111 protein-coding genes and 4 riboswitches (2 of these 115 only partly in view) are annotated in these 115343 nt (G+C 55.7%); of the genes, 61 read left to right on the forward strand and 50 right to left on the reverse strand.

All coding sequences use genetic code 11. The annotated features are described in order from the left end of the window. The 8 genes from GN111_RS07460 to GN111_RS07490 all read right to left on the reverse strand — a co-directional run. Nucleotides 1-415, reverse strand: the 5' portion of a protein-coding gene (locus GN111_RS07460; RefSeq protein ID WP_170302182.1) for a universal stress protein. It extends 53 nt beyond the left edge of the window; the window shows 415 of its 468 coding nt (coding positions 1-415); it begins with the start codon at nt 413-415; its stop codon lies beyond the left edge, outside the window. A 177-nt stretch (nt 416-592) separates the two neighbouring features. Beyond that, nucleotides 593-934: a PilZ domain-containing protein gene (locus GN111_RS07465; protein ID WP_155303155.1), complete on the reverse strand. Its 342-nt coding sequence runs from the start codon at nt 932-934 to the stop codon at nt 593-595. 59 nt (nt 935-993) lie between these two features. After that, nucleotides 994-1455 carry an Hsp20/alpha crystallin family protein gene (locus tag GN111_RS07470; RefSeq protein WP_155303156.1) on the reverse strand — a complete coding sequence of 154 codons (462 nt, stop codon included), beginning with the start codon at nt 1453-1455 and terminating at the stop codon, nt 994-996. An 18-nt stretch (nt 1456-1473) separates the two neighbouring features. Further along, on the reverse strand, nt 1474-1863 hold the full coding sequence (locus tag GN111_RS07475) for a hypothetical protein (RefSeq protein ID WP_155303157.1): 390 nt from the start codon (nt 1861-1863) through the stop codon (nt 1474-1476). A 144-nt stretch (nt 1864-2007) separates the two neighbouring features. Next, a complete protein-coding gene (locus GN111_RS07480; RefSeq protein WP_155303158.1) occupies nt 2008-2316 on the reverse strand; it encodes an isoamylase early set domain-containing protein in 309 nt (102 codons plus the stop codon). A gap of 93 nt (nt 2317-2409) precedes the next feature. Further along, nucleotides 2410-2568, reverse strand: coding sequence for a response regulator (locus tag GN111_RS07485; protein WP_155303159.1), 159 nt, complete (start codon nt 2566-2568; stop codon nt 2410-2412). Further along, nucleotides 2565-2687 carry a hypothetical protein gene (locus GN111_RS34160; RefSeq protein WP_269433821.1) on the reverse strand — a complete coding sequence of 41 codons (123 nt, stop codon included), beginning with the start codon at nt 2685-2687 and terminating at the stop codon, nt 2565-2567. Before GN111_RS34160 ends, GN111_RS07485 begins: the two co-directional genes overlap by 4 nt. A 224-nt stretch (nt 2688-2911) precedes the next feature. Further along, nucleotides 2912-3427 carry a response regulator gene (locus GN111_RS07490; RefSeq protein WP_170302183.1) on the reverse strand — a complete coding sequence of 172 codons (516 nt, stop codon included), beginning with the start codon at nt 3425-3427 and terminating at the stop codon, nt 2912-2914. Between the two features lie 704 nt (nt 3428-4131). Between GN111_RS07490 and lon the strand changes: the two genes are divergently transcribed. Genes lon through GN111_RS07510 form a run of 4 tightly spaced genes read left to right on the forward strand, consistent with a single transcriptional unit; the run spans nt 4132 to nt 9486 of the window. Then, nucleotides 4132-6645 (forward strand): endopeptidase La, encoded by a 2514-nt coding sequence (gene lon, locus GN111_RS07495; protein ID WP_231715695.1) that lies wholly within the window; start codon nt 4132-4134, stop codon nt 6643-6645. Then, a complete protein-coding gene (locus GN111_RS07500) occupies nt 6642-8366 on the forward strand; it encodes a bifunctional aminoglycoside phosphotransferase/ATP-binding protein (protein WP_155303161.1) in 1725 nt (574 codons plus the stop codon). The genes lon and GN111_RS07500 overlap by 4 nt, the downstream gene beginning before the upstream one ends. Further along, nucleotides 8309-9322 (forward strand): universal stress protein, encoded by a 1014-nt coding sequence (locus tag GN111_RS07505; protein ID WP_155303162.1) that lies wholly within the window; start codon nt 8309-8311, stop codon nt 9320-9322. Before GN111_RS07500 ends, GN111_RS07505 begins: the two co-directional genes overlap by 58 nt. Beyond that, on the forward strand, nt 9319-9486 hold the full coding sequence (locus tag GN111_RS07510) for a desulfoferrodoxin FeS4 iron-binding domain-containing protein (protein WP_155303163.1): 168 nt from the start codon (nt 9319-9321) through the stop codon (nt 9484-9486). Before GN111_RS07505 ends, GN111_RS07510 begins: the two co-directional genes overlap by 4 nt. Nucleotides 9487-9510: 24 nt before the next feature. On the opposite strand, the gene GN111_RS07515 is transcribed toward GN111_RS07510, so the two are convergent. The 3 genes from GN111_RS07515 to GN111_RS07525 form a co-directional block, all read right to left on the reverse strand. Further along, nucleotides 9511-9993 (reverse strand): adenosine-specific kinase, encoded by a 483-nt coding sequence (locus tag GN111_RS07515; protein ID WP_155303164.1) that lies wholly within the window; start codon nt 9991-9993, stop codon nt 9511-9513. 95 nt (nt 9994-10088) lie between these two features. Further along, complete coding sequence (locus GN111_RS07520; protein WP_155303165.1) at nt 10089-11888, reverse strand: chloride channel protein; 1800 nt, start codon at nt 11886-11888, stop codon at nt 10089-10091. A 42-nt stretch (nt 11889-11930) separates the two neighbouring features. After that, the gene (locus GN111_RS07525; protein ID WP_155303166.1) at nt 11931-13247 is read right to left on the reverse strand and encodes an aminotransferase class I/II-fold pyridoxal phosphate-dependent enzyme; all 1317 of its coding nucleotides are present in this window, start codon (nt 13245-13247) and stop codon (nt 11931-11933) included. 196 nt (nt 13248-13443) lie between these two features. On the opposite strand from GN111_RS07525, the gene GN111_RS34165 reads away from it, so the two are divergent. After that, a complete protein-coding gene (locus tag GN111_RS34165) occupies nt 13444-13569 on the forward strand; it encodes a hypothetical protein (protein WP_269433822.1) in 126 nt (41 codons plus the stop codon). Between the two features lie 15 nt (nt 13570-13584). On the opposite strand, the gene GN111_RS07530 is transcribed toward GN111_RS34165, so the two are convergent. From GN111_RS07530 to GN111_RS34170, 4 genes are all read right to left on the reverse strand, one after another. Next, nucleotides 13585-13863, reverse strand: coding sequence for a PxxKW family cysteine-rich protein (locus GN111_RS07530; protein ID WP_155303167.1), 279 nt, complete (start codon nt 13861-13863; stop codon nt 13585-13587). Nucleotides 13864-14028: 165 nt separating this feature from the next. Then, entirely contained in the window at nt 14029-14847 is an 819-nt protein-coding gene (locus GN111_RS07535; protein ID WP_155303168.1) for a mechanosensitive ion channel family protein, read from the reverse strand. Between the two features lie 96 nt (nt 14848-14943). Continuing rightward, entirely contained in the window at nt 14944-15618 is a 675-nt protein-coding gene (locus GN111_RS07540) for a DUF2959 family protein (protein WP_155303169.1), read from the reverse strand. Nucleotides 15619-15694: 76 nt separating this feature from the next. After that, nucleotides 15695-17044 carry an OmpA family protein gene (locus GN111_RS34170; protein WP_155303170.1) on the reverse strand — a complete coding sequence of 450 codons (1350 nt, stop codon included), beginning with the start codon at nt 17042-17044 and terminating at the stop codon, nt 15695-15697. Between the two features lie 449 nt (nt 17045-17493). Between GN111_RS34170 and GN111_RS07550 the strand changes: the two genes are divergently transcribed. Next, nucleotides 17494-18480: a KpsF/GutQ family sugar-phosphate isomerase gene (locus GN111_RS07550; protein ID WP_155303171.1), complete on the forward strand. Its 987-nt coding sequence runs from the start codon at nt 17494-17496 to the stop codon at nt 18478-18480. A gap of 35 nt (nt 18481-18515) precedes the next feature. Then, nucleotides 18516-19847: an ATP-dependent 6-phosphofructokinase gene (locus GN111_RS07555; RefSeq protein WP_155303172.1), complete on the forward strand. Its 1332-nt coding sequence runs from the start codon at nt 18516-18518 to the stop codon at nt 19845-19847. A gap of 16 nt (nt 19848-19863) precedes the next feature. Here GN111_RS07555 and GN111_RS07560 read toward each other — a convergent pair whose 3' ends face one another. Both GN111_RS07560 and GN111_RS07565 read right to left on the reverse strand, forming a co-directional pair. Next, nucleotides 19864-21195 (reverse strand): 3-deoxy-D-manno-octulosonic acid transferase, encoded by a 1332-nt coding sequence (locus GN111_RS07560; RefSeq protein WP_155303173.1) that lies wholly within the window; start codon nt 21193-21195, stop codon nt 19864-19866. Continuing rightward, complete coding sequence (locus tag GN111_RS07565) at nt 21192-23186, reverse strand: ABC transporter substrate-binding protein (protein ID WP_170302185.1); 1995 nt, start codon at nt 23184-23186, stop codon at nt 21192-21194. Before GN111_RS07565 ends, GN111_RS07560 begins: the two co-directional genes overlap by 4 nt. A 364-nt stretch (nt 23187-23550) precedes the next feature. Between GN111_RS07565 and GN111_RS07570 the strand changes: the two genes are divergently transcribed. The 4 genes from GN111_RS07570 to GN111_RS07585 all read left to right on the forward strand — a co-directional run bounded on the left by GN111_RS07570 (nt 23551) and on the right by GN111_RS07585 (nt 26607). Continuing rightward, nucleotides 23551-24069: a hypothetical protein gene (locus GN111_RS07570; protein ID WP_155303175.1), complete on the forward strand. Its 519-nt coding sequence runs from the start codon at nt 23551-23553 to the stop codon at nt 24067-24069. A gap of 159 nt (nt 24070-24228) precedes the next feature. Continuing rightward, nucleotides 24229-25512 (forward strand): class II fructose-bisphosphate aldolase, encoded by a 1284-nt coding sequence (locus tag GN111_RS07575; RefSeq protein ID WP_155303176.1) that lies wholly within the window; start codon nt 24229-24231, stop codon nt 25510-25512. A gap of 297 nt (nt 25513-25809) precedes the next feature. Further along, nucleotides 25810-26223, forward strand: coding sequence for a DVU0524 family FlgM-associated protein (locus GN111_RS07580; protein WP_155303177.1), 414 nt, complete (start codon nt 25810-25812; stop codon nt 26221-26223). Nucleotides 26224-26322: 99 nt separating this feature from the next. Beyond that, a complete protein-coding gene (locus tag GN111_RS07585; RefSeq protein ID WP_155303178.1) occupies nt 26323-26607 on the forward strand; it encodes a hypothetical protein in 285 nt (94 codons plus the stop codon). Between the two features lie 91 nt (nt 26608-26698). On the opposite strand, the gene mazG is transcribed toward GN111_RS07585, so the two are convergent. Both mazG and GN111_RS07595 read right to left on the reverse strand, forming a co-directional pair. Next, nucleotides 26699-27514: a nucleoside triphosphate pyrophosphohydrolase gene (gene mazG / locus GN111_RS07590; RefSeq protein ID WP_155303179.1), complete on the reverse strand. Its 816-nt coding sequence runs from the start codon at nt 27512-27514 to the stop codon at nt 26699-26701. Then, entirely contained in the window at nt 27499-28023 is a 525-nt protein-coding gene (locus tag GN111_RS07595; RefSeq protein WP_155303180.1) for a CvpA family protein, read from the reverse strand. The genes mazG and GN111_RS07595 overlap by 16 nt, the downstream gene beginning before the upstream one ends. A 354-nt stretch (nt 28024-28377) precedes the next feature. Here GN111_RS07595 and GN111_RS07600 point away from each other — a divergent pair, with 354 nt between their 5' ends. The 7 genes from GN111_RS07600 (at nt 28378) to GN111_RS07630 (ending at nt 36359) form a co-directional block, all read left to right on the forward strand. Then, entirely contained in the window at nt 28378-29361 is a 984-nt protein-coding gene (locus GN111_RS07600) for a PhoH family protein (RefSeq protein WP_155303181.1), read from the forward strand. Nucleotides 29362-29443: 82 nt separating this feature from the next. Further along, nucleotides 29444-31882 (forward strand): HD family phosphohydrolase, encoded by a 2439-nt coding sequence (locus tag GN111_RS07605; RefSeq protein WP_155303182.1) that lies wholly within the window; start codon nt 29444-29446, stop codon nt 31880-31882. Continuing rightward, nucleotides 31782-32225 (forward strand): rRNA maturation RNase YbeY, encoded by a 444-nt coding sequence (gene ybeY, locus GN111_RS07610; protein WP_155303183.1) that lies wholly within the window; start codon nt 31782-31784, stop codon nt 32223-32225. Before GN111_RS07605 ends, ybeY begins: the two co-directional genes overlap by 101 nt. Nucleotides 32226-32227: 2 nt before the next feature. Next, nucleotides 32228-32947, forward strand: coding sequence for a pyridoxine 5'-phosphate synthase (locus tag GN111_RS07615; RefSeq protein ID WP_155303184.1), 720 nt, complete (start codon nt 32228-32230; stop codon nt 32945-32947). 43 nt (nt 32948-32990) lie between these two features. Next, nucleotides 32991-34607: an NAD(P)H-hydrate dehydratase gene (locus GN111_RS07620; RefSeq protein WP_155303185.1), complete on the forward strand. Its 1617-nt coding sequence runs from the start codon at nt 32991-32993 to the stop codon at nt 34605-34607. Then, the gene (gene tsaE / locus GN111_RS07625; RefSeq protein WP_155303186.1) at nt 34604-35104 is read left to right on the forward strand and encodes a tRNA (adenosine(37)-N6)-threonylcarbamoyltransferase complex ATPase subunit type 1 TsaE; all 501 of its coding nucleotides are present in this window, start codon (nt 34604-34606) and stop codon (nt 35102-35104) included. Before GN111_RS07620 ends, tsaE begins: the two co-directional genes overlap by 4 nt. 34 nt (nt 35105-35138) lie before the next feature. Continuing rightward, nucleotides 35139-36359: an aspartate kinase gene (locus tag GN111_RS07630; protein ID WP_155303187.1), complete on the forward strand. Its 1221-nt coding sequence runs from the start codon at nt 35139-35141 to the stop codon at nt 36357-36359. A gap of 264 nt (nt 36360-36623) precedes the next feature. On the opposite strand, the gene pyrF is transcribed toward GN111_RS07630, so the two are convergent. Beyond that, nucleotides 36624-37349 carry an orotidine-5'-phosphate decarboxylase gene (gene pyrF / locus GN111_RS07635; RefSeq protein ID WP_155303188.1) on the reverse strand — a complete coding sequence of 242 codons (726 nt, stop codon included), beginning with the start codon at nt 37347-37349 and terminating at the stop codon, nt 36624-36626. Between the two features lie 260 nt (nt 37350-37609). On the opposite strand from pyrF, the gene GN111_RS07640 reads away from it, so the two are divergent. Next, a complete protein-coding gene (locus GN111_RS07640; RefSeq protein ID WP_155303189.1) occupies nt 37610-38347 on the forward strand; it encodes an RNA methyltransferase in 738 nt (245 codons plus the stop codon). Between the two features lie 96 nt (nt 38348-38443). Here GN111_RS07640 and GN111_RS07645 read toward each other — a convergent pair whose 3' ends face one another. Continuing rightward, nucleotides 38444-38635 carry a hypothetical protein gene (locus GN111_RS07645; protein ID WP_155303190.1) on the reverse strand — a complete coding sequence of 64 codons (192 nt, stop codon included), beginning with the start codon at nt 38633-38635 and terminating at the stop codon, nt 38444-38446. Between the two features lie 319 nt (nt 38636-38954). Between GN111_RS07645 and GN111_RS07650 the strand changes: the two genes are divergently transcribed. Beyond that, nucleotides 38955-39254 (forward strand): YkvA family protein, encoded by a 300-nt coding sequence (locus GN111_RS07650; RefSeq protein ID WP_155303191.1) that lies wholly within the window; start codon nt 38955-38957, stop codon nt 39252-39254. Between the two features lie 3 nt (nt 39255-39257). Here GN111_RS07650 and GN111_RS07655 read toward each other — a convergent pair whose 3' ends face one another. Beyond that, nucleotides 39258-39917 (reverse strand): PHP domain-containing protein, encoded by a 660-nt coding sequence (locus tag GN111_RS07655; RefSeq protein WP_155303192.1) that lies wholly within the window; start codon nt 39915-39917, stop codon nt 39258-39260. Nucleotides 39918-40135: 218 nt separating this feature from the next. Between GN111_RS07655 and GN111_RS07660 the strand changes: the two genes are divergently transcribed. Together GN111_RS07660 and GN111_RS07665 are read left to right on the forward strand one after the other, a co-directional pair. Further along, entirely contained in the window at nt 40136-41473 is a 1338-nt protein-coding gene (locus tag GN111_RS07660; RefSeq protein ID WP_155303193.1) for a BPG-independent phosphoglycerate mutase family protein, read from the forward strand. Then, nucleotides 41470-42036, forward strand: coding sequence for a nucleotidyl transferase family protein (locus GN111_RS07665; protein ID WP_155303194.1), 567 nt, complete (start codon nt 41470-41472; stop codon nt 42034-42036). The genes GN111_RS07660 and GN111_RS07665 overlap by 4 nt, the downstream gene beginning before the upstream one ends. A 7-nt stretch (nt 42037-42043) precedes the next feature. On the opposite strand, the gene GN111_RS07670 is transcribed toward GN111_RS07665, so the two are convergent. Together GN111_RS07670 and GN111_RS07675 are read right to left on the reverse strand one after the other, a co-directional pair. Continuing rightward, nucleotides 42044-43027 carry a thioredoxin family protein gene (locus tag GN111_RS07670; protein ID WP_155303195.1) on the reverse strand — a complete coding sequence of 328 codons (984 nt, stop codon included), beginning with the start codon at nt 43025-43027 and terminating at the stop codon, nt 42044-42046. Nucleotide 43028: 1 nt separating this feature from the next. Further along, the gene (locus tag GN111_RS07675) at nt 43029-43484 is read right to left on the reverse strand and encodes an NUDIX hydrolase (protein ID WP_155303196.1); all 456 of its coding nucleotides are present in this window, start codon (nt 43482-43484) and stop codon (nt 43029-43031) included. Between the two features lie 392 nt (nt 43485-43876). On the opposite strand from GN111_RS07675, the gene GN111_RS07680 reads away from it, so the two are divergent. From GN111_RS07680 to GN111_RS07715, 8 genes are all read left to right on the forward strand, one after another. After that, the gene (locus GN111_RS07680; RefSeq protein ID WP_155303197.1) at nt 43877-45019 is read left to right on the forward strand and encodes an acyl-CoA dehydrogenase family protein; all 1143 of its coding nucleotides are present in this window, start codon (nt 43877-43879) and stop codon (nt 45017-45019) included. A 17-nt stretch (nt 45020-45036) separates the two neighbouring features. Further along, on the forward strand, nt 45037-45807 hold the full coding sequence (locus GN111_RS07685; protein WP_155303198.1) for an electron transfer flavoprotein subunit beta/FixA family protein: 771 nt from the start codon (nt 45037-45039) through the stop codon (nt 45805-45807). Nucleotides 45808-45861: 54 nt separating this feature from the next. After that, nucleotides 45862-47529, forward strand: a complete 1668-nt coding sequence (locus tag GN111_RS07690; protein WP_231715697.1) for an FAD-binding protein — start codon at nt 45862-45864, stop codon at nt 47527-47529. Between the two features lie 51 nt (nt 47530-47580). Beyond that, nucleotides 47581-48051: a nucleotide triphosphate diphosphatase NUDT15 gene (locus tag GN111_RS07695; RefSeq protein ID WP_155303200.1), complete on the forward strand. Its 471-nt coding sequence runs from the start codon at nt 47581-47583 to the stop codon at nt 48049-48051. Next, nucleotides 48048-48899 carry a histidinol-phosphatase gene (locus GN111_RS07700; protein WP_155303201.1) on the forward strand — a complete coding sequence of 284 codons (852 nt, stop codon included), beginning with the start codon at nt 48048-48050 and terminating at the stop codon, nt 48897-48899. The genes GN111_RS07695 and GN111_RS07700 overlap by 4 nt, the downstream gene beginning before the upstream one ends. 786 nt (nt 48900-49685) lie before the next feature. After that, entirely contained in the window at nt 49686-50237 is a 552-nt protein-coding gene (mepK, locus tag GN111_RS07705; protein WP_155303202.1) for a peptidoglycan L,D-endopeptidase MepK, read from the forward strand. 349 nt (nt 50238-50586) lie between these two features. After that, entirely contained in the window at nt 50587-50937 is a 351-nt protein-coding gene (locus GN111_RS07710) for a hypothetical protein (RefSeq protein WP_155303203.1), read from the forward strand. A gap of 172 nt (nt 50938-51109) precedes the next feature. Beyond that, entirely contained in the window at nt 51110-51313 is a 204-nt protein-coding gene (locus tag GN111_RS07715) for a cold-shock protein (protein WP_155303204.1), read from the forward strand. 116 nt (nt 51314-51429) lie between these two features. Here the strand turns inward: GN111_RS07715 and gdhA are convergent, their stop codons facing one another. Further along, on the reverse strand, nt 51430-52779 hold the full coding sequence (gdhA, locus tag GN111_RS07720; protein ID WP_155303205.1) for an NADP-specific glutamate dehydrogenase: 1350 nt from the start codon (nt 52777-52779) through the stop codon (nt 51430-51432). A gap of 96 nt (nt 52780-52875) precedes the next feature. Beyond that, a complete protein-coding gene (locus tag GN111_RS07725; protein WP_231715698.1) occupies nt 52876-55839 on the reverse strand; it encodes a PEP/pyruvate-binding domain-containing protein in 2964 nt (987 codons plus the stop codon). Nucleotides 55840-56039: 200 nt separating this feature from the next. Between GN111_RS07725 and GN111_RS07730 the strand changes: the two genes are divergently transcribed. Next, nucleotides 56040-58523 (forward strand): HD domain-containing phosphohydrolase, encoded by a 2484-nt coding sequence (locus GN111_RS07730; RefSeq protein ID WP_155303207.1) that lies wholly within the window; start codon nt 56040-56042, stop codon nt 58521-58523. Nucleotides 58524-58531: 8 nt separating this feature from the next. Here the strand turns inward: GN111_RS07730 and GN111_RS07735 are convergent, their stop codons facing one another. Together GN111_RS07735 and GN111_RS07740 are read right to left on the reverse strand one after the other, a co-directional pair. After that, nucleotides 58532-58969, reverse strand: coding sequence for a ferritin family protein (locus GN111_RS07735; protein WP_155303208.1), 438 nt, complete (start codon nt 58967-58969; stop codon nt 58532-58534). A gap of 105 nt (nt 58970-59074) precedes the next feature. Beyond that, complete coding sequence (locus GN111_RS07740) at nt 59075-60529, reverse strand: CoA-acylating methylmalonate-semialdehyde dehydrogenase (RefSeq protein ID WP_155303209.1); 1455 nt, start codon at nt 60527-60529, stop codon at nt 59075-59077. A gap of 263 nt (nt 60530-60792) precedes the next feature. Then, a riboswitch (cobalamin riboswitch) is annotated at nt 60793-60975 on the forward strand. Nucleotides 60976-61067: 92 nt separating this feature from the next. Here GN111_RS07740 and GN111_RS07745 point away from each other — a divergent pair. From GN111_RS07745 to GN111_RS07775, 7 genes are all read left to right on the forward strand, one after another. Further along, on the forward strand, nt 61068-62105 hold the full coding sequence (locus GN111_RS07745; protein ID WP_231715699.1) for an ABC transporter substrate-binding protein: 1038 nt from the start codon (nt 61068-61070) through the stop codon (nt 62103-62105). Further along, nucleotides 62102-63109 carry a FecCD family ABC transporter permease gene (locus tag GN111_RS07750; protein ID WP_155303210.1) on the forward strand — a complete coding sequence of 336 codons (1008 nt, stop codon included), beginning with the start codon at nt 62102-62104 and terminating at the stop codon, nt 63107-63109. Before GN111_RS07745 ends, GN111_RS07750 begins: the two co-directional genes overlap by 4 nt. Further along, nucleotides 63106-63903, forward strand: coding sequence for an ABC transporter ATP-binding protein (locus tag GN111_RS07755; protein ID WP_155303211.1), 798 nt, complete (start codon nt 63106-63108; stop codon nt 63901-63903). The genes GN111_RS07750 and GN111_RS07755 overlap by 4 nt, the downstream gene beginning before the upstream one ends. 136 nt (nt 63904-64039) lie before the next feature. Further along, nucleotides 64040-64678, forward strand: coding sequence for a MotA/TolQ/ExbB proton channel family protein (locus tag GN111_RS07760; RefSeq protein ID WP_155303212.1), 639 nt, complete (start codon nt 64040-64042; stop codon nt 64676-64678). Continuing rightward, nucleotides 64668-65072, forward strand: coding sequence for an ExbD/TolR family protein (locus GN111_RS07765; RefSeq protein ID WP_155303213.1), 405 nt, complete (start codon nt 64668-64670; stop codon nt 65070-65072). The genes GN111_RS07760 and GN111_RS07765 overlap by 11 nt, the downstream gene beginning before the upstream one ends. Beyond that, complete coding sequence (locus GN111_RS07770; RefSeq protein ID WP_155303214.1) at nt 65073-65804, forward strand: energy transducer TonB; 732 nt, start codon at nt 65073-65075, stop codon at nt 65802-65804. It abuts the gene before it with no gap. A 60-nt stretch (nt 65805-65864) separates the two neighbouring features. Continuing rightward, a riboswitch (cobalamin riboswitch) is annotated at nt 65865-66048 on the forward strand. 342 nt (nt 66049-66390) lie between these two features. After that, nucleotides 66391-66852: a cob(I)yrinic acid a,c-diamide adenosyltransferase gene (locus tag GN111_RS07775; protein WP_155303215.1), complete on the forward strand. Its 462-nt coding sequence runs from the start codon at nt 66391-66393 to the stop codon at nt 66850-66852. 24 nt (nt 66853-66876) lie between these two features. Here GN111_RS07775 and GN111_RS07780 read toward each other — a convergent pair whose 3' ends face one another. From GN111_RS07780 to GN111_RS07800, 5 genes are all read right to left on the reverse strand, one after another. Continuing rightward, on the reverse strand, nt 66877-67662 hold the full coding sequence (locus GN111_RS07780) for a sirohydrochlorin cobaltochelatase (RefSeq protein WP_155303216.1): 786 nt from the start codon (nt 67660-67662) through the stop codon (nt 66877-66879). A gap of 192 nt (nt 67663-67854) precedes the next feature. Further along, nucleotides 67855-69765, reverse strand: a complete 1911-nt coding sequence (locus GN111_RS07785) for a TonB-dependent receptor (RefSeq protein WP_155303217.1) — start codon at nt 69763-69765, stop codon at nt 67855-67857. 53 nt (nt 69766-69818) lie between these two features. Then, nucleotides 69819-71831, reverse strand: a complete 2013-nt coding sequence (locus GN111_RS07790; RefSeq protein WP_155303218.1) for a helical backbone metal receptor — start codon at nt 71829-71831, stop codon at nt 69819-69821. A gap of 205 nt (nt 71832-72036) precedes the next feature. Beyond that, a riboswitch (cobalamin riboswitch) is annotated at nt 72037-72220 on the reverse strand. Nucleotides 72221-72342: 122 nt separating this feature from the next. Beyond that, on the reverse strand, nt 72343-74319 hold the full coding sequence (locus tag GN111_RS07795; protein ID WP_155303219.1) for a TonB-dependent receptor plug domain-containing protein: 1977 nt from the start codon (nt 74317-74319) through the stop codon (nt 72343-72345). Further along, nucleotides 74316-74489 (reverse strand): hypothetical protein, encoded by a 174-nt coding sequence (locus tag GN111_RS07800; RefSeq protein WP_155303220.1) that lies wholly within the window; start codon nt 74487-74489, stop codon nt 74316-74318. The genes GN111_RS07795 and GN111_RS07800 overlap by 4 nt, the downstream gene beginning before the upstream one ends. Continuing rightward, nucleotides 74454-74638: riboswitch (cobalamin riboswitch) on the reverse strand. (Overlaps the previous gene by 36 nt.) A gap of 229 nt (nt 74639-74867) precedes the next feature. On the opposite strand from GN111_RS07800, the gene GN111_RS07805 reads away from it, so the two are divergent. The 3 genes from GN111_RS07805 to GN111_RS07815 all read left to right on the forward strand — a co-directional run bounded on the left by GN111_RS07805 (nt 74868) and on the right by GN111_RS07815 (nt 77646). Beyond that, the gene (locus GN111_RS07805; protein WP_231715700.1) at nt 74868-75740 is read left to right on the forward strand and encodes a helix-turn-helix transcriptional regulator; all 873 of its coding nucleotides are present in this window, start codon (nt 74868-74870) and stop codon (nt 75738-75740) included. Between the two features lie 163 nt (nt 75741-75903). Next, a complete protein-coding gene (locus tag GN111_RS07810; protein ID WP_155303221.1) occupies nt 75904-76101 on the forward strand; it encodes a hypothetical protein in 198 nt (65 codons plus the stop codon). A 270-nt stretch (nt 76102-76371) separates the two neighbouring features. Continuing rightward, nucleotides 76372-77646 (forward strand): MFS transporter, encoded by a 1275-nt coding sequence (locus GN111_RS07815; RefSeq protein WP_155303222.1) that lies wholly within the window; start codon nt 76372-76374, stop codon nt 77644-77646. A 32-nt stretch (nt 77647-77678) separates the two neighbouring features. Here the strand turns inward: GN111_RS07815 and GN111_RS07820 are convergent, their stop codons facing one another. The 6 genes from GN111_RS07820 to GN111_RS07845 form a co-directional block, all read right to left on the reverse strand. Next, nucleotides 77679-78905 (reverse strand): hypothetical protein, encoded by a 1227-nt coding sequence (locus GN111_RS07820; RefSeq protein WP_155303223.1) that lies wholly within the window; start codon nt 78903-78905, stop codon nt 77679-77681. A 5-nt stretch (nt 78906-78910) separates the two neighbouring features. Then, a complete protein-coding gene (locus GN111_RS07825) occupies nt 78911-79516 on the reverse strand; it encodes a PqiC family protein (protein WP_155303224.1) in 606 nt (201 codons plus the stop codon). After that, entirely contained in the window at nt 79513-81195 is a 1683-nt protein-coding gene (locus GN111_RS07830) for a PqiB family protein (RefSeq protein WP_170302186.1), read from the reverse strand. The genes GN111_RS07825 and GN111_RS07830 overlap by 4 nt, the downstream gene beginning before the upstream one ends. Further along, a complete protein-coding gene (locus GN111_RS07835; RefSeq protein ID WP_155303226.1) occupies nt 81176-81838 on the reverse strand; it encodes a paraquat-inducible protein A in 663 nt (220 codons plus the stop codon). Before GN111_RS07835 ends, GN111_RS07830 begins: the two co-directional genes overlap by 20 nt. Continuing rightward, a complete protein-coding gene (locus GN111_RS07840; protein WP_155303227.1) occupies nt 81835-82434 on the reverse strand; it encodes a paraquat-inducible protein A in 600 nt (199 codons plus the stop codon). The genes GN111_RS07835 and GN111_RS07840 overlap by 4 nt, the downstream gene beginning before the upstream one ends. 77 nt (nt 82435-82511) lie before the next feature. After that, nucleotides 82512-82670, reverse strand: coding sequence for a hypothetical protein (locus GN111_RS07845; protein WP_155303228.1), 159 nt, complete (start codon nt 82668-82670; stop codon nt 82512-82514). A 486-nt stretch (nt 82671-83156) separates the two neighbouring features. Between GN111_RS07845 and GN111_RS07850 the strand changes: the two genes are divergently transcribed. The 6 genes from GN111_RS07850 to GN111_RS07875 all read left to right on the forward strand — a co-directional run bounded on the left by GN111_RS07850 (nt 83157) and on the right by GN111_RS07875 (nt 88722). Beyond that, the gene (locus GN111_RS07850; RefSeq protein WP_155303229.1) at nt 83157-84542 is read left to right on the forward strand and encodes a sigma-54 interaction domain-containing protein; all 1386 of its coding nucleotides are present in this window, start codon (nt 83157-83159) and stop codon (nt 84540-84542) included. Nucleotides 84543-84792: 250 nt separating this feature from the next. Beyond that, on the forward strand, nt 84793-85545 hold the full coding sequence (locus GN111_RS07855) for a response regulator (RefSeq protein ID WP_155303230.1): 753 nt from the start codon (nt 84793-84795) through the stop codon (nt 85543-85545). Between the two features lie 12 nt (nt 85546-85557). Beyond that, entirely contained in the window at nt 85558-86403 is an 846-nt protein-coding gene (locus GN111_RS07860) for an Mrp/NBP35 family ATP-binding protein (RefSeq protein WP_176603282.1), read from the forward strand. Between the two features lie 25 nt (nt 86404-86428). Further along, complete coding sequence (locus GN111_RS07865) at nt 86429-87064, forward strand: NifB/NifX family molybdenum-iron cluster-binding protein (protein WP_155303231.1); 636 nt, start codon at nt 86429-86431, stop codon at nt 87062-87064. A gap of 106 nt (nt 87065-87170) precedes the next feature. Further along, nucleotides 87171-87611 (forward strand): iron-sulfur cluster assembly scaffold protein, encoded by a 441-nt coding sequence (locus tag GN111_RS07870; RefSeq protein WP_155303232.1) that lies wholly within the window; start codon nt 87171-87173, stop codon nt 87609-87611. A gap of 181 nt (nt 87612-87792) precedes the next feature. After that, complete coding sequence (locus GN111_RS07875) at nt 87793-88722, forward strand: radical SAM protein (RefSeq protein WP_155303233.1); 930 nt, start codon at nt 87793-87795, stop codon at nt 88720-88722. Nucleotides 88723-88739: 17 nt separating this feature from the next. Here the strand turns inward: GN111_RS07875 and GN111_RS07880 are convergent, their stop codons facing one another. The 4 genes from GN111_RS07880 to GN111_RS07895 form a co-directional block, all read right to left on the reverse strand. Then, entirely contained in the window at nt 88740-90794 is a 2055-nt protein-coding gene (locus GN111_RS07880) for a methyl-accepting chemotaxis protein (RefSeq protein ID WP_155303234.1), read from the reverse strand. Between the two features lie 334 nt (nt 90795-91128). Next, on the reverse strand, nt 91129-91932 hold the full coding sequence (locus tag GN111_RS07885) for an enoyl-CoA hydratase-related protein (protein ID WP_155303235.1): 804 nt from the start codon (nt 91930-91932) through the stop codon (nt 91129-91131). 77 nt (nt 91933-92009) lie between these two features. After that, on the reverse strand, nt 92010-92828 hold the full coding sequence (locus GN111_RS07890; RefSeq protein ID WP_170302187.1) for an SDR family oxidoreductase: 819 nt from the start codon (nt 92826-92828) through the stop codon (nt 92010-92012). Nucleotides 92829-92928: 100 nt separating this feature from the next. Beyond that, nucleotides 92929-94809 carry an acyl-CoA synthetase gene (locus GN111_RS07895; protein WP_155303237.1) on the reverse strand — a complete coding sequence of 627 codons (1881 nt, stop codon included), beginning with the start codon at nt 94807-94809 and terminating at the stop codon, nt 92929-92931. 319 nt (nt 94810-95128) lie between these two features. Between GN111_RS07895 and GN111_RS07900 the strand changes: the two genes are divergently transcribed. The 10 genes from GN111_RS07900 (at nt 95129) to GN111_RS07945 (ending at nt 105011) form a co-directional block, all read left to right on the forward strand. Next, nucleotides 95129-96931 (forward strand): AMP-dependent synthetase/ligase, encoded by a 1803-nt coding sequence (locus GN111_RS07900; protein ID WP_155303238.1) that lies wholly within the window; start codon nt 95129-95131, stop codon nt 96929-96931. An 82-nt stretch (nt 96932-97013) separates the two neighbouring features. Continuing rightward, nucleotides 97014-97475 (forward strand): Zn-ribbon domain-containing OB-fold protein, encoded by a 462-nt coding sequence (locus tag GN111_RS07905; protein ID WP_155303239.1) that lies wholly within the window; start codon nt 97014-97016, stop codon nt 97473-97475. Nucleotides 97476-97486: 11 nt separating this feature from the next. After that, a complete protein-coding gene (locus GN111_RS07910; protein WP_155303240.1) occupies nt 97487-98635 on the forward strand; it encodes a thiolase family protein in 1149 nt (382 codons plus the stop codon). A gap of 83 nt (nt 98636-98718) precedes the next feature. Then, entirely contained in the window at nt 98719-99882 is a 1164-nt protein-coding gene (locus GN111_RS07915) for a thiolase C-terminal domain-containing protein (protein WP_155303241.1), read from the forward strand. Between the two features lie 140 nt (nt 99883-100022). Then, nucleotides 100023-100487 carry a Zn-ribbon domain-containing OB-fold protein gene (locus GN111_RS07920; RefSeq protein WP_155303242.1) on the forward strand — a complete coding sequence of 155 codons (465 nt, stop codon included), beginning with the start codon at nt 100023-100025 and terminating at the stop codon, nt 100485-100487. Nucleotides 100488-100493: 6 nt separating this feature from the next. After that, nucleotides 100494-101321, forward strand: a complete 828-nt coding sequence (locus GN111_RS07925) for a hypothetical protein (protein WP_155303243.1) — start codon at nt 100494-100496, stop codon at nt 101319-101321. 166 nt (nt 101322-101487) lie between these two features. After that, a complete protein-coding gene (locus tag GN111_RS07930; protein ID WP_170302188.1) occupies nt 101488-102489 on the forward strand; it encodes a 4Fe-4S dicluster domain-containing protein in 1002 nt (333 codons plus the stop codon). Between the two features lie 63 nt (nt 102490-102552). Then, on the forward strand, nt 102553-103419 hold the full coding sequence (locus GN111_RS07935) for a DUF362 domain-containing protein (protein ID WP_155303245.1): 867 nt from the start codon (nt 102553-102555) through the stop codon (nt 103417-103419). Between the two features lie 9 nt (nt 103420-103428). After that, the gene (locus tag GN111_RS07940) at nt 103429-104124 is read left to right on the forward strand and encodes a DUF6989 domain-containing protein (RefSeq protein WP_155303246.1); all 696 of its coding nucleotides are present in this window, start codon (nt 103429-103431) and stop codon (nt 104122-104124) included. Between the two features lie 11 nt (nt 104125-104135). After that, the gene (locus GN111_RS07945) at nt 104136-105011 is read left to right on the forward strand and encodes a nitroreductase family protein (protein ID WP_155303247.1); all 876 of its coding nucleotides are present in this window, start codon (nt 104136-104138) and stop codon (nt 105009-105011) included. Nucleotides 105012-105158: 147 nt separating this feature from the next. On the opposite strand, the gene GN111_RS07950 is transcribed toward GN111_RS07945, so the two are convergent. The 3 genes from GN111_RS07950 to GN111_RS07960 form a co-directional block, all read right to left on the reverse strand. Beyond that, the gene (locus GN111_RS07950) at nt 105159-105593 is read right to left on the reverse strand and encodes an iron-sulfur cluster assembly scaffold protein (RefSeq protein WP_155303248.1); all 435 of its coding nucleotides are present in this window, start codon (nt 105591-105593) and stop codon (nt 105159-105161) included. A gap of 140 nt (nt 105594-105733) precedes the next feature. After that, on the reverse strand, nt 105734-107095 hold the full coding sequence (locus tag GN111_RS07955) for a PilZ domain-containing protein (protein ID WP_155303249.1): 1362 nt from the start codon (nt 107093-107095) through the stop codon (nt 105734-105736). A 277-nt stretch (nt 107096-107372) separates the two neighbouring features. Further along, on the reverse strand, nt 107373-107732 hold the full coding sequence (locus GN111_RS07960; protein WP_155303250.1) for a hypothetical protein: 360 nt from the start codon (nt 107730-107732) through the stop codon (nt 107373-107375). Between the two features lie 174 nt (nt 107733-107906). Between GN111_RS07960 and GN111_RS07965 the strand changes: the two genes are divergently transcribed. The 3 genes from GN111_RS07965 to GN111_RS07975 are packed head-to-tail and all read left to right on the forward strand — an operon-like array spanning nt 107907 to nt 111398. Then, a complete protein-coding gene (locus GN111_RS07965) occupies nt 107907-108695 on the forward strand; it encodes a TrmB family transcriptional regulator (protein WP_155303251.1) in 789 nt (262 codons plus the stop codon). Nucleotides 108696-108728: 33 nt separating this feature from the next. Beyond that, nucleotides 108729-110081 (forward strand): saccharopine dehydrogenase C-terminal domain-containing protein, encoded by a 1353-nt coding sequence (locus tag GN111_RS07970; protein ID WP_155303252.1) that lies wholly within the window; start codon nt 108729-108731, stop codon nt 110079-110081. 3 nt (nt 110082-110084) lie between these two features. After that, entirely contained in the window at nt 110085-111398 is a 1314-nt protein-coding gene (locus GN111_RS07975; RefSeq protein ID WP_155303253.1) for a bifunctional lysine ketoglutarate reductase /saccharopine dehydrogenase family protein, read from the forward strand. A 4-nt stretch (nt 111399-111402) separates the two neighbouring features. Here GN111_RS07975 and GN111_RS07980 read toward each other — a convergent pair whose 3' ends face one another. After that, complete coding sequence (locus GN111_RS07980; RefSeq protein WP_155303254.1) at nt 111403-111588, reverse strand: hypothetical protein; 186 nt, start codon at nt 111586-111588, stop codon at nt 111403-111405. A 33-nt stretch (nt 111589-111621) separates the two neighbouring features. Between GN111_RS07980 and GN111_RS07985 the strand changes: the two genes are divergently transcribed. Then, nucleotides 111622-112758 carry a saccharopine dehydrogenase family protein gene (locus GN111_RS07985; RefSeq protein WP_155303255.1) on the forward strand — a complete coding sequence of 379 codons (1137 nt, stop codon included), beginning with the start codon at nt 111622-111624 and terminating at the stop codon, nt 112756-112758. Between the two features lie 232 nt (nt 112759-112990). On the opposite strand, the gene GN111_RS34390 is transcribed toward GN111_RS07985, so the two are convergent. From GN111_RS34390 to ltrA, 3 genes are all read right to left on the reverse strand, one after another. Further along, nucleotides 112991-113173 (reverse strand): VOC family protein, encoded by a 183-nt coding sequence (locus tag GN111_RS34390; RefSeq protein WP_170302189.1) that lies wholly within the window; start codon nt 113171-113173, stop codon nt 112991-112993. A 466-nt stretch (nt 113174-113639) separates the two neighbouring features. Further along, nucleotides 113640-114326, reverse strand: a complete 687-nt coding sequence (locus tag GN111_RS07995) for a hypothetical protein (RefSeq protein WP_155303256.1) — start codon at nt 114324-114326, stop codon at nt 113640-113642. A gap of 153 nt (nt 114327-114479) precedes the next feature. Next, nucleotides 114480-115343: the 3' portion of a group II intron reverse transcriptase/maturase gene (gene ltrA, locus GN111_RS08000; protein ID WP_176603279.1), read on the reverse strand. The gene runs 507 nt beyond the window's last position; 864 of the gene's 1371 nt are visible here — the last part of the coding sequence; its start codon lies off the right edge, out of view — the gene reads right to left on this strand; it ends in the stop codon at nt 114480-114482.

Below are 115343 nucleotides of genomic sequence, written 5' to 3' on the forward strand. Positions count from 1 at the left end.
GGTCGATGCGGTTGAGCACCCCCACGGCCACACTACCGTAAAAGGTCCGCTTCGATCCGCTTTGACCGTGGCTGGCCATGGCCACCAGGTCGACCTTTTCCCGCTCGGCTGTATCGAGGATGCCTGCCACCACGCTGCCGCGGGCGATGGAAATCCGGGCCTCGATCCCCACGGGACGCCAGCGGTCAACAATTTTCTGGAGGTAGGACCGCTTTTCTTTGATGCGGGCACGGCGTTTTTCCAGAAAATCGTTTACGTCGATCACTTCGTCGCGCCCAAGCATCAGGTTGGCGGTTTCGTCAACGTATAGCAGGATCACAACAGACTTCAGGCTCAAAGCCAGGGGCTCCACATGGGGCAAAATGGCCTGTGCACGCTCCGAGCCATCCAGGGGAACGAGAATGGTTTTATACATGGCTGCGGTTCTCCTTTGTCGCTGACATCGGTCCGTTTTATGGCTTTTCTGCATCGAACGGGGCTCGTGTTCCGAGAGCTGGCGCTTCCATACATTTCTCCCTTTGCCGCTGTCCACGGTAATGGACAATGGTCGTCTGGATTTTTGGCAAAACCTGTTTGCTGCCGGAAGGCTTTTTTAATCAAGGTATCTTACACCCATGCCGTATCGGGTCGTCTCTTTATCGCCCATGGCCTGCTGCCATTTGACTTCCGCCAGGCAGAAAGACCGCGGCCATTGGTCGCTGTCCACCGACGCGGGGACCGACGGATACTGCTCCATCCTCAGTATGAGAATGGTTCCCGATTTAAATGGATGGGAAGTTTCGATATATGACCCGTTGCGGGAAAAATTTCGCATTACGCCTTCCACTTTGCGAAAAATGCCACCGCTGGTATAGGGCTTACAAATAATATGGGCCCGCGTATGATTTCGCAAAGTGGTCCGCCGGGTCTTTTCCTTTTTCGATGTGGTTTTCATTTCCCCTCCATCTTGTAGGGCATCGGGCTTGACGATTCGATCCTACGGTCAACCACCGGTCAACCGGATTTAATGTCGATTTTTTTGGTTTCGGACGACTGAATCTTCTTGAATACCAGCTTCAGAACCCCCTTTTTGTAAGTGGCGTCAATGTTCTTTGGATCGACGTCGGCAGACAACTGCAGCATGCGGCTGAAAGTGCCGTAGCTTCTCTCCACCCGGTGAACGTTTTCGCCCTTGTCTTCCTTTTCCTGTTTTTTCTCGCCGCTGATCGTCAGGGTCCGGCGATCCAGCTTCACATCGATATCGCCGACCTCGCATCCCGGAATCTCGGCCTGGACCGTAATATCGTCCTTGCCTTCGACCACGTCCACCCGCGGGGCCCAGTCCCCTTCTCCGAAAAATCGACGTGAAATGGGCAAATCCATGTCGAAAAAACGGTTGAAGAGGCTGTCCATTTCATCTCTGAAACGAACCAGTTCCCGGCCGGACCGCCTTCTATGGGGCATCAGATCGAACATGACATCACCTCCTGGTTGCTAATCGGTTGACATCGGATCGGACATCCGCTGTATGGTTGGTTCATCAGCGATTTTTTCATCTTTCGGCAGCACAATGGCGGCAACGGGGAGATCGTGATGGTTCCCTCCACTTTCCATCGGAGCTTGCCCCCCTCTGGGGGACAGAAATACCGCCACCGTACCGCTTCGGTTTTCGCAAAGATCGCATCCGGGCGTCGCAAAGAAGAAGCCGATAACCCGGCCGTCCTTATCGACCCACACTCGACCGATGACGAGGGGGGAAGAACTGGCAGCGGTTTCCGTTGAACCAGTCGGCACCGCGGAAGGCATCGGATTGGTGCACGCCAGCGCCCCGATCAAAATGGCCCCCCAAAGGGATATGCAGATACCGGTTGGTTTGGGCTTCATAAGTCTGCCCTCCCCTGTACCCTGCCATGCCTGGCATTTGACCCCCGCACAAAGATTGTCGACGGGGTCGCTGCCATCGTCAACGACCGGCCGCCATGGCCTGCCGGTATATCAAAGGCCGAAGAGTATTCAAATCAATCCCGGTCAGAGTTGGATCACCGAGTTCTGACTGTCTCCATAAGGTGTTGGCAAATGACCGTCGGCATCGGGATCATTCTCCCAGTGAGACGATCCCAGTAAATAGCGGAATTGGTAGGAACGTCCGGTTTCCAGGTCCACGGTCGTGCTGAAGCCGCCGTTTTTCATTCGTTTCATTGGATTGGCCGAGAGGGACCAGTCATTGAACTCCCCCACCACATGAGCGCTTTTGGCTGTGTCTCCCATGGTCCCGGAAATTTTAAAAGTGACTTTGCACACGGGCCTGGTTTTCAAGAACTGTTTACGAATTCCCATCTTCTTCCTCCATTGCGTCCGTGGTTCCATCCAAACGAGTCCTCACGCTTCCTCGCCATCCGGCATGGGTACAGCTTTTCTTCCCTTTTTGATTCACGCCTCCTGAAACACACCGCTAAATCGGCCGTTGATCTCGACGTTCGCCGGACAGACTTCCAACCCTGACATGTGTGGCAACAAAACATCTAGGCCGAATGCATTGATCGTTCTCAGACCATCCGTATCGATGGTCACTTTTATGGATTGTTTCACGCCCTTGTCCAACGCCTAAAACAGTCCCGGGCCGACGAAGCATCGAAATCGCCGAACACTTCCAGCAGCATGCGTTGGAGGCTTCTCTCTCTGGTCAAAATTTGAAAATTATTCGCCATCAATTCTCCTGACAAGGGCTGAGCAATGAAATTGCCATACTTGTACAATAAACATAGCAAAATTCCCGCCAAGGACAACGCTGATCGAAAGCAATGTCTTTCCATACGGTTATGATCAACCGAAGGATCGCCGCCCCAAGGCATGGTGTTGAACTTTTTTACATCCTGGAAAGCATCCCTACGAGATGTGCTTCGTCTGAGCAGTACCAAATACCGGTGGGATCTTAGGGTAACCAACTTATGAGGTGGTTGCCGCAGGCGACCTCAATACTTTTTTTAAGAGACTGCAGGGTAAACGGTTTGAACAGAAGTCCGTCGATCACATTGGTCCCGCTCACCAGATCTCTGATCGTCGCCGGGCAATGGCCGGTCATCATGACAACCCGCGTACCGGAATACTTGCTTTTAATCTCATCGGCCAGCTCCAGACCGTCCATGAAAGGCATGTCGTAATCGGTGATCACAAGTTTAAAATACGCTTTGCGAAGGCTGGAAAGTGCGTCCACCGGTCCCTGGCAGTTCACGGTCCGATACCCCAGATGCGTGGTCATCTTAGCAACCAATTCCAGAATGTTTGGATCGTCGTCCACGACCAGAATCCGGCTGGCATCGGAACCTACCCCCATGCCATCCTTATCTTCTAAGGCGTAGTCGGGCAAGACGGGATGCTCTATCCCTGAAGATACTTGCTGGAGGTCAACCAACCGCGATCCCCAATGCCGACTCATTGTGTAGGTCATCTTCCCTCCAGATCCATAACAACTCTGGTGAAACGCTGGTCTCCTCCCGCTTGAAATACTCAACGGCCTGCATAGGAAACGATCTTTCATTGCAAAAGAGGCGCAGGCACACACGATCTATTTAGCAAAAAGTGTCAACGTACGGGCGGGGTTACAACCATTCAATGGTCAGTCAGCGCACGTACGGTAAACGGTTTGTCAATTTTGTTTTTACCGCAAGAACCGATAGGATAACAATTCGCACAAGTGCCCAATTTGGGTGTGTCCCTTGGGTACTTTTGCTTATTGCAGATTCGTTATATCGAAAACAATCCCTTTCATTTCGGCTCAAACGTATTATAATTGTAACATAGTTAATATTTATTGCTTCCCCCATTCAACTGTCAGTGCTTCTTCCACGCTGTAAAATAATCCGGCATCGAGGCTATATACGGATGTCCGTTCGAACTGCTGGATTGCCAACCGCGGAAAGAGACTGCCCGCTCCGACCGTTCCGTCTTTATATATATATCTTAACTACTGATTTTATATACGATAACAATAGAAATACGAGCGAAATCCAAGGCATTTACGAATGAATCCGGATTGATGTTGGGTATCGATTCAAAAGCCGGGTAATGCCTTCAAACATGGTGTTCGGATTGCAAGGTTCTTTCAAATAGGAAGAGATGTTTATGGCAAACCAAAAGAGGATGAAACTTTGGATGGTAAATGCAACCTCTTTCTTGATTCGCCTTATCCACGGCAACCAGACTGAAACCATGGAAGAAACCCCTTTAAAGAAAAATGAACGTAACGCCATTTTGAAACAGATTCCACGCGAAGTTGGCATCCTGCCTCTGCGTGACGTGGTGGCCTATCCTTATATGGTGCTTCCCCTGGCCGTGGCTATCCCTGCGCTGATAAAATTGATCGAAGACGCCGTGGATGGCAGCCAGATGATCGGGTTGATCACCACTAAAGAACCGGGTGTCGATATGCCCTCACCCTGGCAGGTTCACGAGGTAGGGACGGTTGCCCACATCCACCGTGCGGTGAAAACTCCCGGCAACCATCTGCATGTGATCGTGCAGGGCATCGAGCGATTCCGTGTAAATGTCTGGCGAAGAACCGACCCCTACCTGCAGGCCAGGATCGAATTGAGCCCTGAGCGCATCGAGGAGGGGATCGAATTGGACGCCCTCAAGCGACGCCTGCAGTTTCTTGCACGGGAAGTGGTGACCCTTATGCCCAATGTTCCCGAGGACGCCGGCTCATTTTTGGAAAATATCGAGGACCCCCGCTACCTGGCCTACCTCGTGGCCGCCAACTCGCGCATCAAAGCGCCCACCAGCCAGAAAATTCTGGAAATCGATGACCTCAACGACAAATTACGGGCTCTGATTTCCCTGCTCTCCAGGGAAAAAGAGGTTCTCTCCCTTGACCACAAGATCCAGGCCGAAGCCCACGAGGAGATCGGCAGGGCCCAGCGTGATTATTACCTGCGCCAGCAGTTGAAAGCCATTCAGAAAGAACTGGGCGAAGAAAGCGAGGTGGAAGACGAAATCGCAGAGTATGAGGAAAAGCTTAAAAAAGCGACCCTGCCCGCCGAAGCTCTGGAGGAGGCCCGGCGGGAGTTGCGCCGCCTCAAAGGCATGCACCCCAGTTCGGCGGAACATTCGGTCATCAAGACCTACCTGAACTGGCTGGTGGAGCTTCCCTGGAACACCTTGAGCGACGATTGCATGGACATCCCTCACGTCCGGGTCATCCTGAACGAAGACCACTACGACCTGGAAGATGTCAAGGACCGCCTGATCGAATATCTGGCCGTCAAGAAGCTGGTCCGTGAACGCCAGGATCCGGCCGACAGCGGGGAAAAAGAAGAATACGCCCAAATGACAGGAACCCTGCTCTGCTTCGTTGGGCCTCCCGGGGTGGGCAAGACCAGCCTCGGCCAAAGCATCGCCAGGGCATTGGGAAGACGATTCACACGCATGAGTCTGGGAGGTATTCGGGACGAAGCAGAGATCCGCGGCCACCGGCGCACTTACATCGGCGCCATGCCTGGCCGAATCATTCAAGCCATTCGACGGGCCGGTACTCGCAATCCGGTTTTCATGCTGGACGAAATCGACAAAGTGGGCAGCGACTGGCGCGGCGACCCCAGCAGCGCCCTGCTGGAGGTATTGGATCCAGCCCAGAACCATGCTTTTCGTGACCACTATCTGGACGTGGACTTCGATCTGAGCGAAATAATGTTCATCACCACCGCCAATCAGTTGGAGACCATCCCGCCCCCTCTTCAGGACCGCATGGAAACCATTGCCCTGGAGGGCTACACCGAACACGAAAAGATGCATATCGCCAGAAACCACTTGGTGCCCCGGCAGATGAAAGCCAACGGCCTGCGTCCCGAAGAAATCCGTTTCGACGATGCGGCCCTTGCCTGCATCATTCGCGACTACACGCGAGAGGCCGGCGTACGCAACCTGGAGCGCCGTATTGCTGCCGTCTGCCGGAAAACAGCCGTGGACATCTCCTCTGGTGTGCCGGGAGTGCCGGGGATCACCCCGAAGCGTGTCCGTGAGCTGTTAAAAAAACCGCTGTTCGAATCCGAACTGTCCGAATCTGTCGATATTCCGGGAATTGCCACCGGACTTTCCGTTACCGCTTACGGCGGAGAAATTCTCTTTATCGAGGCCACGTGCATTCCCGGCAAGGGAGAATTGACCATCACCGGCCACCTGGGGGATGTGATGATGGAAAGCGCCCGCATCGCACACAGCTATGTCCGCTCCAAGGCAGGCGAACTGGATATTGAAGTCAAACGCTTCAAGGCAACCGACACTCACCTGCACGTACCGGCCGGCGCGATTCCCAAGGACGGACCGTCCGCTGGTTTGGCTATGGTACTGGCTATGGCCAGTGTCTACACGGGACGGCCGGTGCACAGTGACATGGGCTTTACCGGCGAGGTAACCCTGCGGGGTCGCGTACTGGCCGTGGGCGGCATCAAGACCAAGGTACTGGCCGCCCATCGGGCTGGCCTGCGTTCGGTGATCCTGCCGCAGTGCAATGAACGCGACCTGGACGAACTGCCATCCGAGGTCAAAGGGGAAGTGGAGATCCGGTTGGTCGACCGGGTCGAAGATGCGATAAAAATCGCGCTACTACCTCCAGAAATCACCAGTGCGGGCTGCGACGAGGCGGTGTCCAAACCAAAGGAGGCCGGATGACTGCCCATCATCAAACGGCAATCCTTGAAGCCATGATGCAGTCCGGCTTCTATCCGCATCCGGCGCCATCGATCCAGCGGCAGGAAACCCACATCTCCACGGTTTTTCTCACCGGCCGCTGGGTCTACAAGATCAAAAAGCCGGTGGACCTGGGATTTCTGGATTTCTCGACCCTCGAAAAGCGCCGGCAATATTGCCGACAGGAGGTCGCCTTGAACCGCCGCCTTTCGGAAGGCGTCTATATCGGCGTCGTGCCCATTACCCGTCACAACGGATGCTACGCGTTGAACGGACCGGGCGAGACGGTTGAGGTTGCCGTGAAAATGCATCAGTTGAACGAATCGGATGTAATGGCCGATCACCTGCGCCGGGGCGCCTTGACCGGCAGGCATATCGAAATGCTGGTTGATCGGCTGGTCGATTTTTACGCCCACACCGCAGCCGATTGTGAGATGGATCCGACCCAGGCGCCGGCCTGGGAGATGAATCTACAGGAGGTCGACCGGTTTGCCGGCGCTTGGATTGACCGGCGGTCTTTCGATTTCGTCCGGGCCGCTACCCAATCCTTTGTCCGTACCCGAGGTTCCCTTTTCCGGCGGCGCCGGGAAAGTCGCAAGATCAAAGACGGCCACGGGGATTTGCGGACCGACCACATCTACTTTTCCGCCAACGGCATCCAGGTCATCGACTGCATCGAATTCAGCCCCCACCTGCGCTGCCTGGACGTCGTCAGCGACTTGGCCTTCCTCTCCATGGATCTGGAATTTTTGGGGTTCCCAGATCAGGCCCGCAACCTGATTCGATTGTACGTCAGTCAGGCCGACGATCTCGAAGCTCTGCCGCTGCTGGATTTCTACCGCTGCTACCGGGCGATGGTGCGCTGTAAGGTGAGTTGCTATTGTATTGAGAAAGGCGGGTTGACGGACACCACCCGAAAGGCGCTCGTACAAACCGCCGGCCGATACCTGGCCCTGGCCCGGAGTTACACCGAAGCTTTCAGCCAGCCGACCCTATGGATGGTTGGCGGCCTGCCCGCGTCCGGAAAAAGTACCGTCGCCAAGGCGCTGGCAAGGGCCCATGATATTTGCGTAATCCGCTCGGACGCGGTCCGTAAGGCACATTTTGCCGATGGACCGGAAAGGTCCGGGACAACAGCCTTCGAACAAGGCATTTACAAGGCCGGTGCCACCGAGGCCACCTACAACCGAATGGCTGCCATGGCGGCGGAAAATCTTAAAAAAGGGTGCAGCGTGATTCTCGACGCCACCTTCAGCCGTCAGGTCCACCGCGATCAGGCACTGCGGGTGGCCCAATATCACCACGCCATGCCGATCTTCGTGGAATGTCATGCTGCGGATGCACTTTTGTCAGAGCGACTGAAACGGCGGGATACCGAGCCGTCTCTTTCCGATGCCCGTCTGGTCCATCTCAAAGCATTCAAAAAGCGCTTCGAACCGGTGGACACGATAGGAGGTGTGGGGGCCCATATCCGCGTCGATACCGCACGGCCCGTTCGCGAATGCCTGCACCGCATTCTGCTCTCAAATGCACTCACTTCCAGCAGGCGCCGTAAGACGGAAGCCACCCCGGCAATGTGCGACCGCCGAATACCATCGGTTTTAAGAACAGGAGCACTGAGTCAACCGACACAAAGGAGGCTGATATGTTCAACCGCATCCTGGCGGCGACCGATATCGCTACCACACCCGACGCACCGGTAGTAACGGCCGCCCGCCTTGCCCGAGGACACCATGCCCGACTTTATCTGCTGCATGTCATGGAGTCGGCGTCCACGGAAAATCGCAAATTGATTCGCCATTACGAAACCGATGCGGAAATGATCGCCGACGCTGCATACGAGCAAACTGTCGCCCAGGTCTTGCGGAGAACATTTCGGGATTCGATCCCTGGCGAGGAAACAGAAGTGCGCGTCACCGCCGGCTTTCCCTGGGAGGAAATTCTGCAGTATGCCCGGCAGATCGATGCCGACCTCATTGTTTTGGGTCCGCATTCGACCCGGGCCCAAGAAAAAGGAGTTGTGCGAATCGCCGGGCTGGTCGGTTCGACGGTGGAAAACGTGATGATCCGCGAAACCTGTCCGGTGATGGTGGTCAATCGCCCTGCAAATGCAGAGCAGCTTCGTTTTCGGCGGGTATTGATCCCCGTCGATTTCTCGCGATCCTGTGAATGTGCGGTGTGCTTTGCCGCCCGACTGGCAGCCAACTGCCACAGCCAACTGCAGATATTTCACATGATTCCGGTGCCCCCGGTGCCCAAATACAACCGGTCGGCCTATAACCGGGACAAAGCCAGTGCCCTTAAGCGGCTCGAGTCGTTATACCGTCCTTACCTCGACGGCATCGAACACCGGTACATCATCCATGCCGGCTCCCTCCCCCACCTTGAAATTCTCAACGCAGCCCGGGACCAGAACTCCGATCTGATTGTCATGGGGTCCCATACCAAGGAGACCGGAGGCAAATGGTATCCGGGCAGTGCGGTCGAGCGGGTCGGCTTCCGGGCTTCCTGTCCCCTGGTCACGATCACCGACCCTCAGGTGTTGATCCACTGGAAAGGCCGGTTGACCGACACCGTAAGCAAGGAGCCGGATCGGCGAATCCATGTGTTCACCGGCACAGGCTCCCATCCCTCACCCAAAAAAGGAGGCATGTCATGACAAAAGAATCCCAGGTCTTCAAATGCACGGTCTGCGGTACTATCGTCGCCGTGATCGCCGGCGGCAAGGGCGATCTGGTCTGCTGCGATCAAAAAATGGTCGAAGTGACACCGAGCGATGCCAAGAAATTGATTCACGGAATGGTCCGACCCGGTACCCCCTGAATCGCTCCGGCATGGCGTTTGGTTCTACAGCTTGTAGCCGATGGCGCGCAGCAGGGATTTGCGTTTGACAATGTCGGACTCGTCTTCGATGCCCTTGGAGGCAAAGCCGTCGATCACGCCCAGAATCCCCCGGCCCAAATCGGTTTCGGCCACGATGACCTCCACCGGATTGGCCGTGGCGCAAAAAACGCGGCAGACTTCAGGTACGTTTTTGACGCTGTTGAGAATGTTCACGGGAAACATGTCGCGCATGAAAATGATGAAGCTGTGGCCTGCGGAAAGGTTCAGCGCGTTTTTCTGCGCCAGTTCGATCAACTTCTCGTCTGTGCCGGCATGGCGAACCAGGCAAACATCGGAAGCCTCGCAGAAGGCTAGGCCGAATTTTGCCCCGGGAACCGTGGTGACAATGGCTTCGTAGAGGTCTTCGACGGTTTTGATAAAATGGGATTGCCCGAGAATGAAATTCAGGCTCTCCGGATTTTCGACAGCCACCGTTTTCAAATCCATAATTTCCTCCTGTTGCCCATTGATGAAGGATACGCTGCCGTGGACACTGTCACGGCAGCGGCCATCTGAATCGCATTGTCGTTTTTACAAAATGGTCAGTTTTCGGAAAAAGCCTGGCGCCGGGATTTCATCTCATCGACCTTCTGGTTGTAAAAGGTGATCACCTCCCGCCTGTTGAGCATGCCCAACAGGATGCCGTGGTCGTCGGCCCGCACCACCGGCAGGCTGTCGATGTTGCGGGTGGTGAACTTTTTGAGTACGGTATTGAGATCCTCTTCCGGCGTGGTGAGAATGATGTCCGAGGTCCCCACGTCCTTCATGACCACCAGTTGTTCGATCTCCGGTGCGAACAGCACCCCGCGGATATCGTTGATGGAAAAAATCCCCACCAGCCGTTTCTCCTCGTCCATCACCGGAAAATAATGCTGCTTGGTTTCCGAGAAGTAGCGTTTGAACGCCACAAAAGGCATGTCCTGAGGGATCAGGGACACCTTCTGAACCAGCGGCATGAGGTCGTTCACCCGGAAGGTCTGCAGGATGTCCACGAAAAAATCACCGGCGTGGGCCGGAGAGTCAACCTTGCTCTGTACCTGCCGATGGAAAATGGTATAGCGCCGGGAGGCCAGGTAGGCGACCGAACAAACCAGCAGACTGGGCAGCAGCAGATGGTAGGAATTGGTCATCTCGCTGACGAAGATGATGGTGGAAATGGGTGTGTTGGATACCGCCGTAAAAAATCCGGCCATGCCCACTACCACGAAGGCCCCCGGTTCGGTCACCACCGTGGGCATGATGGCATGGAAGATCTGACCGACCACACCGCCCATGGCACCACCGATGACAATGGAAGGGCCGAAAACGCCGCCGCTGCCACCGGAACCGATTGAAAAGGAGGTGGTCAGCACCTTGCCCAGGGCCAGAGAGATCAGAAAGGGAATGGCCAGTTCGTTGTCGATGGCCTTTTGGGCAAAACCATAGCCGAAAGCCAGGGTGTGCGGCAGAAAAAAACCGACGATTCCGGTAAGCAGCCCGCCGATGGCCGGCTTGATATGGTTGGGGATCTTCTTGATCGATTCGAACAGATGAATCGTTCCATAGAAGGTTTTGACGTAGAATATACCGGTAATCACCAGCACCAGGGCCAGAACCAGGTAGGGACCCAGTTCCAAAGGATTCTGGAAGTTAAAGGGCGGCGAACTGAAAAGCGACCCCCAGCCGAAACGCAGGCAGAAGACGCAGTAGGCCACCACCGACGAGATCCCGGCCGGGATGATCACTTCGGATTCGAAATCCGGATCGCGGTAGAGCACTTCGGCGGCGAAAAGGGCTCCGGCCAAAGGCGCCCGGAAGATACTGCCAACACCGGCTCCAACGCCGGCGGCCATCATGATGCGGCGTTCGCGATCAGAAAGCTTCAGCTTCGTAGCCAGAAAGGATCCGAATCCGGCGCCGATCTGGGCAATCGGTCCCTCCCGGCCCCCGGAGCCCCCGGTGGTCAGGGTAATCGCCGATGCGATGGTTTTGACGAAAGGGACCCGGCCACGGATGAAACCGCCCTTGTTGTGATAGGAATTAATGGCCGCATCGGTGCCGTGCCCTTCCGCTTCGGGTGCGAACGTGTAAACCAGCCAACCGCTCAGGATTCCGCCAAGGGCTGGCAGAATGAGAAGCATCCAGCGGTTGAAGGGAACCGAAGTGGAGGGTAGCAGGTGGTGCTCTCCGGCCGGCGGAGGCGGACGGTAGCCCGCGGCCATATCCAGAAAATAGTGGATCCCGAGTTGGCACAAATAGTGGAATGCGATGGAACCCAGACCGGCGATCAAACCGATGGCCACGAAATAAAAAGACCAGCGGGTCGCCTGGGCGACGTTCAGGCGAGCCAGTTTATCTTTCATCCTGCTGACCGTTCCCGGTTTCTGTGCGGCTGGCGGCATTGGCTATTGGCTGTTTTCCAATTCTTGGATCCCGTTGTAGATGGTATCGAATAATTTTTCGACGTCGCCGGCTTCCATGCAGGAAAAGGCGATGCGCAGATTGGACGCCCCTAAAGAAATCAACCCTACCCCGTATCGATCCAGCAGGTGAACGCGAAGTGCTTCCGCGTCCACGGTCTTGAGCCGGATGCACATGAAATAACCGGAGTTGAACGGGTACACCTCCCAGGCCGCGGCATATTTCGGGTCCGTGGAGACCGCCTTGACCCGCTCGGCCCGGTCCTTGAGAATGTCGAACTTGGCCTTTTTTTCGGCAATGTTTCTCTCATCCTGCATGGATTTGAGCAAAATGGTCTGGCTCAGATGGGAGGCATTGGAAAGGGTGCCGCGAATGCATCCGGCGGTTTTGCGCTCCAATGCATCGAAAAGTGGTCCCGTGTCGCCGGTGAATGTCCCGCCGTAGGTGATGAAGCCCACCCGCAACCCCCACACATAATTCTCCTTGGTGGCACCATCCAGTTTTACGGCCAGGATGCCGGGATGAGCCCCGCAGAGCCGGGCGAAGATTGATTCTTTGAGGGTCTGGGTTTCGTAAAAAAGGCCGAAATAGGCATCGTCGGTAACCGCCAGAACATAGGTTCCCCCGGCGGCGATATCCGTCAGAATGGCCACGATGGCATCGGCCTCGGCCTCGGTTATGGTGTAACCCGAGGGATTCTGGGGAAAGTTGAGCAGAACAGTAATTTTTCGATTTTCCGCCGCCTCCTGGCGAACGGCCTGTTCGAATGCGGGCAGATTGAATCCGCCTTCTGCCGAAAACAGTTGGTAGTGCCGGATACGGGCGTCTTTGCGAACGGAGAAAATCATGCTGTAGTTGCCCCACATCATCTGCGGCAAGATAATGACGTCCCCGGGGTTGGTCCATACATCGGCGAAGGTGGCGATTCCATGGGTGATCCCGCAGGTAACTACCGGCAGGCTGACCGTTTTGCCCGCCAGGGAGGGGTTTTTCTCGAATATCTCCTTTTGCCATTGCTGCCTCAGTTCAAGAAGCCCGAAAGACGGGGCGTAGGTAAGCGACTGGCTGGGTCGGATATGGGCAATAGAGTCCATGACGGTGTCTAAAACCATGGTCCGCCCGTTTTCCTTGGCAATCCCGATGGTAGCGTTGATCGTATGGGCCTTTTCCCTGGCCTCGGCGCTCTGACTGAGAATGCCTTTGGGGAAAAACAGCTTTCGGCCCACGTCGGACAGCATGTCGTAGACATGGGGAGCTGAGGCTTTAAGGGTTTGATTCAACTGTTCGGCTAAAGGATTCATGGCTGTCCTCGATGAATATCGGCCGATCCTTATGGGAAGTAAGGATTGCGTCCCCACCGGTACGCCGTTGTGCGCGTCGGAGAACGGACCCGGGACCGGCCGCGTGGTTGAAACTGCCGACTTCGGCATGGACGGCAGGCAAAAACAACAAAAGATACTTACTTGCTGCCGACAAAACCTGTCAAGGAAAAAGTGCTTGAAATATCAGGAAGATGCGGGCGTCATGACCCTGTCGCATCCACCGGCGGCCAAGGCCCGCTACCGGCGACACAAAAACCCCGCCACCGTTTATTGGGGGCGGGGTCCTCGACAGAATCGTTGATCTGTCGGATCGAACCTACTTTCTGGAGCGCTTGGATGCCTTGAGCGGATTGATCTTCTGTGTGCTTTCGGCCATGCTGTTGCTGACATGGGTCGCCAGATTGCAATTTCCGTGTTTCCACTTGGTGTCGGGTTCGGGGCAGGCGGCGCAGTACCATCCCGAAGAAACCTCAACGGTCCGGCTGCATCCTTTGCACTGCTCCACGATTTCATGGCAGACGCCACCTTTGTATCCACAGCCCTTGGCGGTCATGAAGGCACATTCCATACCTTCGCGAATCGTCGTACATCTCATTGGTTTTTCCTCCCAAAGTAAAGTCTCGGCAAACGAAAAGGCCAAAGAGATAAAGATTCTTCGGCCTTTTTCAAAACCAGCGACTTATATGCAGGTTAATCAGACTTGTCAAGCCTTTTTTACACCGGGCGCGCCGATTTTCGAAATCGCCGCGCGTTTCGGCTATTATTCCCCTTCGCTATGCTGGTACACGTGGACATCGCGCTGTGGGAAAGGAATGGAGACGCCGTTGGCATCGAATGCCTTTTTGATCTTTTCCGTCAAATCGAAATAGACCGCCCAATAATCCTCAACCCGGGTCCAGGGGCGAACCACGAAGTTTACGCTGCTGTCCCCCAGTTCCGAAACGGCAATCTGTGGTGCCGGATCCTTCAAAACGCGACTGTCGGCGGCAATGATATCCGCCATGATCGAGCGAGCCTTGTCGATATCGTCTTCGTAACCGATGCCCATCACCAGGTCCACCCGCCGCGTTCCTTTCACTGTCCAGTTGACGATGTTGTCATCCGTCAGCCTGGCATTGGGAACGATAACGGTCTTGTTGTCAGCGGTTTTCAACTGGGTGGTGAAAATCTGGATGGCCTCCACGACACCGAATACTCCGGCCCCTTCGATCAAATCCCCCACTTTGAACGGCCGGAAGATAATCAGCAGGAAACCGGCGGCGAAATTGGACAGGGATCCTTGCAAGGCCAAGCCGATGGCCAGGCCGGCGGCACCAAGAATGGCGATGAAGGAGGTCGTCTGGATGCCCAGTTGCCCGAGAGCGGCAACAACGATAAAGGCCAGCAGGGCGATGTAAACCAGGTTGGCGGTAAAACTGATCAGGGTGGAATCGACCTTGCTCTTGGACATGACCCGCTCCACCAGTTTTCGCACGCCTTTGGCCACCCAGCGCCCGATGACGAAAATCGCTATCGCGGCCAGCACCTTGATACCGTATACCGTCAATAATTGATAAATTTTATTGAGAATATCTTCCATGATCTATTCCTCCTTCTTATGGATCTGCAGTAGATGAACGGTTGTTGTCACTCACTCGATGGTTCAACAAAAATGGTTACAATAATTCAATAAATGTTACATGTTTTCGATGAAAGCGTCCGCCTCCTGAATGGATCGCTTCATATCCGCGATCAGAGAAGCGACCTCGGCTTCGATGTCGGCCACCTCACGTTTCAGAGAGTCCACAGCCTGGGCATTGAGATTATGCTTGAGGTAAAGAACATAATCCCGAAGATTCCTGAGCACCGGGTCCATGGAGGCTTCGACCCTCGTCATGCTTCGCTGCAGCCGGGCAAATCGGGTACGGGTGTCCTGCAAAGACGCTCTGCTTTTAGCACGAAATTTCGCGTTTTCAATGGTGGCGATTTCCGATTCCCACTCCTGAAAGAGATCGGCGCCGATTCGCTCCACCTTGTCGATGCGGTCGCGCACCGCATCGGCGCGTTCTTCGCAGGCGCGGTAATCCGAACTGAGTTTGTCGTAAATGGCTTCAAGGTCGCCGCCCTCGAAGCCGTACATGGCTTTGATACGCTCCACCACCGAGGAAAATTGTTCCGAAGCATCGGCCTGTTCTTCCCGGGCCTTTTCCACGTTGTCTTTCAGCAGGTGGCGCTTTTCCTTACCCATCTTTTCCCAAAAGGCATAATAAGTAGTCTGACAACTGCAGAAAAGTAGCAGCCACACCACCAGAACACCGACGCACCCCGCTATTGATCGTGAACGAGCCGGTCTGTCATGCCATTGGGCCATAACACATCACTTTCCGTCGAACGTCAAAACGGCCGCCGGCGTTTTTGCCGGCGGCCCGGGTTCGCAAAACGCCGAATCAATCGACTTTCACAAACTGCACCCGCCGGTTCTTGGCGCGTCCGACCCGCGTGCCATTGTCGGCGATGGGACGATCCGGTCCGTATCCTTTTGCCGACAAGCGATCCGGCGAAACCCCCTTTTTCACCAGGTAATCGACCACGGACTGGGCTCTTTTCTGGGAAAGATCCATATTGAAAGCCCGCGCGCCCGTGTTGTCGGTATGTCCTTCGACGGCAACCTTCAGTTGGGGATTGGCGGCCAGCGCGGCGGCAATTTCATCCAGAATGCCGTAGGAAGAGGGTTGAATGTTCGCCTTGGCCGTTTCGAAGTTGATCTCGTTAAAGGTCCATGCTGTGGAACCGCTGTCCAGCACCGATGCCGGGCAACCTTTGGCGTCTACCCAAACGCCGGCGGGCGTTCCCGGACATTTGTCCTTGTAATCGCCGACACCGTCGCCGTCACTGTCCAGCGGGCAACCATCGGCATCCACGTCCACCCCGGCGGGCGTTCCCGGACACTTGTCCTTGTAATCGCCGACACCGTCGCCGTCACTGTCCAGCGGGCAGCCGTCGGCATCTACATTCACCCCGGCGGGCGTTCCCGGGCACTTGTCGCGGCTGTCTAAAACACCGTCGCCATCGCTGTCCAGTTGATCGCCGAGAAAAATCCGGGCAACGTAATCGGCCATCTGCTGGCCACCGAGCAGACTTTGCGCCGAAACGCCGAAGCCGCATCCCCCGATCTCTGCGATTTCATCCAGCAGCTTTTTACCATCTGCATCGTCTCCCACTTGAACCGGATAGATGCAGACCGAATCGCCAAATTTCTCTTTGAGGGCCCTGGCGTTCTCTGCCGGATTCATGCCCATCTTTTCACCATCGGTAACGACGATTAACGCAGTTTTGCCCGTCATCCCCTCCAGGTCTTTGGCGGCGGCATCCACGGCTGCCGGCAAAGGGCTGGGACCACCGGCCCCGGCAACGGTTGCCAACGATTTCTCATATTCGTTTCTGTCAAAGGTCCCCACATCGTCGATCAATTGAGTACTTTTTTGGAATACCGCAGGATCGCCCCCAAAAATACGCATGCCGCTTCGAATTCCTATATTCTCGGGAAGCGTCTGCCCCAGAATACGCACCACCGCAGTGGCAATATCGAACTTCTTCCACTGCTGATACCCCTCCTCCATAGAGGAGGAGGCATCTAAAATCACAAGCAGGTTCCGGGTCTTTAAAGCACGTCCACCGGCATCCAGATCAACGGGTGAAAACGTCGGTACCGGTTGATATGAGGTGGCACAGGCACTCAGTATCGTTGCGATGGCAATCATCGACAGAAATTTTAAAACGAAAATACGTCGTTTCATGGCAACTCCTTTCGGTTTTTATGGAACGCAAGAACTTGGCTAATTTTGGATCGTGATTGGATGTCTGTGAAACGGGCCGAAACACGAAACAAGCGAACTACGCAGCTTTGGCCGTTCAGCGGAAGTGTCTCGTGCGGAGAACTGATTTGAAATAATATGGACTCGACTCCAATATAGCAAGATCTTTTTATTCACCCGAAAATATAAAAATGAATGGAATTCACTATCGACAAAAAATCGGAAACGGCAATGTCGTATCCCCGACGGGGTCTCGTTTTCCCGTTTTCCGTATCGGCACCTGCCATCGCGTCCCTTTTACTTCCCTGTAGTCTGACGAGATGGATTGACTTTTCACAGCAATGGGCTATTGTTGAATAATTGTTGCCATATATAGCTGCCGCCCTTCTGCAGGGGCGCACCGTTTAACCGAGCATCGGGAATTCTCGCACATGATTATAGAGGAAGCACGTAAAGTTCTGCAAATTGAAGCGGATGGCATCGTCAAGCTGATCGACCGCCTCGACAAGGAGTTCGAAGCGATGGTAGCCGTTATTCTTAACGCTACCGGTCGGGTTATCGTCAGCGGAATCGGCAAATCCGGCATTATCGCCCGGAAAATTTCGGCAACCCTGAACAGCACCGGCACCCGCTCTCTTTTTCTCCATCCGGTGGAAGCCATGCACGGCGACCTGGGCATGGTCAGCCCGGATGACGTCGTTCTGGCCATGTCCTACAGTGGGGAGACCCACGAACTGAACCTGATGATCCCCACCATCCGGAACCTTGGCTGCAAAGTCATCGCCATGACAGGAAACCGGTCTTCAACCCTGGCCAAACAAAGCGACATCGTCATCGACGTGGGTGTGGAGAAAGAGGCCTGTCCGCTGGGTCTGGCGCCAACGGCCAGCACCACCGCTCTTCTGGCCATGGGGGACGCCCTGGCCGTGGTCCTGATCAACAAGAAACATTTCAAGACCAGTGACTTCAAACGCTTTCATCCCGGCGGGGCTCTGGGTCATCGGCTGTCCAGCCAGGTCAAGGACATCATGATGACGGGCAAGGCGGTTCCCAGTGTCCCTATCTCCGCATCCATGCAGGAGGCGGTCGGAGAAATGGACCGTCACGGCCTCGGCGCCCTGATCGTCGTTGACGAAAATCGCCGGCTGGCAGGCATTTTCACTGACGGCGACCTGCGACGTATCATCGCCCGGCAGGAGACGGTTTTCGAACAGTCCCTGTCTTCAGTGATGACCCCTTCTCCCCTGCACGCGTTTTCCCGGACACCGGCCTACGACGCCCTCAACATCATGGAACGGCATGAAATCACAGTCCTTCCGATTGTCGACGGCAAGCACCGGGTAAAGGGCATCTTGCATCTGCACGACATTCTCGGCAAAGGCGAATTCACCTTCAACGGCCACGAACCGGAGAAATAGAGGCCCCCGGTTTTTTTGACCGGCAAGGAGACTTTATGAATCAAGACCCCATCCAAACCCATATTCAAACATTGGGCGAAGCCAAAATCCCCTCTCCGATGCTCGATGAAAAACGCGGGGGCGTTCACCACTTGTTCGTCTCGGATGAAGACCGAATCATGATCAATATCAGACGGGCGGATATCCAGGCAATGGTGGACCAGGGCGTTGATCTGCCATCCTTCGAACTGGCCGGTCCGCGGCGCAAGGTCTATTTCGACGCCTCCAAGCTCCGGTGCGCCATTGCCACCTGCGGCGGCCTGTGTCCGGGATTGAATGACATCATCCGGGCCATCGTGCTGGAATTGCACTACCGCTATGGGGTAAAAAACATTTATGGCGCCCTTTACGGCCTGGAGGGATTCATCCCCGAATACAACCATGATTTTCTGGATCTGACACCCGCCCGGGTAACCGCGATCATGAACATGGGCGGCTCCATTTTAGGCTCGTCACGGGGCGCCCAGGATATCGAACGGGTTGTGGACTGCCTCGAGGTCAACAATATCGGCATGTTGTTCATGGTCGGGGGAGACGGTACCCTGATGGCTGCATCCAAGATTGCCGAAACCATCTCCGAACGCGGCTTGAAAATCAGCGTGGTGGGAATTCCCAAAACCATCGACAACGACATTCACCTGGTTTCGCGCTCTTTCGGTTTTGATACGGCGGTGGATGTTTCCCGGATGGCCATCCAGGGCGCCCATAACGAGGCCACCGCCTACCCCAATGGCGTGGGGCTGATCAAGCTTATGGGACGGCATTCCGGCTTTATTGCCGCCACCGCCGCCCTGGCCCAGCAGGATGCCAATTTCGTGCTGATTCCGGAGGTGGACTTCGATCTCGACGGCCCCAAAGGCCTGCTGGCCGCCCTGGAAGCACGCATTGTCAGCCGAGGCCATGCGGTGATCGTGGTCGCCGAAGGAGCCGGGCAGAAATTTTTCGAGGAAGTGGACGAACGACGGGATGCGTCCGGCAATATTCGCCTCAACGACATCGGTATCTTTTTACGGGATACGATCAAGGCCTATTTTTCACAAAAAAACATCCCGCTGAACATTAAGTACATCGACCCCAGCTACATGATTCGCAGCGTGCCGGCCAATGCCAATGACAGCGTCTTTTGCGGTTTTCTGGGCCGGGATGCCGTTCACGCAGGCATGTCTGGCAAGACCAAACTGGTCATCGGCCACTGGAACAACCATTTCGTTCACCTGCCCATGGAGGCCACGGCAGGCAGAAGAAAACAGGTCAGGCCAAACGGCAAGCTGTGGACGACGGTATTGGAATCCACCGGGCAGCCATCGCTGCAAAACGATTCGGCGTGACCGGCGGGTCTGCCTTTCAGCCGGGAGACAAATCGAGGCGATACGGCAGGTTTAACATATCGGCGACCACCTTGGCATGCCGGCGGGCCGCACCTCGATTGGCAAGCACCGCCTGTTTGGCCCGCCTTCCCATCCGGCGGGCATTGTCGGCATGCGCGAGCAGATCGCCGGCCCGTTCGGCCAGAGCCTGACCGTTTTGGACGCACACCCCACCGCCGGACGCTTCGAGCAGGGCACTGGCATCCTGAAAATCCTCCATGAAGGGTCCGAAAAGCACCGGTTTACCGCACATGGCCGGCTCGAGTACATTCTGGCCGCCCAACGGAACCAGACTCCCGCCGCAAAAAACCACAGAAGCGAAGCGGTACACATGCCGCAACTCACCAATCGTGTCGAGAATCACCACGGGGGCCGCCCGTTTAGCCTGATTTTTTTCAAGATCCGTCCGGTACTGCCACCGCACAGCCCTGGATCGGGCGCAGGCGGCAATCCGGGGCGCGTTTTGGATATGCCGTGGGGCAACGATGAAAACCAGCTCCGGAATTCGGCAGGCCAGTCGGTCGTAGACGTCCATAAGGATCTCCACTTCAACGCCGCGAATGCTCCCGGCCACGAATACCGGTGTTTTGTCATCGATTGCATATAGTGCTTTGAGCTTTTTCAGGGTTGCGGTATCGTCATCGACTCCAGGGGCATCCATTTTTGCGTTGCCGTTGATCCGGACCCGGTTGGCCGGTGCGCCCAGGTGGACAATTCGGCGGGCGTCCGATTCGGATATCATGCTGAAGGCATCCACCTTTTGTAATATAGGGGCGATCAACGGCCGGATCCTTTTATAGGAGCGGATCGACCGGCTGGAGATGCGGCCGTTAAGAAAAAGTATTTTTATTCCCTTGCGATGGGCAAGGGTGATCCAGTTCGGCCAGATCTCCGTTTCCATGCAGACCAGCACATCGGGCCGGTGAAGTGTGAGGAAGCGATCCGTGGTCCACCATAGATCCAGTGGCGCGTATCTAATGCGCAGGGCGCTGCCGAACCGATTGCGTGCATGTCGCTGACCGGTCATCGTGGTAGTGGTCAGGACAAAGGAGAGGTCCGAAGAGGCATCGTTCAATGCATGGATAACGGCTTCGGCGGCCTTCACCTCGCCAACGGATACGGCATGGATCCAAATTACCGGACCGGCGGGTCGATTGCTGGCCAAAGGGTTCGGGTCATCATATCCCAGCCGCTGAAGCATAGCCGTCCTTCGCTCGGGATCACGCCGTTCATGGTACCAGAGGACGGGTAGGACCGCCGGGGCCAGGCAGAAACTTGCCAAGTTATAGGCAAACTGAAAAATTTTCATGGCTGGAGCAACGGTGTGTCGCTGTCGGAAGAATCCGACTCCAGGGAAAGCGTCGGCTGGGCCTGAACGAATCGTCCTTTTTCGATGCGTAGCATTTGCAGGGCTTTTTCCACTTCGCCATTGGGCTGAAAACGGGTGGGTCCGGTGACCCCCTTAAAGGGCTCCATCTGCAAAAGGGCCTGTTTCAACTCCCTTCTGGAGTCCGTGGCCGTCTGCCGCATGGTGCTAAACACCATCATGGCGCTGTCGTAGGCCAATGCTTCGATGACGCCAGGGACTTTGCCGAAGGCCTCCTTAAAATCGGCTACAAACGTTTGCACGGCTTCCGAAGAGCTTTCGGTGAAAAAGGCATCGGCGATCAGCGTATTTTTCATGTATTCCCCGGACATTTCCAGAAGTGTCTTTGAATTCCAGAGATTGGTCCCCAGCAGATATATATCGCGAATGTCGTAATACGCCAGTTGAGGAATGACCAAACCGGCTTTTTTAGGCGCATCGGGAATGAAAACAGCGTCGAAGTCCACAATGGGATCCCATCGATCATCCCGGTCGGCATTGCGCCGACCGAGGTCGTCCAGTGCCTCCCGGTCCAGGGGGACGCCGCAGACACGCTCCACCGGATCGATGGCCGCAATGGGATCCTGGAGGTATCCATCTGCCATGGACGCCAGGGTCATGGGCAGAGGGCTGGGCATACTCTGTTGTTTCAGGTCCACGGGGATTTCATAGAAAAGCCCGGTCATTTTTTTGATGGGTTCGGCAAAATCGGTTCCTGATGGGTCGTAAGCCTCAACGGCGTTGACCGTACCCCCATTTTCTACCACCTGATCCCAAAACAGGTTCATGTAGCGCCAACCGTATTTTTCGTCCGGGTAGAGGATTGCGAATCGCCTGGCACCCAGATTTTCAGCGGCAAAAGTCACCAGTGATCGCACCTGCATCTGCGGAGTGATGAAATTCCTGAACACATAGGAGCCGACATCCGGCACCTCTTCTCGTTGGGTAAACACCACAATGGGTATACCTCTGGTCTGCGCATATTTTCCCGCCGCCTCCGCGGCAGACATGGGCCCCAGGATGGTACCGACTTTTTGCCGGTCCAGCTGCTCTATGGCTTCGGCGGTGACACCGGCATCCGAGCGGGAGTCTTTGACGATAATATGAAAGGGTATTCCGTCTGCCATTTCCCCGGTTCGGTTCAACGCCAGTTCGATACCGTTCAAGGCCCGTTGACCAAAAACGGCGTATGGACCGGAAAGGGGCAAAAGGCAGCCGACCGTAAATGGGGTGAATCGGGAACGTTCCTCCAGCGAGAGGATCATGTCCGCGGCATCCTGATGATCCGGATGATCGGGGAAACGATTCACAAACATCTCCAGAACATCGAATGCGTCGTCATAGTTTTCATCCATGATGAATGCCATACCGAGGCGGTACAGCAAAAGCCCCGTCACCTCCCGATCCTTCAATTCGGAAATCAGTCGCTGGATCTCCTCGACATTCAGTTGTCCCGCTGCGGATTCCAGTTTAGGCCAGGCCGCCTTCCTTTGCGGACCGATCGCCGTGTTCCATGCCCGATAATAAAACCGTGCCGCGTCCATATGGGCACCGAGGCTTTCATAGGCATCGCCGATCATAAGGAAAAAAGGCATCCGCGCAAGGTTGGGATCGGTGGTTCCGGTAAAGGCGCTTCCCCGAGCGATAACCGCTTCATACTTGCCGTTTGCATATAGAATATCAAGAAGTTCCAAAGTGGCATCCGGAACAAGAACACTTTCGGGAAAATCTCGCGTCAATTGTGTCAATACGGATAGGGCTTCTTCGTCACGACCGGTATGCCGGTATATCTTGGCGACCTTGAAAAGCGCCATTTCCGTAAACAGGTTGGGTTCGGACTTTTCCAGGAATTTGTTGTACAGTTCCAAGGCCTCGTCGTAGCGGCCTTCTTCGAAAGTACGCTCGGCTGCTTGAAAATCCGCATGCTCCGGCATTTCCGTGATCGGCTCCTTGGGAGAAGGAGGGGTGGGCGTTGGGGCACATCCCGCAACGATAACAATCCAGATGATGGCAGCAACGCGAATCATCGAAACCATTGTTCGGCCTTTCTCTTTGTTACATCGCATGGCGGGACCGGGAAATCTCTAGTAGCCCCGAAGCCTCACCCGCATTCGACAACGCTCAATCTACACAAGCTATTTGCATTGTCAAACAATAGTTCATCGACCATCGGATCTTACTCGAGTTTACTCACGACGCTTGACATCTCCTGAACATCGACATTATAGTTGGTCAATCAAAGGGTTACCATCCGCTCGATACTGTTTTCGCTCGCATCTCACAGCAAAGGTTATTTCCATGAAAAAGACTATACTGGCAATCTTTTCGATACTTTTAGGACTGTTATTTGCCGCTTATTCCAACGCCGAAATTTACAAATACCTCGACGAAAACGGTCAAAAACGCTGGACCGACGACTTGAGTCAGGTGCCGGTGGAACAAAGGGATTCGGCTGATCGCATGGATACCGAGGCGACGTTTGAAACGCCGTCTGATCGGGCATCCGACGAAGCCGCCCCGTCGGAGCCCGCCGAGAAGATGGAAGAAGCGACCTCCGATACGGATGAACCGAACCGGGGGGCATTGGAAAAAGAAAAAGCCGATCTGGACACCATGTACCAGGAACTGCTCCAGGAAAGGCAGCAGATAGAAAAAGCCAAGGCCGAGGCCAAGGGGGCCCAGGCGAAAGGAGCCTTGGGAAAAAGAATCAGCGCCTATAACGAAAAGGCGGAAAAATATGAAGAGCGGCTGAAAGCCTTCAACAAAAATGTCAACGAGTACAACCAGCGAATCCAGTCGGCTACAAAAAACGAGTGAGAAAAAGAATTGCAGACCTGCGGTCTCGAAATTGACATTACGCCTGGCTAACGGTTCCGACAAGGCAGGTGCGAGAATATAACTTTGACTGTCTACCCTCAACACCCCCATAAAATCCGAGGGGAAACACGAATGAACCGTGTGTAAGGAGGTCATACCATGACGACATCTTCCAGTGATTTCAGCAAAGCGCTTTCAGTGGGCCGCCCCCCCAATATTCAAAGACTGTTCCCCAACTCCAAGGCCCTGCTGGTAAGTGGGAAATTCATCGATTTGGGCATGATCAAAAAGGCCAATGCCATTTGCATGGCCGCCAACGGCAGAAACACTTTTGTCATCCGGGGGGCCCTGAGAGCCGCCCAAAGGGCCAATTCAGCCCTGATTATTGAAATTGCAAGGTCCGAAGGGGGAGCCGGCGCATATTGTGCGACCAATTATTGGAACATGGCCCGAATTGTGGACGCGGTGTGCAACGAACTGGGAATCACCGTACCGGTTGCCGTACATGCCGACCACTACGGCATCAAGAGCAAAGATGACATTCCGCAGGCCAAAATTGAAATCCCCACCCTGTTCGAGGCGGGGCTCACATCCATTGCAGTGGATGCTTCCCATCTTCCCGATGACCAGAATCTTCTGACCAACCTCGAATTGAAACCGCTGATCCCGGACTGGGCCGGGTTGGAAACGGAGATCGGCGAAATCAAGGGAAAGGAGGGATTGTCCACAAAAGACGAAGCCCTTTTTCTGATTCAGGGATTGAATGCCAACGGCATCTTTCCCAACTGGATCGCGCTGAACAACGGCAGTGTCCACGGTCTCGAAGCCAGCGGCCAGGGCATTCAGGTGGACCTGACCAAAGAGATCCACGAAGCCCTGATGCCCTATAATGTTTCAGGTGCCCAGCACGGCACCTCCGGCAACAGTTCCCATCGGCTCAGGGAAATCGCCAATGAGACCCGTACCACCAAAGCCAATGTGGCCACGGCCCTGCAAATGATTTCATGGGGCCTTGAAGTTAATGATGACGGCAATGCTGCACTGGACGAAGATGGCAATTTCATTAAAATTGAGGGCCAGGGCGTCTCGGAAGCCATGTGGATGCAAATGGTTGCCTATGCCGACGAAAAGGGATGGAAAGGCGGCAATTATAAGAAACTGAACCTGCCCTTCGAAACGAAATTGATGGGGCTGCCCAAAGAAATCCGCCAGAGAATGGAAGACCGGGTGGAATCGTTCGTATACAACATGCTGGTCAACGTATTCAACGCGCAGGACTCTGCCGATCTGACCATTGAATCCATTTTGGAAGCAGACGGGTTCGATCCTGGACCCAAAGCCCGGCGGATCGAAGATCCTCAAGAATGGACTCCGGAAAAAATCGCCCAACGGGCCGCTTTATTGGAAACCAATGAGGGGCCGGAGGGAGACTTCGACGATTGATTGCACGAATCGTCGATCTGTTCGCAACAATGTTATTAGCCCTATGATTTTTGACCATCCACCGCTGAAAAGTGTAAAAACGGCAGTGGATGGTTTTTTTTGGTTCCTACCTGCTTCCCGACATCGCGATCCAAAATTGTGAATCCTTTCTTCCCATTTCATATTGCTTAGTTGCGTCACAATTCCACCGAAATCGAATCCAGCCTGCACGCCCTTAACCAGGGACTGCCGCATTTTTTCGGGTTTTTGCTAAAGGTATTTCGGGATCGGCCGATAAAATAAACGGAGGAACCGAATATGCTCATTCAAAGCTACCAAATCCATAATGTCTTAAATGTCTACCGCAGACAGTTAAGCCAGGCCAAACCGAATCAAGCGGGAAATAGCGGCAGCAGGAATACCGGTTCGGATACGGTTCAGATTTCGGTGGAAGGAAAAAGTCAGTCCATCATGGAAAAAGTGGCCGACAACGTCCTTAAAAAAATTACCAACGTGGAACCGGGATACGATTTTGGTCAGGAACTGGCCGACCAGGTTCGATCAGACGCAGATTATGCGTCCGTCGTTGAAAAAGACAACCGATTCGTTTTCAACACGATAGAAGGTGACAATCAAAAGGAAACCCGATCCATTGCCGTTGACGACTCTCAGGTATTGATGGATCGTCTCAACGAACTGGCCAAAGCGGCTGTGGATCGTAAAGGACAATGAATCGTCGTGAATCGCTCAGTGCGATATCGTAAATTCCGCTGAAAGGACGGAATCTTCAGATTCGGCAATACATTTGTAGAAAACAAAGGGGGAATTGCCATGCTAAATACAATTGGCGAATCGGTCGTCAGAACGACGACACGAGCGGACAACAACCTGGCCTTGGAAAACAGGGATGTTACGCTTGAAAAGACAGAAAAGGTAGTTGAAGAACGCCCCGTAGAAAATTCCGATGAAAGTGCCAAATCGGAACCCGAAGGGGATCGCAAATCCGGTGGCTACGATGTGGACGACAAGGGCGTTTATTTTGAAAAATATGACGAAAAAGGCAATGTCGTTTACAGGATACCGCCTGAGCAAAAGCCCATAGACGAACTCGCCTGAGTCGCTGTATCTTTTAATATAAGGAAAGCCGGCCGAATACGCCGGCTTTTGGTGCTGGATACAAATGGGATGCGGAGAGAAAGCGTCCCTGTTAACAAAACTTTACTTTGGCCTCGTCCCAGAGAACGTGCATTTCATCGAAGGTGAGACCATCCATGTCGCGGCCCGCTTCGGTCGCCTTGGCTTCCATGTATCGAAAACGATCCTCAAATTTTTGAATCGACCGGATCAGTGCGGTTTCCGGGTGAATATGGGCGAATCGGGCCACATTGACCATTGTAAACAAAACGTCTCCGAATTCCATTGAGGCCGTATCGCTTTCGCCGGCGCCATCTGCAGCACCCAATTCCGTCGAGAACTCTGCCCACTCTTCCATGGCTTTGGCCATCACGCCAGAGATATCGTCCCAATCAAAGCCCGTCTTCGCCGCCCGTTCCGAGACCATCGCGGCCCTGGCAAGGGCGGGCAGGCCTTTGGGGATGGAATTGAGCAACGATGGCTGTTCCTTGCCATTCTTTTCACTCTGTTTGATCCGATCCCAGTTCTCACTCACCTTTTCAGGTGTTTTGGCGCTGACATCGCCAAAAACATGAGGATGCCTACGCACCATCTTATGGATATTTTTCTCGATAACGTCCTGAATGCAAAAATGACCGGATTCGCTGAACAGGTGAATGACAAACAAAACCTGAAACAGAACGTCGCCGGCTTCGTCGCAGACATCGTCGGGGTTGCCTGAAAGCACGGCGTCAACCAGTTCGTAGACCTCTTCGATAAGGTAGCGGGTAACTGTGGATGGTGTCTGTTTTCTGTCCCAGGGGCAGCCGTTTTCGCCCCGCAGCGTCTCGATCAAAGCCAGCAGACGGTCGAATGATGTGGGTCCGGAGGGATTTAACGATTTTGCCAAGATGTATGTAATGCCTTGATTTTCAATGTGAATTTGGATTTCATATCCTTTGAAATCACCTTTGCCATGACTTCCGACACGGTAGCCACGGTTGGGGATGAAGCGGCGTCCCTGATAAAAGGGGCGCCTTTGGGCAAAAATGCGGTCAATACGATAAAAAGAACGGAAACGATCAATGCAGCCTTCACGCCTCCGAACAGGGCTCCGGAAACTCTATCGACCCATCCAAGATAGGCGATATTGAGCAGGTACTTGATGACCACGGCAAGAATGCCCACGATAACTACCACAACGATAAAAAGAATCATATAGCTTACGATGTTCAGGTATGACGTACTGGTGATCCAGGGAGAGATCAGTTTGGTCATGTAAGGGTAGTAGGTGTAGGCAGCGTAAAATCCGCCCAGGACACCCACGATCGAAGCCAGTTCCCTTACCAGTCCCCTGAAAATACCGCGAATCACTCCGTACGCCAGAATGGCCAACACCAGAATATCGAAAGGATTCATAATGGTCCTTTGAAAACTGCATTATGCTACTGACAATCCGCGCAGTAGGCGGCCCGAACGGTATCGCCGCATTTGTCGCAAAATGCCTTTATTTTAAACGAAATATCAATAATTTCAGAATGTTCTCATGTTTTTAGGTGGGTAACGTTAACAGAGCGATTTTCTTCAGTCAAGCATTTTCACAGTAGGGCCGAAAAGACAAATTGACATTTGCATTCCCCTGAAAAGTCGGATATGCCAATGCTTGCAATGCAAAAGGAAAGACGCCGTCCCGACGTTTGACAAATAGCGTGGCGCCATCCATACTGTTTGGCAGCAACGCACACGAGCGATGGAATAGACACGTTTTTGCATATGGATGCGGCCACACAAAGCAAGCAAACCCGACTGACATTTTCCGACATCGAACTGGCCCGACAGCTTTTCGGTGAACAGGACGGCCATCTGAAGCGGCTTGCCGATCAATTGGGAATTCATATCCACGCCCGGGGCAACTCCGTCAACCTTAAGGGTGAAGATGAATCCGTCGACCTCTCACGTCGCGTGTTGGAGCAGCTTTACGGTCTGCTCAAGGAAAAATATCCCGTCTACCCCAACGACATCGATTATGCCCTGCGAATCCTGAGAAAGAATCACACCGCCGATTTAAAAAAAATTTTCCTGGATACCGTTTATATCACCGCCAAAAAGCGTGCAATTGCCCCCAGAAACCAAAGCCAGAAGGCTTATATCGAAGCGATCCGCAACTTCGACCTTGTTTTCGGCATCGGTCCGGCCGGAACCGGGAAAACCTATCTGGCCATGGCCATGGCCGTATCCGCACTGAGCAAAGGGACGGTCAATCGCATCATCCTCACGCGGCCCGCCGTGGAAGCCGGCGAATCCTTGGGGTTTTTACCGGGGGATCTCACTGAAAAGGTAGACCCATATCTGCGGCCGCTCTATGATGCGTTGCACGACATGATGCGATTTGAAAAAGTCGCCGCCCTGATGCAAAATGGCGTGATTGAAGTCGCACCGCTGGCATTTATGCGCGGAAGAACGCTCAACGAAGCGTTCATCATTCTGGACGAAGCCCAGAACACCACCACCGAGCAGATGAAAATGTTTCTGACCCGGATTGGATTCAATTCTAAAGCCGTGGTCACCGGCGATGTCACCCAGATCGACCTTCCGGCTGGCAAATCTTCCGGACTCATCGAGGCCAAGGCGATCCTAACCCCGGTCACGGGAATACAATTTATTCACTTCACCAAACAAGACGTCGTCCGACACCGGCTGGTCCAGGATATCATCAACGCCTACGAGTTGCTGGAAGCCAGCCGGAATGCCGAATGAATAGATGGCAGAACCCGAGTTCGCAATGGTATGGAAAGATCCATGGCCGGAATAACCGGTAAATCGATATCACCGGACAACCATGCGCGACCGTAAAAAAGAATCCATCGACCGTTTTTTCAACCTAAGCCCCCATATTCGCTGGGGCTTGCTGGTACTCATCGCGGTCATTTTCACCGTCGCGCTTTACCCGAGTCTGGTGGTGAAAAAGCACCACTACGCCATCGGCGATGTCGTCCAGTCCGACGTCAAGGCATCGCAGGATTTTTTCATCGAAGACGAAAGCGCCACCGAAGCCTACCGCAGGCAGTCCGTGGACAATATACTCACGGTCTACGATCTCAATCCCAAGATTCTAAAAAACACCGTCGAGGGCCTGAACAAAGCTTTCTCTCTGATGCAGGCCGCCTATGAAAGCGAACGCCAAAAAATTGAAGAAGAATCCCGGCCGTTCACAGATCCCGAAACGGTATCCCACCCGGTGCCCGTCGAACCGGCCGATGTGCCCGATCTGCCGATGGTGCCTTTGGCTGAAAGGATGCAGGCCCAGAAAAATCTTTTCGAGGATAAAATCGGCATCGAAGTCAGCGACGGTGCCTTTGCGATCCTTACCGAACATAGCTTCAACGAGGAGATTGCCAGGCTTTTGACCACCATCGTCACCCAGGTGCTTTCCAGAGGGGTGGTGGCCAACAAAGAGGTACTGTTAAAGGAAACGGATAACGGCATCACCCTGCGCAACGTGGAAACCCTGACCGAGACCCACGTATTGAATTTAAAGCAATTTTACGGACCGGATCAGGCCAAGACAATGGTCCGGATCGTGGCCGACCCGTTGGTCAAGGGTATGAATTATGCGCTGTTGAACCTCATCGTGGATTTTTCCCAGCGGATGATTCAGCCCAATATTACCCCGAATATTCATGAAACGGAGGCCAGGAAAAAAATCGCCGCGGAGCAGGTCAAACCGGTTATCACCATGATCAAAAAAGGAGAAATGCTTCTCCGGGAAGGAGAGCGGGTCACCTCTTTGCAGCTTCGCAAGCTGGAAGCAATGGAGGGGCAGGCGGACATCCATCCGGTCCCCCTTGCCAGCGCCGGTGCCGCCACCTTGCTGGCAACCCTGTTAATCATCCAATACCATGTCCGGCTCGAACGTCGGATGACGTCCTTCAACCTCGGAAACAAGGATCTACTTTTTCTGGCGTGCGTCATGGTCGCCTTGATCGTTGTGGTAAAATTTGCGACCACCCTGCCCGAAGATTGGTTTCTCGGGCTGCCGCTGACCCGTCCGGCAAGCCCGATAGGCTTTGGCATCCCCCTGGCCGCCGGTGCCATGATCGTCCGTCTGTTCATGGACAGGGAAACCTCTCTGATCTTTTCCCTGGTGCTGGCCCTGGCGGCTTCCATGATGCTCCAGGGCGGCCTGGAGACCTTCATCTACTTCATCCTGGGCTGCACCATGGCAACCTGGTGGCTCGAAGACTGCCGGGAAAGAAAAGTCATCATCAAAACCGGCGCCAAGCTGGGCCTTCTCAACGCTTTTCTGGCCGTGGTCATTGACCTTTACCTGGGCGTTACGTCGTGGGATTTGCTCCCCTTCGATGCCACCGTGGCCTTTTGGGGAGGGATCGGCGCCGGGATCATCACGGCCGGCATGGCACCGGTGGTGGAAATGCTCTTTCACTACACCACCGACATCACACTGCTGGAGTTGGCCAATCTGGATCGGCCCATTCTGCGCCGGCTGATGCTCGAGGCACCGGGCACCTATCACCACAGTGTGGTCGTGGGCAGTCTTGTCGAGGCCGCAGCCACGGAAATCGGCGCAAATCCGATTCTGGCAAAAGTTTGCGGCTACTACCACGACATCGGCAAGATGAAGCAGCCGCTCTACTTTATCGAAAATCAATCCGACGGTCGGAACAGACACGATAAGCTGGCACCCTCCATGTCCGCCCTGATCCTAATCGCCCACGTTAAAAACGGCGTGGAACTCGCCCGCAAGAACAAACTGGGCCAGGTCATTATCGACGCTATCCAACAACATCATGGTACCAGTACGATCAGTTATTTTTATGAAAAAGCGAAAAAGGCAAAAGGCGAGGAAGCCGTCAAGATAGACGATTTCCGGTATCCGGGTCCCCGACCCCAGACCCGGGAAGCCGGCCTGGTGATGCTGGCCGATGTGGTCGAAGCCGCTTCACGTACCCTGGAAAACCCGACGCCATCACGAATTCAGGGGCTGGTGCAGAACCTGATCAACAAAATTTTCTCCGACGGCCAGTTGGATCATTGCGAGCTGACCTTAAGAGACCTTCACCTCATTGCCAACAGCTTTAACAAAATATTGAACGGTATCCATCACCACCGCATCGAATACCTGGAAAGTACCGGCACCGCCTCCGAAAAGGGAAAACATGCAAATACTGATCGAAGACCGCCAAGGCCGCCACAGGCTGGCGAAAGAAGATATCCGGACGACCGCAAGGCGCGTATTAAGCGCCTTGGGTTGCCCTGATGCCCAGTTGTCCGTTTTGATTGTCAGCGACGAACAAATTGCGGAACTCAACCAAACCTATTTAAACCATGAAGGGCCGACCAACGTGATTTCCTTTCCCATGCAGGAAGGCCCCTTTGCGGACATCACGCCCGATCTGTTGGGCGATGTGGTGATATCGGCGGATACGGCCCATCGCGAAGCCGGCGAAGCGGGAATGGAAACGATGGAACGTTTCAACGAGCTGTTGATTCATGGAATTCTTCATCTGGTGGGATACGATCACGTGAATTCGGAAAAAGAGGCTGCTGCCATGGAACAAAAAAGCGGCGAACTGATGAAATTGATCGGCAAGGAGGAGTGAACATGACGGGCTTGGCAGTGAATATCGATCATATCGCCACGTTGCGGGAGGCCAGAAAGGCGAGCTACCCCGATCCGGTTGCCGCCGCCTTGGTGGCCGAACTGGCCGGGGCCGACGGAATCGTCTGTCATCTGCGCGAAGATCGTCGCCACGTTCAGGACCGCGACGTGCGCCTGCTGCGCAAGGTGGTCCAGACCAAGCTGATTCTGGAAATGGCCGCCACCTCGGAAATGGTGGGCATCGCGCTGGATGTACGTCCCGAACTGGTCACCCTGGTGCCGGAAAGCCGTGAGGAAGTGACCACCGAAGGCGGGATGGATCTGATCGTCCACAACAAGTCCATTGCCGAAACCATCGGCGCCCTCCAGAACAATGGAATTCCGGTGAGCATCTTCATCGATGCGGAACCAGAACAGATCAAATTGGCCCATCAGGCCGGTGCCGACATGATCGAAATCCATACCGGAACGTTCTGCGAAGCCAACGGCAGCGCCCGACGCAGGCAGGCCTTCGACAAAATCGTTGACGCGGCCAAGCTGGCCAAAAAGCTGAAGCTGGGTGTCAATGCCGGCCATGGCCTGTGCTACAACAGTATCAAGGCCTTCAAGGGTTTGTCCGAAATCGACGAATACAGCATCGGACACAGCATTGTCGCCAGGGCGGCCCTGGTGGGAATGGAGCGGGCGGTGCGTCAGATGCGCGAACTCATCGACGCCCTGTAAAGTTTTGCCCGGTTTGCCGGACAGCATGAATGAGGAGAAGGGTATGTACCTGGTGACGGCAGACGAAATGCGTCGAATGGATCGGACCACCATCGAATCCTTCGGCCTTCCGGGCCGCGTGCTCATGGAGAACGCCGGCCGCGGAGCGACCGCATTTTTTCTCAAGGCCATCTACCGGCAGTCCACCGGTCCCGTGGGGGTCGCCGCCGGACGCGGCAACAACGGTGGGGACGGCTTCGTGATGGCCCGTTATCTTTGCCAGAAAGGCATCCCGGCAACGGTCTTTTTATTTTCCCCGAAAGACCGCATCCAAGGGGACGCCGCAGCCAATTTGAAGCTGCTGGACTCCATGGGCGTCCCGGTGGTCGAAATCGTCGACAAGGCCGCCTTCGAAGCTCAAAAATTGCTAATGGATCGGCAGCGGTTCTGGATTGACGCCATTTTGGGCACCGGCCTGTCTTCCGATGTCCGTGGCTATTTCAAAACCGTCATCGATTCCATTAACAACCTGAACCGGCCGGTCTTTTCCGTGGATATCCCCTCGGGCCTCAACGCCGACACCGGTCAGATCTGCGGGGTTTGCATCCGTGCGCAGGCCACGGCCACCTTCGGATTCGCCAAGGTCGGCCATCTTACTCATCCGGGACGATCACTCACCGGGAAGCTGAAGGTAATCGAGATCGGCATCCCGCCCCATGTGGCCGAAACCATCGGTTGCCGGCAGCATCTCATCACTGCCGACATGCTTAAAAACGCATTTCCCTCAAGGCAGCCCACGACCCACAAGGGCCATGCCGGCCACGTGCTGATCCTGGCAGGATCTCCCGGAAAAAGCGGTGCTGCGGCCATGGCGGCCAACGCGTCCATGCGCGCCGGTGCGGGCCTGGTTACCCTGGGCATTCCCAAATCGCTGAATCCTGTGCTGGAGACCATGGTCACCGAACCCATGACCGTGGGCCTGCCCGAAACTGACCAGGGCGCCCTGGACGAATCAGCCTTTGAAAGGGTCCGGTCGCTGATCGAGGATAAACGCTGCCTGGCCATCGGCCCGGGAATCGGCACGGCCGCGTCCACGGGCAGACTGCTGGCGCGCCTGATCGAAGAAAGCCCGGTTCCCATGGTGATTGACGCGGACGGTCTGAACCTTATTGCAGCGGACCCCGCTGTCCTGTCCCGCCGCAAAGCCCCCGTTGTCCTCACGCCCCACCCCGGAGAGATGGCCAGGCTCTGCGGTCTTTCCACCGCTCAGGTGCAGGACGATCGCATCGGTCATGCCCGCGACTTTGCCCAAAAGCATGGGGTTCACCTGGTACTCAAAGGGGCGGCGACAGTGGTCGCCCGGCCGGACGGAACCGTTTTTTTGAACGTCACCGGCAACCCGGGCATGGCCGCAGGCGGCATGGGGGACGTACTGACCGGTTTGATTGCCGGTCTGATCGCCCAGGGGATCGAGATCTTCCTTGCCAGCCGGGCCGCTGTTTATCTGCACGGGCTGGCCGCAGACCGGTTGGAAAGCCAAAAGGCGCCCATGGGTTACCTGGCCACGGAAGTCATGGATACCCTTCCTGAGGCCATCAAGGCGCTTATGGGCGAAAACGGCCGCCTTTTTTGGCCGGAACTGGACGAACTCACCTACCCCACACGGCCTGCTGGAGAATGAACGCCGGATCATCCAATCGACCCGGGGCCTTCGAGCGGGAATTTCTGACCCGGTCAGCCAATCAGACCATGGCCCTGGGTTACGCCTTGGGCAGCGCACTGAAAAGACCTCTCGCCCTTTTCCTGTTCGGCGACCTGGGTAGCGGGAAGACGGCCTTTGTCCAAGGACTCGCCCCGGGACTCGGGGTTCCGGGTACCGTTGCCGTTACCAGCCCGACTTACACCCTGGTCAACGAATATCCCGGCAGGCTGCCTTTATTCCATGTGGATCTCTATCGCCTGCCGTCACCCGCCGACCCCGATGAAATCGGTCTTCTTGAAATCTTCGAAGAAAACGGCATCGTCGCTGTCGAATGGGCTGAACGCCTGCATGCCGGCGACCTCCCCACTTGCCGCCTGGACCTGTTCTTCACCGTTACCGGAGACAGCACCCGCTCGATCCGCATAATTGCATATGGACTTGATCTACCGGATCTGTTAAAGGACATCGACGTTTAATTCCCCGGTATCCATCGATAAAAGTGAGAAGAAAATGGCACTGATCGTCCAAAAATTCGGCGGCACTTCCGTGGCCGATATCCATAGAATTCAAAATGTCGCCAATCGGGTCGTCAAAACCCACAAGCAGGGAAATGACGTGGTCGTTATTCTCTCGGCCATGGCCGGGATCACCGACCACCTGATCAACCTGGCCAACGAGGCCGCGAAAAAACCGGACCGGCGGGAGTTGGACGTTCTGTTGGCTACCGGCGAACAGACCACCGCAGCCCTTCTGGCCATGATGCTCAAGGGCATGGGGCACCGGGCACAAAGCCTGATGGGGCACCAGGCCGAAGTCATTACCGACTGCGAATACGGAAACGCCCGCATCCTGGAGATCGGTACCGACCGCATCCGGCGCCTGCTGGCGGATCGCAACATCGTGGTGGTGGCTGGTTTCCAGGGGACCGACATCAAGGGCAACATCACCACCTTGGGCCGCGGCGGGTCGGACACCTCGGCGGTTGCCATTGCCGCCGCCTTGAAGGCCGACGTCTGCGAAATTTATACGGATGTGGACGGCATTTATACCGCCGACCCGAACATCTGTCCTAAGGCGAGAAAAATCAGCGAGATTTCTTACGACGAAATGCTGAACATGGCCAGCCTCGGCGCCAAGGTTCTGCAGATCCGCTCGGTGGGATTTGCCAAGAAGTACAACATCCCCGTCCATGTCCGTTCATCGTTTTCAGAGGAGGAAGGCACCATGGTTGTTCAGGAAGAGTCCGTACAGGAGCAACTGGTCGTTTCCGGCGTCACGCACGATCTCGATCAGGCCCGCATCACCCTTAAAAAAGTGCCTGACCAGCCCGGCATTGCGGCCAAGATATTCTCACCCATTGCCGAATCCGGCATTCTGGTGGATATGATCATCCAGAATACCCGGGCTACCGGCCAGACGGACCTGACCTTTACCGTTCCCAAGTCGGATTACGAAAAGGCCATGGAGATCGAGAAGAAGATCGCCGAAGAAATCGGAGCGGAGGAGGTATTCGGCGATCCGAATATCGCCAAGGTATCGGTTATCGGGGTGGGGATGAAGAACCATTCCGGCGTCGCCTCGCTGATGTTCAACGCCCTTTCCCGGGAGAACATCAATATCATCATGATCAGCACCTCCGAGATCCGGATCTCCTGCGTCATCGAAGAGAAATATGCGGAACTGGCCGTCAGGGTGCTGCATACGTCCTTCGGACTGGATCGGGAAGATTAATTACCGAAGCCGTAAAAAACCCGATATCGGTGTTAGGCTTCGTCCCTCGTCAGTGCGGAGTACCTTTAGGTACGCCTCCTTCCTCGAGACTCGCAAGCCTTGATCTCGGGCTTTTTACGGCTTCGGTTGATCGTTTATCGTGAGTAATGAAACACTTCTCGCCCGAACAGATCCGTTTTGTGTTTTTTATCTGTGCCGTGGTTCTGGCCTTGGCGCTGTGGCGCTACCTGACCCCTTGAAAATATCGCCCGATAGGGAGAATCGTTACGGTCTTAATACCCCTTGAATTTCCTTGGCGACGGCTTGCGCGGCGGCGACGGGATCATCGGCATCCCGAATGGGTCTGCCGATCACCAGGTAGTCGGAGCCGCTTTCGATAGCCATGGCCGGGGTGACCACCCTAGCCTGGTCGTCTGCTGCCACCTTTTCGCCGGCCGGCCTTATTCCCGGCGTCACCACCTGAAAATCGCGGCCCAACTCCGTTTTAACCGCTTGAACCTCCTGACCGGAGCAGACGATTCCGGCACACCCCGCCTTTTTGGCCATGGCCGCTTTTTTCATGACCAGTTGCCGCAGGTCCGTGGAATAGTCTTTCCGGTATCCCGCCTCGACCAGGTCGTCAGAACTGACGCTGGTCAGTACGGTAACGCCCAATACATTCACGCGCTCCCCGCCACCCTCTACCGCTGCCTCCAGCATCGCCCGGCTCTCCCCACAGTGGACCGTTGCGAAAAAAACGCCCAACTCGGCCGCCCGCGCCATGGCTCGCTTGACGGTCACCGGTATGTCGTGAAACTTCAGATCCAGAAACACCTTTGCGCTGCCCGCCTTGGCGATCCAGTTGACCAGTTCGGGCCCCGACCGGACGAACAATTCGAGTCCGATTTTGAACATGCCCACGTGTTCGGCCAGGAGGGTGACCAACGATTTGGCCCTCTCGGGTTCAGAAACGTCCAGGGGAAAAACGATATAATCCTTGGCTGCTTTCATCGTGCATCTCCTCATACCATTGATTTTCTCACCTGCTGCCTGAATTATACAACCGGATATCCATCGACGCCAAAGGATTCGGCAACGTCCGATGCAACGTTGACAGCAGCCATTAAGCTGTGCCATTTTCGTGGCCGATTGGCATACAGGGTCTACCGATTCAGGTCGGCATACCCCAACGGACAACAACGGCGCCCATGGGGCCAACACTAGGCTTGACCGTAGGCGTTACCCGATCCAGGATTCTCGGGAAAATTCAAATGGACAGCGTTACCATCGTTCTGGTCGAACCCCAGGGACCGCTGAATGTCGGCTCGGTATGCAGAGTCATGATGAACTTCGGTTTTTCGAAGCTGCGTCTGGTCGATCCCTGCTGCGACTATCGCTCCCTCGATGCCCGACGCATGGCGCTTGCAGCCGAGTCGGTCTTGAACGATGCCCTGGTTTTTCCCACTCTGGAAAAGGCACTGGCGGACTGCCACCTGGCCTTCGGCACGACCCGCAGGTTCGGAAAATATCGCCAGGACTTCCTCTCTCCCGAGCAATCCGCGGCCCGGGTTCGGTCCCTGTCGCCGGAAAACCGGGTGGCATTCGTCTTCGGTCGCGAGGACCGGGGGCTGCACACCAGCGAACTGGATCTGTGTCAGTTCTTTGTTACCATCCCCACCCACGACGCCTATCCTTCCATGAACCTGTCCCACGCGGTGGCCCTTGTTCTTTACGAAATCGGCAAAGAAACAGAAGACCGCGGCAATGGCCTTTTCGGAGAAGATCCCCCCGCCCGGGCAAAGGATGTGGAGAACATGTTTCAGCACATGCGGCAAACATTGCTTGACGTCGAATATTTGGATCACCAGAACCCGGACCATATCCTGCGGGCCTTTCGGCGGCTTTTCGGCCGCAACGGTCTCAGCGAGCGCGAGGTTCGGATTCTTCAGGGATTGTGGAGTCGGATCGACTGGATCGAGGGGCAGCGAAGAAAGCTGTCCGGGGAATAACCCTCCTCATCGCAGTGCTAACAGCCCCCCACTGGCCTAGCGTTTTCAATTGCCACCTGCAAAAGGCAGCGCTTCGTCTTAACGGTAGCGGGAGAATCACGCCAGTTTGAACGCCACGACCACCAGTCCCACGACAATGCTGATAATGAAGAAAAAACTTTCGTTGTTTCGCATGGCATCCACAAGGGTGCCGCCGGTGCGTTTCACTTCCGAGTATGCGGATAAAAAGGCCAAGCCCATGATCAGCCAGAAAATCAGCACGGTCAGTATCAGTGTCTGGGTATTCATCCTTTTGTCTCTCCCGATGGCGTCGTTATCGATGGTGGGACTACTGTAGAGGTAAAGACAGACGATTGTCAATTGACTTGGATACAACGCTTGTTTTATTTATCGATGAAATCGTAAAAGGCCTTTTTCGGACGCGACAAAAGGGTGAGCCCCCGAACACATTGGGGATTGTTGGGGGCTCCAGGAGTGAGAGGAGGTAAGATGGAAGCTGAACCTTTTTTTCATCTTCCGACGTTAAAGAACCGGAAGCAGGTAAAAGGTTACATTGTGGTAGTTCTTTTTCTGTCATGCCGGCCCCGTCGGCAAGGAAGGTGATCCAATGCCCCAACCCGTTCCCAGCGGCACGAACCTGATCCGGCGTCTTTTCGAGGACCTGCGATTGCTGTTTCTTCTCATCCGCGATTACAGCAAGGGGCGCTACCGCGATGTCTCCCCGATCTCCGCAGTCGTCTTCACCCTGGCCGTGGCCTATCTGCTGATCCCCACCGATCTCATCGGCGACTTCATCCCCGGACTGGGGCAACTGGACGATGCCGCCCTGTTTCTGGGGTGCCTCTATTTTTTGGAAAAGGATCTTTATCGCTATCGGGATTGGAAAGAGGGCAACGGGCGGAATTGACCGTTACCGAAACAAAGTGCCTGATTCGGCTTGCATGAAACAGTGGCGGGAATCCGGCACATAGAGGCCATCATCGGTACGATCTTCAGGCCGGCACAGCCGGTTTTTCAGTGCCGCGACCAGATCGGACCGCGTTCGAACGGGAACGAAGAAACGGGTAGCGAAGCTCCCCACCTCTTCAATGGTATGGGCGTCGCTGCCGCCGCACTCGGTCAAACCGTAATCGTCGCACCAGCGTTCGACCCCCGCGTTTTCCCTTGCCGTATTGCGGCCATTGAGACTTTCGATGACGCGGCAGCGCCCATCTTCTACAATGCGCGCGTCCACGGGCCGCTCCTTGCGAAACGGGTGGGCCGCGATGGCGATGCCTCCGCTTTGATCGACGATTCGCAGCAGCCGATCCGCCGAAAGGCCGGGATCGAGCGCTTCGAACGGGCCGAAAACCAAAAAGTCTCCCCGGGAGGTGGTGTACTCCATTCCGAAAATCACGACCACGCCGTTTTCCTGCACCCCTTCCGTCAGGGTGTGACGGATGTCCATGGTGTCGTGGTCGGTGATGCAAATCCCGTCCAGGCCGCTTTGCCCGGCGGCGGCCACGGCTTCATCGACGCGCATCCTGCTGCAGGGGGAAAAGGTCGTATGGACGTGCATATCGATTATCATGCCGGCATCATAAAAATTTCAGAGGGAATGGCAAATTTTTTGTTTGGATGTCCGAACGCCCGCCCATAGATTATTTCAATAGAGGGGAAATCGGCCTGCCCCCCCGTTGCGGAAGGTATTTGAATTGACACGCTACAACCGTCCCCTTATAAATGATTGAGAAGTAGACGACAGCGGCGAGGACCTTCATGAAAATTCCGGCGGAAGATCGATCATAGATGGCCAAAAAATGTATTCTGATTCTCCTCGATGGACTTGGCGACCGCTCCTACGAGGAGTTGAACGATCTCACGCCCCTGCAGGCCGCCCGAACCCCCGCGCTGGACCGGTTGGCCCGAGAAGGTGCCAACGGGCTTTACCATGCGGCCCGATTGGGCCAGGCTCTTCCCAGTGAAAATGCCCACTTTTCCCTGTTCGGTTACGACCTTAAGGCCTTTCCGGGCCGCGGTGCCCTGGAAGCATTGGGAGCCGGCATTGCCCTTACACCCGAAACGGTTGCTGTTCTGGCGCACTTCGTCTCGGTGACCGAATCGCCCGAGGGAATGCTTCTTCTGATTGACGGCAAGCCCGACGCGTCGGACAACGAACTTCAAGTGCTGTTCCAAACGGTTGAACATTTCGAAACGGAGAACACCCGAATCCGCCTGCATCCGACCCATGGATTTCGCGGCATTCTCACCCTTGACGGCTCTGTTGCCCCCTTTATCACCGATTCCGACCCCATCGAAAAAGGACGTCTGCTCACTGCCGTGCTGCCCTGGCAGGCCTTTGCCGATGATCGGTCATCGGTGAATACGGCGAATGACCTTGAAGCCTACCTGAGGTGGGCTTATCGCGCATTGAGCCGCCATCCGCAGAACAAAATACGTCGCAAGAAAGGCCGTTTGCCGCTTAACGCCCTGGTCACCCAGCGGGCCGGCCAGCTGAAAGAGATATCCGCTTTCGAGCAAGCCTATGGCCTTAGGGGGCTGAGCATCGCCAGCGGCCTGATCTACCACGGCCTGGCGTCCTACCTGAGGATGGACGTCCGCAAAGTAACCGACAGCGACGATCCGGGAAACGACCTGGCCGAGCGTCTCGAAATGGCCATGGAATCGCTGACCGATTACGACTTTATCCATGTCCACACGAAAATGCCGGATGTGGCCGGACACACCAAAAACCCGCTCTTTAAGAAGCAGGTCATCGAGGATTTGGATAAAGGTATCGGCAGGTTGGTGGAACGGCTGGTCAACGATCCGGAATTGCTCGTCGTGGTCACCGCCGATCATTCGACCCCCAGCGCAGGGCCGCTGATTCATTCGGGCGAGGCGGTGCCGTTGATCTTCTGCGGTCCGGGCGTCCGTCGGGATGCGGTGCGGCATTACGATGAAATCAGCGCCGCCTGCGGTGCCCTGGGGCCGGTGCGGGGAAAAGAACTCATGTACCTCATCGTCAACCATCTGGATCGGGCCAAGTTGCATGGGTTGATGGATACGCCGGTAGACCAGCCCTTTTGGCCGGGCCATGCTCAACCCTTTTGTATAGCGGAACGAAAAAATAAGGATGGAATATGAACGCACCCCAGCCGCCTTATGAAACCGGTGTTATCCACGGTCGGTTCCAGGTATTGCACAACGACCACCTCCGGTATCTGCTGGCCGGGAAAGAACGATGCCGCCGGCTGGTGGTGGGGATCACCAATCCGGACCCTTTCACCACCAAAAAGGAAGAGACGAATCCCGAACGAAGCGATCCGCTGGCCAATCCGCTGACCTATCACGAACGCTATACCATGGTCAGGACCGCGCTCATCGAGGCAGGGGTGGACGACCGTGACCTGGATATCGTTCCCTTCCCCATCAACATGCCCGAACGCTACCGCTTCTATGTCCCCATGGATGCCGTCTTCTTTATCTCCATCTACGACGACTGGGGCCGACGTAAACACCGCTATTTTACATCACTGGGATTGAACACCTATGTCCTGTGGGAAGTCCCGCCGGAAAAAAAGGGAATCAGCGCAACCGATATCCGCCGGTCGATCGTCGACGATCGGCCTTGGCAGCATTTGGTTCCTGCCTGCGTACCGCCGCTGTTGGAACGATGGAAACTGCGCGAACGCCTCAAAAATCGTTGATCGGCATTTATCCGCCCTCTTTTAATTTCTCGATGGCTTCGCGGGCGGCTTCCTGCATTTCCTCGTCATCGTCTCCGGCAGCCACACCTTCCAGAAACGGCAGGGCCGTTTGGTTGCCCGACTCGCCCAGAACATGCAGCAGATCGCCTTTGACCATGTCGTCCACCTTCTCGAAAAGAGCGGTCAGCGGCTCGACGATTTCTTTGGCCAGCCCGGCGTCCACTTCGGCCAGGGATTCGAAAGCCACCATGGCCCCCAGGCGCACGGACCAGCGGGGATGGGCCAGAAGATCGATAAAAGCACCGAAAATCTTACCACGCTGGCTCATCATGCGGGCCACGCCCTCGGCGTCCCCCTCTTCGATCATGCTCCGCAGCGCGTCGGCGCCCAGATTGGCCGGATCGCGGTCCAGCATCAGGGTCACCAGTTCGGCGGCATCCACACTGCCGGTCCAGCGGAACTGACCGTCCAGGATTACCGTGGGTGCAGCGCTGACCTTGTCTTTCACGGCGGCATCGGGGAACAGTTCGCCGTCGATGACCGTCACCCGCACCTGTTCGCTTACGGCCGCCAGACCCAGCAGGAGCGACACCACATTGGGGCAATGCGGGCAAAACGGCGTAACGTAAACCTTGACCAATGCCGGCAAGGTCAGCTGCGCCAGTCGCTCGCGCACCTCCGCGGAAACGCGGTCCGAAAAGGCATCGGCATCAGCCAACAATTCCAGAAATGGCTCTAGTTCCCGATCATGCGGAATGGCCTGGTAGGTCACCCGGCTGCCGACCAGCAGGCTGGGAAGCGTAACCGGTGCATCACCGTCTTTCTTTGCATTAACGCATGGGGCCAGGTCAGCCATCATGCCGGCAAAATCCTTGAAGGCTTCATCCATGGCATCGCCGGTGGTGGTGTAACGAAGGGGAATGTCTGCATCCCGTCCTTTTCCCCACTTACGGATCCGATCCTTTGCCTGCTCAGTTATCCTTTCTGTCATGTCACCTTTCCCGTTTACCGAAACTGAATCGATCCCGTAATAGACGTAAGGTGGCCGGATTGACCTTCAGGTGCGGTAGCTCGTCCTGCACCACCCAGCGGGCATCGGCGGCGTCGTCCGCAGCCCGGGGCGTTCCGCTGACATAATCAGCATCCAGATCCACGATAACGTAATGGTATTGGACGATGCCCCGCTCGTCTTGCTGAATGGTATCGAAAACCAGCACCGGTTCGCCGGCGCGGATGACCACCCCGGTCTCTTCCAGTACCTCGCGCTCGGCCGCCTCCTGAAGGGTCTCCCCCAGGCGGACGCTGCCGCCCGGTATGGCCCACATGCCCTGGGCCGGCGCCTTTGCCCGCTGCACAAGCAGGACGGCGTCGTCTTTGAAAACCACTGCGCCAACCGCCGGACGGGGTGTATCGGGGTAACTTCCGCCTGCTTCCGGATCACATTTCATGGGATCAATATTTCCTTGTAACGTCACCAGGTACCGTTGGCAGTGTCCGTCCAGAAATAGGAAAATTTGGTCGAGATCAAGGCGCACGACCAATTTTAGCTCTGGTTTTACCACAGGTGCCCGAAGGAAATGCCCTTGGGGTGCATATGGTTGATATTTCGAGGATAAAATTTTTCGTGCAACAAAGATATCGGCCAAGGGTGAAATTGGCTTGGCCATTTCTGGATGGTCACTAGGTATCACCATTTCCTGATGGCTTCAATTTGAATTTGCTCCAACCGCCATGGGGGATCATTGACGCTCCGGATATTTTCTGATAGCTGCAACAGCGTCCCACGCGATGCATGTAGGCTGTGAGACATCATCGGATTCTTAACCGGGTGAAAGGCCATATGGACCAACTGCTGGAAGAAAAACACCGTATTGTGCGTCAGTCGGTGCGCCGTTTCTGTGAACGGGAGTTGCGGCCCATTGCCGCCCAGATCGACCAGGAAGCTCGGTTCCCTTGGGAAGTGGTCGAAAAGATGGGCAAGCTGGGCTATTTTGGGATTCAGGCTTCGAAAGAATTGGGTGGCGCGGGCCTGGATGCCGTCAGCTATGCCATCATCGTCGAGGAGATTTCGCGGGTCAGTGCCGCCATCGGTCTTTGCGTCACCGTTCACAACTCCGTGGCCCTTTACCCCATCTTGGCCTTCGGCAATCCAGAACAGATCGAACGCTGGGTTCCGCCTCTGGCCCGGGGAGAAAAAATCGGCGCTTTCTGCCTGACCGAACCCAATGCGGGCTCGGATGCCGGGGGTATTGAATCGACGGCCATCGTCGACGGTGACAATTACGTGGTCAACGCCAACAAGGTGTTCGTGACCAACGGGGGTGTGGCCGACATCTGCCTGATTTTCTGCCGGACCGATCCGGCCGCCGGGCATCGGGGCATCAGCGTCGTGGTGGCCGAACGCGGCGCGGCCGGTTTTGTGGTGGGCGACCTGGAAGATCTTTGCGGAATGCGGGCCAATCCGGTCAGTTCCATACGCCTTACCGACTGCCGTATCCCGTCGGGAAACCTTTTGGCCAAAGAAGGCATGGGGCTGAAAATCGGCTTGGCCGCTTTGGACACGGGTCGCATGGGCATCGGCGCCCAAGCGGTGGGGATCGCCCATGCGGCACTGGAGGAGGCGGTCCGTTACGCTCGGCAGCGCCAGCAGTTCAAAGTCCCCATCGAACGCCATCAGGCCATCCAGACCATGATCGCCGACATGGCCACCCAGGTGGACGCCGCCAGGCTGATGGTTTACCGGGCGGCAACCCTCAAAGAGCGGAGCCTGCCCTTTACCAAAGCGTCGGCCATGGCCAAGCTGTTCGCCTCCGAGGCGGCTGACCGGGTCACGGACCTGGCCGTTCAGATCCACGGCGGCTACGGGTACAGCAAGGCCTACCCGGTGGAACGCTACTACCGCGATGCCCGCGTAACCCGTATTTATGAAGGCACTTCAGAAATCCATCGCATGGTCATTGCCAAAAGCGTGATGGACGAATAGAAAAAAGGAATCGCCTCTTGCACATTGTCGTCTGCATCAAATCCGTGGTTGTCGAGGCCCCCAAAGGAAAAATCATACGAACGCCCGATAAGTGCGCCCTCAACCCCTTCGACCGGCCGGTTCTGGAGATCGCCCTGCAACTGAAGGCCGCCCAAGGCGGGTCGGTTACCGTCCTTTCCATGGGACCGCCCAGCGCTGAAGCCAGCCTGCGAGAAGCCATGGCCGCAGGGGCGGACCGGGCCTTGCTTCTCTGCGACCCGGCGCTGGCCGGTGCGGATACCCTGGCCACTGCGACCGCCCTGTGTGCCGGAATCGGCAGCCTGGCTCCTTTCGATCTGGTGCTTTTCGGAACTCGCACCTCGGACAGCGACACCGGTCAGGTCGGCCCCCAGACGGCGGTGCTGCTGGACCTTCCCATGGTTTCCGGGGCCAGGCAGATCGAGGTGGAGGCTAACACCCTCACGGTCTCGCGCGATCTGGACGGCATCCTGGAGACCTACGCGCTGGACATGCCGGCGGCGCTCACCATTCATCCGTCGGCGTCCACACCGAGAGATCCGGAACTGGGCAAGATTGTCGAGGCTTTTGACGAAAAAACCGTAGAATCTATTACCATCGGCCAATTGGGACTGGAGCCGGCGCAGGTGGGCGATGCCGGATCCCCCACGCGGGTGCTGTCCATGAAGACCGTAACCCGAAAGAGAACATGCCAATGGATCGAAGGGACCTCGGACGCCCAAGCCGATGCCCTGGTCAAAAAACTGGTAGAGGCGGGGAAAATCGGCTGACTTGCAGCCGGACTGCACAAACGACTACCGAAAGACAATGATGGTGCCGTCATCGTGAACCATACCAATTTTTCAACCGACAACCGAGAGATAACTTTGGACGCCGCATCATCCGGCCAAATCTGGGTATTCGGAGACCTGCGCAGCCGACAATTGCTGGACACCAGCCTCAAGGTTCTGGCCAAAGCCTCGGCCCTGGCCGAAAAAACCGGGGACCGGGTGGTCCTGTTCATACTGACGCCCGGGAAGAAAAGCCTTATGACTGTTTCGGGAGACGACGCCTGCACCGTTGAAGGTTCCGTGGAAGAAAAGGCTTTTGCCTGGGGGGCTAATGCGGTCTACTACTTCGAAAACAAATGCTTTGCCACCCCATCGCCCCATCTTTTCGCCGATGCCCTGAATCCCATACTCAAACAGCACCGCCCCCGACTGGTGGCATTCCCCCTTACCGACTTCGGCCGCGAACTGGCGGCCAGGACCGCCGCCGCCGCCCGTGCCGGCCTGATCGCCGACTGCGTGGAACTCCTGCCGGGTAAAAACGGCAGCGTGGTGGGACTCTGCCCGGCCTGGGGGGGAGAAATCATGTCCGAAATCACCTTTGCTCCCGGCTACGAAATGGGATTCGCCACCATACAGCCCCATGGAGCGGGCATCAAGAACGAGACCGCCTGTAAAGGTGAGGTGGTCCACGAAGCCGTCGAAGATCTCCCTGGAAAAAAAGCCATCCGGTTGCTCTCTTCGCAATGGTCGCCTCCCGCCGGAGCCGATCTGGAAAACGCCGACACCGTGGTCGTCGGAGGGGCCGGATTGGCAAGCATGGAGAATTTCGGACTGGTTCGACAGTTGGCTGCCGCGCTGTCCGGACAGGTGGGGGCGACCCGGCCGCCGGTGCTCAACCACTGGGCGGCCGAAGACCGGCTCATCGGCCAGACCGGCAAAACCGTGCGCCCCAAGCTGCTGATCTCCGTGGGCACTTCGGGAGCGGTGCAATATACCGCAGGCATCACGGAGGCCGAAACCATCGTTGCCATCAACCGTGATCCGGCCGCACCCATCTTCCATTTGGCGGACATTGGCGTTGCCGCCGATGCGCCCACGTTCCTGCCGCTGCTGATCTCACGGGTCCGGCAGGCGGTCATGCGCCGGTTGGCCGATGACATTTGCACGGATGAAGCCGAGTCCTCCCGCAAAAGCGGATTCGGTGCAAAACTGAAGGTCCTGCGCGAGGCCCGGGGCTGGTCGCAGGAGCAGTTGGCCGAAGCTACCGGACAGACGCCGGACTTCATCGCTGGCGTCGAGGACGGCGAGTTCTCCCCGCCGGTGGCGTTTATCCTGCGGCTGGCCAATGCCTATGGCGTCGATCCGGGAACCTTCCTGCGCGATGAGGAAAAAACACAGATCCTCGACCAGCGAACCCGGGCCTATGTTAAACGCACCCGCAACTACTCTTACCAAACATTGACGTCCGGTGCCGAAAACGACCACCTGCGCGCTTTCATGGTCACCATCGAACCGCACCACGATCATAAACCGGTGGCCTACAAACACGAAGGGGAAGAGTTCATTTTCGTCATGGAGGGGGATCTGGAATTCACCCTGGGAAGCAAAGTGCATAACCTGAAACCGGGCGAGTCCATTCATTTTCATTCCAATATCCCCCACAAACTAAAAAGTCTGTCCGCCGAAATGACACGATGCCTGGTGATCCTCTATACGCTATAGAAAATCGTGGGACTTAAAAATGGCTGATTCTGAAATCCGATGACAGTTGGGATGAAAAGCGATCAAAAACGTCCCTATATCGGGGTGGCGGTCATCGTCGTCAGGCAGGGACGGGTGCTGCTGGGCAAACGTATCAATGCCCACGGTGCGGGAACCTGGCAGTTTCCCGGGGGCCACCTGGAGTACGGCGAATCCATCGAGGCCTGCGCTCGGCGCGAACTGATGGAAGAGACGGGTCTGTCCATCGAATCCTTACGCCTCGGACCGTTTACCAACGATTTTTTCGAAGCCGAGAAAAAGCACTACGTGACCCTTTTCGTCATCGCCGATCAGACCACGGGCGACCCCGTGGTGAGAGAGCCGGACAAATGCGAACGCTGGGGTTGGTTCCCCTGGGCGCAGCTTCCCAGCCCTCGTTTTCTTCCCATCGTCAATCTGCTCGAACAGAATTTCACCATCGACCCGCCGCAATCCGGTGAAGAAACCGCAAAAAAGCCGCGCAAAGGAGAAAGATCCCCATGACGAACGTCCCGTCCCCCGTTTCAGTCCATGGCGGCCACAGCGGGCAGTTCTGCTGCCACGCCAACAATTCCCTTGAGGAAATCGTGCGGGCCTACATCGATCTGGGCTATCCGTGGGTAGGAATCACCGAACACATGCCCCCCGCATCGGATGCCTATCTATACCCAGAGGAAAAGCAGGCCGGGCTCGATGCCGACGCCCTTATGGAGCGCTTCGCCGAGTATATGACCGTCTGCCGTAGTCTGCAGGCCAAATACGTGGACCGCATCGAAATCCTGGTGGGCTTCGAAACCGAGTATTACGAGGGAAGCATAGACCTGGCCCGCAGACTGATCGGGCAATTTTCTCCTGACTACGTGGTGGGTTCCGTCCATCATGTCCAGGAGATCCCCTTCGACTACAGCCCGAAAAAATACCGGGAGGCGGCGGATCGCTGCGGTGGGCTGGACGAGTTGTACAACGCCTACTTCGATCAGCAGTTCGAGATGCTCCAGGCCTTGAAGCCCAATGTGGTCGGCCACCTGGATCTCATTCGCATTTACGATCCCGGATACAGCACTCGCCTGGTCAAACCGAACATCTGGGGAAAAATCCTGAGGAATCTGGAGTTGGTCAGGCAACTGGGACTGATTCTGGACTTCAACCTGCGTCCGCTGTCAAAGGGGGAGAAAGAACCCTATCTGTCCGCCCCTATATTGAAGCAGGCCATCGATATGGGAATCGACGTGGTTCCGGGCGACGATTCCCACGGAGTCGATACCATCGGCCGATACATGCCCACTGCCATCGAAATGCTACAGGCGGCCGGGGCGCGGACCAACTGGCGCAGGCCCGCAGATCGGTCCTGACCAGGCGATCATAAATCGTTATGGAGTAAGGCGATTTACGCTTTTCGTGCCTTGTGCTTTGGTTGCTTTGCCGGTCTTGGTGCGTCTTTGCATTTATGAACAGGGATGCGAAGAACTCATTGCCTTTCGGGCAACACTTTTTTGTTGCGATCCTCATTGGCTTCGGGTATTCGGTTTTCGTCGGGAGTAATGGCTGAGGATTCCGGTTCCAACGCTTGTGAGACCGATTCAAAGCCGGCAATTGAAGGTTCCGCCCTCCCGGTCACTTCCAATACCAACGGGTCCGAAAACGACCTTCGCTGCATAGACCTCCGGTCTCCACCTCGCCGTCGTTCCGGATGATGGTTCTTTGAGGGGATCCATCTTCTGTCAAGCCCTGCCCTGCGGCAAGGTGTTCGGGCTGCATCATTGCTTTGATGCGGCTGCATTTCGGTCTTGTTCGTAAGCTTTTCATCCATTTCCATTATAGTACGTTCAAACTCCTCGACATTGAATTTTATCACCAGGGTTGACAATTCGCGCCTCATCCTTCCCAATGAATCGGGAATATCGCCGCAGTATCCGACGGGGGCGCGTGGGGGATCAAAACTTAGGTTGCCCTCCATATCTATTTATCGGCCCGAGGGTAAAAAACCTTAATACCCGGCAACACCTCTTGACAGCCATATCGTTTTTTCTTACAGTTTTTTTCAAAAGAGTTTTCGCCTTGCGGCTGCCCGACAACAATCCGTCGGCAGCCTGTAAATAATGCGCCCGAAGTACCGATAAATCAGGAAGCGTCTGGTGATGAACGGCAACGCACTCCCTTTTACCAACCGGCGAACTTTTCTTAAAATGAGCGTCTCCGCTGCGTTGTCCCTTCTCCCCATCTCAGCGATGGCGGTTCAAACCCCTGAGCATCAAATCCTCTCTTTCTACAACATTCACACGGGAGAATCGCTTTCCACCTGCTACCGCTCCCATGGAAAACTGATTCACCGTGCGGTTGGAAGAATCAGCACCATCATGCGGGATCACCGCACCGGCGAAATCAAGCCGGTGGACCCCGACCTGCTGGATCTGCTCCACCGCATCGTCATGGAAATCAATACATCCGAACCGATCAGCATCATTTCAGGATACCGTTCCCCGGAAACCAATGCAGCCCTGAGAAGAGTCACCCGAGGCGTCGCAAAAAACAGCCTGCATATGAAGGGGCGCGCCATAGACATCCGAGTCCCGGGATTCCGGACGGAAGAAATCCGGGAGCTTGCCGTTGACCTGCATTCAGGCGGAGTGGGATATTATCCCTCCTCCGATTTCGTACATCTGGATACGGGTCCGGTGAAGGTCTGGTAGATCGTTTTTCGGTGATATTCTGGCAGCTTGACATTTATCCAGCGATCCTTTATGCTCATTCTCATAGTGCGTTGCGGCTTTCTTGCTTTTGTTCTCATCGCTATTCTTCGAAATTTTTTAATTGCGCCATGCTCATTTTTACACGGCAACGCCATTTGAGCCGGTTACCCTGCGGTATTCAGGCATAAAAAACCAACCGAGTTGCTGCTCGCATATCCTTCAGGATCGCCGATCCATCGGGCGGCGCCTCGTTCTTTCTCAATATATTTTACGCGACAGGCTGTCGAAGAACCGACGGGCTGTTGAGAGGTAGACAATTGCCCACCCTTTACAAGGAGGACGTAAGCTTATGAAAAAAGCAGCCAAGGATCTAAAAGTCATCGTAAGGCAGCTAAACGCGCTGGCCAAAAAAACCGAAACACTGGCCAAAACGTTAGACAGCGCCCCTAAAAAAAAGGTCGCCAAGAAAAAAGTGGCAAAGGCCGCGAAAAAAAAGGCGGCCCCGAAGGCCAAAGCAGGCACACCCACCGACAAGGTTCTCACCATCATGAAACGGTTTAAGAAAGGAATCTCCGTTGAAGCGTTGCGGGGAAAATCCGGTTTTACCGAAAAGCAGATCAGCAATATCGTTCACCGCGCCTGTCAGAAAGGCAAAATGAAGCGGATCGGTCGGGGAATTTACTCGGTGTACGGCCTGTAATCGGTTTTTTTAACCGGTTCAGTAGACGATAATTCGAACATGTAAGAGGGGATTGTAGGGTGGTCCGGCCATGGGCCGGAAAGGTCTTGTGCAGGGGAGGAGTTCACCTTTATCCAGTGGCAACCAGGCTTCGAGACCGGGATGTTTACTTATTTTCAAGGAGACCGCAGAAATGGCAAACGGTGTAGTAAAATGGTTCAGTGACAAGAAAGGGTTTGGTTTCATCGAACAGGAAGACGGTCAGGGCGATATTTTCGTCCATTTCTCTTCCATTCAGGCGGAGGGTTTCAAAACCCTCTCGGAGGGAGACCGGGTGACCTTCGACGTGGAGCAAACCGACCGTGGCCCGGCTGCTGCCAATGTGGTAAGAGTGTAGCAAAAGAGCAGGCTGACAATTAAAGCGGCGCCCCTGTCCGGCAGGAGGCGCCGCTTTTTATTGGCAATGATTCATAAAACCTTCATCTTCTCAGACAAACGCAGTCTGCATGCCTTTTACACAACCCCTTGGTCAAGCATGGCCTCCACCACCTTGACGAATCCGGCGATGTTGGCCCCGTTCATGTAGTTGCCCGGTGTACCGTACTGTTCGGCTGCATCCAGGCAGGTTTTATGAATGCTTTTCATGATCATCTGCAGCCGGTTGTCCACCTCTTCGCGGGTCCAGGCCAGCCGCATGGAGTTCTGGGTCATCTCCAGGCCGGATACCGACACGCCGCCGGCATTGGCCGCCTTGCCCGGTCCATAGAGCATTTTATTCTCGATGAAGATGTCGATGCCTTCGGGCACCGTGGGCATGTTGGCCCCCTCGCACACTACGGCTACACCGTTGTCCACCAGGTTTTGGGCGTCCTTGGCGCTGATCTCGTTCTGGGTGGCCGACGGAAAGGCGCAGTCCGCCCTGTGGTTCCACAGCGGGTTGACTTCCGCTTCCGGATCGGCCTCGGCGTAGACGGCATCCGGATATTTCTCGGTATATTCCTTTACCCGGCCCCGGCGAACGTTCTTCAGGTTCATCAAAAAAGCCAGCTTGTCCCGGTCGATGCCCGCTTCATCGTAGACGTACCCGGAAGAATCCGAACAGGTCACCGGTTTGGCCCCCAGATCCAGCAGCTTTTCCATGGTGTACTGGGCCACGTTGCCCGATCCGGACACCAGGCAGGTCTTGCCATCCAGCGTTTCGCTGCGGGTGGCCAGCATTTCAGCCGCGAAATAAACTGACCCGTAGCCCGTGGCCTCGGGCCGGATCAGGCTGCCGCCCCATCCCAGGCTCTTGCCTGTGAGCACGCCGGTAAACTCGTTTTTCAGCTTCTTGTACATACCGAAAAGGTAGCCGATCTCCCGTGCCCCGACGCCGATGTCGCCGGCCGGCACGTCCGTATCCGGTCCGATGTGGCGGAACAGTTCGGCCATGAAGCTCTGGCAAAAGCGCATCACTTCCATGTCGCTCTTTCCCTTGGGGTTGAAATCCGAGCCCCCCTTGCCGCCCCCCATGGGCAGGGTAGTCAAGGCGTTTTTAAATACCTGCTCGAAGGCCAGGAACTTGAGAATTCCCAGGTTCACCGAGGGGTGAAAGCGCAGGCCTCCTTTGTATGGCCCGATGGCGCTGTTCATCTCGATGCGGTAGCCCCGGTTGACCTGGACTTCGCCCTGGTCGTCCACCCAGGGCACCCGGAAAAGGATCACCCGCTCGGGTTCCACCAGCCGCTCCAGAATTTTAGCTGCCCGGTACTCGGGGTTGCGATCCATTACCGGCTGAATCGATGCCATCACCTCCATGACCGCCTGGTGAAACTCTCGCTCACCGGGATCTCTCTCTTTAACCAGTTGCAAAATGTCAGACATTGATTTTCCTTTCTTTTGTATGGGTAAACGGCCGACCCTCTCCCGCAACGGGCCTTGACCCCATAGTTTCTTTTTACCTGCACGACTTGGCTTTGGTCAACTATCGCTGACGATGACACCCTTGGATGTACGACCGTCGACTTTGAGGGTCAGCGGATGATCCATCCGAACATGGGCGACGAAATTGCCGTCGCTCATCCGTGGCAGTTCCGCCAGCCAATCCCAGTCGAGCCTGCTGCCGTCCGATTCAAAAACCGTGATGTAATGGATCCCCAGGGTCGTAATATTATGGAAAAAATGAGAGCCCTGGGAGGGTTCGGCCCGAAGCCGTTCAGACCGGGTTTCGACCATGGCGCCCACACCGGATATGTCCGCCCAGGCAACGGGGATTCCCAGCCATCGGTCCGCCGTTCCCCAACGTCCCGGGCCAATAAGCAGAAATTTCCGGTTTTCCTTGACCAGCGATGCGTTGATCCTGGCAATCTCCTTGACCATCTGCACGGTTTTGGCCGGATCGAAGGTTTCCGGTTTAACGAACACGATGTCCGCCATCTCCCGGTTTTTGGCGTTGCCCAGGGCATGCACGGAATAACAGAATGCATTTTCGATCTCCTGGTCGGAGATGGTCACCTGTTCCAGTTCGGCGCGGGCCGTCATTGGACGCAACTGCAAAAAGGCGAACTGGGGACGCTTGTCGCCGCCTTCCGTCACGTTGACCGAAAATTCCATTTCCACCGGGCAACCCATCCCCCGGGCCCCTAAGGCGAGCATGTCTTTCACGATATCGGCCAGGGGGAACTCGCGGTATTTGAGGATACGGGCGAAGGTCAGCACCCGCTGCCCCGGGATATGAAGCGTGTCCCGGATACGGTGCTCCTCGGGCACATACGTACTGGCGAGCAATTGTACCGGAAGTTCTTTTTCGGCCTCTGCCACCTCGCGATACCAGAGGTTGGCCCCTTCGTTGCTATTCAGGGATTGACAGGTCTTCTCCATCTTGAGGGCGTAAAAATGGCGCTGGGAATTGTCGAGAACGTCCTCCACGGTGGAACGCTGGGGCAGCAACTGGGGATGGGCCGGAGAGAATCGGAGCGTTTTCTCGCCTTCGACCACCGTCTTTCCCAGCCCCATGGCAACGGTGACAATCCCCTCTTCGGGCTTCATGCGGGCAAAGGGGTAGTAATTATGTGACTGGGCGACACCGGAAAACGTCGGGTAGAACGCATCTTCATATTGATCGCCAACCAGTTTCTGGACGATAACGGCCATCTTTTCCTCTTCCGTTCGGTGGCCGACGCGCCGGGAAAACATCTTGGGTCCCTTGTAGTAGGTGGACGCGTAAACCAGCTTGACGGCGTGAATCAGATGCTTCAAGCGCTGTTCCAGGTCGGGGCAGTCGTTGGTGATCATGTACGTGCGGTACAGCCCGGCATAGGCCCGGAACTGGGCGTCCTCCAGCAGACTGGAAGACCGGATGGCCAGGGGATAGGTTACCTGGCGCAGGTAGTGCCTCAACTTCTCTTCGATCCATGGGGGAAACTGGCCGTTGACAAAATGCTCGGAGATCTTCTCGTCCGGCATGTCGGCCTTGGACAAATGGCGCAACTGGTTGGTTTCCACGAAGGATTCGAATCCGTCGGTGGTGATGACCAGGGTTTGGGGAACCAAAATATCCACCCCGTTATAGGTCGTGTGCAAATCCGGATTCTGGCCCAGCAGAGAAGCCACAAAGGCCAACCCCCGCGCCTTTCCGCCCAGCGAACCCTGACCGATCTTGAAAAATTCGGTGTCGAAGTCTGCGTCGGCGGCATCGAAATCGGCAACGATGCCTTTCTGGCGGCCCCTGCGGCGGTCGGCGATCATCGCAACCAGATGCTGGCGATGACTGTCCAAATCCGAAAAGTCCTCGTCGCTGATAGGCCGTATCCGGGCAGCCAGCGTCATTTCGGTTCTTGCGAACAGCCAGCGCGAAAAGTCGTTTTGCCGGCAGTGATACATAAAAGCGTCATCCGGGATGGTCCGCAGGTGCTGTTCCAGGGTCTTTAAGTTGGAGGCACGTCCGATTTCGGCACCGTCGGGTGTCCGAAAAATAAAATCTCCGAATCCCAGGCGTTTTTTGACGAACCGTTGCACCTCTTCGTGCAGGGTGTCCGAATTCTTGTCGATAAAAGCCGCCTGAACGGTCTTCGCCTTTTCGGCATCCTCCGGCTTGGAGCCGGTGAGCAGCAACGGGATGTCGAAGCGCCGTCGATACACATGGCCAAGAAAATCCGCTCCCGCATTTTCGTCCGGGCGACCGTTTCTTTTTATACGCACTTTGGAAATGACACCGAGCACATTGGCTTCGTATCGTTCGTAGATCGCCATGGCCTCCTCATAGTTTCCGGCAACCAGGATCTTCGGCCGCGCCCGCATGGTCAACAGCCGGTGATCTTCGTTGAGGGTGCCCTCCATGACGGCCTGGGTCTGACTGACGAGTTCACGGTAAAGGATGGGAAGCAGGGATGACAGGTAATAAGGCGAATCTTCGACCAGAAGAATCACGCGAATCCCGGCCGAGCGGGTGTCTTTCTCAACGTTCATCCGGTCTTCGGCATGTTTGACCAGCGCCACCAGAATATCCGTGTTTCCGGACCAGACAAAAACCTGGTCGATGCCCGGTGCATTCCCGGCCGGCTGCTCCCTTTCGGGAGAAGGAATCGTATCGTGAGACAATAATACGACGGGAAGGTCGGGGGCCTTTTCCTTGATCTTATGGCCCAGGGCAGCGGCATCCATGTCCGCCAGGCGCGGCATGGTAATCACCATGTCAAAAGAGTTGCTTTCGATCTCAGCAAGGGCCTGCGTCGCGGAAGCGACCCATGTCAGGCGAGGCGGTTTGCTGAGATTCAGCCCCCGGTACTCGTTGACGATCCTCTCGGAAAGCCGGCAGTCCTCTTCCATGATCCAGGCGTCGTAGGGCGTGGATACCAACAGGATATGGCCGATTTTGCGGCCCATCAGCTCGTGAAAGAGCTTGAATCGGGAATCGGATTCACTATAGAATAACTTTGTGCTCAACACCATGGATCCATTACCTTCCACGGGAGGGTTCAGGCTTCAGTTAAAAACGGTCTGCGGCCCGTTGCGGTCGCTTAATGTTAAAACCCTGAGATTTTACAACCAGCAGGGTTGTCACTCCGGTTCCTATAATAACGGAAATCAAACGAAAAGCAAACCAAGGGAATCGACCGTCGTCGGATGGTCACCAAGGAACAGGCATGCCCCTGAGAATCAGACGCTATCCGTTCTATGTCGGCATCGCCACGTTGATCGTTTTCATCGTCGTCGTCCTGACCGGCCTTTTTTTATGGATTTCCCACCGGGAAAGTAAAATTGCCGCCTTCCAGACGGCCGACCGACTCTTTTCGGAAATCAACGCAAAGGTTTTGCAGCGCTACGAAAGCGCCCTGGAATCGGTTGCCGTTCTGGCCGATTCGGCGGCACGCATGCCGGGCATGGCCTCCCCCCCGGTAGGCGGAGGGTTGACCCATTCGGGCATGGAGCTGATGCTTTCGTCACTGGAATTCAACGACGAACTGTTTTCCGTTTATGTGGGATACGACGACGGCACGTTCATCCAGATCGCCGCTATCAGGGAGAACCCCGAGGTTCGACGCCTGTTCGAAGCACCGCAAAAAGCTTTTTTCGTCCTGCGCACCATCTCGGCCGATACCGAGGGGGCCTTGAAGCAGCGCTGGCTTTTTCTGGACCGGCAGCGGCAGGTAATCGGCGAGCGATCCGGCCTCGACCCGGACTATGATCCCCGTACGCGCCCCTGGTATATCCGGGCAAACAGGGAAACGACGGCCTTTTATACCCGGCCCTATATTTTCTCTTCCACCCGGCTTCCCGGAATCACCTGTGCGGAACGGCTGATCGACGGCGGAGGGGTTTTCGGCGCCGATATTACCCTGGACCAGTTTTCACGTTCGCTGAAAAAGCAGAAGGTCTCGGACAACGGCATGTTGTTTCTTTTCGACCGTTCGGGGCGAGTCATCGCCCATCCCACGCAGGATGCCGTCCGCGTCGGCGCCCATGAGGCCCTGGTGTTTATTTCCGCCGAGACATCCGACGATCCGCGGGTACGGTCCGTGGTGGCCGATGTTCGAAAAAAACCGGACGGCAATATCAACTGCACCCGGGAAATTCGAATCGACGGGATTGACTACCTGGTGCGCTCGACCCCCATCAAGGCGGGCCTGAAATTCGACCAGATCCTAGCCTCCATCGCCCCGGTATCCGATTTTACCGGCCACATCCGACGGATGCAGCAGCGCGTCTTTCTTTTTTCCGGCCTGCTTCTCCTGTTGGTCCTGCCGCTGGTGCTGCTGGTCTCCAAAAAGATCTCCAGGTCGCTGATCCTGCTGGAAGTGGAATCCAGGAAAATCGGTCAGCGCGATTTTTCGGAATCGGCGGCCTTCGACTCCAGCATCAAGGAGATTCATGCCCTGATCCGGGCCTTTGTGCTGATGAAACGCACGATCCGAAAACTTCTCAAAGAGCAGCGCAAGCTGTTCAGCGACCTGACCAAACTCATCGCCGGGGCCATTGACGCAAAGTCTCCGTATACCGGCGGACACTGCGCACGGGTCCCCGAACTGGCAAAAATGCTTGCCGAGGCGGCCTGCGACACCACTAAAGGTCCGTTGGCTGATTTTTCCATGGAGACGGAAGATCAACGCTGGGAATTCGAGGTGGCCGCCTGGCTGCACGACTGCGGCAAGGTCACCACACCCGAATTTGTAGTCGACAAAGCCACTAAACTGGAGACGATTTACAATCGGATCCATGAAATCCGAATGCGTTTCGAGGTTCTTCTACGCGATGCCGAGATCGATTACTATCGCGGACGCCTGGCCGGCGATGAGGACGAGGCGTTCCTGGAAAGACGGCTGGAAAAATCCCGCCTGCAGATTGCCGAGGATTTCGCTTTTGTGGCCCAATGCAATATCGGCAGTGAACTCATGGCCGACGAGAATATCGCACGCTTGAAGAAAATCGCTATGACAACCTGGTTGCGACACCTTGACGACCGCATCGGCATCTCCCCGGATGAAGCCCTGTTGAAAAATGCGAGCCCACCGCCATCCCTTCCGGTGGTCGAACCGCTGCTGGCCGACAAACCCGAGCACATCGTCCCCAGGCCCCAGCCGGCCGCCCCCACGGACAACGACTATGGGTTCAATATGGAGATCCCCGAAAACCAGTACAACTTAGGAGAGCTTTACAATTTGAGCATCCGCAAAGGCACCCTGTCGCCGGAGGACCGCTTCAAAATCAACGAGCATATCATCCAGACCATTATCATGCTCGGCAGGCTCGATTTCCCGGAGTATTTACAGCAGGTGCCCGAGTTTGCCGGAGCCCACCACGAAACCATGGACGGAACCGGCTACCCCCGGGGTTTGAGAAAAAGGGAAATGTCGGTCCAGGCCCGGATCATCGCTATCGCCGACATCTTCGAAGCCCTGACCGCGGCGGACCGGCCCTATAAAACCCCAAAGACGGTAAACGAGGCCCTTGGCATCATGAGCCGTATGCGCGACGATGCCCACATCGACGGTGATCTGTTCGATCTGTTTCTGAAAAGCCGGATATACAAGAAATATGCCCGGCAATATCTGGCCCCGGAGCAACTCGACGGGGTGAATATCGACAGCTATCGATCCTCCGCGGCCGGAAAAAAAACGCCTGTCGCCTGAAGCCGGTTTCAGCTTCCGGCAAGCCGCTGCATCTGCGCGATCCGTTGGCTGCGTTTCTTGCCCAGGGTTTTCAGGGCTCGCGAGACTTCCGGAAGGGCGCGGATTTTCTTTCCCGCATCGGTGTAGTAGCGAACCGCCCGCTCTTCAAGGGCCATGGCCGCAGCCAGCATGCCTTTAAGATCGAGGCTTCCGGCATCCGGCATCGGTTCCTGGTAGCTGGTGCGCGTCAGGTCCCGGATGGGTTCAAGGATCATTTCGGTAACGTTTTCTCGCCGGGTCCGCTGGACCAGAGAGAGGTTCTTTTTGCCTTCCCTGACGAACATCTCGAACAATATCCGGTAGGCCTCCGCCACGTCGGCAGCTTCGGCATTGCGGTAAAATTCCGTATCATCCCGTTCCAGGGTTTCGGCAAAGTTCAAGACGGCTCCAAAATTGGTCAGCGGCATACTTGTCTCCGAAAATAGAAAATTAGCTGTTCAGACTGCGGGTTTTTAGGTGCTGCTGAAGATCGTTTTTGTCTTCAGCCTAACCCCCTTAAGTCTATCCACCTATCAATACCATCTTTCGATGACCACCTTCATATCCGTGTAGAACTGGAAAATCTCCTGTCCGTGTCCTTTGATGTCCCCGAACATGGAGTTGCCGGCGCCGCCAAAAGGAAAAAAGCTCATAGGAGCTGCAATGCCGATATTGACGCCAATCATGGCTGGCTTGACCCGGTATTTGAATTCCCGGGCTACCGCACCGCTGGCGGTATAAATGCAGGCGGCATTGGCAAAACCGCGGCTGTTGATCAGATCGACCACCGCATCCATGTCCGGTGCGCGCACAATGCTCACCACGGGGCCGAAGATCTCCTCTCTGGCAATGGTCATGTCCGGCGTCACGTTGTCGAAAACCGTGGGGCCGACAAAAAAACCGTTAGGGTAACCATCGACCTCAATGCCTCTGCCGTCCAGGATCAGATTGGCCCCCTCCTCGATCCCCTTGGCGATATACCCCAGCACCCGCTCCCGGTGGGCATTGCTGATCAGAGGCCCCATGAAAGTCTGCTCGTCTATCCCGTCACCGATGCTGACTGTTTTGGCGGCCGCGGCAAACTGCTCCACCACACGGTCGGCGGCATCTCCCACCGGCACCAGCACCGAACCGGACAGGCACCGCTGACCCGTGCAGCCGAAAAAGGAGGTCAGCAAAGACGGCATGCCCTGTTCCAGGTCGGCGTCGGACATGACCGCCACGATGTTCTTGGCGCCGCCCAGGGCCTGGACCCGCTTGCCCGTATTGCCGCATTCCCGGTAGATATGGCGGGCCGTGGGCGTTGAACCTACAAAAGAGATGCCCTCGATATCGGGATGGGCCAGCATGGCGTTGACCACATCCTTAGATCCGTGGACCATGTTGATCACTCCCTCGGGAAAGCCCACCTCGTCGACGATCTCCATGATTTTAGTCTGGGTCATGGGCACCTGCTCCGAAGGCTTGAGCACGAAGGTGTTGCCGGTAACCACGGCATAGGGCAAAAACCACCACGGCACCATGGCAGGAAAGTTATACGGGGCGATGCAACCGAAAACGCCCAGCGGCTGGCGATGGCCGTAGCAGTCGATATTCTTGGCGATGTCTTCCAGGGTATAGCCGCACATCAGGGTGGTCACACCGGTGGCGTGCTCCACGTTTTCGATCATACGGCGCACTTCGCCGCGTGCCTCGTCGATAGCCTTGCCGTGTTCGGTGGTGAGCACCTCGGCAATATCCTCGAAATTCTCTTCGAAGGCCTCTTTCAGGCGGAAAAGGTAGCGGGCCCGGGTCAACGGCGGGGTTTCACGCCAGAATGTGAAGGCCTCTTTGGCCGCGGCCACGGCTCGGTCCACATCTGCGGCGGTGCCGTATGCCACGGCAGCGATCTTTTCTCCTCTGGCGGGGTTGTAGACATCCCCGAAAACGGTGGAATCGGATTTCGCCCACTCCCCGTCAATGTAATTTTTAATCAGTGGTACGCTCATGATCGTAGAAGCCTCCAGTATACTTAAGGTTTGTGGATTTCGGTAATCAAAGGGTCGAGCGAAGCAAGGGGGCACCCATCCCATATCCCCTCCGCCTTCGAACGGCCAGCCATCAGCTATCAGCTATCAACGATGAGCTATGCGCTATACTCAATCGCACACCTCCCCCACTTTTGCCAACCCCTTTTTCCAATGCAAAGAAAAGCCGTTGGCCGTTGAAAAGCCATTGACATCGACGGGTCGTTTGGGTTTATTGGTCTGTAAGAAAATCATTTCATCCGGGTGCCCGTTGGGGCCAACAGGGAAAGCGGTGTAAATCCGCTGCGGACCCGCCACTGTAAGTGGGGACGAAAGCCGCAAACGATCACTGATCTTCATCGATTGGGAAGACGCGGCCGGTAGAGCGATCCACGAGCCAGGAAACCTGCCCAGATGACACATTGAATGCGCCTTCGCGGTCAAGGCCGACCCCATGAACCGGCAACCGAGCCCCGCCTTGATTCCATCAGGCGGGGTATTTTATTAGCGGAGAAAACAATTGAAAAACCGATCGACGAACGTCAGGCGTATTCCATCCCTTTTAGCACCTGCGCCGCAGCGTGCCATCACATGGGGAGGAGAGACCGCCGTACAGTATGCGGTCGTCGCTTTCTTCGCACTTCTGACGCTCCTTATGCCAATCCATGTCAGCGCCGCGACGGTTGTCGACCAACTCGGCCGGAAGGTATGCGTACCGGATCACCCCGGGCGCATCGTCTGCCTGGCCCCCAGCATTACCGAGATCATGTTCGCACTGGACCTCTCCGACCGGCTGGCAGGAGCCACCCAATTCAGCGACTATCCACCCCAGGCCAACCGTCTGGCCAAAGTCGGATCCTACGTCCGGCTGGATGTGGAAAAAATCGTGGCCTTGAAGCCGGATCTTTGCATCGCCGTTAAGGACGGCAATCCCCTCACCGCGATCCGCAAACTGGAAGCGCTGGGCATCCCTGTCTATGCGGTGGATCCCAGGAACCTGGAGGCGGTCATGGATACCCTCCAGGAACTGGGGCGGCTGCTGAGCGTCAGCGATCGGTCCGATGCCATCGTTGCAGGAATGCGGCATCGCATCGAGCGGGTTCGTCAGACCGTGGCCGGAGCGACGCATCGCCCAACGGTTTTCTTCCAAATCGGCATCGCCCCCATCGTCTCGGTGGGCACCGACACCTTCATCCACGAACTGATCGACATGGCCGGAGGCGTCAACCTGGCAGCGGGAGATACGCCCTATCCCCGGTTTTCCAAGGAGGCTGTGATTGCCAGTCGTCCCGAAGTGCTGATCATCACCTCCATGGCCCGAAAGGCCGTCTTCGAACAGGTCAAACGGGAGTGGCGCGAATGGGAATCTATACCGGCCGTGAAAAACGACCGCATCTACCTGGTGGATTCCAACGTACTGGACCGCGCTACCCCCCGCCTGGCGGATGGGCTGGAGATGCTCGCCCGCCTGATCCATCCAGACAGGTTCGGGCCGAATCGATTCGCGCTGGACCAGTCCGAGGCCGGCGAACGGGACGATAAAGGCGTATTGCCATGACCGAAAGCCCCCGATCTCTCTCCACCAGGATCGCCATAACGGTGCTGATAACGGCCCTGCTGCTGACGGCGGCCATGACCGCCGGACTGGCCATGGGTTCATCGGGAAGCGGACTTTCGACGGTCTGGCAGACCCTTTTCGGCGATGGGGGAAACAGCACCGCAGGCGCTATCATCTGGCGCCTGCGCCTGCCGCGGGTGCTGCTGGCGGCCATGGTGGGCGCGGCTCTTTCCCTGGGCGGCCTGGTGTTTCAGGCCCTGCTGAAAAATCCACTGGCCGAACCTTACATTCTGGGCATCTCCGGCGGAGCGGCCATCGGTGCGATCACCGGCATCATTTTAGGGTTGTCGCGGATTCCCGGGGTCGGAATCACCGCTTTTGCCGGCAGCCTGGCTACCCTGACGCTGATCCTGTTCATTTCCTCGGGACGCACCATCCTGGTCAAGGACGCCCTGCTGCTTTCCGGTGTCATGGTCAACGCCTTCTGCTCCGCGGTAATCATGTTCCTGATCTCCATTACCCAGGATTCGCGGCTGCACAACATTCTCTTCTGGCTCATGGGCGACCTGTCGGCCTCCCGGATCGAACACGCCGGAATGCTTGCCACCATCCTGCTGCCCTGTTTCGCGGTCGTTTTCATCTATTCCAACCGCATGAACCTGCTGCAGTTGGGCAGCGAGATGGCCGCCTCCATGGGCGTCCCGGTTCGCCGCGTTATCCTGACCCTTCTCGTGATCACCTCGCTGATGGTCAGCGCCACCGTGAGTCAGTGCGGCCTGATCGGTTTCGTCGGCCTGGTCATCCCGCATCTGCTGCGCCTGATCGTCGGCCCTGATCACCGGGTACTGGTTCCGGGCTGTATTCTGGGCGGTGGCGCCTATATGGTGGTGTGCGATCTGCTCTCCCGTGTGCTGCCCCCCCAGGGAGAAATGCCTGGGGGCGTGATCACCGCCATGATCGGTGCGCCTTTGTTCATCATTCTCTTGAGGCGCTCCAAGCCATGAGCCCGGCGCTTTCCATCCATGGCCTTAACTGCGCCTATCCCGGAACGACAGTGCTGCGCGATGTAAGCGTTGCGGTGGATCGCCAGGAGTTTTTCATCGTCATCGGTCCCAACGGATCGGGCAAAACCACCCTGATCAAGGCCATTGCTCGACTGCTGCCCGCCTCGGGAGGAGAAATTCACATCTGCGGGCGGCCGCTGAATCGCCTCGGACGCCGCGAACTGGCTCGCAGGGTGGCCTACGTGCCCCAGAGCGCCGCCGAGGACACCCCCTTTCCGGTCGAAGAACTGGTACTCATGGGCCGGGCGCCCTACCTGGGAGTCCTGGGACTGCAAGGAGAGCACGATCTTGCCATTGCCCGTCAGGCCATCGAATTCACCGGACTCAGTCATTTGGCCGACCGCCCCGTCAGCCACCTTTCCGGCGGCGAACGGCAGCGGGCCCACATCGCCCGCGCCATCTGCCAGCAGCCGGAATTGATCCTGCTGGACGAACCCACGGCTTCTTTGGATCTGACTCACCAGATCCGCGTCATGGAGTTGATGGCCGATCTGAAAAGCCGCAACGCGACGACCGTGGTTATGGTCTCCCACGATATCAACCTTGCGGCCATGTTCGCCGACCGTCTGCTTCTGCTGGTCGACGGCAGGGTAGCGGCCTACGGCCCGCCTGACCGGGTCATCGAGGAGAAGATTCTGGAAACGGCCTATGGCTGCAAAATTCGGGTGGATGCCAGCCCCTTTGGCCCCTGGCCGCGGGTGAACCTGTTGCGGGAGGGGAGAGTGGATGGATGATGGATGATGGACAAAGGAAGACGGAAGGCAGAAAACCGAGGACGGAAGTCTGATCACCGATCACAGTTCACTGTTCACTGATCACCGTTCACTGCTCCAAACCCGGAACCCAACAAACACACATTAGGAATTTTCCATGATCGAAATTTTCAACAGCGGCGGCCCGGTAATGATCCCTTTGCTGATCTGTTCGCTGATCTCCCTTACGGTGATCATCGACCGAGCCATTTTCTGGACGGTTGTGGGCATGCGCAACAGTCGGGACCTGCTGGCACAGGTGATGGAGCGCTGCCAGGAAGGTGACTGGGAGGGAGTCCGCAAGCTTGCTACCGGCTCCAGAAGCTATGTCATCCGCATTCTCGTTTCCGGCATCCTGCACCGCGAATACTCCATGGTCAAGGCCATGGAAACGGCCGCCGCCGATGAGATTGCCCGCATGCGCCGCTACATGGGCGTATTGGACACCATCATCACCGTGGCGCCCCTTTTGGGGATCTTCGGCACGGTCATAGGCATTATCGCCTCCTTCGACATGCTGGGCGGTGGTGGCATCGACCACCCGGAAGCGGTCACCCGGGGAATCGCCCAGGCCCTGATCACCACCGCCTCCGGCCTGGGAATCGCCATTTTTACGGTCTTTCCCTACAACTATTTCAATACTCGCATCGAACGCGCGGCACGGTACATCGAAAAGTACACCACCAGTCTGGAAATTATTTACGAAAAGCTCGACAGTGAGAACGGATCGAACACGGGAGAGTCCCATGAAGGTTGATATCGGCGCCAACCGCAAGGCACGCATCGATATGCTGCCGCTCATCGACATCGTCTTTTTGCTGCTGGTCTTTTTTATTTACGCCATGCTCTCCATGGCCGTGCACCATGCCCTGCCCGTGGCCCTGCCCCTGTCTTCCACGGCCCCGCTGGACAAACAGGTCACGCATTCAGTAACCGTGGACCCAAATGGAGCAATATTCGTTGACGAGGCGCCCGTGGCCCTGGACCGGTTGGCCGAGGTTTTGCGAGACAGGGCCGGGGAGTCGAAAGATCCCGGCGTGCTTTTGTTCGCCGACAACCGGATAACCTACCAGACTCTCTACAACGTGATCGATCAGATCAAAATGGCCGGCATCTATCGCCTCTCTCTGGAATGCGAAAGGCAGCCGTGAATGAAACGGATCCTGGCGGCCTTCATCATGGCGATACTGATCCACGCCACCCTGCTGGCCATGGGCACGAAATGGCTGCTGCACCAAAAATCTGTCGCTCCTCGTACCCGGATAACCACCGTACGACTGGTGGTGCGCCCATTAACGCAAATTCATCCGTTGCCGGACGCCCCCCTGCCCCTTCCGCCCAAGCCCGAACCGCCCCCGCCACCGAAGCCGCCGGTGCAAAAGCCCGTTGTACAACCGAAGCCCCTCCCGAAAAAGCCCGAAAAGATCGTCACGCCACCGAGGCCGACACCGCCGCCGGTCGTTGTTTCGCCGGAGCCCGAACCGCTGCCCGAATCGCCCGCCCTCCGGGGAGAAAAAATATCCGCGGATTCCAATACGAAACCGGTTCCGGCCAGGTCCGCTCCCCTGTCGCCAACTGTACCCGCACCCCCCGACACCGACACCACGGTCGTATTGGCCAAACCGCGTTACAGCCAGAATCCACCACCGGATTACCCCTCCATCGCACGCCGGAGACGGTATCAGGGAACTGTGATTCTGGAAGTCTACGTCCTTGAGGACGGTCAGGTCGGTGATCTGCGTGTTGCCGAATCCAGCAATTATTCGCTGCTGGATCGGGCTGCCATGAAGGCCGTCCGGCGCTGGCAGTTCGATCCAGCGCGCAAGGGGAATCGAGAAGTAGCCATGTGGGTAAAAGTGCCGATTCGGTTCAATCTGAAATGATACCGTTTGTCTGTACAACACCGCCGATGAGAAAAAATCCATTGACAATATCAGTTGGTCTGTTAAGTAAGGAGACAAGGTGCCGTAAGGCTTAATAGGGAATCCCGTGAAAGTCGGGGACGGTCCCGCCGCTGTGTTCGGGGACGAAATCCGCACACGCCACTGTCTCAAGCGATGAGATGGGAAGGCGCGGAGAGTAGGACGATCCGAGAGTCAGAAGACCTGCCTTGAAAATTCGGCCATGCCCACGGTGATCTGGGTAAATGGCAACCGTTAAGGGTCAAGTAAGCTGGGTGCAGCCCTTCATGCGAGCAGAGGCATGAAGGGCTTTTTTTATACCGGTTAATGCAGCACCCTGTGCCAGGAAGCAGGGGGGATTTCGGGCAGGAAATCCTCCCTCGCTTTCGGCAATTCTTAACCTGTGTATCGTTCGAAATCAAGCATGAAGGCATCTTCGTATTAGTGGCCCCCCACTACTTGAAGCGCCGGGTGTCCGGCACCCGCAAGGCCCGGAAGACTCCTGGATGGTCTAGACAGCACCCGGCGCTTTTCACTTTACTCTTCTGTAACAAGAGTTCCAACGCTAATGACCCAATCCGCCTGCAGAATCAAAGCACCGGCTCCCGGATCGAATCGCGGTTACGTTCATGTCTATACCGGCGATGGCAAGGGCAAGACAACAGCCGCCTTGGGACTGGCCCTGCGCGCCGCCGGTTCGGGCCTGCGGGTGGCCATTACCGCCTTCATGAAAAACGGAGCCGGCGGCGAGTACACGATGCTGGGACAACTCGACAAACAGATCCGGGTGGAGGAATACGGCAGCGGATGCTTTGTTCATGGAAAACCCGCCACCGGAGAATTGAATCGGGCCAGGCAAGGAGTTCGCTCTGTCGAACGGCTGGTGGAAAGCCGGCAATTCGATCTGGTCATCACCGGACGCTACGCCCACCCCGACGTCATCGCCGCCGCCGACCTGGTTACAGAAATGCGGGAAGTCAAACACTACTATCGCAAAGGAGTTCTGGCCAGACCGGGAATCGATATGTAAGGTGCCAATTCTCGTAAAAACGCATTAATCCGAAAAAGCGTTGTCTGGGATAATCGCCAGCGCATCCCGGATATGCCGGAGAAAAATATCGACGATGGCCGGGGCTTTTCCCATGCCATATCCATCCACGGACACCGCCAGGCCGGCCTCCTCGAAGGCCTGCTTCCACGAATCCTCCTCGCCGGCAATATCTTCCTGAAGGTGGACGCCGGCCACCAGCATCAGCGGCATTAAATGCACCTTTTTGACGCCCGAGCGGGCAACCGCATCGACCGTCCTTGCCGTTTCCGATTCTCCCTCGACGGTGGCTACGTGAATATTGGCGTCGGTGCTGCGCAGGATCTCGGCCAAGGCCGGATAAGCGCTCCAGGCCGGATGGTCGGTCCCGTGACCCACCAGCACAATGGTGCCGCCGTTTTCCATCGGCCTGTTCGATAGGATGGCGGCGGCAACGGCCCGGTAATCTTTCGGGGAGGTCAGCAGCGGAAGCCCCATGCTGGTGCGCACGGCGGATTCCTTCACCGCATCCACCAACCGGAAGAATTCGTGGCCCCAGATCAGATGCAGCGACTGCACGACTGCCCACGAATGCCCCTGCTGCTTCAGTTCGGCCAGCACTTGTTGAGGAGTTTTCATATTGGCGCGGCGCTTGGTGTTCATGTGCGAACTGACCATGCGGGACATATAGGCCCAGTAAACCGGGTGTTCAGGGAAAGCGGCCCTGACGGTCCTGTCGATATGGCTGTACGTATCCATGGCCCGTGATGTGGTGCCGAAAGCGGCCAGGACGATGGGCGTGCAATGACTCATGAGAAAACCTCGCTGTTCGTAAAATCAATCCTTAATTTTTCAACCAATCAACGAATTCAACCAACAAGCTCGTTTTTTTCAAACTCAATTATAGCATCTCATCCCTCGTCAGTCCTCCGTCGTCCGACATCCGCCCTCCATCTTCTGTCTTCCAACCTCCGACCTCCGACCTCCGTCCTCAGTCCCCCGCCCCTACCACATCAAATCCACCCCCGCCACGAACCGGATGCCGTCGTCGGGATACCCGTAGTGAACTTCATAGTCGGCGTCGAACAGATTTTTCACGCTCACGAATCCCTCGGCGGCAAGAACACCGATGGTAAATGGCTGGATCGCCTTCACATCCAAGGTCAGGTAATCGTCGATGCGCTGGCTTTCGCGGTTTTCCGCTTCGCTGTACTGCTCGCCAACGTATCTCAGGGTCGTTTCAAGCCGGGTGCCGGAGCGTTCCGCGGTATACAACAGTGCCAGCTTCAGTTTCACCTGGGGTGTGTAGGGCAGTTCGTTGCCGCTTTCCTCGATTTCGGAATCCTGGAAGATGACATTGGCATCCACCGTAACTCCAGTTTCAAAAATGGTTTCAAAAGTCGCTTCGATCCCTTGGCGCCATGAACGGTTGACATTGACCGGTCGGTAAATCAGATCGGCACCTCTTTCATAGACGATGGGGTCGCGCGTGTCCGAGCGAAAGAGGGAGACCTGGAACAGCCTCGATTTCTTCCGGCGATATTCCACTCCAGCATCATAGGACCAGATCTTCTCCTCTTCCAGGTCGGGATTGCCCCTCACCTGGTCGATGCTCCCATGGCTGGGTTGGTAGAGTTGACCAAAGGTGGGAATCGTTACTGTGTAGCCGGCATTGGCCTTGAGGGACCAGTTTTTTCTGAAGGTCACCCCCAAACCGCTGGAAAAACCGGGATTGAAATCGAAGTCGCTGGTGTGATCCCCCCGCAGGCCGACGGTCGCTGTAATCGCCCGCCAGTTGAGGTCCGCCTGGGCCCCGATGCCGGTCGTCACCCGGTGATGGTCACCCGAAAGGGTGTGCTCCACGTCATCCCGTTCCAGCATCCCGTTGAACCGCAGCGCCCAGATGTCCCCTTCATCCACCCAACTGCTTTCCCCTTTCAGGCCCCACTTGCGGTTTTCCAGCGTGGAAGTAAAGCCGGATTGGCTTTTATCCTCGAGGTCGATGAAGTCGCCGTAAAGGTTGATCCCGTAATCCGCCGAATCGCCGATGACCCCCTTCAAACGGCTGTCGAGGGAGGCTTTGCGGTAAGACTGGCGGGCGTCGGGTGTGGGGTTGTCCACCGGCCCGGCACTGCCGTGTTCGGAGGCATGATAGCGTACGTCGGCTTCGATCCGGCGCTCTGCGGCCAACTCCCGATTCCAGTGCAGGGAAAGGTTGCCCGAGTCCCAGTCGCTGTTGGTTCGCTTTCCGTCCCGGTGCTTTCCCGAGGCCGTTGCCATGAGGGTTCCCCGGTCCACATGGGCCCGATGGCTGATACTGCCCTCTGCCAGACCATAGGAGCCGCCGGCGCCGCGCAACCGGGTGACATCTTTTTTTTTATCGGTTGACGAAGCCTGGGGATTGCGGGTGACGATTACAATGGCACCCTCGCTGGCACCGGGCCCCAGCCATACAGGAACCGGCGGCTTGAACACCGTGATCGTCTGGACAATATCGATGGGGATCGTGGACAGATCGGCATCGCCGTATTGACTGCTGTTCAGGGGACGCCCGTCCAGAAGCACCAGCACGCCGCCGAACTTTCCCGATCCGCGAATGGAGATGCGCGCCCCCACACCCGAACTGGACTTCACGTCCACACCCGGCATGGTGTTCAGGGCCTCTGCGACGTCCATCAGGTTGCGTGCATCGATTTCTTCTCGCCCCAACACAACGACCTGCCGTGGGTGGTCCTGGGCATAGGCGTCAATCCGTTCGGACGTAACGACAATCGTTTCCAGAACCACAGACTCATCCGAATGACCGTTGTTGTGTGCGAAACCGATACCCCCATAAAAGGGCATCGTCGACAGCAGCGCCCCATAGACCAACCCCGCCGATATCCACCATCGCGTGCGAACGATTGTCTTCCTCACTGTCCCCCTGCCCTCTTTCCGGAACCGGCGCCAGATTTCTCACCGCTTACGATTCACGGTTCACCCTTTTCAGCAAGTCCGGTAAAAATGGCGTTCAGTGCCATGGACAGCGGCGCCGGGTATGCATCGCCGGAAAAATGATCCACCAGGTGATCCACTTTGCTACCGGCGATACGCCCGGCCACGTCCAGGCACCAGTTCTCGTAAAAACCAAAATCGCTGACCGTTTCCCGTTCGGCCCCGTCGCTCAACGCCATGGCAGCTTCCAAAAAGCCCTGGTATCGGGGATCCAACAAAACCTGTTCGATCTTGCCGGCAAAAGCGTTCGCTTCACCAAGGCAATCGCAATGGCTGCCGGAAACCAATTGCGAAATACTCAGATGACGGTCGAACAGGCGCTGAAAGATATCCCGACCGCCGACAATGCCGTTCTGCTTGAAAATGGCTTCCCGCAGCCCGGCATAGGCCGTGCGGGCAATCAACTCGCCCATTTTGCTGTGTCCGCCGGCATTGTCGATGACCGGTCCGTCTCCCGCGACGACGATGATGTTATCGGTTCCCGTGCCGGTGGCCGCCGCATTCAGCGGTTGGTAGGAACTGCGGATGTCCAGGTCCTGAAGCGCGGCGGTCTTGCCCTCCGTCGCGGATATGATCGCCCGGGTCATGGCGCGGGGCGTGAGCCGCATGTTGGTCAGAAAGATCATATTAATAGTGCCGGGTTCGTAGTAATTGCCCACATCCCTGGACATCCGCACGGCATTTCCCCGTACCCCTGCCGTGACCAGGGCATAGACGGTCATGGCCTTGAAGATCTCCTTTTTGACGGCCAGATTGTCCATGTCCGCACCGGTAAAGAGAAAGGCCGTACTTGATCGTTTTTTACCGATAACCGGGCAGATGCACTGGTAAAGTGGATCCAGCCCGCCCATGGGCATGAGCGCCCAGCACGGCGGCGGTGAGTAATGGTTTCCTACGGTAAGCACCTCGCTGCGCTGACCCTCCAGGGTGGAAACCAGGCTACGAGGCGTTTTGAAATCGATGATCAGGCTCTTGTTGGGAAAATCTTGAATGATGCTGGTGGTAATGCGCGCCCTGTCCACACAATTCAAATCGATGGCCAACGGACGGGTCTGGACGACTTGCCGGGGAAGCATCTCATTTGCGGTGTCCGAGAACTCTTCTCTATAAATCAGGGAGGCCAGCCAGGAAACGAAATCTCCCACATGGGCGCCGGCCCGGCAGGTGAGTTCGCAGGGGAAGAAATAGATCCGATGCTGCCGGACGGCATCCACTGCTGCCCATCCATCCTGTGAGAAAAAGGTTTCGGCCGCCTGACGGTCCCCGCCGCAGCCGTAAAGGAACTGGGGGTTGAACGCCATCCACTCATCTTCGGTTACCGGGACTACGCTGCCGGCTTTTCCGAAGTCGGGCGCGATGCCACCGGCGGCCCGAATCATCTCGTTCTGGAAGGAATCGCTGCCCGGGGTCATGATGCGATCCCGCCCCATCAGGCGCATGACCCGCTTGCGCTTATCTTCTGGAATCGCCGCCACCTTGCGGGCGATCAGATCGATCTGGCGACGATTTTTTGCTATCAATGCATCGGCCTGTGCCTGGCGCTGGAAAAGCGTCCCAAGCAATTCCATATGCCGAAATGCGTCCTCCATGCGGCGGGTATTCATCACCAATACCGGAACATCGCCGTCAATCTTGCCGATCGCTTGCGAATGAATATCGGAGCCAATCACCAGATCGGGGTTGAGAGCCATGACCCGTTCCATGGAAGGGGAGAAAAAACCGCCGATAATGGATTTTCCCGCAGCTCCGCGGACGCCGGTGCTGTGGTGGGTGATACCGACAAGGGAGTCTCCGGCGCCGATGGCAAAAAGTATCTCGGTGGCCGACGGCACCAGGGAAACGACTCGTTTTGGCGGTTCGCTTAAATGCAGGTCGTTGCCGGCATCGTCGGTGACCTGGACTGGCGAGGCCCAGGCAGGTGGACAAAAAAGCATCAGGAGTGCAAGCAAAAAAAATAACGGTCGTTTGTTGAATGCCTTACTACTCATCTGTCGTTCTCCTCTCAAACGATACGACCCGCGATGTTGTCCAACGCATCATCGTGGGCTCCTCACCGACTGGCTTGGACCCGCAATCCAATTGACGCTGCGTTCTCGGTGACGAAAAAAGCCCCGGACCATATTACATAGCGATCCGGGGCTCCCTGATTTTTCCTCAGATTGTTTTTGCTGTCCATTGTCCGGCAGGACAGGCAAGGTCATCAACATTCAGGCAGGTCTTCTGACTAACGGATCGTCCTACCGGCCGCGCCTTCCCGATAAAAATATCAGTGGCGTGATTGCGGCCTTCGTCCCCGTATACAGCGACGGGCCCGTCCCCGATTCTCACGGGGTTCCCTTTTCAGCTCCATGGGAGCGCCTGAAACGATTTGCTTTAATTAATGAGAATGTCGTTATTCTGTCAAGCCATTTCCCCCTGTCGGATTCATAAGCCTGCTTGCGGGCGGACACCCGGCGGATGCCCGCAAGCACGACCGATCAACAACCCATGATCATAATATCAGATATCGTACCTCAGCCCCAGAAAGTAGCTTCTTCCGGGCATGGGATATCCCTTGACATAGGCGTAGTCTGTATTGAACAGGTTAGTGATGTCCCCTTTGAGCGATAACTTGCCCCAACGGTCCGATGTAAGCAGGGTCTTGGTGATGGTCAGGCTGGCCACCGTCGAAGAGCCCATGGTAACGACCTCCACGTCATTGGGCCACACTTGGCTCTCCCAGTCCTCCACTTCTTGTTGGCCGGTATAGGCGACGTTGAAGGTCGCAGACAGTCCCATCCCATCGGAAAAGCTGATACCGTATGATGCCGTCCAATCCGGCGTATATTTTAGATCGTCGCCGGTGGCCTCATCTTCGAATTTTGTCAAATAGGTGAAGCGGACATATGGCCTTAACTGAAAATCCCAGTCGTTGATTTCACCCAGGTCGAAATTCAACTCTCCCTCGATGCCGGAGATGGTGGCCTCTCCCAGGTTTTCCCAGGACGTCTCGCCTCCGGATAAAATGACCGTCTCGATCTTGTCTTTAAAATCGGTATAAAAATAAGTCAGGCTGAAAAAGATTCCGCTGTTGGAGTAGTCGATCCCGCCTTCCCAGGTAGCGCTCTCTTCAGGTGTCAGATTGGGGTTGCCGACGACTTGAGCCCATGAAGTTGGGTCGAAGTAATCGGCGGCCAACTGGTCGGCCCCAGGCATCACGAAGGCCTGACCGTAATTGGCCCGAAGTTTCAGATGTTCGGTGACCAGATATGCCAGCCCCACATTGGGAGAGAAGTACGTGTCGTCCTCTTTGCCGCCCTGATCCTCCTTAATCTCCACTTCATAGCTGTCGTATCGTCCGCCTGCCGAGACGATGAGGCGCTCGTCCAGCAAACGGGCTTTCGCCAAGAGAAACCCGGCCGGATTGTCGTAGGTGGAGCGCTCCGGCGTACTCGTCGATTCGATTTCGTAGTTAACCCAATCCACACCGCCGGTGATGGTGGCCATACCCAGATCGACTGAAAGCTGCGCCTGGGCGCCCTTTCGGTCCGTGATATCCTCGCTCACATAGGCATATGAAGGGCTGGTGTATTTATCCTTATCCTTTCCTTCGAAATAGCGCAGCTTCCAGGAGTATTGTTCCCCCACAGAACTACCGGTGTATACGGCGTCGAGCGAGTAGTTGGATTTATCCAAATAGCTGGTCAAATCATTCTGGCTCAAATAGTATGGAGAGCCGGCTTCGTCCACGGAGAAATTGGTATAAATCACACCCAGGCGGTGTGAAGGATTAAAATTGTAACCGACATTGAGACTGAGATCTTCCTTTTCATCGTAGCCGGTGTTATGGTAGGTTTCGCCGTCGGCCGTCTGATAGTCCTCCATGGTGGAACGGGTACCGGCAACGGAGAAATCCAGGCCGTTGATCTCCCCATGTCCACCGGCAGAGGCTGTTTCGTATCGCCAGCTTCCCATCCCGCCCTCGACAAAAGCCGTTGGGGTGCCGCTGCCCTGCCGTGTGATTACGTTTACGATGCCGCCTACAGCAGCCGTTCCATACTGGACCGAGGCCGGTCCTCGAATAATCTCTACGCGTTCGACGTTTTTGGTCATGATCTTGGCCAGATTGCCGGTACCGGCACGACGGCCGTCCAGAAGAATCAAGACTTTGCTGGTCAGATCGTTGCCCGTGGTATCGGTGCGGAACCCGCGGATACCCACGGCAGACAGGTTGCCCGGATATTCCCGCACACTCAGACCCTGTTCTTTCAAGAGTTCGCCCAAATCTCTGGCCGGGGACTGCTCGATGGTTTCTGTGTCGATCACGGCGACGTTGTTGGTCAGCGTTTTCTGTTTTTCAGGAACCCTGCCGGCCGTAACCACAATCGTCTCCATGGTGGGAACGGCATCCCCCTCTGTTGCGCCCTCATCGGCAAAGACAGGTCCGGCGGCCATCACGCACCATACCAATCCAATTGCAAAAAAACGGTTCCTCATCTCTTCTCCTTTCGACAAAAACGGGTTCTGCTGTCCGGAGAAATAAAAATCCCCGGACCGATGGTGGTTTCGATCCGGGGATGTCCCTTTTTTATCCGCGGCAAGTTTTCGAGCCGGACGCGGTCCACGTGTTTACGGCTCACTTTTCTCAGGCAGGTCTTCTGACTCACGGATCATCCTACCGACCGCGCCTTCCCAACAAAAATATCAGTGGCGTGATTGCGGCCTTCGTCCCCGATTACAGCGGCGGGCCCGTCCCCGATTCTCACGGGGTTCCCTTTTTCAGCTCTATTGGAGCGCCTGGATTTTTTTGCGCAAATTAATACCGGAATTCGATTTTTTGTCAAGCTATTTTCTCTACTAGTAAATTGCCTTTCACCGACAATTTCACACCCCATCGACGTCGATTTCAAAGCCCATAGCACCCTTGGGATTGCCAGCGGTAAAAAATTGGCGACAAGTCCTTTGCATGGCTGCCACTTCGTGGTTTAATAAGTTTTCTGGACGACGATTTTCCGACGCTGCAACCAAGTAACCGGAGACTGCCAATGATCGACGAACCAGGGGAATGCACGAACACGTCCATGCCCTCATCGGACGACGAGACATTCGCCAAAACCATCCTCGACTCGCTTTCGGCCCATGTGGCCATCCTGGACACAAATGGCGTTATCCTGCAGAGCAACCGGGCCTGGAAAAGTTTCGCCAACCACAACCAGATCCGCATGCGGCCGGACACGCTGGGCATCAACTACCTCGAAATCTGCGAGCAGGCTGGAAACGAGCCATCCCTTGTGGCCAAAGGGATCCGTGAAGTGATTATCGGCAGACGCGAAGAATTCGCAATGGAATACGATTGCCACAGCCCGGACGAGCAGCGCTGGTTTTACATGCGCGTTACCCGTACGCCCGGCCCCGGTCCGGTGCGCATTGTCGTGAGCCATGAAAACATCACGGCCTTGAAACTGGCCGAGGCAGCCCTGAAAAGTCAGAAGCGACATTTAGAGGAGGCCAATACAGCCCTCAAAGTCCTGCTGCGTCAGCGGGAAGACGACCAGCGCGAGATGGAAAAAAATATTCTCGACAACATGCAGCATCTGGTGGCACCTTTGCTGGACCGCCTGACAGCCACCAGCCTTCGGGATGGCCAGAAAGCCATGCTGGCCAGCCTGGAAGAGCGCCTGACCGAACTGACCCGGCCTTTTATGCGGCGGCTGTCAGCCATCGAAACGAGGCTGACGCCCCAGGAGATCGAAGTGGCCGCGCTGATTCGCCAGGGCCGCAGGAGCAAAGAGATCGCCGACAACCTCAGCCTGAGCATTGCCACCGTAAATTTCCACCGGCGCAACCTGCGCCGCAAGCTGAATCTGCGCAATACTTCCACCAACCTGCGTTCGTTTTTATTGGGGTTGAATAAATGACGGTTTTTACCCGTCAGTTAGCCGCAACTCTACCGGTATTGCCCCCCGTGGCCCTCCTGCCCTAAATTAATTCTAAATTGAAAGCCGGGTCGGCGGTCACCCGAATCCGACCCATCGAAAATAGTGCGGCGTTGCCGTCAATCTCAAACCAGGAGGAAAAGCCATGCTATGTTCACTTGCAACCAATGTCGATTCATCCACCCTGCAATCCATTAACGATCTTGAAAAAGACCTGGGCAAGACCCTGCTGGCTTTTGCCTGTCATGATTTGAAGCCGTCGGCGCTGAATGCCGACCAACTGAGCAAACTCCAGGCAGTGGAAAAAAAATTGGGAGTTTCCCTCGTGGCCGTGGAGGCATAGCGGGTATCGGAATGGGCAAGGCGCCGACGCCCGTCGGCGCCGCCTTTCGAACTTCATTAAGCCGTTTTTTAACCCCCTGACGGCACAATCCCCCTCAACCGGTAGGCAGCCTGCGCACCTTCCGGTTTCCCTATATACTTCCCACCGAAGATATGCTACCCGACGGATCGAACCGTTTGTACCCATTCACGGGGTTGAAATACCCTATGTGTCGCAACTTCCTGATCGGTAAGTGTTTTATCCCGAACTGCAACGAAAAGAGCGTTTGTCATGAAACCACCCGAGGTCCCTGCCCACCGCGACCCCCATCGCTGGATCGTTTTCGCAATCATCTGCCTGATCTATTTCTTCGTTTATTTCCACCGGGTATCCACATCGGTAATCGTTTCCGATCTGCTGGCCGATTTCGATACCACCGCCACGGCACTGGGCCTGATGTCCTCCATGTATTTTTATATTTACGCCCTGAACCAGCCCATTGTGGGGTACCTGGCAGACCGCATCGGCCCCCGGCGGGTGATCGCTTGGTGGTCGGTGACGGCGGCAGCCGGATGCTTCCTCTTCGGCCTGGCCCCCTCTGTCGGGTGGGCATCGGTGGGCAGGGCTTTGATCGGCTTCGGCGTGGGGGGGGTCTATGTACCGACGGTCAAAGCCCTTTCCCAGTGGTTTCGGCAAAAGGAGTTCGCCACCATGGTAGGCCTGCTAATGGCTGTGGGCAATTTCGGGGCCGTGGTGGCCACCACGCCATTGGCCTGGGCCGCAGGCCGGTGGGGATGGCGCCCCACCTTTTTTCTCATCGGCGGCATCAGCCTGGCACTGGCCCTTTTGATGCTGTTGGCCACCCGGGATGCCCCCGAACCGCAAAAACCGGAGGCTGGCCATACGGACAAGCCCACATCCGGCCTTTTGAACAGCATCGGTATCGTCCTGGCGGCCCCGCAGTTCTGGCTGGTTGCCGTCACGTTCTTCGGATTTTACGGAACCGCAGTAACCCTTCAGGGGCTGTGGGCCACCCCGTTTCTGATGGCGGTATTGGACATCGAGCGCATGCTGGCCAGCAAGCTCAATATGCTCATTCCCATCGGGGTGATTATCGGAGCGCCGTTTTTCGGTTGGCTGCCGGATCGGTTCGCTCTGAACAAAAGCCGCGTTCTCACCACCATAACACTGGTCTACAGCCTGTGCTGGCTGGCCCTACTGCCGGTGTTCGACTGGCTGGAATTGCCTGGTTTTGCAATGATTCTGCTATTGATAGGACTGATGATCGGCGGATTCATCAGCACCATTTGGGGGATCATCCGGGAATCCACGCCGACGGAACGGTTGGGATTGACTTCTGGCCTGCTCAATCCTGCGCCCTTTCTGGGCGTCGCCGCCTTCCAAGTGCTGACCGGCAGCATTATCGACCGGGCCGGTCAGGCCGGAGAACTGGTGCCGCTGTCCGGCTTTACAACTTCATTCGGCGTCTGCCTGGCTGCATCACTGGCCTGTCTGGTCCTCTCATTTTTTATCCGCTCGAAGCCAATGGCCAAAAAACGCCTTTGAGAAGATAAGAGCATTATACGAAAATTTTCTAATCAGCCCATTGTCGAACCGGAAGGCACGTGTTCGGCAATCCCGAAATCCTGCAGTTGTTCATCTTGAATACCCAGATAAATTGAGCGCCCGCTCTTCATGTGGACATTGACCTTGGCATTGAATACCCTGCGGGTATAGCCGTGCTTGTCGGACAGGATATAGCGGCCGATCCGGTATGTGCCGTCGGCGCCTTTCTGCCCTGTCAAATAGCACTTGATAGTCTCGACATGCTCTTTGCCAAGAACCAGATCCTCAAGGCTCGATAGCCGTCGTTGGGTACGTTGGATGAAATCCACACTGTCCACCGGCAGGGTTGTTCGGACCTTTTTATCGGCCATGGGAACCGAAAAGTCGCCGATCAGAATCTGACCGTCTTTGGCCTGGTCGATCATGCGGGCCAGCTCTATGGTAACATCGCCCACAATGTAGCTGAAGGTGGTTGGATTCAGCCCCTCGGATTGATAGAATTCGTAGTGCCCACCAACATGAAAGCAGGTGCGCAGCAGCGGTGCGGTAAAATTCCTGTTTTCGCTCCGGGCCACCGCGTTCTCTGCCAGAACCAGATGCATGAAGTGATACAGGTCCACATTGGAGTCGATCCCCCGGTCCCGGTTCCAGATATAAAAACCGTCTCCCGTATTGGTGCGTGCAAACCGGATTTCGATATCGCGTCCCATGAGTTTACTGTAGGCCGTGTTGACCGAATAGGATAAACTGTTGAGCTGGGCAACTTGAACAAGGGGGGCATAGTGAGAAAATCCGACAATGTCGAACAGGGCGACGGCGCGATCCTCGACCCGGGTGATGCTGTATCGTTTCACCAGGGCATTGATTGTCTCGTGGGTCAGCTCTTTCCCCGGCGAAAAAGGAAGTGTTACATGCCGCGCCTCGACCCCCAAATGAGCGGCCGCGTCCTGCAGGTGTTCGAGGGTAACCATTTTGGGGCCCGCCACAAGATCGTGCAGCAGGGGATCGACAGGCCGAAGGACGGATCCTTTCGGGCCGCTATCTTGCGGGGTAGCATCGTAAACGGTCTCCGCAATGGCAAAATGAGGAACCACAAGTAGATGCATGCCCTTCTCGCAAGGCGACCATACGAGAATGATATTGCGGCCCAACTGCCAGAAACCGTAAAGAATTTCATCGAGGTGGGAAAGATATTCCCGGCTGGCCTGCCCTGCGGCCTTTTTTTCCTGGAACTGCTGTGTCCATGAGAATCGTTTCATTTATCTCATTTTGACCCATTTAGGGCTTGCGCAATTTCCCGGCACAACATTTCCAATACCCGGCTGTGGGCCGCGGCCAGGGCCATGAAGCCCGTACCGGAAATCGGTTCGGAAATGCGGGTTTGCCAGGATCGTTCCGTCGCCGGTTCACCTTCGCTCCGCAAGGTCCACATCGCCCGGAGCCGCATCTTTTTTTCTGCGGTGCCGATCAATTCACCGAAGCGGACGGCAACGGTGACATCCGGTTTCAACCCCGCCGGCAGGGGGTGGCCCACCACCTGGTCACGGGGGAGCAGCACCTGCAGGTTATCTTCCAGAACCTGCTGCACCAAACGGTCCGGATAATCCGCCCAGCGATGGAACTCGGAAATTTCCAGTTCGCTTGAACCATTGCGCATGACCATTTGCAAACGGTTGACATAGCTGGGCAGCCGAACCGGGCCGACGGCGACGATCCGGGGTCCGGGTTCTTCCATGGTCACCGGCGGACCATCTCCTGCGGCCATGGAATTCAAAACGTAGTGATTCACCGCAGGCGTAATCGACCGGCACCCGAAAACCATAAACAGCAGCAGGACCGGGATCAATTTCCGCATAAACGGCCGTTTCATTGCCGATCCCCCTTTCCGAAGACAATTGCGTCGGGATGCCTTTCCAGATAATCGGCCAGGGCTTCCACGGATCGAGCGGCATCCTGCAACTCGAGCAGCAACCGATTGAGGTTGTTCACGACGGGCGCACCCTCGCCCAAAACGGTGTTGGCCCGTTCCAATGCCTGCTCACCAATGGTCATAGCGCCTTTGATCTGGTCGAGCATTTCGTTGAGTTTGGGAATGGTTCCTTCGTTGAAACCGGATGTGACCTTCTTGAACTCGGCAAAACTCTGGTCGATATTGTCGATGGCGCTCTCCAGGGTGGTCGATCCGATCACGGTCGTCACCTTCCCCGCAGCCTGCCGGATATCTTTCAGGGTTTCTTCTATGGGAAGGTTGTTGAGGCGATCCAAAAATCCTTTAGCCGTCGCCGTAATTTCCTCCACCGTATTGGGAATGGTGGGCAGCACCGGATAGGTGTCCGCCCTGTGGATTTTCCGAGGCTCAGCGTCCGGGTGAAGCCGCATGCTCACGTAGCTTTGCCCGGTTAAGAGGTTCCCGATGCGCTGCTGGGCGCGCAGCCCTTTTTCCACCAGGCGCTCCATCACCTGGTACTCGGGAATGGCCAGTTCTCCGGACAGTTCGATGCGGTCCGGTTCGATGGCGATCAGCACCGGAATCTTGAATGTCAGTCGGTCCTGGTCGAAAAGAAGCCGGATGCTGACCACTTCTCCGATCTTGATGCCGTAAAAATCCACCGGAGCCCCGGCAGACAGCCCCCGGACCGTCTCTTCGAAGTACAGCAGATAGTACTCCCGATAGCTATAACTGGCGGCATTGGCGCTGTCCCGACTTTCGTACAGGGTGAATATCTGATTCGGCGTGGGGGGCGGATCGGCGCTCATGCCTTCGGCAGTAAAAAAGGAAATCCCGCCCACCAGCAGGCTGGCCAGGGAAGGTGTGTCAACACGAACGCCGTCGGGGCCAAGGTTCATATTCAGACCGCTGGCATTGTAGAATCGCGAGCTGCGTTTCACCTGGTGATGATAAGGGGCCTCGACAAAAACCTCTAGCAGGACCCCTGTCCCATCCTCGGCCATATCCACATCGGTCACCCGCCCCACCTTGACCTGGCGGTAGTACACCGGCGATCCGATATCCAGCGAGCCCAGTCGGTCGGCCCGCAGACTGAACTGCTGGCCGGGCGTATCCCTGAAAATGGCCGGCGGCTTTTCCTTTCCTTCGAAGCGGTGCACGATCTTGCCGCCGCTGCCCGGCATCATACCGATATAGGCTCCGGAAAAAAGGGTGCTGATACCAGAGACCTCGCCCACCGCCACGCGCGCCCGGACGATCCAGAACAGGGTGTCCCCGGTCAGATAGTCGGCCACATCGCGGCTCATTTCCGCTGTGACCAATACCTCAGACAGATCCTCGCTGAGCTGGATGGTCCGGACTTTACCGACGCTGACATCCTTGTATTTGATTTCCGTTTTTCCGGGAACCAGACCTTCGGCGGACTTGAAAACGATGGTAATGGCCGGACCGGTTTCCCGGATGGCTTTTACGGCCAGCCAGCCGCCGATCAGTGCGGCCAGCAGCGGAATCAGCCAGACAACCGAAAACCGTTTCCCACGCTGGATTTCGGGCTCGGGTATCGCTTCTGCTGGATCGTTCTCAACGGGCGGTTGACTCATCTTCTCTCTCCATCGCATCCCAGATCAGTCTCGGGTCGAAGGTTTCGGCCGCGACCATGGTAACGATTACCACTGCGGCAAAATAGACGACGCCGGCGCCTGCCTCGATGGTCGTCAGATACCCCAGGCGCACCAGGGAAACCAGCACGGCCACCACGAAGACATCCAGCATGGACCAGCGCCCCACCAACTCCGTGATTCGGTACAGGCGGGTGCGATCTTCCGGTCTCCAGGCCCAACCCTGCTGTACCGAGATCAGCAGCCCAATGAGAACGATCAGTTTGGCAATGGGAACCACGATGCTGGCCACGAAAATGATCAGGGCGATTCCCCACGAACCGGTTCGCATGAAATAGAGAACACCGCTGAGGATCGTGTCGGACTGGCTGCTGCCCAGGTAAGTCGTGACGGTGACCGGCAGCATGTTGGCCGGGATATAAAGAATAAGAGCCGCAATGACCAAAGCCCAGGTTCGGGCGATGCTGTTGGGTTTTCTCAAGTGCAGTCGGGCGCCGCATCGCGGGCAGCGGATGGTCTGCCGATTTGACGGACTGGGCCGGCAAACCAGCAGGCGGCAGCTATGACAGGCGATCAGACCTGCCGCTGCGGCTGTAACGCTGGCGGTCGCACGCCTCGGGTTCATTGCTTAATCCCCTCCCAGACGGCACGGGGATCCAGAAAAGCACTGACACTGGCCAGGACAAACACCAGGGCCAGAAAAGAAAACAGCGCGGTTCCCGGGATAATGGTGGCCATTTTCGACAGTTTGACCACCGATACCAGGATTCCCAACAAAAAAATCTCGGTCATGCTCCAGGGCCGCAGATTCAGGGCCATGCGGAATACGTGTCGGGTCAATGGCAGGCGAAAGCCCCGTTTGATCGGCCACAACACGTAAACCAGCGCCATCAGGAGTGTACATGGAATCAGCATGCTGGTGAGCAATACCAAAATGGCCACACCGGCCATGCTCTGTCGGGAAAGCATGATCGTTCCGGTAATCAGGTTGGTTTCCAGAACGGCCCCTTGGGACTCCAGTGAGAGGAAGGGGTAGATATTTGCTATTACGAATAGAAACAGACCGGTAAGGGCAAAGGCCAGGGTACGGTCCACGGTCTTCGGGGCGTGGACGTACAACAGGGCACCGCAACGGCGGCACCGGGCCTTGCTGTTTGCCGGCAGCGGCTGCATGCGGTGCAGCAGGTCGCACTCATGGCAGGCAATCAGGGGTTGCGTCATGGCGGCATGGGCAGTTAAAGGTTAAAATAGTGTTTAAATACCACTATTTTAGAAACCATGCAACGCAAAGAATAGCTTTATGCAACCTGCGAATCGGGTTTGCCCTTCCGGCGACGGATGACCTTGACGACGTCAGGCGTTTTTCTCGAGGAGGCACCGACAGTCCGCTTTTTATCGGTCTGGGTGAAAAGTTGGAGCAGTTTGGCTTCGATTTGTTTCTTTTTGTTCTCGTCCATCAATTTTCTTCTTGGTTAGTTGGTTGTTCGGTCTATACGATCCTCAGCTGCGGTCACTCCATGCCGGTCTGGCCGGCGTGACCCGCAATCGGCGGTTCGCACTCCGTATCAATGTTTGCAATCCACCTGCCGTTCAGGGATTTACTTCAGCACAATGCTTTTTAAAGGGGAGGTAAACACCACTTTACGTCGGGGACAACACTCGACCCACCGGTTGAGCAATAATGAGCGTTGGCGCACTGCTTACACCAGATAAAGGGTCTTGGCAAGTGCTAAACGCGATAATTGTCGATTTTTCCGAAGAATTTCCCCGAATCGGGGGTGTTTTTGTGCATGCGCGAGGAAGCGTTGCAACATTGCACCCTTGCAATCCTGTAATCCTGACGATAAGACTGGCGCATGCCGGCCAAGTAGCGTATAAAGATTCGGTCACGACAGCCTGCGGTACGCGATGTTCGAATTTTCCGACAAAAACGCATTGCCATCATGAAAAAGTCAAACCCCACGCCCATTTTGGAAAACGTCACCGAAATCATCCTGGAAAGCATCTCCGACGGCGTGTTTACCGTCGACCACGAATGGCGCATCATGTCCTTCAATCGCGCTGCGGAAAAAATTACCGGAATTCCCCGTCACGAGGCGATCGGCCGCCACTGCTGGGAGGTTTTCCGGTCCAACATGTGTGAGGAGGACTGCGCCCTGAAACGAACCATGGAAGAAGGTGCCTCCCTGACCAATACCTCCACTTATATCGTCCGAAGCGACAAAAAAAGGATCCCCATTTCTGTTTCCACGGCACCGCTGATCGGCTGCGATGGCGAAGTGCTGGGGGGCGTGGAAACCTTCCGGGACCGCAGCGTGGTGGAAGCCCTGCGTAAATGCCTGGACGGCCGCTTTCAGATTGGCGATATCGTCAGTCGCAGCGATGCCATGCATAAAATCCTGGCGATATTGCCCATGGTGGCGGAAAGCGGCAGCACGGTCCTGATCGAGGGCGAGACCGGTACAGGCAAGGAATTGCTGGCCCGGGCGATTCACGAGGCCAGTCCCCGCAAAGGCAAGCCCTTTGTGGCAATCAACTGTGGCGCCCTGCCCGACACCCTGCTGGAATCCGAACTCTTCGGCTACAAAGCAGGGGCTTTTACCAACGCCACGAAGGATAAAACCGGTTACTTTGCGGCCACCCGGGGCGGTACGATTTTCCTGGATGAAATCGGAGACACCAGTTCGGCCTTTCAGGTGAAACTGCTTCGCGTCCTGGAAGAACAGGCCTTCGTACCACTCGGTTCGGTTAAAAAAATCGTATCCGATGTCCGTGTCATCGCCGCCACCAACCAGAATCTGGCCGATCAGGTCGCCGGGGGGAAATTCCGCCAGGACCTGTTCTATCGCATCAACGTGGTTCGCATGAACCTGCCTCCCCTTCGGCAGCGCAAGGAGGACATCCCCCTGCTCATCGGGCATTTCATCGAAAAAATGAACCTGCTGCGAGGAAAGGCGATCACCGGTGTGGATGACCGGGTCCTCCAGATCCTCATGAGCCACGACTATCCCGGCAATATCCGCGAACTGGAAAACTTCATCGAACACGCCTTCGTTCTGTGCAGGGGTGGAAACATCACGGTGGATCACCTGCCCGGCAGCATGGACTACCGCCAGCGGCCGCCCGAAGAGCAAAACGGCCTTACCCACACACTCAATTCCACCGAAGCCCATGCCATCACGAATGCACTTAAACGCAACCATTACAACCGCCTGGCCGCAGCCAAAGAGCTGGGCATGCACAAAAGCACCCTTTTTCGTAAAATAAAAAAACTGGGCATCGTTCTTCCGCAGACCGACGGCCGCTCGAAGACCGAAAAAAGGGGATAGTCGCCGGTGGCCTCTGGTGCATCTTTTTCGATTTTTAGCATCGCCATCTGGCGGGATAGAGTCGCACATAGGGTCGCTGTTTTGGTTGCACATATGCAACCCTTTTTTGGCCATTCGTTTCCCGTTTTCACATTTCTACCATCCAACCTTTTGTCATTCTTATATAAAAATAAATTCAAACCATACGATTCTACCATTGAAAAATGGCATATGCTTTGCTCAATAGTAAAACAAAACGCAGGAGAACACGATGAAAGTAGCTGTCACCGTCTGGGAGGAACGCATTTCACCGGTGTTTGACGCCTCACGGCGCCTGTTGATCGCGAAGATCGAAGACCTCCGGATTACGGATCGGTCCTACGTCATTTTCGATCCCGAAATGCCGTCCAACCTGACGAAAATCTTGTCGGAACTCGACGTGCCCGTGCTGATATGCGGTGCGGTGTCCCAAGTGCCGGCAACCATCATAACCAACGGCGGCATCAAACTGATTCCCTTCATCACCGGTGAAGTGAACCGTGTCCTGGAGGCGTATGCCCTGGGAAATTCTCTTTCCCCCTCCTTCGTGATGCCCGGCTGCCATGACGGTGACCACTGTGCAGAAACCCATTCACAAAAATTAAGGAGCAACCCATTGACCCAACTGCTGTTCGTCACGACCCAACAGAATCGTTTCGCCGCGCTGCAGGCGGAAATCGAAGCACGCAACGGATCGGTCGCCCGGGCGGCCTCAGGCAACCAGGCATTGGAGACCTTACGCAAAACACCTGCAGACCTTGTCGTAGTGGATGAAGACCTTGGGGACATGCCCGGGCTGACGTTCGTCGAACGGCTGGTCGCCGTCAATCCCATGATCAATTGTGCCCTTGTCAGTTCGCTTTCCGAAAAAGCGTACCACGAGGCCAGTGAGGGGCTGGGCATTTTGATGCAGCTTCCAGCCGAACCGGACCGCGGCGACGCAGAGCGGCTGATGACCCATTTGAATCAAATTTTACAAGCATAACGAGGAGAACCGATGAAAAAATCATCCGACGGTATCGGTATCATGGACAAGCCTCCGGAACCGAGTCCCGATGAACTGGCCAAACGGTCGTTGAACAAAATCAAGAACAAAATCATGGTCATGAGCGGTAAAGGCGGCGTCGGGAAATCCAGTGTCTCCGTCAACCTGGCCATCGCCCTGGCCGAAAAAGGATTCAAGGTCGGTTTGATGGATGTGGATATCCACGGGCCCGACATTCCCAGAATGCTGGGACTTTCTGGAATGCTGGAAGCCAGCGCCGACAGAAAACTGAACCCGATGCACTATTCAGACAACCTGTCGGCGGTTTCCATCGAATCGCTTATGGTCAACAAGGACGAAGCGGTCATCTGGCGGGGGCCGGTCAAACACGGCGCCATCCGCCAGTTTCTCAGCGAGGTGGCGTGGGGCAACCTGGATTACCTGATTATCGACTCCCCTCCCGGGACCGGCGACGAACCCCTCACCGTGGCGCAGTTAATCAAAGATGCCCGCGCCGTCATCGTCACCACCCCCCAGGAGGTCGCCCTGGCGGACGTAAGAAAATCGATCAGCTTTTGCAAGACCGTCAAAATGGAAATTCTCGGTCTCATCGAAAACATGAGCGGCTACACCTGCCCCCATTGCGGCAAATCCGTCGACTTGTTCGGTTCCGGCGGAGGAGAACGGACGGCGTTGCAGTCCGGGTTGAAGCTTTTAGGGCGCATCCCCTTCGATCCACGGGTGGTGCAATGCGGCGACGCCGGCGTCTCCTACAGCCGGCAGTATGCGGACTCTCCAGTCTCCAAAGCCTTTTTGGAAATCGTGGACCAGGTTGCCGCGGCCCTTGAAAAAAATTGACGGAGGAGGAAGGAGGATTGTAACGATGAAGATTGCAATCAGTGCTAATGGCCAAAACCTCGAGGCCACCATCAACGAGCGCTTCGGCCGGTGCCCGTATTTTCTCATCGTCGAAACGGACGACATGAGCTGCGAAGCGGTGCCAAATACAAATGCCGAGTTGTCCAGCGGAGCCGGCATCCAGGCGGCCAGCATGATCGCGTCCAAAGGCGTCAGGGCGATCATCACCGGCAGCTGCGGTCCCAAGGCCATGCAGGTATTTTCCGAAACAGGGCTTCAGACAATCCTGAACCAGCAGGGGAACGTCCGGGACGTCGTCGAAGCGTTTAAAAACGGAACGCTGAGCGCCACCGACCGTGCCAACGCTCCGTCAAAAGCGGGCGCTTCAGCCAATGCCGGAGCCGGCCAGGCCGCCATGGGCATGGGCGGCGGGCGGGGTCTTGGCGGCGGACGTGGCATGGGCGGCGGCAGGGGAATGGGCATGGGCGGCGGACGCGGCATGGGACGCCGATGCGGCGGCTATGGCACCGGTTTCCCCGGAGCTGGGCAGCCTTCCGGTGCATTGTCCCGGGACCAGGAACTGGCGGATTTGAAGCGTCAGGCCGATGCCTGCAAAGAGCAATTGTCCGCTATTGAGGATCGGATCAAACAACTCTCGTGAACCATGACGGTTTCGTAAAACGTTGAACATTGGTGTCATACCTGCGCAGGCGGGGTAAGGGCGAAAAATCTTTCGCCCCTACTTGAGCAATATTGAAAGTAAAAAAATGACAGACAAACTGGATGAATTCGTAGAAAACTTACAGCAGCAGATATTCGACGAAACACGCGAGGCGTTCGGTGAAGCCGGATTTCAGCGCTGGCGCAATCCTCTTTACCGGGGACCATTGGCCGACGCGGATTCCCATGCGCGGGTCACCGGAGAATGCGGCGACACCATGGAGATCTTTCTCAAATTCAAGGAAAATCGCGTGTGCGACGCCGCCTATCTGACAGACGGTTGCGGATCGAGTACGGTGTGCGGCAGCTTTGCCGCGGAGATGGCCATCGGCAGGACACCGGACGAACTCACGGACATTACCGGCGACGCCGTTCTGGAGAAGCTGGGAAACTTTCCGGAAGAAGACCGGCACTGTGCCTTTCTGGCAGCGGCAACGGTTCAGGAGGCGTTGAACCTTTATATGAATAACATCGTCTCCGAAAAATAAAGGCATGAATCACTCATGATGGTTTCGCAAAAAGTACCAGATTCGTCATGCCGGACTTGATCCGGCATATAGAAACAATTGAGATTACTGGATTCCGGCCTACGCCGGAATGACGAAAAGATGATAATTTCGACTTTTTGCGAGACTGTTACTCAATTTACCCCAATGCTGGCCAATACCCATGAAACAGCCTGACTACCGTTATCTTTTCGGCCCGGTGCCATCCCGGCGTTTCGGACGTTCGCTGGGGATCGACTTGACCCCACACAAGACCTGCAGCCTGGATTGCGTCTTCTGCCAACTGGGGCGCACCCGGAAGAAAACCATCGAACGGAGGGAATATGTTCCTATAGAGGCGGTCATCGAAGAAATCCGTCAATGGTTGCAAACCGATGGTGAGGCCGATTACCTGACCCTTTCCGGCTCGGGGGAACCGACCCTGCATTCAGACTTCGGGCAGGTGCTGGAATTCCTTCGCGACCAGCCCATTCCTTCGGTACTTTTGACCAACGGCACCCTGCTCCACCTGCCGGAAGTGCGTGCAGCCGCAACGTTGGCCAAAGTGGTGAAAGTATCTTTGAGCGCCTGGAACCAGCAATCCTTCGATTGGGTCAACCGCCCCCACGAAGCGATCAAGTTCAATGTGTTCATGGAGGGGCTGCGACAATTTCGCGGTGATTATAAGGGCCAATTGTGGCTGGAAGTTTTCCTGTTGTCCGGCATCAACGCCATGCCCGCGGATGTTGAAAAAATTGCACGTCTGGCCCGACAAATCCATCCCGAGCGTATTCATCTCAACACCATCACCCGCCCGCCGGCAGAAGATTTTGCCGCCGCCGTGCCCATTGAGCAGCTTGAGGAACTGGCAACGTTATTCGATCCGCCCGCCCGCATTGCTGCCGGGCTTCCAGTTCAAAGAACAACGGAGGTCGAGGTCAACGAGGCTCGGATTCTGGGCATGCTCAAGCGCCGACCCTGCACCATCAAACAGATCGAAACGGCCTTCGGCATGCACATCAACGAGGTATCGAAAATTCTCGGCCAACTGATTCACCAAAACCGGATCCGCGCCGACCTGAGAAACAAGGAAGTGTATTACACCTATCGTTAGCTTCTTTTACGAATCCGTCAAACTTTAAAACCGGAGACAATGACGTTGAGATCCGAAGCCATCCGCTCCAGTTCTTCTGCCTTTCCCATCATTTGATCGCTGCTGCTGACAAAGTGACCGGCGCTCTGGTTGACGACGGCGATATCCTTGGTGATTTCCTCCGCCACTGTGGAACTTTGGCTGACGTTCTCGTTTACTTCCTGGATGCCCGTTGAGGCCTGATTGATGTTGTTGGCGATCTCCTGGGTGGTTGCGCTCTGCTCTTCCACGGCCGTTGCGATGGTGCCGACGATTTCGTTGACATTGGCGATCACTTCGGAGATCTCGTTGATGCCCTGCACCGTGCCATCGGTACTGCCCTGGATGTTTTCGATCTTCTGCTTGATCTCCAGGGTGGCGGCGCTGGTCTGCTTGGCCAGTTCCTTGATCTCGTTGGCTACCACGGCAAAGCCCTTGCCGGCCTCGCCGGCCCGGGCCGCCTCGATGGTGGCGTTCAGGGCCAGCAGGTTGACCTGTTCGGAAATTTCGGTGATGGTCTCCACCACCTTGCCGATGCCCTGGGCGGCCTGTCCCAGTCCATCCATCCGGTTGGTCGTCTCGCCGGCCTTCTGCACGGCCTGGTCGGAGATGGACCGGGCCTTTTCGGCGTTTTGGGCGATCTCGTTGATGGTGGCGGTCATCTCCTCGGAGGCAGAGGCCACCATGGAGGTGTTGGTAGAGGACTGTTCCATAGCCGCGGCCACATTGTTCAAATTGGCGCTCATCTCCTCGGCGGCGGCTGATACGTTGTTGGAGCGCTGGGAGGTTTCAGCCGCACCGGCAGACAACTGAGCGGCAATTTCGGCAAATTCTTTAGACGATTGACCCACATCGGAAGAATTCGTGGCAATCTTTTGAATCATGGCTTGGAGCTTTTCCAGAAAGGTGTTGAACCAGCCGGCCAGTTCTCCGATCTCGTCCTTCTTCATGATGGGTAGGCGCTTGGTCAGGTCGCCCTCGCCTTGGGCGATATCCTTTATCATCGCTGCGGTATGATTGATGGGTTTGGTCACCGAACGCACACCGAAAAAAAGCGGGACAAGGATGCAGACCATCAGCAAGAGACAGAGAACAAGGATCCCCCACTGGATGGTCGTCAAGGTGGCAATCATATCCGACGCATCGAAGACATATGCCATGACACCGATGTGTTTGCCGCTGAAATCCTTGATGGGAAAAACCGTAATCGCGTAATTGTCTTTCCGGAGATTGGCGACCTGTGAACGGCCCTTTTCCAGGAGATCCGGTGTCAGAATGGGCTCGGTGACTTCGGAACGGGTGGACGATACGAATACGAACCGGTCGCCGATCACCGGATTTTTTGCGCTGTTCTGCAGCTTGGTGGCGATGGGCAGAAATTCCTTGTTCATATAAACGGCAATGTATTCGTGGTCATTGTTGATGCTGTACTTGACCAGCGGGTCGTAGGAGGAAAGCACCTCGGCAGAGCCCAGATACTTTCCACTGTCGGCAATGACCGGAGCAATCCCGCGAATGGCGAAACCGCCGCGGCCGATCTCGATACCCGTAATGGGAGCGTGATTTCCACTGCTGATGGTGGCCACCGTATTTCTGAAGGCAGTCAGATCATCGCTTTTATTTTGTTTCTTCTTCCACAGGCGCAGCAGACTTCTGGCTGGTGGAACGTGAAAATGGATGCGAAATGCTTTGCCGTTGGAAACGGATTCGTAGCCTTTTTCAACGCTGGCGAAATAGCGCCTGAGTTCTTTACGGGCGGCCTCCATCTGCGGATCGTCGGCATTTCGGATATCACCCTGATAGGCGGTGAGATAGGCATCCTGTACCGCTTTGGCCCGGCTGAACAGGGCGGCCTGGCCCAGCATCTTGTTGGCGATCCGTTTTTCGCTGATGGCAATATCGGCGACCTTGGATTGGGCGATCCGGTCCAGGTTGCGCTCTACCATCTTGTTCATCGTGGTTCCGGCAACCATATACAGGGCGCCTGAAAAAATCACCGTAGCCGTGACGACCGGCAGTAACATACGGGTACTTACCTTTTGCATCATTTTCATCTCTGGACTCCTTTTGAGGCGATGTCCCCGATGACCTTTGGCGGGCAAAAAATCATCGTATAAGCGGTTCCATTAGAGATTACCCGCCCCGTAACATAATCCTGCACACAATCTGAATATCGTTCACCAGATATAAAACTTAACCGTTTTTTTGTTTCCGGTAGGACTTGACGGGTCGGCTGAGCGGTGGCGGATTGGCTGGAAAAAAGAAGACTGTCGGCCTTGGTCACGCGGCCGAAATGGATTCACGGCGGTATTGGCCCGGCGGCAAGGTCCGCAGACACCCTTCGTAAGGCAGCGCCTGCGGTGTTGTCATGCGCAAGGATTTGTAGAATTACTCCCCGGTAAACACCGGGTCCCGCTTCTCTTTGAATGCCCGCGGGCCTTCCTGGGCATCCTGGCTCAAAAAGACCGGAATGGACAACTCCATTTCCCGGGCCAGGGCGGTCTTGACGTCCTTTCCGGAGTTTTCCAGGACCGCCTGCTTGATCGCCGCTATGGCCAGAGGACCGTTCTTGGCGATGATGGCGGCATAGCGCTCGGCCGCTTCCATCACCTGCGCTTTGGGCACCACCTGGTTGACAAAGCCGTATTCCAAGGCCTGCCGGGCATCCATCAGTTCACCGGTGAGCAGGATCTCCATGGCGCGGGCGTACGGTATCTGGCGGGTGAGGTGAACGGTGGATCCGCCGGCGGGAACAATCGACCATTTGACCTCCTGAAGCCCGAAACGGGCATCCTCTGCGGCCACGCGGATATCGGTGTTGTAGAGAATTTCGAAGCCGCCGGCAATGGCGTTGCCGTTGACGGCTGCGATCACCGGCTTGGAAAGGGGCAGATCGCGAAGCAGGGCATTTTGAGCCAGGGCGGGATTGGCCTGGACCTGCTTGTCGGCCTCGGTTTCCGGTTTCCTGGCGCCGGTCCACAATGGGATCAGGCGCCCCAGATCCGCACCGGCACAAAAACTCTTCTCCCCGGCACCGGTGATAATGGCGCAGCGCATCTCCTTGTCTTGGGAAAAATCCTGCCAGGCATCCGCCAGTTCGATGACCGTCTCCGGATCGAGGGCGTTGTGGGCCTCGGGTCGGTTCAGGGTAAGATAGGCAATGTGGTTTCTCTTTTCATAGATCAGGGCCATGGCTGCTCCGTTATTGGGTTTGAATCAGTGAACTATGATCGGTGAACTGTCATCCATCTTCCGTCATCCATCTTCCATCATCCGACCTCCGACCTCCGACCAACAAAGTGGTCCATGGCATTGTTCGTGCCGGTCAGGGCCACCATCCAGTCCACCCACGACGGCGGCAGCACCTTGAAAAAGGGAATCATCTTGACCATGAAGGGAATCTTCAGATAGTCCTTTTCCCGTTTCACCGTGCGAACGATTTTGCATGCCACGTCCGCCGGTTTGAGCAGTGGATTGAGCAGTGGCGGCGTAAACCCCGCAAACATACCGGTATCGATCACCGAAGGGCAGATGCAGGAGATTTTGACACCGCGGCAGCCATATTTTTTCATCTCCATGCGCAGGGCATCCGAATAGCCCACCACGGCAAACTTGGTGGCGCAGTAATCGGTTTGACGAGGCACGCCCAACAGTCCGGAAGCCGAAGCGATATTGACGATATGCCCGCTGTTGCGCGTCATCATCTTGCCAAGAAACTGGCGGGTCATCCACATGACCCCCAATGCGTTGATATCAACGATCCGGCGCAGTTCCTCGTAGGACACTTCTGCGGCCGGTTTGCCGATCACGATGCCGGCATTGTTCACCAGAACGTCTACATGCTCGAATTCTTCCAGAATCTTGGCAGCGACCCGGCCCACTTCCTCCGGATTGGAGACATCGCAGCGATAGCCTTTGGCCGCGGCCTTATTACGGGTCAACTCGGCCACGGTAGCGTCCAGTTGGTCGGGGTCGATGTCCAGGAGCACCAGGCAGGCCTCTTCCCGGGCAAACGCAAGTGCCATTTCTCGGCCGATGCCGGCCGCACCGCCAGTGATCACGACAATTTTACCATTCAACGCTTTCATTGCACACCTCATAAGGGGAAAAAAGACGCGGCTTCCGGCGGAGATGACCCATGGCAAGGAAAGATCTATGGACCGGAAGCCGCGTCGGCACAGGCACGCATCATGACGACGGTTCGACCGTCAATGAAAGGTGCAGGGTATAACGGGCCAGAATATCGGTGATCTGTTTTTCCAAAATCGCTGGATCGACGCCGGATGCGGACGTTATGGCGAGATCTACCCGGGTACCGTGGACCTTGTCCTCGCCCGCCGATACGGACACCCTTTCGACCTGATCGCCCAGCGCCTCGAGTTCTTTGAGATAAACCTTTTCGATAACATCCCAGCGCAGGGCCGGCTTGAAAATCTTGCCTACGGGCGTCAGGGGGACGGTTTCGACGATATGGATGGCTTTGGGCACGGCGGCCCTTTCGCCGATATGTTCCCGGGCGTAGGCGAGAAGATCTTCTTCGGTCATGGAACTGTCCGCGGCCAATTGGACATAGGCCACGGGCACCTCGCCGGCATGGGGATCGGGCTGAGGCACGGCGGCGGCCACCTGCACGTCGGGCAGGCGATACAATATCTCTTCGATGGTGGCCGGATCGATGTTGTGCCCCCCGCGGATGATCAGCTCCTTTTTTCGGCCGGTCAGCCAGAAATAGCCGTCCGCATCCATGCGGCCCAGATCGCCGGTGTTGAACCAGCCGTCCTGGACCCAGATGCCGGCATTGTGGGATTCTTCCACGTATCCCTTGAAAACGTTGGGCCCACAGATCGCAATGGCACCGATTTCTCCGGCTTCGGCATCCCGTAGATAACGGCCGTCGTCATCCACGACCACCACTTTCATCTGCTGGTAAGGCATGCGAATGCCGATGCTGCCCACCTTGCGCTCGCCGTTTTTGGGATTGATGGACGAAGCACAGGCCCCTTCGGTCAGGCCGTAGCCTTCGAGCACTTTCATGCCGGTATGGGCTTCGAAGCGCTTGAACATCTCTACGCTGAGCGGGGCGGCGCCGCAGATGGCATACTGGAGAGAGTCAATATCCGAATCACCCACCGGAATGTCCATCAGTGTGGAAAGCACCGTGGGGACGGCCGAGAAAAAGTTGGCCCGGTAGCGCTCCACAATGTTATAAAAATTCTTGATAACCGACGGATCGCGGTACCCCATGGGCGAGAGCATCACCACATGGGCGCCCAGGGAAAACGGCGTGATACCAGTCACGGTGGTTCCATTGACATGAAACAGGGGCAGGCCGCAAAGCACGGTGGTATCGTTCCCCAATCCGCCCATGGCGCGGATCATCCATCCCATGACCACCTCATTGATATGGGTTCGGCGGGCCAGTTTGGGCGTTCCAGTGGTACCTCCGGTGTGGTAGAGCGAGGAAACATCGTCCGGGGCAATGGTGCGATCGAAGGTCAGGCGGTCGCCGGGATACGCTGCCACCTTTTCGTCGAAGCTGTGTATCTTTTCACCGTCTCCGGGGCCCATCACACAGATGATGTGTTCGAGGGTCGGGATCTGGTCCTTGATTGCCATGACCTTTTTCCAGATCTCGGTTCCCGGAAGGTCTCCCAAAGCTACCATCACCCGTGTGCCGGCCGCCCGGCAGATGTCCCGAATCGTGTCCGGTTCCAGCATGGGATTGATGGGATTGACGACACCGGCCGCCTCGGCACCCCAGAGCACGAAGTGGGTCTGAGGAATGTTGGGCAGCAGATAGGTGACCACGTCGTTGGGACCTATGCCCAAATCGTGAAACATATTGGCGCACTGGCGAATTTTGTGGATCAGTTCCCCATAGGTGATCCGGACGGGCTGGTCCCAGCTATCACCATTAATGAGAAAACTGATGGCCACCGACTCCGGTTCGATGGCGGCGCCTTTTTCCAACACCGCAAAGGTGTTGGTTTCGGCGACGCGCTCGTTGAATGAAACCGCTTCGATGGCTTCGACATCCTTCATTCCTGCGATGACAAACGGCTCTTTCATGACGCCTCCGTGGTTTGGCTCCGGGTTTCAGGTTAACTGTATTCTAGTTTGCTCCTCAACCGCTAGTCATCAACGGTATTCGAGTTGGGAGCGAAAGGCAATTTTGAATCCGGTTATAAACTTGAAGAAGCTTCAATTCGTGGTTGACTTTTAATAAAGAATCCCATATGGGAAGTCAAGCTATTTTTGAACCTGATTATAATTTCGAACCTACTTCAAGCTTTGAACTTTTTGCGACACCACCGCGCCTTTTTTCCGGTTTCTGGAAATCAAGACGCACCCACATCGGCCGCGCAAACGGAAAGGAACGAGGAGGATCATGAAAACAACAATCAATCAGGTCTTTCGCAATCGCGTCGCAAAATACAACAATCGTCTGGCGGTGGAGAAAAAAAGAAATGGTCGCTGGGAAAGCGCTTCATGGACCCAGTATTACGACAGCGCCCGATCGGTGGGCCTGGGTCTTTTGGCCTTGGGCGTGAAAAAGGGCGACCGGGTGGCGCTGCTCTCCGAAAACCGTCTGGAATGGCTGTATACGGATATGGGCGCCCTGGGCATCGGAGCCTGCCTGGTTCCCATTTACACCACCCTCACCGCTGACGAGGTCGCCTACATCGTCGGCAACGCCGAGGTCAAAATCCTGGTGGTAGAAGATTCGGTGCAGGTAGAAAAAGCCCTTTATGCCGCTGAACAGTGCCCGGCCCTTAAGACCATCGTCGCCATGGACGGCAACGGACCGAAAAACGACAAGCTGATCTCCTTTTCCGAACTGATGCAGTTGGGAAGCAAGGCCCGGAAAAACGATCCGGAAGCCTTCGAAAAACTGGCCGGGGCGGTGGCACCGGAGGATCTGGCAACCATCGTATACACCTCGGGGACCACGGGCCTTCCCAAAGGCGCCATGATCACGCACAAGAATATCATGGCCGTCATCGATTCGCTGGATCGCATAAAGCCCGAGTTTGCCCACGATGCCGATCAGGCGGTGCCGTTTCTGCCCTTAAGCCACGTGTTCGAAAGGGCCGCTGGTCACTTTTACGGCATGTACAAGGGCATCACCTCGTCCTATGCCGAAAGCGTCAACACGGTACTCGAAGATTTCGGCGAAAAACGGCCCACTATCATCCTGGCCGTTCCCCGGGTGTGCGAGAAAGTCTACCAGAAAATTCTCATGCAGGTGGAACAGCAGCCGGCCTGGCGCCGTAAAATCTTCTACTGGGGACACGCCATCGGAGCCCGCATTTCCACACTGCGAGAAGAGAAAAAGCCGATTCCGGCCCTGCTCAAACTGAAATACCGCCTGGCCTACAACCTGATTTTCAAGAAGCTGCAGGAAGCATTGGGCGGGCGCGTGCGCTGGATGACGGCCTCCGGCGCTCCCACGGCTCGGGACATCGTTCTGTTTTTCAATGCCGCCGGGATCCAGGTGGTGGAAGGCTACGGTATGACCGAGTGCTTCGCTCCGGCCACCATGAGCAACCTGGCCGATTACCGAATCGGGACAGTGGGAAGGCCCCTTCCGGGGGTGGAAATCAAACTGGACGAGGACGGCGAAATCCTCATTCGCGGTGACAACGTTTTTAAGGGCTACTGGAAGATGCCCGAAGAGACCGCCGAAACCTTTACCGAGGATGGATTCCTCAGAAGCGGGGATATCGGAAGCTTCGACGACGCCGGTTTTCTCATGATCACCGACCGCAAAAAAAACCTGATCATTACCTCAGGCGGCAAAAATATCGCTCCCCAGAAAATCGAAAACCTGTTTTTAAGCGATCCCTTGTTCACGCATTTCATCGTCATCGGAGAGCGCAGAAAGTTTCTCAGTGCACTGCTAACCATCAACCTGGAGCAGGCCGAGGTGATCGCCCAGAAACGGGGCATCGACTGCAGCGATCTTGATGGCCTGCTGGACAATCCGGTGTTCATGCGCATCATCGACGAACATGTGGCCGAGCGCAACAGCCATTTGGCCCGCTTCGAAACCATCAAGCGCTACCGGATTATTAAAAACGAGTTCTCCCAGGAAGCCGGCGAGCTGACGCCCTCTTTGAAAATCAAGCGCAACGTCATTCAGGAAAACTACACGGATCTGATCGAATCCATGTATGCGGACGTAAACTGAGAACGGAGGACAGAGGACGGAAGTCAGAATTCGGAAGACGGATTACCGTTCACCGTTCACCATCAATAAAAGGAAGCCAATCATGAGCAACCCGCTGGACACCATCGAACCTATGGTCTACCAAAGCCAGATCAGCGTTCCCTATACCTGGTGGGCAGGCAACACGGCCGGTAAATTTCTCAGATCCCTGCGCGATGAGCAGAAGATTCTGGGAACCCGCTGCGACAAGTGCAAGCGTGTCTTCGTGCCGCCGCGTAAAACCTGCCCGACCTGCTTCACCACCAATGAAACCTGGACGGCTGTGGAATCCGTGGGCACCGTCGTGGCCGTTACCGTGGCCAGGCGCCAGCTGGCCGCCATCCCCAAAAAGGTGCCGGTGGTCTTCGCCCTGATCAAACTGGACGGCGCCGACACCGCCCTTTTACACACCATCGACGGAATCGATCCGGACCAGGTCTCCATCGGTATGCGTGTACGGGCCTGTTTTACCGACCAGGCCGGGGCAAGTATCAACGCCATCTCGCACTTCGAGCCGGTCGAATAGAAAGGATCGTTATGGATAAGGCAGCAATTGTGGGCGTGGGCATGACCGCCATCGAAAAAAACAAGGTCGGCGACGGTTTTGCCGACATGGCCTGGGAGGCGGTGAACCTGGCCTTAAGCGATGCGGGGATGTCGATCGATGACATCGATAACGTGGTTACCACTTCCAACGACTTCTGGGACGGGCGGACCATCAGTTGCATGGCAGTGAGCGATGCCAGCGGCGCCCGCGACAAAAATGTCTCCTGCGTGGAAGGAGACGGCACCTTCGGCGCCTTTTACGGTCTCACCCGGGTTCTTTCCGGCGTTTACGGCACTACCCTGGTGACCGCTCACAGCAAGGGTTCGGAAAGCGTTTCCAGCCTGATCACCAACGCGGCCTTCGACCCCATTTACGAGCGCTCCATCGGCATGGACATGATCAGCGCCAGCGCACTGCAGGCCAGTGCCTACATGCACCGCACCGGCACCACACCCGAGCAGTTGGCAAGGGTCTCGGTCAAAAACCACAGCAATGCCCGCCACAACCCCAAAGCCCAGTTGCCGCTTACCATCGACGTGAACGATGTGCTGACCTCGGAGATGATCTGCGATCCACTGCACAAACTGGATTGTTCGCCGGTGTCCGACGGCTGCTGCGCCCTGATCATCGCCAATGAGGACCGGGCCAAAAACGCGGCCAAACCGCCGGTCTGGATCCGGGGCGCCGCCTTTTGCGCGGATGCCTACCACCTGGGCGACCGGGATCTTTCCCGGGCCGACGCCCTGACCAAAGCCGCGAAAAAGGCCTTTTCCATGGCCGGCATTACCGATCCGGCCGAGCAGATTCAGGTCGCCGAGCTTTACGACGCCTTCACTTACCAGGAGCTGATGTGGCTCGAAGCCACGGGGCTTTGCCCCGACGGCCGGGCCGGCAGCGAACTGGAAAGAGGCGCCTTTGACATCGGTGGACGGCTGCCGGTCAATCCGTCGGGCGGCCTGCTCAGCGGCCATCCGGTGATCGCCGCCGGCCTGATTCGCATGGCCGAGGTGGTTCGTCAACTGCGCGGGGAGGCGGGGGCTGCCCAGGTCAAGGATCCTTCCGTCGGCGTGGCCCAGGGAGTCAACGGGCTGTGCGGGCAGTCGCACTGTGTCTGGGTGTTATCAAGTATACGCCCATAAACGGCATCTTGCGGCGCATGCCGGCGTTTTCGCATGATTTCAATTTACATCTTTTAAGGGAATCGATCACAGAAAGAAAACCCATGAGCAAACAACGTGTCGCCATCGTCGGTACTGGACAGACATTTCATAAAAGCCATCGTCCCGACGTCAACGGGCAGGAACTGATCAACGAGGCGGTCCAGGCCGCACTTGCCGATGCCGACCTGAGTATCGACGAAATCGATGCCATTGTGATCGGCAACATGGACCACTTCGAGGGCATCAACTATGTGGACTGCTGGAGCGTCGACGGCTCCGGCGGCTTCATGAAACCGGTCATCAAGCTCACCACAGGCGGCACCACCGGCAGCACCCTGGCCATCGGCGGCTATCACATGGTGGCCTCGAGCCTGTTCGACCGGGTGCTGGTCATCGGTTGGGAGAAGAACTCGGAGTCGGACACCACCGGTGCCATTACCACGGCCTTCGATCCGGTCTGGGACCGCCTGGTCTTTGCCGGCGCCATCTCGGGTCTGGCCGCCGAAGCCCAGGCCTACATGGCCAAATACGGCGCCACGGACCGCGACGGCGCCCGCGTTTCGGTGCGCGACCGCAAACACGCCTGCAACAACCCCCACACCCAGTTGCGCAAGGAAGTGACTATTGATGAGGTGCTGGCCTCGCCCATGCTGGCGGACCCCATCCATCTGCTGGATGTCTGCCCCCGCACCGACGGCGCCTGCGCCGTGATCATGGCCGGGGAACAGGTAGCCGAGAAAATCACCGCCACGCCCGACTGGATCTGGGCCACGGCCAACCGGCACACCTACACCTATCTGGGAGACAGCAATTTCGGCCGCCTGGACTCCATGGCCGCCGCGGCCCGGGAGATCTATAAAAAGACCGGCATCAAAGAGCCGGCCAAGGAGATCGGTGTAATCGAACTGTATCAGCCCTACTCTTTTGCCGGCATTATGTGGATCGAGGATCTGGGACTGGCCGAACATGGCAAGGGCGCCGAGTTCATCTGGAGCGGCGCCACGGACATGGGGGGCGAGATCCCCATCAACCCCTCCGGGGGCGTGATCGCCTGCAACCCCATCGGCGCCACGGGCCTGATTCGCTGCGCCGAGGCCGCCATGCAGGTAATGGGCAAGGCCGAAGGCCGTCAGGTGCCCGACGTGAACTTGGCCATGAGCACTGGATTCGGCGGCTGCTTCTGGTCGGACATTCTGCTCCATGGCCGGAGAAAACCGGAATTCTAGCGCACGCGAGCGTGTGAGCGCGTGATCAGTGAACCGTGAACGGAAGGCTATCGCCAGCATTCCAAAATCACCAACCACAGTCCACCCCTCACTGTTCACCGTTCACAGATCACTGTTCACCGATTAAAAAGGAACCCACCATGCCAAACACCGACCCTGTCATCATCGAATCGGGACCGGCCAGACAACCGTTCAACTACGCCGTGGGACGACACGGCAGCCTCTTTTTGCAGGAACTGCGGGACAACCGGCGCTTCATGGCCGTCAAGTGCCCCAAATGCGGGAAGGTGTACATTCCGCCCCGCCGGGTCTGCGGTGCCTGTTTCGTCGAAATGGACGAATTCGTGGAAGTCGGCCCCGGAGGCACCATCGGCACCTTTACCATCCTGCGCTACGCCTTCATCGATCCCGAAACCGGGGAACAGAAGCCGGTACCCTACGGCTACGGATTCATCCGCCTGGACGGCGCCGATACCCTGTTTCAGCATTATATCGACATTCAGGACGAATCCAAGGTGGTCATCGGAGCGCGCGTGGAACCCGTGTTCGCCGACGAGCGCAAGGGAACGATCAAGGACATTCAGTACTTCCGGATCGTCGAATAAGCCGGCATGCTGAACCCCTACCGGCGCTCCATCTGCCTGCCTGACAAACTGGGGGCCTGCCTGGTCACCGGAACGGAAAAGGTTCGCTGCGGATACGGCAACGGAGACTGCCTGCTGCTGGATTTCCATCACCGCGTCTTTGCCGTGGCCGACGCCACCGAACGGTTTCCCCAGGCCTCCCGGCTGCTGCTCGAGCGCCTGGCCGCGGCCATCGCCGAAAACGGTCCTCCCGGAGACGAAAATACCTTCAACGCCCTGCTGGATCGGGTCTGGTCCCGGCAAAAATACATCCACAAAACCACCTTGAGCTGCGTGGTGCTGGTAAACAGAGAGAACGGACCGGCAGCCATGCTGGCCAACAACGGCGACTCGACTGTTACCTTCCTGAACCCGAACGACGGCAAGGTCATTTTTCAAACCCGGTCGGACATGAACTTTGCCGGACGCAGCAGACACCCCAATGCGGTGACGACCCAACCCCTGAACGGCTCCCGGCCCGCCATCGTACTGGCCACCGACGGGTTGGCCGGCATCGGCGAAATCCTTTCAACGAAGATCACCCGAAGCCCCCATCGCATTGCCCACTGGATCGCCGACCGGACACGGCCCCCTGCCCTGCCTCTGGAAATTGACGATATCGGTGCCATCGCCCTGGCAACGGACGTACCGGTCAGGGAAGCGCACACCATCATCATGGGCGGAACCCGACCGGGAAAGGAAACGAACTTCTTCCGATTCGCCAGCCAAAAACCGGCCATGGACCGCTGGGACGCCTTCAAGGTCTGGCAGCAAGCTCCCGAACTCATGGACCTGGCGGGAATCCAAATCCGATAGTGGAGACGTTATGACAAATCCTTATTTATAAGGAGAAAATATGTCTAAAAGACCGGAATGGTGGCTTTATGTTCTGGCCAAAATCTGGCCGATCACATGGAAAAGCGCCAGGGCGACGCAATGGCCGATTGTCGGTGGCCTGGTTGCCAAAACGGCACTTCCCCTGATGTCGGAAAAAAACTTCAATGTCACGCATATCCCCATTAACAAAACGATATCGGGGCCACAGAGCACCTACCTGCCCGAGCGGGTTCTCGAGGAGCTAATCGAACGTTCTGCGCATCGTGTCATCATTAAACGCTGTACCTGCAGGGACGAGCGAAAATGTGACAACCATTCCATCGAGTTGGGATGTATTCAACTTGGGGCCGGAACAGAAGAGATTGATCCCCGTATTGCTCATCATGTTTCCAAAAAGCAAGCCATTAAACACATGCACCGCTGTGTCGAAGACGGACTTGTTCCCATGGTTGGCCGTGTTAAGGTTGACAACCTGATTTGGGGTGTCAAAGACAGAGGGCGACTTCTGGCCGTCTGTTTCTGTTGCAGTTGCTGCTGTACCGTGTTGAATTCAGGAAAATATTTACCTGAAGAGGTGGCCAGGCGAATTGTCAGGTTAAAGGGACTTGAACTCACAACTGACCACCAAACGTGTACGCTGTGTAAAACCTGTGTCGATTCCTGTTTTATGAATGCTCTGTCGATCGAGAACGGACGGATCGTAAGGGATGATAAAAAATGCAAAGGATGCGGACTATGTGTATCCCTTTGTCCGGAAAAGGCGATTTCGGCTTCGATTGACAGTGTTGATGATGCGGTTGAGGAACTGCAAGGCAGGATCAGGCAAAGAATCGACTATGAATCCGATTTTCAAACCAATGAGGAACAAGGTATGACATCGAATAAAACCTTCTGGATTCTGCTGATGACAGGATCGATCGGGCTGTGGGCCTTGTCCGTTTTCGGCGGCCAGATCCTTTTTCCGGAAAGCCCTCTGAAAGCCTGGGGACTGTTTCTGGCCCTGATCGTCATTCACGTATCGGAACTGCCTGGCACCTTCAAGCTTGGGAGAGAACTCGGCCTCAGCCCGCAAAGAATGTTGATTAAAACCATGCTTTATGGATTCACTTGGTGGGTGCCGCTTAAAAAAGGGATTTTTGACAGATGAATCCTTTTCATACATCCGGTCGACAGCAGAATTGTGCCGCTGCAACAACCCGGAGGAGAGAACGTGTTTAACATTTTCAAATATGGCCCGAACCTCAAACTGGTCCGATGGCAGGTCAGGCTGTCATGGCCGCTGATTCGATATGGAAAAAAATTCAGTGACGTTCCGGTGCTGAAATGGCTCATTTATCCTTTTTTTAAACGCCCTCACAACGAACTGACGTCAATACCCATCCACGCCACGATTAAAGCCCCCGACAACCTTGCACTGCCGATGAAACTGGTAGAGCGGCTGGTCTCCGAAATCGACGAGATTTTTCTGATGGATGAATGTCATTGCGCCGGCGTCAAAAACAGAAACAGCCCCCGTTTACATATCGGATGCATGGCCTTCGGACCGGCCATTGCCAGGATTCATCCCTCCCATGGCCGCCGGGTCAATACAGAAGAGGCCGTCGAACATATTCGTAAAGCCGCAAAAGCGGGCCTGGTTGCCAACATCGCCCACGTATGGATCGATGCCCTTGCGTTCCAGTTGACCCAATTCAACCGGCTTCTCTTTGTGTGCTTCTGTGATGATGATCAGTGCATATACCGGTCATTCATGAAACGCAGAGGCCCATCCCTGGCTGGCGCCTACCGGAAACTGCCCGGTCTTTCCGTCCGGATCGATCCGGCCAGATGCAAAGCCTGTGGCACCTGTATCGAGAGCTGTTTCGTCTCGGCGATCACATTACGGGGAAATACGGCAACGATCGGGGATGCCTGCGCCGGATGTGGGTTCTGTGTAAACAATTGCGCCCAAGGTGCGATCTCATTGACGATGGAAAATGAAGAGGAAATGTTTCAACAGCTCCTGCAAAGGGTCAGGGAGATCTCAGACCTGCCGTTGAAAATCGATCAGGACCTGACACAGCGAAAAATGACTTGAACAGTGGAAATGATGAGCAAATTGACCCCCATTGAACGGGAAGCGCTATTCTTCCATCTGCTTTATTCAATCATCTGTGTCGGCTTGCTGGCCCTGCCGCTGAATCTGGCCGCCGGCGTAAGGCTGTTTATCCTGGTTATCCTGTATAACATTGTCATGCCGGTCATTGGGCTGCGTCACCCAAAAGAGCGTTGGTTTGATATCTGGCTATTTTCCCTGTTTACCAGTCTATTTCAGGTACTTCCGGACTGGTTTTTATCCGCGCAGTTGGGTGTGCTTGTTTTTCCGGAAGACGGGCTGTTTAAAATCGGGGTTGTCTCCGGCTATATGGCCGGTTTGTGGACGATCCCGTTCTTTATGATCATCTTTTTCGGAAAAGCCGTCCGCGACCGCTATTCCTCAGCAGTTGCATTGTGGGCGGTGGCCGGTTTATCTCTCCTGATATTCGGTGCATCGGAAGAGACCATGTGGCGGATTCCATCCTGGTATGCAGTCAATGTCACAATGATCGGGCATATCGCCGTCTATCTGATTGTTCCCGAAATCATCCTGGGTCTTTCCGTTTATCTGGCCTACGAATTCATCCGTGTACACAAATGCTGGCTGAAAGTTCCTGCGGCCTTCCTGGTGATGCAATTGTATACCGGCAGCCTTTCCATATTCTATTTCCTCATTGAGGAAATCCTGATTCCCTCTTTTTCCTGAGAGGATATTGTATGACAGTGAAACAGCCGGTCACGGAAGTCATCAGAAAACGATATTCTTGCAGGACCTACACAAAATCCCCTATCAGCGAAGATCAGCAGATTTCTTTAAAATCTTTTTTATCTGAAAACCTGACCGGGCCGTTTGGGACCAGAGTAAGATTCAAACTGACTGCCGCTACAGCAGCTGAAAAAAACGATTTGAAAAATTTGGGTACATATGGGGTTATTAAAAATACTCCAGGGTTTATCATAGGTGCCGTAAAAGGCGGTCCGAACAATCTTGAAGATTTCGGATACGCCATGGAAAAAAATATACTGTTTGCTACGCGCTTGGGTCTCGGAACCTGTTGGCTGGGCGGGACATTTACAAAAAGTACGTTTGCCGATGAAATTAGAGTTGAACCTGCCGAATCAATACCCGCAGTAGCGGCTATCGGCAATATAGCGCCTCGTAGAAGTCTGATTGAAAAAACCATGCGATTCGGCGCTGGTGCGGACAACAGGAAACAATGGGAAACACTTTTTTTTGAGAACATGTTTACCTGTCCGCTATCAAACAAAAGCTCTGAAAAATGGAATATCCCCTTGGAAATGGTGAGAATAGGTCCATCAGCATCAAATCGACAACCATGGCGGATTATCAAAGAGACGGACAACAACAGATTCCATTTTTATATGCAGCGTTCAAAAGGATATAAGACTCGAAATAGCATCCTTTTTGGCATGGCGGACCTACAACGAGTGGATATGGGCATTGCCATGTGTCATTTTGAAATGACGGCAGTTGATATCGGTATAGTCGGGAAATGGCATTTTGAGATACCGAACATTGGTAAAATCCCAAAACAGACCACTTATGTGGTCTCATGGGTAGGCAAGGAATAAATCTTAAAAAAACAAATAAAATTATTCGCGCAACAAAGATATCGGGCGAATTGGCCATTTCTGGATGGGCTCTATCTAAAAAAAATGAAAAGGCCGCCGCCGGCATCGATCCGGTGGCGGCCTTTGATTTCTCTGTCGGAAAGAAACTCAGGCGGACTGCTTCAGATTGTGGGCGTCCAGCGCCTTGTGCAGGGTTTTGACGGCGAGTTGGATGCAGTGATGCTTTTTGACGGGAATCTCCTGGAGCACCTTGAACACCGTACCGTCATCGATGGAGCGGGCGTAGTCCAGGTCCTTGCCTTTGATCAGGTCCACCACCGCCATGGCGGCGGAGATGGCACCGGCGCATCCCATTACCTGGTATTTGGCATCTTCGATGATGCCATCGTTCATCCGTATGGTGATCCCCATGGTGTCGCCACAGGTGCCGGTCATATTGGAGGCGATATCCGCATCGGAAATATGCCCCATGTGCGGTTTATTGATGTAGTATGCAATAGCCGTTTTGGAATAGCCGGATGCGGTCAGCATCTCCTCGATCGATTTGGCCTCGTCTGAAACCGCTGCCTGGATCTGTGTCATGTTCCGTCCCTTCAAAAAACCCGCATTGGTTATTTTCGGAACAGAACAAATAAGCCTTTCTTTCAACGCTGTCAAGACACCGCGGCAAAAAACCGGCAGCCTCAAACCGATGCGGGGAAATGCCCAAAAAAGCATCCGTTTCAGGCACAAAGGCGCATGCGTTCCCGGTCTATTATACGGTTGCCGATACGGGTGACCAGTTTCAGTCCCAAGCCGCGATCATCCTGTCGAACGACCTTGCCCGTCACCGATAGCGGCTGGCCATCGTCAAACACCACCATACCGCGAACAATGCGCAGGTCGGGTGCGGCAACGTCCGGCGACAGTCGCATACCGGCGGTGCTCATGTCGATGATGGGAATGGATCGCCCCTCCATGGAAAGCACCGGGCAACAGTGCGGCGGGTAGACGACTCGCGGGTGCCGCCTTCGTTCGGATTCGAGGTCGACCGCTTCTTTAGATGTATCGACAATGGGTTGAGAACTGCCGGGGCCCTGTTTTCTGGATTGAAGCGAAGCTTCGATTTCCATCAGGTCGTCCAGAACTCGCTGGCGATCGCTTTGTTCGGGATCATCATCACGGTCATACACTGGCTTTTTCTGAGCCACGACTGGCGCTTCTTTACCCGGATCTTGGGTGTCCATGCCTGTATTCGCAAACAGTCGCATGCGCTCGCGGGTTTGCAGCAGGGTGTGGGTCAACGCCTGCAGTCGGGTTTTTTCCTTTTCCAGGTGGTCTTCGGCACAAACGACCTGAGCGGCGGCCGTCTCTTCCGACTGCCGGACGCGTTCGGCCTCCTTATGGGCGTTTTGCGCTTCCTGTCTGGCCTGGTTGGCCGCCTGTCGTGCCCCTACTACCCGGTCACGGGCTTTTTCTGCCACGGCAATGGCCTCTTCCATGGCGCGCTTGGCCTCGATCTCCAGCAGCAGCACCCGGCTTTTTGCCGATTTGGCAGCGATTTCTGCGTTGACGCGGGCCTGCCGGGCCCGCTCATGTTGGCGGCTTGCGGTTCGGGCCGCAGTCGAGGCCGCGTCTACCGCCTCACGGGCCTCGGGCAGGGCGGCCTCTGTCTGCCGCAGGCGCCGCGCGGTGATGGAAATCGCATCTTGAATAGTCCGATGGTTCGGCTCGGGCAGGGAATTGTCGATCAAGGCGCCTCTCTGATTCGAATCAGCGGGAAAATTGACGGTGAAATGAAGATCTGCGCTTTCAGCGGCAGCCGCCTTCAGTTCCGGAGAAGACGCCGATTCCTGCAGCCCCGATGACGGGTCGCGGTCGGAGATGAAGGCAATCGCCTTTTCGTAGGCGCAGGTCAACATGTCCATGTCCTCTTCCCGGTTGCCCCGGTCCTCTTCTCCGGCTTCCTTGTGAAACATGTCGATCATCCGGTGAAGGTAGCCGTACGCCCGGTTGGCGTCATCGATGGTGGCATCCGATCCAAGATCCAGCAGTTTCAGACTCGCTTCCTGTCCCATATTTCCCTTTCCCGTAAAAAAAGGCATTCTCGCTCCCCGTCAACTGCCCATCGGTCCGGCTGCCTCGCCCGGCCGAGGGCGTCGAAATGGTATTCGCTATATTCCGATCAACGATCCAAGGTCTGGAGAAGACCGGTACAAATTCCATGCCACTGGGCGGCATCGTCAATAAGGGGAAAAAAGACCACGGTATCGGGGCGTCTAATGATCGCCCCAACCTGCCACAGGGCAGGCCGGCGTCAAATGGTTGGCAAGAGGGTCAAAAATAAGGTCGCCGCAGGTATGGCAGGAAAGGCTCCATCCATCAGGGCAGGCGTCGATAGGTCTGGACTTCATCATCGCCGGGGAAAATCAGCACCATGCGGTCCTCCTCAAGGACCATGCGGGCCCGGATGACCTCGGGCCGTGCTTCATCGTGGTTGACTTCGAACTGGATTTCGTCGTTACCCTTCAAACGGTAGGTTCCGGAAACCGCCATGCCTTCGTTGTCCACCGCATGAAAAACACCATCGGCTCCGAAACGAACGGTTGCCGGTCCTTTAACATCCTGCCATTTGCCCGCCACCGTCGGTCTTAAAGCGCACCCGAGCGAAAAGACTGTCACGAGGATAATCAACGCAAGGATACTGCCGGAGAAAAAAGAATATCGGTGGTTGGGAACCATGGAATTGTCCTCCTTTAGAGGCGGTTTATGCCTAACACTCTCGTTTTTAAGATGATACCGGCAGGGAATCTACAATTCAACGATAAAATGTTTCGCCGACATCCGCTTGACAACAGCGATGGGCGCTGATAATCGAAAAGTGTTGTACCGAACGTGACAACACTGGAAAAGGCGATGCAAAAATCCTATAATCTGAAACAGATCGGTTTGTCCGATAACGCCATCCACACCTACCTGACGCTGCTGCAGCACCATCCCGTCAACGGTTCCCAGTTGAGCAAGCGCTCGGGCATTGCCCGCGCCCGCATCTACGACGTTTTGCGGACACTCAAGGCAAATGGATTCGTAAACGAGGTCGGCAAGGGACTTTTCGCCCCCCTGCCCCCTGACGAGTTGATCAAACTGCTGCGGCGCAACCATGAAAAAGACCTCGCCCGCCTGGAAACCCTGGCCGATGAATTCCGGGAACCGGCCGAACACGATTTCATCTGGACGATGACCGGATATCGACGGGCGCTGGGCAAGGCCAGAGAAATGATTGTCTCGGCAAGTTCGGAGATCTATATCCGTTTGTTTCCCGAAGAAGCCGAAAGCCTCGTCGATCCCCTGAAAAAGGCCGAGCGCAGAGGGGTTCAGGTAAAATGCATCTTCATGGCGCCCTTTGCCAAAACCTTTTCCATCCAGGTGGTTCACCCACAGCATGAAACCGTGGAACAGTATCTTGGTGGCCGATCCTTCGACCTGGTGGTGGACAAGGAGGAATTCATGGGCGGCATGTTCGTCCCGGAAAATATCGAAACGTCGCGTATCAACTGGGGCCGCAATCGGTGGTTCGTCATCTCCGGCCGGGACAGCCTGCGCCATGACTTTTTCCACTATTTTCTATACAAAACCCACACCCTGCACCAGGTGTTGGACGAAGAGGAAACAAGGTTGTATGAAATCATTCAGGAAGATATGTAGGCGGTTCGGAAAATCGCCTGTAAGGAGGGTGTCATGAAAACAATCCTCGTGCTGGGCGCCGGCCTCGTAGCCCGGCCTGCCGTCCGATACCTGCTGGATAGAAAAGATCTGCAGGTGATCCTGGCCGACCAGGAGGCCGAAAAAGCAGCGGCCATCGTTGGGGATCATGCCAACGGCCAAGCCGTTGCCCTGGATGTAAACGACCATACCCGGCTTGCAGGGATGGTCGAAAAGACCGACATTGTCGTCAGCCTGCTGCCCTGGACCCTTCACCCGGTCATTGCCCGACTCTGCCTGGCGCACGGCAGGCATCTGGTCACCGCCTCCTATGTAAAAGAAGAGATGCAGGCCATGGACCGCGATGTCCGTGACAAGGGACTGATATTTCTTAATGAAGTGGGCGTGGACCCAGGGCTGGATCACATGTCCGCCATGAAAATCATCGATGCAGTGAGAAAAGAAGGTGGACGCATCGACAGTTTCTTTTCCTACTGCGGCGGACTGCCGGCCCTGGAGAGCAACAACAATCCGCTGGGGTACAAATTCTCCTGGAGCCCCGAAGGGGCCATGATGGCGGCCACCAACGACGGACGCTACAAGGAGCATGGCAAGGTGATCGAAGTGCCCGGAGAAGAGCTGTTCCGGCATTATTGGCTCAAAAGTGTTCCCGGTGCCGGGGTGTTCGAGGCCTATGTCAACCGGGATGCCTTGCCCTACCTCGACATTTACGGTATTGAGGATGCCTCCGGCATTTACCGCGGCACCCTGCGCAACGTGGGTTACTGCGAAACCTGGGATTTCATCAAGCAATTAGGACTGCTCAACCGCAAAATGAAATTCGATTTCGATGAAGTCTCGCCCCGCGAGGTGCTGGCCAACATGGTCAACTGCCGCCAGGAGGATGTGCGGGCCGGTGTGGCCGCTTACCTGAAAATTCCCGATTACTCTTTGACCCTCAAGAAACTGGAGTGGCTGGGATTGCTATCCGATCGCCGGCTGAAGATCGGTACGGCATCGGTTTTCGACATGTTCGCCCACACGTTGAAAAATCGCCTGGTGTATGACAAGGGCGAAATGGACCTTCTGGTGATGCATCACGAATTCGAGGCCCTCTACCCCGACATGCCGCGCCAGCGCATCCAGTCCACGCTCATCGATTGCGGCATCCCCGGGGGGGACAGCTCCATGTCGCGCACCGTTGGCTACCCGGTAGCCATTTCCGCTGCGCTGCTGGCGGATGGAAAAATCGACCGTACCGGTGTACTCAGACCGGTTCACGCCGAGATTTACGAACCCATCCTGGACGAATGCCAACGGCTGGGCATTCGATTCAATGAAAAACGATCCAATCTGGATACCGACGAACGCAGCTATTGGGGAGACTGAAACATGAAAAAACTGCTGATCCGGGCCGAAGACAAGAACCGCTGGGAACGCCGGGCACCGGTCGTGCCGGCGGACCTGGAAGCCACCATCCGGGAGACCGGCGCCCGGGCTTTTGTAGAAGCGTCCGACAAGCGCTTTTTCACTCAAAAACAATACGCCGAGGCCGGGGCCGCCAGCTGCCAGGGCATGGCCGACGGCGATGTCATTCTGGGGGTCAAGGAAATTCCTATCGAAAAGCTCGTGGACGACAAAACCTATGTCTTTTTTTCCCATACCATCAAGGGACAGAAGGACAACATGCCGCTGCTCAAGCGGATCATGGACAGCGGCTCCACCCTCATCGATTACGAAAAGATCACCGACGATAAAGAGCGCCGCCTGATCTACTTCGGTCCCTATGCCGGACATGCCGGGGCCATCGACATCCTTTCCCTCATGGGCGAGTACTGGGCCGTGAAAGACATCGACACTCCGTTTGCCGCCGTCTGCAGGGCCCATCAGTACGATTCCGTGGAAGCGGCCCGCAAGCACCTGGCCGACATCGGCCGAGTCATCCAAAAGGAGGGTTTTCCCGAACCGCTGTGCCCGTTTACGATCGGTATCCTGGGCTACGGCAACGTCTCAGGCGGTGCCCAGGAGATTTTCGAATGCCTGCCCGTCCAGCGGATTCCTGCCGATGAAATCAACACATTCGTCAGCGAAGGGCACGGAAATCGCCACACCGTTTACCTGACGGTGTTCAAGGAGCAGGACCTGGTCGAACCGACGGCCCCCGGCGCCGCGTTCGATCTGAATGAGTATTTTACTCAGCCTGAACGCTACAAGAGCCGCTTCGAACAATTCCTGCCCAGCTTCACCCTGCTGGTCAACGCGGTTTATTGGGAAGAGCGGTACCCCCGGTTTGTCACCTGGCAAGGGCTGAAGCGCCTGGCCCAGGCCGGCCCGGAAATGAAACTGGCCGGAATCGCCGACATCTCCTGCGACACGCACGGATCCATCGAATGCAACGTCAAGTCCACCAGCAGCGACATGCCGGCCTATCGGGTGGACCCGCTTGCCGGCACCGTCAGCGACGGCCACACAGGGAAAGGAATCGTAATGCTGGCTGTGGACAATCTTCCCTGTGAATTGCCCAACGACTCGTCAACCTTTTTCAGCAACCAGCTCAAGCCGTTTTTGCCGGCGCTGCTCAAGGCCGACTATCACGCCAGTCTCGAGACCTCCGGGTTGACGCCCGAGCTTCAGCGGGCGACCATCGTATACAATGGCAAACTGACCGAGCGGTTCAGCTACTTGCAGGAATATATAGATGGCTGACGTCTCACCAATCATGAAATATTTGGAAACCGGCCAACTCGCGGAAAACCGCTTTGTCATCGCCCACCTCAACCGTTTTTCGGGTTTGTAATGCCGTTATCGCCGGGCGAATCCCCGGAATAGCAGACCCATTCGCCGTCGGTGGCGTGAACTGCCCGCAGCGCACCGGCAGCGTTTTATTTCTATCCATCTGAAAACCAACAAACTTACACGGAGAATTTACATGCATATTATCGTTCTGGGCGCCGGCTTGGTCGGCGGCCCCATGGCAATCGATCTGGCCGCCGACGGCGCCCACCGGGTGACCGTCGCCGACATCAGCGAAAATGCTCTTTCCAGACTTGACGGAACCAGCGGCATCGAAACCGTTCAGGCCGATCTTTCCGATCCGGCGACGATCAACCGGATCATCGCACCGGCGCATATGGTCATCAATGCCGTTCCCGGCTTCATGGGTTTTGCTGCGTTGAAGACCATCATCGAAGCCAAAAAGAATGTGGTCGACATCGCCTTTTGCCCCGAGGACCCCTTTACGCTGGATGACCTGGCCAAAGAAAACGGCGTCACCGCGGTAGTGGATTGCGGTGTCGCACCGGGCATGAGCAACATGCTGATGAGCTACAGCCACAGCCAGTTGGACAAAACCGATTCGGCCATCATTTATGTCGGCGGGCTTCCGGAAATCCGCCAGTGGCCATATGAATACAAGGCTGTCTTCTCTCCCATCGATGTAATCGAGGAATACACACGTCCTGCCTTTTACATGGAAAACGGAGCCCTGGTCGAGCGGCCGGCCTTAAGCGATCCCGAGTACATCGACTTTCCCGGCATCGGCACCCTCGAAGCATTCAATACCGACGGCCTGCGTTCGTTGTACAAGAACCTGAAAATTCCCAACATGAAAGAGAAAACCCTGCGCTACCCGGGCCACATCGAGAAGATGATCATGCTGCGAGAATCGGGCTTCTTCGATACCGAACCCGTCGAGATCAACGGGGTAAAAATTCGCCCGGTGGACATGACCGCAAAACTGCTCTTTCCCATGTGGAAGCTGAACAAAGGCGAAGTTGACCTCACGCTGATGCAGATTGTGGTTCAGGGAGAAAAGGACGGCAAGCGCACGTGTTTCACCTGGGATATGTTCGACCGCTACGATCCGGTCACCAAGGTCCACTCCATGGCCCGCACCACCGGCTACACGGCCACGGTAACCGCCCGAATGCTCCTGGAAGGACTCTTTACCGAAAAGGGGGTGATCGCGCCGGAAACCATCGGTGCCCGGGCAGACTGCATGAATTTTATCCTTAAAGGCCTGGCCGACCGCGGCGTTGTCTACAAGGAGTCGGTGGAAGAGATCTAATAGCCGTGCAACTGAAAAAAAACCGCCCGGATGCCTTGTGCACCCGGGCGGTTTTTATTTAAGGTGGCCATCGCAAGAATTGACGATAGGCCGAAATGTGAATTATCTGTCTGTAACCAGACGAAAATTGGCATAAGGCTTTGTAATCAATAGTTTTGGTGGAATGAAAAACCCGCCTTACATCGACCTCTTATCTGTAACTATAGGTACCTTGTGATACGACAATTTCGGCTCAGCCGACATGGTACTGGCTGAATTCAAATGAAAGATCTCTGTCTTCATAAAGATAAACAGTTATTCCATTTGGATCTTTAATGCCAAACCTTCTATCTTCCCACGGATGATCTTCGAGAGGAACAACAACCTCCAATCCCTCATTAATGAATCTTTCATGAACTACATCAACATTATCCAATTTGAAATTGTAAATAAGACCATCACCGTTGCTGAGTTTGTGGTGCTCCTGTTGTAGTGATATGAACTGTAATGATGAATTTGGATTTCCGCATTAAAGATTAACATACCACCCAAAATCAAAGGTCTCCAACTGGAGCACCATGAGGATAACGTAGGCTGCCTTTTTATCAAAAACTACTTTGCCTTCATGATGCATTTTCTTAAAAGATGGCCAGTTATCAAGGTTTTAAATTGTCAGCCTAATACGATCTGGAAACCTATTAGCTGTTTTCTTTTTGAATAATTTCTTTATCATTATATCTATAAGGTTTCGCTACACCTGACTGTCGAGTTTTCCTTGTATATAGCTTCAAAAAATATTGAAATAAAAGTAAATACAGTGTTTGAGGAAAATGCAACTGCCCGCCCGGTCCGTGTGTAAGCAGTTATTAGCGATTGTCTTATAATGATTTGTTTTTTCAATTTCATTTCTTAATATTTAACAAATAACGCATATTTTCAATTTCATTATCAATATATTGCGATTTTTGCGTTTTCATATTTATGGTTTTTTCATAATCTTTGATAAGGCATTCGTAGATATCACGAAAATCATCTAAGTTCTTGTGATATTCTTCTTTTTTATTATGTTTAAAATGGTCGGCGAAGTAATTAATATTTATACTTACATATCCAATATTGTTGTAAGCATTATCAAAACTATTAGAAAGGACAAATTTCCTTTTTGCAAGGCATTTTTTATCCCAAGGATATTTTTTAATATTCATATCTACAAATGTAAATATTCCTGATTGAAAATATCGTAAAACTGAATATCCTGGTTTGTATATCAAAAATTCTCTGGTGTCCCATAGAGGCAAGCCGATATTGATATATGAACTCAAATAAAATTTGCCATCATTATTGGTTTTTACAACTTCAACTGAATGAAAATCACTGTTAGCTCCACCGACATTAATAGCCTCTGAAAGTGGATATATAGAATTAAAACAAATTACGTACGCATCTTTTACAGGAGTTTTTCCATCAGAATAAAATAAGTTACCTTTTATTGGTGGTAGTATTACTACGCACCCCAGAAAAAATGATAACAATATTATAATGAATAAAATGCCAATAAAATGCTGATGGTAATTTTTGTTATTCTTCATAAGTTTTATATATGAAAAATCAATCGTAAAGTTATTTTTCTATTATCTCACGGTAGGAACGCTGGTTACCCAGCGCCCCCCGTACAGACCCGGACGTGCGGTTTTCCCGCATCCGGTTCCTCGGTTGTACTCGCCTTCGCGTAAGTCGTTCGTTTATGCAAATACTCGATGTTGGCGGTTGACAATCCGCATCTTTGGTTTGGCTATGCCTAATAGTTCAATGGCCTTGTTAAATATCCTCCAAGTGAAGCTCTTGCGTTTGCCTCCTCGGCGATTCAGCCATTTGAATGCACATTCCAACGCCCAAAAATAAAAGCGCCATATTGATTCCAGGTTTCCAGGGATATTGTAATAATTGTAATGCCCTTGCAACCGGCGGTTCAGCGCCTTTATAAATTCGCGTCCTTTCAGATGCCGATTCTCCTTGATCCATTCCTTTATACGCCTGCAGGCTCCTTGCAGCTTTTTGCGAGCCGTCCGTTGTCTTACCTTAACGGCACCGCTGCTGTCTTCCATCCAATAGGTTTCAAACCCCAGAAAGACGATTCGCCTTTCCATTCCCGGATGGAAGCGGCTAAACCGTAACAGTGCGGTCTTTTCAGGTGCCACTGAAAGGTTGAAATTGGCCAACCTCTCGGGGAGTTCGTAGTAAAACCGCCGGGCATCATCCCGATATTGAAAGGCACAGATGAAGTCGTCGGCGTACCGGAGGATAAACGCATTGCCCCTGCAGTTGATCTTAACCCGTTTTTCGAACCACAGGTCCAGAGCGAAATGAAGGTAGATATTTGCCAGTACGGGGGAGACGACCCCACCTTGTGGCGTTCCCGATTCCGGGTGGATAATTTTCCCGTCCGTGTCCAGGATACCGGCCTTCAACCACTTGCGGATCAGGCTCAGAAAGGCGGCATCGTCGATTCGCTCGCGGAGCATCCGCAACAGCCAGTCGTGGTCGATATTGTCAAAGAAGCCTTTGATATCAGCCTCTACGATGTACCCATACTTACCGAATTGGAG

The sequence above is a fragment of the Desulfosarcina widdelii genome (assembly GCF_009688965.1).
GTDB classification, from domain to species: domain Bacteria; phylum Desulfobacterota; class Desulfobacteria; order Desulfobacterales; family Desulfosarcinaceae; genus Desulfosarcina; species Desulfosarcina widdelii.

Coding starts and splice junctions, on each gene's coding strand:
- GN111_RS07965 (WP_155303251.1), top strand. CDS start 107,907: ATGCAAAAATCCTATAATCTGAAACAGATCGGTTTGTCCGATAACGCC.
- GN111_RS07885 (WP_155303235.1), bottom strand. CDS start 91,932: ATGGCCCTGATCTATGAAAAGAGAAACCACATTGCCTATCTTACCCTG.
- GN111_RS07655 (WP_155303192.1), bottom strand. CDS start 39,917: ATGATAATCGATATGCACGTCCATACGACCTTTTCCCCCTGCAGCAGG.
- GN111_RS34170 (WP_155303170.1), bottom strand. CDS start 17,044: ATGAAACGACGTATTTTCGTTTTAAAATTTCTGTCGATGATTGCCATC.
- GN111_RS07515 (WP_155303164.1), bottom strand. CDS start 9,993: ATGGATTTGAAAACGGTGGCTGTCGAAAATCCGGAGAGCCTGAATTTC.
- GN111_RS07535 (WP_155303168.1), bottom strand. CDS start 14,847: ATGGAAGATATTCTCAATAAAATTTATCAATTATTGACGGTATACGGT.
- GN111_RS07905 (WP_155303239.1), top strand. CDS start 97,014: ATGAGCAACCCGCTGGACACCATCGAACCTATGGTCTACCAAAGCCAG.
- GN111_RS07870 (WP_155303232.1), top strand. CDS start 87,171: ATGACAGACAAACTGGATGAATTCGTAGAAAACTTACAGCAGCAGATA.
- GN111_RS07520 (WP_155303165.1), bottom strand. CDS start 11,888: ATGAAAGATAAACTGGCTCGCCTGAACGTCGCCCAGGCGACCCGCTGG.
- GN111_RS07930 (WP_170302188.1), top strand. CDS start 101,488: ATGTCGGAAAAAAACTTCAATGTCACGCATATCCCCATTAACAAAACG.
- GN111_RS07585 (WP_155303178.1), top strand. CDS start 26,323: ATGCTAAATACAATTGGCGAATCGGTCGTCAGAACGACGACACGAGCG.
- GN111_RS07695 (WP_155303200.1), top strand. CDS start 47,581: ATGAAAAGCGATCAAAAACGTCCCTATATCGGGGTGGCGGTCATCGTC.
- GN111_RS07925 (WP_155303243.1), top strand. CDS start 100,494: ATGCTGAACCCCTACCGGCGCTCCATCTGCCTGCCTGACAAACTGGGG.
- GN111_RS07650 (WP_155303191.1), top strand. CDS start 38,955: ATGCCCCAACCCGTTCCCAGCGGCACGAACCTGATCCGGCGTCTTTTC.
- GN111_RS07980 (WP_155303254.1), bottom strand. CDS start 111,588: ATGGATAGAAATAAAACGCTGCCGGTGCGCTGCGGGCAGTTCACGCCA.
- tsaE (WP_155303186.1), top strand. CDS start 34,604: ATGAACGCCGGATCATCCAATCGACCCGGGGCCTTCGAGCGGGAATTT.
- GN111_RS07780 (WP_155303216.1), bottom strand. CDS start 67,662: ATGAGTCATTGCACGCCCATCGTCCTGGCCGCTTTCGGCACCACATCA.
- GN111_RS07985 (WP_155303255.1), top strand. CDS start 111,622: ATGCATATTATCGTTCTGGGCGCCGGCTTGGTCGGCGGCCCCATGGCA.
- GN111_RS07960 (WP_155303250.1), bottom strand. CDS start 107,732: ATGGTTCCCAACCACCGATATTCTTTTTTCTCCGGCAGTATCCTTGCG.
- GN111_RS07680 (WP_155303197.1), top strand. CDS start 43,877: ATGGACCAACTGCTGGAAGAAAAACACCGTATTGTGCGTCAGTCGGTG.
- GN111_RS07490 (WP_170302183.1), bottom strand. CDS start 3,427: ATGACCTACACAATGAGTCGGCATTGGGGATCGCGGTTGGTTGACCTC.
- GN111_RS07600 (WP_155303181.1), top strand. CDS start 28,378: ATGGATGCGGCCACACAAAGCAAGCAAACCCGACTGACATTTTCCGAC.
- GN111_RS07940 (WP_155303246.1), top strand. CDS start 103,429: ATGATGAGCAAATTGACCCCCATTGAACGGGAAGCGCTATTCTTCCAT.
- GN111_RS07790 (WP_155303218.1), bottom strand. CDS start 71,831: ATGAGTAGTAAGGCATTCAACAAACGACCGTTATTTTTTTTGCTTGCA.
- GN111_RS07735 (WP_155303208.1), bottom strand. CDS start 58,969: ATGCCGCTGACCAATTTTGGAGCCGTCTTGAACTTTGCCGAAACCCTG.
- GN111_RS07775 (WP_155303215.1), top strand. CDS start 66,391: ATGACCCAATCCGCCTGCAGAATCAAAGCACCGGCTCCCGGATCGAAT.
- GN111_RS07465 (WP_155303155.1), bottom strand. CDS start 934: ATGAAAACCACATCGAAAAAGGAAAAGACCCGGCGGACCACTTTGCGA.
- GN111_RS07950 (WP_155303248.1), bottom strand. CDS start 105,593: ATGACACAGATCCAGGCAGCGGTTTCAGACGAGGCCAAATCGATCGAG.
- GN111_RS07575 (WP_155303176.1), top strand. CDS start 24,229: ATGACGACATCTTCCAGTGATTTCAGCAAAGCGCTTTCAGTGGGCCGC.
- GN111_RS07845 (WP_155303228.1), bottom strand. CDS start 82,670: ATGGACGAGAACAAAAAGAAACAAATCGAAGCCAAACTGCTCCAACTT.
- GN111_RS07630 (WP_155303187.1), top strand. CDS start 35,139: ATGGCACTGATCGTCCAAAAATTCGGCGGCACTTCCGTGGCCGATATC.
- GN111_RS07605 (WP_155303182.1), top strand. CDS start 29,444: ATGCGCGACCGTAAAAAAGAATCCATCGACCGTTTTTTCAACCTAAGC.
- gdhA (WP_155303205.1), bottom strand. CDS start 52,779: ATGTCTGACATTTTGCAACTGGTTAAAGAGAGAGATCCCGGTGAGCGA.
- GN111_RS07525 (WP_155303166.1), bottom strand. CDS start 13,247: ATGAATCCTTTAGCCGAACAGTTGAATCAAACCCTTAAAGCCTCAGCT.
- GN111_RS07555 (WP_155303172.1), top strand. CDS start 18,516: ATGAATCAAGACCCCATCCAAACCCATATTCAAACATTGGGCGAAGCC.
- GN111_RS07875 (WP_155303233.1), top strand. CDS start 87,793: ATGAAACAGCCTGACTACCGTTATCTTTTCGGCCCGGTGCCATCCCGG.
- GN111_RS07765 (WP_155303213.1), top strand. CDS start 64,668: ATGAAGGTTGATATCGGCGCCAACCGCAAGGCACGCATCGATATGCTG.
- GN111_RS07970 (WP_155303252.1), top strand. CDS start 108,729: ATGAAAACAATCCTCGTGCTGGGCGCCGGCCTCGTAGCCCGGCCTGCC.
- GN111_RS07995 (WP_155303256.1), bottom strand. CDS start 114,326: ATGAAGAATAACAAAAATTACCATCAGCATTTTATTGGCATTTTATTC.
- GN111_RS07740 (WP_155303209.1), bottom strand. CDS start 60,529: ATGAGCGTACCACTGATTAAAAATTACATTGACGGGGAGTGGGCGAAA.
- lon (WP_231715695.1), top strand. CDS start 4,132: ATGGTAAATGCAACCTCTTTCTTGATTCGCCTTATCCACGGCAACCAG.
- GN111_RS07795 (WP_155303219.1), bottom strand. CDS start 74,319: ATGAGGAACCGTTTTTTTGCAATTGGATTGGTATGGTGCGTGATGGCC.
- ybeY (WP_155303183.1), top strand. CDS start 31,782: ATGCAAATACTGATCGAAGACCGCCAAGGCCGCCACAGGCTGGCGAAA.
- GN111_RS07825 (WP_155303224.1), bottom strand. CDS start 79,516: ATGAAACGGCCGTTTATGCGGAAATTGATCCCGGTCCTGCTGCTGTTT.
- GN111_RS07865 (WP_155303231.1), top strand. CDS start 86,429: ATGAAGATTGCAATCAGTGCTAATGGCCAAAACCTCGAGGCCACCATC.
- GN111_RS07550 (WP_155303171.1), top strand. CDS start 17,494: ATGATTATAGAGGAAGCACGTAAAGTTCTGCAAATTGAAGCGGATGGC.
- GN111_RS34160 (WP_269433821.1), bottom strand. CDS start 2,687: ATGGCGAATAATTTTCAAATTTTGACCAGAGAGAGAAGCCTCCAACGC.
- GN111_RS07480 (WP_155303158.1), bottom strand. CDS start 2,316: ATGGGAATTCGTAAACAGTTCTTGAAAACCAGGCCCGTGTGCAAAGTC.
- GN111_RS07620 (WP_155303185.1), top strand. CDS start 32,991: ATGTACCTGGTGACGGCAGACGAAATGCGTCGAATGGATCGGACCACC.
- GN111_RS07505 (WP_155303162.1), top strand. CDS start 8,309: ATGTTCAACCGCATCCTGGCGGCGACCGATATCGCTACCACACCCGAC.
- GN111_RS07595 (WP_155303180.1), bottom strand. CDS start 28,023: ATGAATCCTTTCGATATTCTGGTGTTGGCCATTCTGGCGTACGGAGTG.
- GN111_RS07820 (WP_155303223.1), bottom strand. CDS start 78,905: ATGAAACGATTCTCATGGACACAGCAGTTCCAGGAAAAAAAGGCCGCA.
- GN111_RS07640 (WP_155303189.1), top strand. CDS start 37,610: ATGGACAGCGTTACCATCGTTCTGGTCGAACCCCAGGGACCGCTGAAT.
- GN111_RS07915 (WP_155303241.1), top strand. CDS start 98,719: ATGAGCAAACAACGTGTCGCCATCGTCGGTACTGGACAGACATTTCAT.
- pyrF (WP_155303188.1), bottom strand. CDS start 37,349: ATGAAAGCAGCCAAGGATTATATCGTTTTTCCCCTGGACGTTTCTGAA.
- GN111_RS07855 (WP_155303230.1), top strand. CDS start 84,793: ATGAAAGTAGCTGTCACCGTCTGGGAGGAACGCATTTCACCGGTGTTT.
- GN111_RS07955 (WP_155303249.1), bottom strand. CDS start 107,095: ATGCCTTTTTTTACGGGAAAGGGAAATATGGGACAGGAAGCGAGTCTG.
- GN111_RS07840 (WP_155303227.1), bottom strand. CDS start 82,434: ATGACGCAACCCCTGATTGCCTGCCATGAGTGCGACCTGCTGCACCGC.
- GN111_RS07815 (WP_155303222.1), top strand. CDS start 76,372: ATGAAACCACCCGAGGTCCCTGCCCACCGCGACCCCCATCGCTGGATC.
- GN111_RS07830 (WP_170302186.1), bottom strand. CDS start 81,195: ATGAGTCAACCGCCCGTTGAGAACGATCCAGCAGAAGCGATACCCGAG.
- GN111_RS07900 (WP_155303238.1), top strand. CDS start 95,129: ATGAAAACAACAATCAATCAGGTCTTTCGCAATCGCGTCGCAAAATAC.
- GN111_RS07700 (WP_155303201.1), top strand. CDS start 48,048: ATGACGAACGTCCCGTCCCCCGTTTCAGTCCATGGCGGCCACAGCGGG.
- GN111_RS07835 (WP_155303226.1), bottom strand. CDS start 81,838: ATGAACCCGAGGCGTGCGACCGCCAGCGTTACAGCCGCAGCGGCAGGT.
- GN111_RS07715 (WP_155303204.1), top strand. CDS start 51,110: ATGGCAAACGGTGTAGTAAAATGGTTCAGTGACAAGAAAGGGTTTGGT.
- GN111_RS07975 (WP_155303253.1), top strand. CDS start 110,085: ATGAAAAAACTGCTGATCCGGGCCGAAGACAAGAACCGCTGGGAACGC.
- GN111_RS07910 (WP_155303240.1), top strand. CDS start 97,487: ATGGATAAGGCAGCAATTGTGGGCGTGGGCATGACCGCCATCGAAAAA.
- GN111_RS07710 (WP_155303203.1), top strand. CDS start 50,587: ATGAAAAAAGCAGCCAAGGATCTAAAAGTCATCGTAAGGCAGCTAAAC.
- GN111_RS07665 (WP_155303194.1), top strand. CDS start 41,470: ATGAACGCACCCCAGCCGCCTTATGAAACCGGTGTTATCCACGGTCGG.
- GN111_RS07660 (WP_155303193.1), top strand. CDS start 40,136: ATGGCCAAAAAATGTATTCTGATTCTCCTCGATGGACTTGGCGACCGC.
- GN111_RS07945 (WP_155303247.1), top strand. CDS start 104,136: ATGACAGTGAAACAGCCGGTCACGGAAGTCATCAGAAAACGATATTCT.
- GN111_RS07730 (WP_155303207.1), top strand. CDS start 56,040: ATGCCCCTGAGAATCAGACGCTATCCGTTCTATGTCGGCATCGCCACG.
- GN111_RS07670 (WP_155303195.1), bottom strand. CDS start 43,027: ATGACAGAAAGGATAACTGAGCAGGCAAAGGATCGGATCCGTAAGTGG.
- GN111_RS07895 (WP_155303237.1), bottom strand. CDS start 94,809: ATGAAAGAGCCGTTTGTCATCGCAGGAATGAAGGATGTCGAAGCCATC.
- mepK (WP_155303202.1), top strand. CDS start 49,686: ATGAACGGCAACGCACTCCCTTTTACCAACCGGCGAACTTTTCTTAAA.
- GN111_RS07540 (WP_155303169.1), bottom strand. CDS start 15,618: ATGGCCCAATGGCATGACAGACCGGCTCGTTCACGATCAATAGCGGGG.
- GN111_RS07675 (WP_155303196.1), bottom strand. CDS start 43,484: ATGAAATGTGATCCGGAAGCAGGCGGAAGTTACCCCGATACACCCCGT.
- GN111_RS07500 (WP_155303161.1), top strand. CDS start 6,642: ATGACTGCCCATCATCAAACGGCAATCCTTGAAGCCATGATGCAGTCC.
- GN111_RS07645 (WP_155303190.1), bottom strand. CDS start 38,635: ATGAATACCCAGACACTGATACTGACCGTGCTGATTTTCTGGCTGATC.
- GN111_RS07920 (WP_155303242.1), top strand. CDS start 100,023: ATGCCAAACACCGACCCTGTCATCATCGAATCGGGACCGGCCAGACAA.
- GN111_RS07510 (WP_155303163.1), top strand. CDS start 9,319: ATGACAAAAGAATCCCAGGTCTTCAAATGCACGGTCTGCGGTACTATC.
- GN111_RS07750 (WP_155303210.1), top strand. CDS start 62,102: ATGACCGAAAGCCCCCGATCTCTCTCCACCAGGATCGCCATAACGGTG.
- GN111_RS07475 (WP_155303157.1), bottom strand. CDS start 1,863: ATGAAGCCCAAACCAACCGGTATCTGCATATCCCTTTGGGGGGCCATT.
- GN111_RS07560 (WP_155303173.1), bottom strand. CDS start 21,195: ATGAAAATTTTTCAGTTTGCCTATAACTTGGCAAGTTTCTGCCTGGCC.
- GN111_RS07760 (WP_155303212.1), top strand. CDS start 64,040: ATGATCGAAATTTTCAACAGCGGCGGCCCGGTAATGATCCCTTTGCTG.
- GN111_RS07615 (WP_155303184.1), top strand. CDS start 32,228: ATGACGGGCTTGGCAGTGAATATCGATCATATCGCCACGTTGCGGGAG.
- GN111_RS07530 (WP_155303167.1), bottom strand. CDS start 13,863: ATGAGATGTACGACGATTCGCGAAGGTATGGAATGTGCCTTCATGACC.
- GN111_RS07755 (WP_155303211.1), top strand. CDS start 63,106: ATGAGCCCGGCGCTTTCCATCCATGGCCTTAACTGCGCCTATCCCGGA.
- GN111_RS07810 (WP_155303221.1), top strand. CDS start 75,904: ATGCTATGTTCACTTGCAACCAATGTCGATTCATCCACCCTGCAATCC.
- GN111_RS07770 (WP_155303214.1), top strand. CDS start 65,073: ATGAAACGGATCCTGGCGGCCTTCATCATGGCGATACTGATCCACGCC.
- GN111_RS07805 (WP_231715700.1), top strand. CDS start 74,868: ATGATCGACGAACCAGGGGAATGCACGAACACGTCCATGCCCTCATCG.
- GN111_RS07860 (WP_176603282.1), top strand. CDS start 85,558: ATGAAAAAATCATCCGACGGTATCGGTATCATGGACAAGCCTCCGGAA.
- GN111_RS07880 (WP_155303234.1), bottom strand. CDS start 90,794: ATGAAAATGATGCAAAAGGTAAGTACCCGTATGTTACTGCCGGTCGTC.
- GN111_RS07565 (WP_170302185.1), bottom strand. CDS start 23,186: ATGCCGGAGCATGCGGATTTTCAAGCAGCCGAGCGTACTTTCGAAGAA.
- GN111_RS07580 (WP_155303177.1), top strand. CDS start 25,810: ATGCTCATTCAAAGCTACCAAATCCATAATGTCTTAAATGTCTACCGC.
- GN111_RS07850 (WP_155303229.1), top strand. CDS start 83,157: ATGAAAAAGTCAAACCCCACGCCCATTTTGGAAAACGTCACCGAAATC.
- GN111_RS07470 (WP_155303156.1), bottom strand. CDS start 1,455: ATGTTCGATCTGATGCCCCATAGAAGGCGGTCCGGCCGGGAACTGGTT.
- GN111_RS07570 (WP_155303175.1), top strand. CDS start 23,551: ATGAAAAAGACTATACTGGCAATCTTTTCGATACTTTTAGGACTGTTA.
- GN111_RS07890 (WP_170302187.1), bottom strand. CDS start 92,828: ATGAAAGCGTTGAATGGTAAAATTGTCGTGATCACTGGCGGTGCGGCC.